This window comes from Sphingobium sp. LF-16 (genome assembly GCF_003711185.1).
Classification (GTDB): domain Bacteria; phylum Pseudomonadota; class Alphaproteobacteria; order Sphingomonadales; family Sphingomonadaceae; genus Sphingobium; species Sphingobium yanoikuyae_A.
The window spans coordinates 3,340,145-3,432,500 of the sequence record NZ_CP029335.1 but is presented as its reverse complement, the minus strand read 5'-3'; the positions used below and the strand labels follow the sequence as shown (position 1 = coordinate 3,432,500).

The following is a 92,356-nucleotide window of genomic DNA, read 5'->3' as shown; positions in this document are numbered from 1 at the left end:
ACATGACCGATAGTGAACCAGTACCGTGAGGGAAAGGTGAAAAGCACCCCGATGAGGGGAGTGAAACAGTACCTGAAACCGGATGCCTACAAGCAGTGGGAGGGTCCTTGAGACCTGACCGCGTACCTCTTGCATAATGGGTCTGTGACTTAGTGTATCAAGCAAGCTTAAGCCGTTAGGTGTAGGCGCAGCGAAAGCGAGTCTGAATAGGGCGCCATAGTTTGATGCATTAGACCCGAAACCCGGCGATCTATGCATGACCAGGTTGAAGGTGCGGTAACACGCACTGGAGGACCGAACCGTTCAATGTTGAAAAATTGTCGGATGAGTTGTGCTTAGGGGTGAAAGGCCAATCAAGCCGGGAAATAGCTGGTTCTCCGCGAAATCTATTGAGGTAGAGCGTCGAATATTTGCCGTTGGGGGTAGAGCACTGGATGGATGCGGGGGTCGCGAGATCTACCAATTCTAACCAAACTCCGAATACCAACGAGTCTAGTTCGGCAGACAGACGGCGGGTGCTAAGGTCCGTCGTCAAAAGGGAAACAGCCCTAACCTACAGCTAAGGTCCCCAAGTCATCACTAAGTGGGAAAGCATGTGGGATTTCCAAAACAACCAGGAGGTTGGCTTAGAAGCAGCCATCCTTTAAAGAAAGCGTAACAGCTCACTGGTCTAAATAAGAGATCCTGCGGCGAAGATGTAACGGGGCTAAAGTGATGCACCGAAGCTTAGGGTTCAGTCTTTGACTGAGCGGTAGCGGAGCGTTCCGTAGGCCGTTGAAGCGGAAGGGTAACCGACCGTGGAGGTATCGGAAGTGCGAATGCAGACATGAGTAGCGATTAAGAGGGTGAGATGCCCTCTCGCCGAAATTCCAAGGGTTCCTGCTTAAAGCTAATCTGAGCAGGGTAAGCCGGCCCCTAAGACGAGCCCGAAGGGGGTAGTCGATGGGAACCACGTTAATATTCGTGGGCCTGGTGGTGTGTGACGGATGCCGTAAATTGTTCGGGCTTATTGGATTGCTCCGGGCAGTGAAGGGGTCCCAGGAAATAGCCCCACCGTATAGACCGTACCCTAAACCGACACAGGTGGAATGGTAGAGTATACCAAGGCGTTTGAGAGAAGTATCCTGAAGGAACTCGGCAAATTGCCTCCGTACCTTCGGAAGAAGGAGGCCCCATCTTAAGGCAACTTTTGATGGGGGGCACAGGCCAGGGGGTAGCGACTGTTTAGCAAAAACACAGGGCTCTGCTAAGTCGGCTTCAAGACGACGTATAGGGCCTGACGCCTGCCCGGTGCCTGAAGGTTAAGAGGAGGAGTGCAAGCTCTGAATTGAAGCCCAGGTAAACGGCGGCCGTAACTATAACGGTCCTAAGGTAGCGAAATTCCTTGTCGGGTAAGTTCCGACCTGCACGAATGGCGTAACGACTTCCCCACTGTCTCCAGGATATGCTCAGCGAAATTGAATTCTCCGTGAAGATGCGGAGTACCCGCGGTTAGACGGAAAGACCCCGTGCACCTTTACTGCAGCTTCAGAGTGGCATTAGGAAAGAACTGTGTAGCATAGGTGGGAGGCTTTGAAGCATTGACGCCAGTTGATGTGGAGCCATAGGTGAAATACCACCCTGTTGTTTTCTGATGTCTAACCTCGCACCGTTATCCGGTGCAGGGACCCTCTGTGGCGGGTAGTTTGACTGGGGCGGTCGCCTCCTAAAGAGTAACGGAGGCGCGCGATGGTGGGCTCAGGACGGTTGGAAACCGTCTGTTAGAGTGCAATGGCATAAGCCCGCCTGACTGCGAGACTGACAAGTCGAGCAGAGACGAAAGTCGGTCATAGTGATCCGGTGGTCCCTCGTGGAAGGGCCATCGCTCAACGGATAAAAGGTACGCCGGGGATAACAGGCTGATGATTCCCAAGAGCTCATATCGACGGAATCGTTTGGCACCTCGATGTCGGCTCATCACATCCTGGGGCTGGAGCAGGTCCCAAGGGTTTGGCTGTTCGCCAATTAAAGTGGTACGTGAGCTGGGTTCAGAACGTCGCGAGACAGTTTGGTCCCTATCTGCCGTGGGCGTCGAAATTTGAGAGGAGTTGACCCTAGTACGAGAGGACCGGGTTGAACATACCTCTGGTGTACCTGTCGTCACGCCAGTGGCGCAGCAGGGTAGCTATGTATGGACGGGATAACCGCTGAAAGCATCTAAGCGGGAAGCCTCCCTCAAGATAAGATTTCATCGAGCCGTCGTAGACCACGACGTTGATAGGCTGGATGTGGAAGTGCGGTAACGCATGGAGCTAACCAGTCCTAATTGCTCTGTTCGCGCTTAAGAGTCCCACCATCAACGACAATGCTGGAAACAGCCAAGGCGCTGATGGCGTGGTTTTAAGCCAGCCCAGATATACGAACATACAAACACACAAGCTCTTGTTGTTCACTTTCCCAAGTGAAAGTGAATAGTGCACGGTATCGATTAAAAACCCGCAGTTATGCGCCTGCTTCATTGCTTGGTGACCATAGCGTCTGTGACCCACCCGATCCCATCCCGAACTCGGCCGTGAAACCAGTCTGCGCCGATGGTACTATTGCTCAAGCACTGGAAGAGTAGGGCGTCGCCAGGCATTGAAGCACGCGCATAGCAACGGATCAAAAACCCATCACAATGTTACAAAACAGGGCGGCCCGCAAAGCCGCCCTTTTTGCGTATCAGGGCCACACAAAAGCCCAGTGTCGCGGGATGGAGCAGCCCGGTAGCTCGTCAGGCTCATAACCTGAAGGTCGTAGGTTCAAATCCTACTCCCGCAACCAAACTCACAACACAACACACACGCACGCCGCCTCGGACCACTCCAAGGCGGCTTTTCTGCGTCCGCGCCCTACCAGACCAGCGACAAAGCCCAATCGCTGCTGGGCGATCGGGGCTATGACACCGACAGTTCCGCAATGCGGTGCAGGAAAAAGGGATTGCCCCCTGTCCGGCTCGGAAATCCCGCAATAAGCCCGTCAAATACGGCACCCGTCGGTATAAGAGGAATCCTAACCGCCTCGAAATCATGTTCGGTTTGACATGCTCCCCTGATTGTCACCAGTCAGAGGTAGAGTCCGGCTCCTTCATGATGGTTGGTTGAGGTGATGGCAACCTGTCCGGGGGCATGCCCCCGGACAGGTTGGCCGGCTTTCTCGGCGGGGGTTCTCCCGCCCAGTTTCGAGTGTGGCCTGACGTAGTTGTAATCGTGCCGCCAGGCATCGAGCACGAAGCGAGCATGCGGCAGCGACGTGAACAGGGTCTCGTTGAGGCATTCGTCGCGCAGACGCCCGTTGAAGCTCTCGACGAAGCCGTTTTGCATCGGCTTGCCGGGTGCGATGTAATGCCACTCGACCCGCCGTTCCTGCGACCAGCGCAGGATGGCCGACGAGGTCAGCTCGGTGCCGTTGTCGCTGACCACCGTATGCGGCTTGCCGCGCATCCCAATCAGCCGCGTCAGCTCCCGCGCGACCCGCACACCCGACAGCGACGTGTCGGCCACCAGCGCCAGGCATTCCCGCGTGTAGTCGTCGACCACGCACAGGATGCGGAACCGCCGGCTGCACGTCAGGGTGTCGGAGACGAAGTCGAGCGACCAACGCTGGTTCGGCCCGTCCGGCAGCACCATCGGCGCCCGCGTGCCCAGGGCGCGCTTGCGGCCACCACGGCGACGGACCCGCAGGTTCTCCTCGCGATAGACCCGCAGCAGCTTCTTGTGGTTGGGCGTCATGCCCTCGCGAGCCAGAAGATACCCGAGACGCCGATAGCCGAAGCGGCGACGCTCGGCCGCCAACTCGCGCAGACGCTGTCGCAGCGGACCATCGTCCGGACGCGACGATCGATACCGGATCACCCGCCGGCTCACGCCGACCAGGTTGCACGCCCGACGCTCGCTCAGCCCGTGATGCTCACGGGCATGGGCGACGGCATCCCGCTTAGCGCCGGGCGTCACCATTTTTTTGATGCCAGATCCTTCAGCACCACGTTGTCGAGCATTGCCTCGGCCAGCAGCTTCTTCAGCCGGCTGTTCTCTTCCTCCAGCGTGCGCAGACGCCGGGCCTCGGACACCTCCAGACCGCCATACTTCGACTTCCATTTGTAGAACGTCGCCGAGCTGATTCCGTGGCGGCGGCAAACATCCGCCGTCGCCATCCCAGCCTCCTGCTCCTTCAAGATCGCGATGATCTGCTCTTCGCTGAACCTGCTGCGCTTCATCTTCGTCCGACTCCTTTACGTCGGACTCTACTCAAAATCGGTCACATTTCAGGGGAACACGTCAGGTTGCCCCAAAGACTGGCGGCGCGTCCCCACCCGCTATGACCGGTGCCCCCACGTCTTCCGATCCATCGTTTGCGCGCACTGCCACAGTCTTGTTCAGGTCATGGGCCTGTCCCTGATGAAATGATATCGGCCTGAACCCACCTCGATCGTCACGCCTTCGGGTGTCGTGGCATGGACGGGGATATCGGGATGCTCCTCGACTGCCCGGCTGCCTTCGCGCCAGACTCTGGCCGGAAGGCTGATCCGCGCCGTGCAATTGGCAGGCACGCTCAGCGTCAGGTGCGACAGGTCGCCGACATCGCCATTCCATCTTTCCCAGACGGTGGTGGCGCCGACACTAGGCATATAGCCCCAGGAGGGATAGCGGGTCTGCAGCAGCAGGCCGATCACCTCGTCCCGTACGCCCGCATCGGCGAGCACGTCGAGCAGATAGGGCGTACCGAGGAAGCCGGTGGACAGCGTCATGCCGCGCGCGCGAATATCCTGGGCCAGAATTTGTGCCGCCTGCACCTGCTGGTCCGCCGGCACCAGCCCCATATGCAGCGCCAGCACCTGGCTGCACTGGCTGCCATTGCCGGCCTTGCCTGCACCGTCCAGCAGCTCGGCCGCAAGGGCCGTGCCGCTCGCCGCGCGCAGCGCTTTATAGTGGGCGGCGTCGGCGGCGCGGCCAGACGCCTGGGCCATCTCGGCCATCCATTGCTCCATCGCGGCCCAATTCTCGTCGATCACGGCGGTACCGCCATAATGGCGCCACAGCCCATGGGGCAGGATGATGCCGGCCTCGCTCCAGCCGGCGGTCACGACATCGGGGAAGGAGAGCGGCTGCGGCACGACGATCGGATAGGCGTCATCGGGGTGCTGCGCAGCGCGTGCCTCCAGCAGGAAGCGGCGGATGAAGGGATCGACCTCCATGTTGAAGGCGGCGGTATCCAGAAAACCTGGATGTCGCTCATCCATCCCATGCGCTCGTCGCGCTGCGGACAGTCGGTCGGCACGGCGAAGAAATTGGAGCGCTGGCTCCGCAGGGCATTGTCCGAGATCTGCTAGAGCGGGGGGAGGCCAGCTGTATCTCGCCGGTTTCACGGCAATTGCTAGGGACGACGACGGCCGCGATATCGTCGAGCGTCGGCCTGCCGGAATAGCCCTCCACCTCGACATAGCGGAAGCCATGATAGGTGAAGCGGGGTTCGAAATGCTCGCCGGCGGGATCGCCGCGCAGGATCACATGGTCGGTGCATGCGGTGCGGCGCAGATTGGACTGGTCGGCGGTGCCATCGGGGTTCAGCAATTCGGCAAAGCGCAGGCTGATCTGCTGGCCCAGGCATTGTCCGGGGCGATGTGGCTCAATGGCCGCGCTCGTCCGGCGCAGTATCAAGGGCGTGGGCGGCCATGTCGAAACAAGCCTGCTGGAGGCGATGGTCGATTTCCAGTTCGAGGTGCTGACTACCCATCTCAACGATGGCGGCCGTCCGCCGCAGCGGGCGCGGGTCCGCAATGCCCATGCCTATCTCGGCGCGCGCCATGGCGTCTATCGCACTGCCGGTGCCTCGGCAGCGCCCCATGTCGACGAACATGGCGCCCGGATACGCGCCGAATTTGGCTAGGCCCTTTCGCCGCGCACCTTGACGGTGCCGAATATCCCCATCTTGCACTTGCCGGTTACGCTGTCGCCATCGAACATCAGGGCATATTTGAGGGTGATCGCCATCGGCTTTGTCACCTTCATCTCCCATGCCACCTGATTGCCGGCGATCGTGCCGGCAAATTCCTGCGATCCCTGATCCGCCTCCAGCCGCCCCGTCACCCGGTCGCCCGTAACCTCGAAATGCGCCACCATCGGCTGCGGCCCCATCGGCGTCGCCAGCACCAGCTTCCATGCGCCGCCGATGCCCACCGGGGCGGCCGGCACGACAGGCGGGGGAGAGGGGGCTGCCGGGGCAGGGACATCGACCTCCGGCGCCAGATGATCGGGATGGAAGCGACTGACCGGACGTTCGGGCCAGGGCTGCCCTTCGATCACGGTCATCAGCTTGTCCGGCGTCAGCGGCAGGTCCACCGGTACCTCGCCAAACGGCGCCAGCGCATCCGCGATCGCATTGACCAGGGTCGGCGGGCCGATGATGCAGCCGCCCTCGCCAACGCCGCGAAAGCCGCCTTCGGCCTGTGACGGCGTATCGGCATGGACATATTCGAAATCGGGCACGTCAAAGATCGTCGGCAGCGCATAATCCTTGAAGGTCGCCGCCGTCGGATTGCCCTGCGCATCGCGGGCGGCCTCCTCCAGCAGCACGCTGCCGATCGCCTGGGCCAGGCCGCCGGCAATCTGCCCCTCTACCACCGCCGGATTGATCATCACCCCGCAATCCTCGCTGCTGACCCAGCGCCGGATGCTGACGAAGCCGGTGTCGGCATCGACCTCGACGATGCAGGCATGGGCCGCGCTGGTGAAGGTCATGGGCGGCGGATCATAGCGATATTGCGCTTCCAGCCCCGTCTCCATGCCCGGCGGCAATCGCCCCGGTTCGCCATAGGCGATCTCGGCAATCTCGCGCAGCGTCCGCCGCATCTCCGGCGCACCGGCGACATGGACCATCCCGTCGGCCAGGCTGATCGCCTCCGGACTGGCGTTGAGCAGATGGGCGGCCACCACCTTCACCTTGTCGGCGAGCAGGCGCCCGGCCCGGATCGCCGCGCCGCCGCCTATCACCCCCTGCCGGCTGCCGCCCGCGCCGGGGCCAAAGCCGCCGCGCGAACTGTCGCCGTCGAAGATGGTGACGTCCTCGATTGGCACGCCCAACTGATCGGCAATGCACTGCGCCATCGTCGTCTGGGTGCCATGGCCCTGCGAATGGACGCTCATCACGGCGACCACCCGTCCGGTCGGTTCGATCCGCAACTGCGCCAGTTCGCCGGTCATCACTGCGATGCTGCCGGCCGCGCCGGTCGGCTCGATATAGGCGGCTAGGCCCAGGCCCAGATAGCGCCCCTGCGCCCGCGCCGCCGCCTGCTCCGCGCGGAAGGCGGGCACGTCCACCACCTCCAGCAGCTTTTCCAGGCATTGCGCCGGCGTGATATCCTCGCGCGGGATGCCGAGCGGCGTGACCGACGGCTGGTCGGCGGCGGTGCAGAGGTTGCGACGGCGTAGCTCCACCGGATCGATGCCGATCTGCCGCGCCGCTCGGTCGAGCAAGGTCTCGCGCGCCAGCGTCTCGATCGCCCAGGGGCCGCGATAGGCGGCCAGCCCCGGCGTGTTGCTGTACCAGCCGCGCGACACGAAGCTGTAGGCGGGGATATTATAGGCCGCCCACAGGAACATATGGACCGCGATATTGGCGTCCGCCCCCATCGGATAGGCGCCGTTGTTGAGCGCATAATCGGCATGGCTGGCGATCAGCCGCCCGTCCGTGTCGAAGGCGGCGCGCAGCGTCATTTCCTGCTCGCGCGCCTGGTTGGCGGCGGTCAGATTCTCGATCCGGTCCTCGATCCACTTGACCGGCCGGCGCAGCAGCATGGCGGCAAGGATGGCGGACACCTCCTCCATCCAGGGATGATTCTTGAGGCCGAAGGAGCCGCCGACATCCTTGGCCACCACCCGCACGCTCAGCCCCGGCCGGTCGAGCGCCAAGGTCAGCCAGCGCGCCACCAGCTGCGGACCGGCGCAGGTGATATGGACCAGCAATTCGCTCTCGCCCTGCAGGCTCGCCACCACGCCGCGCGTTTCCATCGGCGACTGGGCGATGCGCTGATGGCGGATCGACTGGCTGACCAGATGCGGCGCGCCCGCCAGCCGGGCTTCCAGCGTGGCATCGGCTTCCTCCTCGCCCATCAGCGCGGCGACATTGTCGTCGGTGTCGGGATGCACCCTGGGGCCAAGGCGCGCATCGTCCAGCGTGACGACCGCCGCTTCCTCGGCATAATCGACCACCACCAGGCTGGCGGCATCCTCGGCCAGATAGCGGTCGTCGGCGATCACCAGCGCGACCGGATGACCGACATAGGCGACCCGTCCGTCCGCCAGCGGCGTCATCGCCACCTCCACCGGGCCAAGGAAGAAACTCAGCATGGTGACGCCGAACGGCGCCAGATCCGCCTGGGTCAGCACCGCATGGACGCCGGGCTGGGCACGCGCGACGTCGGTATCGATCGACCGGATCGTGCCGCGCGCAATCGGGCTGCGGACGAAGGCGGCGTGCAGCATGCCGGGCAGGATGATATCGTCGACGAAGCTGCCGCGCCCGGTCAGCAGCCGGCCATCCTCCTTGCGCGGCACGCGCTGGCCGATGAAGCGCTGCGCGGAAATCGGCGGCGCGTTCATGGCGCACCATCCTCCGCCGCCAGTTGCCGGATCGCGCGGCGTATCCCCTGATAGCCGGTGCAGCGGCACAGATGGCCGGACATGGCCTCGGTCATCGCCTCTTCGTCGGGGCGAGAGTCATCCGCACGGAGCGCGGCCAGGGTCATGACGATGCCGGGCGTGCAGAAACCGCATTGCAGGCCATGGCAGTCCTTGAGCGCCTGCTGCACCGGATGGAGCGTGCCGTCGGCCGCCGCCAGCCCCTCGACCGTGGTCAGGCTGCATCCATCGGCCTGCACCGCCAGCATCAGGCAGGACCGCACCGCGCGCCCGTCTACGATCACCGTGCAGGCGCCGCACACCCCCTGTTCGCAGCCGACATGCACGCCGGTATAGCCTGCCGCCTCGCGCAGCCAGTCGCTCAGCATCAGCCGCCCGTCCACCAGCCCGCGATGCTGCTGGCCGTTTACCATCATCGAAATGCGATGCTCGCTCATGCCGCGAGCCTCCGGTCGAGCGCCTGCGCCAGACTGCTGGCAAAGATGCGCCGGCCGACGCTGCGTCGATAGGCGGCGCTGGCATGGCCGTCGTCAAACGGCGCGCTGTCGGCGATCGCCAGATCGGCAATGGCCTGCGCATCGATCCGGTCGATCGCCTGGCCGACCAGCGCCTGCTCCGCCTGCCGCGCGCGCATCGGTGTCGGCCCCATGCCGAACCAGGCGATGCCGGCCCGTTCGATCCGGCCTTCCGCGATCGCCAGCGCGCCGACCAGCCCGACCAGCGCGAAATCGCCGGGCCGCCGTGCCACTTCGCGGAACAGCGGCACCGCATCCGCCGGCCAGGCCGGATAATCGATCGCCACCAGCATCTCGTCCGGCGCGATCGCGGTCGCATAGGGACCAAGATAGAGGGCGTCGGCGGCCATGGTCCGCGCGCCGCGCACCGATCGCAGGGTCATGGAGGCCCCCAGCGCCACCGCCGTCGCCGGCATCTCGGCCGCCGGTTCACCCAGCGCGATCGATCCGCCGATCGTCCCGCGATTGCGGGTCTGGTGATGGCCGACATGGGCCAGCGCCGTGACGAAGACCGGCAAGGCCTGCGCCAGCAGGGGATGGACCAGCGCATCGGCCTGCCGGGTCGCCGCGCCGATCCGCAGGCCGCCGGCGTGGGCGGCGATGCCCTGCAATTCGGGCAGATGGCCGATGTCGATCAGGATGAAGGGCTGGCTCATGCGCAGCGCCAGCAACGGCATCAGCGTCTGGCCGCCCGCCAGCAATTGTGCGCCGCCGCCGGCCTCGGCAAGCAGCGCGCAGCCATGGTCGATGCTGGTGGCGCGGACATAGTCGAACGGCGCGGGCTTCATCGCCGCCCCCTGCGCCCGGCCTCGAACCCGGCCAGCGCCGTCACCGCCAGCAACAGGCCGATCGCTACCATGCCGGTGCCCGCCACGCCGCTGCGCTCCAGCAGCACCCCGGTCGCCAGCGCCAGCAAAAGCGCGATGATCCAGCCCCAGGGATGGCCGCCCGCCGATGGAGCGGCCAGCACCGGCGCCGTCACCGCCGCGACCGGACCATCCTCCGCCGGCGCGCCTGCGCCGCTGACCACTGCGTTGAAGTTGCGAAAAAATTGTCCCGCAAGCTGCTTCGCCGTCGCGTCGATGATCGGCCCGCCCAGTTGCGCCAGCCGGCCGCCGACCTCGGCCTCCACCGCATAGGACAGGCGCGTGGCCCGGCCATCGTCGGCCAGCGTCACCTTCGCGCCACCTCTTGCATGCCCCACCGTGCCGCCCTGGCCCTCACCGCTGATGCGATAACCATTGGGGGCGTCGATCTCCGACAGGGTGACGGTGCCGGCAAAGCGCGCGCCGATCGGCCCGATCTTCACCGCGATCTCGGCCCGCAACCGGTCCTCGCCGTCACGCTCCAGCGACTGGCAGCCGGGAATGCACTGGCGCAGCACCGCCGGATCATTGAGCGCCTGCCATACCGCGTCGCGCGGTGCGGCGATCCGCTCCTCGCCGGTCATCCGCATCAGAAGCGCGCCGCCGTCGGCGTATCGGTATCGGGCTTGCGCGTGCCCAGCGCCTCGCGCGCGGTGGCGCGCAGATAGGACCAGATATTGTGGATCTGCGCCTTGCCCAGCGGGAAGCGCGGCATGCCCCGTTCGGCCAGCGCGCCTTCCTGCACCACCTGGTAGAAATTCTCCTCCGACAGCGACAGGGCGGATTCGCGCAGGTCCGGTCCCGGCGCGCCGGCCCCCTTGAACGCCATGCCGTGGCAGGCGCCGCAGATGAAGCCCATTTCCTTGCCCGCGGCCACCGCCTTTTCGTCCAGCACGATGCCGGGATCGTCGAGCGCATGGACCGCCATGTCGCGCGGGGGCGATGGCGCCAGCCGCGCCTTGCCGCCGATCGCGAAGCTCAGCAGCCGGCGGGGCTGGGCGCCATATTTCCAGCCGACATTCAATATCTCGCTGGCCGCCGCCGTGGTGCCCCCCCAGCCGACCAGCAGCGACACATATTGGGTGTCTCCGATGGCATAGCTCATCGGCGCGCCGATAATCCCCAGACCCGCATCGAAGCGCCACATTTCCTTGCCGCTCGCCGCGTCATGCGCGCGGACATAGCCGTCGGCCGTGCCCTGGAACACCAGCCCGCCCGCCGTCGCCAGCGTCCCGCCATTCCACAGATGGGGCCGCGTCATGCGCCAGCGCGCCTTCTGCGCCACCGGATCCCAGGCGAGCAGTGCCCCGGTCAGGTCGTCCTTGTCGCGCTTTTGCGTGATGAAGCTGGCGCTGGCCCCGGTGATGCTGGCCAGGAACCCCTTGTCCGCCTTCGCGTAGCGGGCGCCGGCCTGCATATAGGGGATATAGGCCAGACCCGTCTGCGGGCTGTAGCTCATCGCCTGCCAGTTATGGCTGCCCAATGTACTGGGATAGATGTCGACCGGCCCCTCCTGATAATGGACGTTGGCGGTCTCCACCGGGCGTCCCGTGGTCATGTCGATATGGCTGGCCCAGCTCACCTTGCCGACCTTCTCGGCGGAGATCAGCTTGCCGGTCTCGCGGTCCAGCACATAGAAGAAGCCGTTGGTCGGCTGCTGCATCAGCACTTTGCGCGGCCGGCCGTCGATCGTCACGGTCGCGGCGATCATGTTGGCAGTCGCCTTGTAATCCCAGCTTTCGCGGGGGTTCTGCTGATAATGCCAGAGATATTTACCGCTATCGGCGTCCAGCGCGACGATCGAGGCGACGAACAGATTGTCGCCGCCGCCCGGACTGCGCTTTTCCGGGTCATAAGGGCCGGCATTGCCGACGCCCAGATAGATGCGATTGAGCTCCGGGTCGAAGGTCATGCCGTTCCACACTGTGCCGCCGGTGCCGGTCTTCCAATAGGAACCGTTCCAGCTCCTGGCCGCCATTTCCATCACCGGGTCGCCGGCATTCTGCTCCGGGCTGTCCGGCACCGTCCAGAAGCGCCAGACCTGTGCCCCCGTCTTCTGGTCATAGGCGGTGACGAAGCCGCGCTGGCCGATGTCGGCGCCGCCATTGCCGATGATGACCTTGCCGTTGAAGGTGCGCGGCGCGCCGGTCAGGCTGTGCATGGTGCCGGGTGGCAGGGTGTTGACGCTCCAGGCGACCGCGCCGGTTTTCGCATCCAGCGCGATCAGCCGGCCGTCCAGCACGCCGATGAAGATGCGGCCGTTGTCGTAAGCGACGCCGCGATTGACGCCCATGCCCATCGCCTGCCGGGTCGGACTGACCTTCCAGATTTCCGGATCATATTTCCAGATCAGCCTGCCGCTCGCCCCGTCGACGGCATAGACCGCGCCATAGCTGCCGCTGAAATAGAGGATGCCGTTCACCGCCAGCGGGGTCGCTTCCAGCGATACCTCGCCCTCCAGGTCGAGCGACCAGGCCAGGCCCAGCTTGCGGATATTGGCGGTGTTGATCGCGCTCAGCTGGCTATAGCCGCTCTCGTCGGCGCTGCCGCCGACGCCCGGCCAGTCGGCCCCCGTGCCGGTCTGCACCGCCTGCTGCGCCACCAGTCCCGCGGCCGACGCCGCCAGCGCCAGTCCCGCCACCGTCCGCACCAGAAACAGCCCGCGCGTCCCCAGCATCCGCTCTCTCCCGTCCTGCCCGCTTGCCGCGAAGCCCGTTTGACTGAACAGGTGTTTAGTTTTTGTCGCTCAGCCGGTCAAGCAGGCGCAGGCCATCGCCCGCGGGCATCGCCCCGGTGCTGTCATCATCGCTGTCAATTTTGCCCTGTCGGGATCAGTCCGCGCCGGGGGCGAAGCGGGCGCGGGTCGATTGCGCCGCCTTGCGCGCTTCCTCGACCGCGGCCTCCTCGGTCGCGAACAGCAGATGGTCGATCACCGCCGCCAGATGGCCGCGCATCGCCGCCCGCGCGGCTGCCGGATCGCGCGCCCGGATCGCCTGGGCGATGACGCGATGCTCCTCGACCACCGGCGTCACCTTGGCGGCACGGGCCTTGGCCAGCAGCAGCCGCGATTCCGGTGCGCTCGCCCGCATTTCCCACAGCCGCGCGACACTGTCGACCAGCGCTGCGTTGCGCGTCGCCTGCGCGATCAGCATGTGAAATTGCTGGTCGACGGCATAGGCATCGCCATCGCGCAGATTCTCGCTGGCGATTTGTTCGACCAGCCGGTCCAGTTCGTCCAGCTCGTCCGGTCGGGCATGCAGTGCCGCCAGCGCCGCGGCCTCGCCCTCGATCGCCAGTCGCGCCTCCATCAGTTCGAAGGCGGTGATGCTGAACCGCGGCGCCTCGGCCGCCTGGCGATCGGCGCCGGGTATCCGCACCACATAGGCACCCGATCCGACCCGCACCTCGACCAGTCCCTGCACCTCCAGCGCGATGATCGCCTCGCGCACGGTCGGCCGGCTGACATCATGCTCGATCGCCAGTTCGCGCTCGGGCGGCAGCCGGTCGCCCACGGCATAGCGGCCACCCGCCAGGTCCGCGAGCAACCGCCGGGCCAGTTGCTGATAAAGGCGGCTGCCATCGCCGACGTCCGGCAGGGTCTGGGAAGAACTGGTCATGTCAGCCCCTCTCATGCGCTACTCTGTCCGGCTTTTGAAGCCCCTCAGCCGGGTTCAACTGGGTAAGGCGATCATCGATATCTGCCGGCCATAATCGCTTTCCTGCGCATGGCAGGACCGGCGATAGCTGAAGAAGCGATCGGCCTGGCTATAGGTGTCCTCGTCCAGCAGGCTGATCCGCCCGATCCCCGCCGCCTGCAGCCGCGACGCGACATAGGCGGCGATGTCGAACTGGCAGTGGCCGGCCCGCCCGGCGCTGAAGAATCGCGCATTGTCCGCGTCGTCCCGCTCGAACCGCTCGGCAAAGTCCAAAGTCACCTCGTAGGAAGCGCGCCCGATGCAGGGGCCGATGGCGCAGGCAATGCCCGCGCGCGTCGCGCCCAGCATCTCCATCGCCGCGATCGTCCGGTCGGTGACGCCGCTGATCGCGCCCTTCCAGCCGGCATGGGCCGCGCCGATCACGCCGGCTTCCCTGTCGGCAAACAGCACCGGCACGCAGTCGGCGGTCAATATGCCCAGGATCAGCCCCGGCGTGCGGGTGACCATCGCATCCGCCTCGGGCCGTTCATCCTCGGCGATCGGCGCGGTCACGGTCACGACATCGGGCGAATGGACCTGCCGCACCGTCACCAGCGTGGCGCCGGGCAGCAGCGCGTCACGCGCCAGATCGCGGTTGCGCAGGATCGCCAGCCGGTCATCCTCCGACCCCAGCCCGACATTCAAACCGGCGCACACCCCGGTCGATACGCCCCCCTGTCGTCCGGCAAAGCCATGCGGGACATCGCCCAGCGCGGGCGCCCGCAGCAACTCGATCATAAAATTTCCTTCGCGCGTTCAGTGAAGAAGCATGTCTCAGAAGCGCAACATACTTGCGCATGGCGGATTAGGCGATAGTCTCCCGTCCCACAGAAAAGGGGGGGCGGCTAACGCGTCGCCCGGGCAGAAGACTCCAATAAAGGGTTTCATTGATGATTTTCGGGCGCGTTAAGCCTCTCGACGCCATATTGGCGACGGCAGAGAAAAATCACTGCATCGCTCACTGGGCGCATTCCAACTCACCATGCTGGGCATCGGCGCCGTCATCGGCACCGGCATTTTCGTGCTGACGGCCGAAGCCGCGCAAAAGGCGGGGCCGGGCATGATGCTCTCCTTCGTCATTGCCGGCTTCGTCTGCGCGGTCGCCGCGCTCTGCTACGCCGAAATGGCCGCCATGGTCCCGGTCTCGGGTTCGGCCTATACCTACAGCTATGCGGTGATGGGCGAACTCATCGCCTGGATGGTCGGCTGGGCGCTGATCCTCGAATATGCGGTCGCCGCCGGCGCCGTGTCGGTGGGCTGGTCCGGCTATGTGGTCGGCCTGATCGAACATACCTTCCATCTCGACATACCCGATCTGCTGACGCGCGGGCCGTTCGATGGCGGCATGGTCAACCTGCCGGCGATGCTGATCGCGTCGCTCGTCACCTGGCTGCTGGTCATCGGCACCAAGGAAAGCGCCACCGTCAACGCGGTGCTGGTCGCGATCAAGGTGTCGGCGCTGACCCTGTTCATCGTCCTGTCGGTGCCGGTCATGAACATGAAGGGCTTCACCCCGTTCATGCCGCTCGGCTTCTCGGGCGTGTCGGCCGCCGCCGCCTCGATCTTCTTCGCCTATGTCGGCTTCGACGCGGTTTCGACCGCAGCGGAGGAAACCAAGAATCCGCAGCGCAACATGCCGATCGGCCTCATTGGCTCGCTCGCCATCTGCACCATCTTCTACATGCTGGTGGCCGCCGGCGTGATCGGCACCGTCGGTGCGCAGCCGGTCTATGGCCCGGCCGGCGAAGTGCTGGCTCCCGGCTCGACCGCTTTGTCGCAGCAGTGCGCCGCGCTGGCCGCTGCCGGCACCGAAGCCGTCACCTGCTCGAAGGAAGCGCTGGCCTGGACCCTGCGTGAAATCGGCTGGCCCCAGATCGGCAACCTGCTCGGCCTCGCCGCCGGCCTGGCCCTGCCTTCGGTCATCCTGATGATGATGTTCGGCCAGACCCGCATCTTCTTCGTCATGAGCCGCGACGGCCTGCTGCCGGAACTCTTCTCGAAGGTGCATCCGACCTACAAGACGCCGCACGTCATCACCATCCTGACCGGCATCTTCGTGGCGCTGTTCGCCGCCTTCTTCCCGGTCGGCATTCTGGCGGACATCTCCAACTCGGGCACGCTCTTCGCCTTCGCCGCCGTGTCGATCGCGGTGATGCGCTTGCGCAAGACCGATGCGGACCGCAAGCGTCCGTTCCGCACCCCGGCCATCTACATCACCGCGCCGATCGCCATCGCCGGCTGCGCCTATCTCTTCTGGAGCCTGGGCGTTGAAACCAAGCTGATGTTCGTCGGCTGGGCGACGCTCGGCCTGATCGTCTATTTCGCCTATAGCCGCAGCCGCAGCCATGTCGGCCGGGGCGTGGTCGATGTGGCAGAGGCTGGCGCGGGCATCCCGCCTCAGCCGGTGCCGCCGCTGCCGGGCGCGCACACGCCGGGCGGCCAGGACGCCTGATCGGCCTGACGATCGATGGAAGGAAGGGGCGGGAAACCGCCCCTTTTTTCTTGGGTGCCGCTGCCGGCCCGACCCCTGCGACCTTTTGTCTTGGTGACAGGGGGCAGGGGCCGGGCTAGGCCGTCCTCATGGGGAGCCTGCGCGCCTATCTTCAGCAGCATCGGGGGCAAGCGCTGGCGCTTGTCCTGCTGGCGCTGTGCATGAAGGCCTTGCTGCCCGGCGGCTTCATGCTGGCGCAGCAGCAGCGCACCCTGGTCATCCAGTTCTGCCATGATGCTGCGATCGGCAGTACTGCCTCGCAACTGATCGTCCCGTTGCAGGCCGATCCCGATCATCAGCCGGCCGATGCCGCCAAGCGCACATGTCCCTATGGCGCGCTCTCGATGGTTTCGCTCGGCGGCGCCGATCCGCTGATCCTGGTGCTGGCGCTCGCCTTCGTGCTGCTGCTCGGCTTCGCGCCGGTGCGGCCGCCTGCGCTTGTGCGCATCGGCCATCTGCGTCCCCCTTTGCGCGGACCACCCGCCTGATCCGACCATGGCCGTGCCGCCGCGCGGCCTTTCTTTCAGATCAAGCGCCCCTGCCGGGAAGGCAGGCGCGCGCAAACAGGGTTTCCGATGAAGACATCTCTCGTCGCAATCGCCGCATCGCTGGCATTGCTCCCCACCCATGTCGCCGCGCAGGACAGCCTGCCGGCCGATACCCCCATCGCCGATGACGCGGCCCCGCCGCTCCAGACCCGCTTCGACGCGGCTGCGCTCGATATCGGCAGCGCGCCGCTCAACGGCGCCCGGCTCGGCAGCGGCACATTGCGCCGTCGCGCCCTGTCGAGCAGCGATACCGCAGCCATCCTTGCCAGTCTGCCCGGCGTCGCGGCCAATGGCGGCGGCGGCTTTTCCTCCATGCCGGCGCTGCGCGGCCTGACCGAACAGCGGATTCGCATCACGCTTGACGGCATCCCGGTCGACATTGCCTGTCCCAACGACATGAATACGCCGCTTTCCTATACCGATCCGCAGACGGTCGGCAGCATCGCGGTGGTGCCGGGCGTCTCGCCGGTCAGCATGGGCGGTGACAATATCGCCGGTATCATTGCCGTCGAAAGCGCGATGCCGCGCTTCGCCGTCGATGGCGGCACATTGGTCACGGGCGAGGCCTCCAGCTTCTATCGCAGCAATGGCGACGCCTTTGGCGGCGGCGTCACGCTGACGGTCGCGGGCAAGCGGATCAGCGCCACCTATAGCGGCTCCTACACCCAGTCCGACAATTATGACGGCGGCGGCGACCGGGGCGTGGTGCGTTCGACCGAATATGCCAAAACCGACCATCAACTGGCGCTCGCCGCCCAGACCCGCCTTGGCCTGTTCGAACTGAAGGGCGGCTATCATTTCTCGCCCTATGAGGGCTTCCCGAACCAATATATGGACATGACCTCGAACAAGTCCTGGTTCCTCAACGGCCGCTATCGCGGCACCTTCGCCTGGGGCGATGTCGATGCCAGCGTCGGCTATCGCGACACCGCCCATCGGATGGACTTCCTCGCCGACAAGCAGCCCGGTTCCATGCCGATGAACACGCAAATTCACAGCTTCACCTCGGCGATGAAGCTGAGCCTGCCGGTCGGCCCGCACGACACGCTGCGCGTCGGCGGCGATTATCAGCATCAGGGCATGGACGACTGGTGGCCGCCGGTCGCCGGATCGATGATGATGGGCCCCAATCCCTATATCAACATCAACAATGGCCGGCGCGACCGGCTCGGCCTGTTCGGCGAATGGGAATCGCACTGGACCGATCGGCTCTCCACCTCGATCGGCGCGCGCTTCGATCGAGTGCGGATGAACACCGGCGACGTCCAGCCCTATGGCACCGGCATGATGAACATGGCCGACGCCATGGCGGCCGAAGCCTTCAACGCACGCAGCCATCGCCGCACCGACAACAACTGGAGCGCGACCGCGCTGGCCAGCTGGCAGGCGTCCGACCTGCTCGCCTTTGAAATCGGCTATGCGCACAAGAGCCGCGCGCCCAATCTCTACGAACGCTATGCCTGGGGCCGGGGTGCGATGGCCAGCCAGATGATCGGCTGGTATGGCGACGGCAATGGCTATGTCGGCAATCTCGACCTCAAGTCGGAACAGGCCGACACCGTCAGCGCCGCGCTGCGTCTGACCGCGAAGGGCGGGGCGACGCTGAAGATCTCGCCCTATTATACCCGCGTGAACGACTATATCGACGCGGTCCATCTCCAGGATCTGACCGACATGATGGGCATGCCCAGCGGCTTCGTGCAGCTGCAATTCGCCAATCAGGATGCCCAATTTTACGGCGTCGATGTCAGCGCTAGCGTGCCGCTCCAGCGCAGCGCCCATGTCGAAACCAGCTTCACCGCCAACGCTGCTTACGTCCATGGCCGCAATCTGTCGGATGGCGGCCCGCTCTATCGCCAGATGCCGCTCGATCTGAAGATGGGCCTCGCCCATCGCATCGACGCGCTGGAACTGGGCGCCGATGTCGAATTTGTCGCCGACAAGAATCGCGTCGACGCCACCCGCAACGAACCGCGCACGCGCGGCTATGCGCTGGTCGACTTGCGCGCCGGCTATACGCTGCCGCTCTGGGCCAAGGGAGTGAAGCTGACGGTCGAGGCGAAGAATCTCTTCGACGCCGGCTATGACCTGCCGCTCGGCGGCATGTCGCTGGGCGATTATGGCGCGACCGGCGTGCTGCGCCCGGTGCCGGGCATGGGCCGCTCGATCAATCTGGGCCTCAGCACGCGCTTCTGAGGAACCGGCCGGGCGCATCCCATCGGTGCGCCCGGCCTCCCAATCAGGATACACTCCGTGGGCGGCCGGGTGGGGCTGTGGGCCGGTGCGGACTTTCCAACCAGAAAGTCAGTGCATCGCCTCATAATCCTCGCGCAGCGCGTTGAGGTGCGGCCGGGTGAACAGCTTGCCGCGCTCCGCCCAGAAGACGATCAGCAATGATCCCGATCCGAACACGAGCAGCCCCAGCGTGAAGGGCAGGGTGGTCCCGTCGAAGGCGCGGCCGACCAAGCTGCCCAGCGCGCTAGACACCGCGGTCGTCAGGAACGCCTGGAAGGAGGAGGCGACGCCCGCTCCCTTGGAGAAGGGCTCCATCGAGATCGCGCTGAAATTGGACGCGGTGAACGCCACCGTCATCATCGTCATCGCCTGCAGGACCATGAAGGTGACGATCGTTTCCTGCCCGGCCAGGATCACCGCCAGATGCACCGCCGCGATCAGGATGAAGGCGATCAGCGCGCTCTGGCTCAGCCGCCGCGCACCGAAGCGCGAGACCAGCCGGCTGTTGACCAGGCTGCCGATGCCCATGCTGCCGGCGATCGTCGCAAAGGCGAGCGGGAAGATCTTCTGCGCATGGAACACGTCGAAGAAGATCTGCTGCACCGACAGGATGAAGCCGATGAGGCCGCTCATCACCACGCCGCTCGCCAGCATGTAACCGACCGAGCTGCGCGTGCGGAAGATCGTGCCGACCGTCTGGAGGATGGTGCGCGGGTTGATGCGGATGCGATTGTCGGGATGCAGCGTCTCGGGCAGGCGGATCGCCATCCAGCCTAGGATCGCGGTCGCCAGGATCGCCAGCACCCAGAAGATCCAGCGCCACGGCGCAATCCACAAAATCGCCTGGCCAAAGCTCGGTGCCATCACCGGGATCAGCATGAACACCGCGAAGATCAGCGACATGACCCGCGCCATCGCGTCGCCCTTGAACCGGTCGCGGATGATGCCGACGGTGATGACGCGGCTCGCCCCGGCAAAGAAGCCGGCGCTGGTGCGCGCGATCAGCAACATGGTGAAGCTGTGCGCCCCGGCACAGGCGATCGAGGACAGGATGAACAGGATCATCGCCCCGCCCAGCACCTTCTTGCGCCCGAACTGGTCCGACAGCACGCCGAACAGCAGCGATCCCACGCCCAGCCCCATGAAGTAGAAGCTGATGATCAACTGCCGGTCATTGGGATTGGCGATATGCAGGTCGCGGCCGATATCGGGCAGGGCCGGCAGCATCGGGTCGATCGACAGCGCATTCATCGCCATCAGGCACGCACACAGCAGCACGAACTCGCGGAAATGAATATCCTTTGCGGCAGGCTGCGCGCCCATGGGGGAATTTTCGGCCATCACTGGCCTATGCGGACAATCGCCCGGCGGCGCCAGCCCCAACGCGCTTATTTCCGCCCCTCATCGCCCACCTGTCATCGCCCGCCGGGCATTAACCCTGCTGCATCCAGCAGCTTCGGGCAAACTGCGCAAATATGCCGATTTTGCCGTTAACCATTTTTTACGGCCTGCCGGGCATTCTGCCCCCACTCGCAAACCAAAGGTTGGAACATTGGGTTAGGGATACAGGGGAAGATCATGGCAAATAGTCTCAAAAGTGCGCAGTTCTTGATGGATAGTCGTCTGGCCGGTGCGGCCCACGGCTCGGCAGAGGCCTGTTTCGAACTGGGCGTCGCCTATAGCTGCGGCACCGGGGGCATGCCGATCGACCTGGTCGAGGCCCATAAATGGTTCAACCTTGCGGCCCGTGGCGGCAGCGAAGCCGGCCAGAGCATGCGCGCCGAAATCGCCGAGGAAATGACCGCGCGCGAGATTGCCGAGGCCCAGCGCCAGGCCCGTGCCTGGATCGTCGCGACCGAAGTCCGCGCCGCCTGATCAGCCTTCCTTGCGGAAGGGCGTTCTTTCATTGAGCAACAAACGGTCGCGCTGCACTTCCTCCCGTTCGGCGTCGAGGAAGCCCGCCACCGCCCGGCGAAAGCTCGCATTGGGAATATGATGCGCCGAATAGGTGGGCTGCGGCGCATAGCCGCGCGCCAGCTTGTGGCCGCCTTGCGCGCCCGCCTCGACCCGGTCGAGCCCACGCGCGATCGCCGCATCGATCGCCTGATAATAGCATAGCTCGAAATGCAGGTTGGGCACGTCCTCGCGGCATCCCCAATAGCGGCCATAGAGCGTGTCTTCGCCGATCAGGTTTAGCGCCCCTGCAATGGCCTGGCCCTCGCGCAGCGCCAGCATCAGCAATATCCTGTCCGCCATCGTCTCGCCCAGGATCGAGAAGAAGGACCGGGTCAGATAGGGCCTGCCCCATTTGCGCGCGCCGGTATCCTGATAGAAATCCCAGAATATGTCCCAATGCGCTTCGGTGAGGTCGCGTCCGGTCAGGTGGACGACCTCCAGTCCCTCGACCGCGCGCCGCCTCTCCTTGCGGATATTCTTGCGCTTCTCGCTCGAAAGTTCGGCCAGGAAATCCTCGAACCCGGCATAGCCCTTGTTATGCCAATGGAACTGGCTGTCCTCGCGAATCAGCCAGCCCGCCGCCTCGAACAGCGCGATCTGGTCGGGATCGACGAAGGTCGCATGCGCCGATGACAGGTCGTTGCGCTCGACCAAAGTCTCGATTCCCGCGATCAGCGCCGGCCCCAGCGTCGAATCGCGCAGCAGCAATCGGGGGCCGGGCACGGGGGAGAAGGGCGCGGCGATCTGTATTTTCGGATAATATTGGCCGCCCGCCCGCTCCCAGGCATCGGCCCAGCCATGGTCGAACACATATTCGCCCTGGCTGTGGGTCTTGGCATAGAGCGGCGCGGCCGCCGCGATCGTCCCGTCCGGCCCGTCGATGACGATCGGCAAGGGTTGCCATCCGGTGCCCGGCCCGACGCTTCCAGACCGTTCCAGTGCGGTCAGGAAATCCCAGCTGACGAACGGATTGGCGCTGCCGGCACAGGCATCCCATTGCGCCCTGGGCAGGTCGGCGACGCCACCGGCGATGCGCGCGACAAATTCGCTCATGCCATCTCCTCGAAGATGATCTGGTCGACATGGGCCGCAGCGATCGCCCGCTGCGCCGCGCTGCGCACCGTCCAGCTCAACACCGGCAGCCCCCGGCGACGGGCGGCATCGGCGAAGCGGAAGGGCAAGTCACGGATATCACAGGCCAGAAAATCGGGATTGGCCAGCCAAAGTGCAAGGGTGCGGTCGAAAAGCGCGCGCAGCCGCCCCTTGTTCTGGCTGCTGCTCACCAGTCCGCGCACCATGTCCGGCCGATGTTGCGCAAACCAGCGCATCGCCAGCGGGTTGAACGACATCACCGCCACCGGCTGATCGCGGCCGTCGAGCGTCCTTGCCACCGCGGCGCAGATTGGCGCGACATCGCGCCCCTCGACCTTTATCTCGATCAGCAGCGGCGTCGTGATACAGGCGTCGAGCAGTGCGGCGAGGCGCGGGATTGCGCCGCCATCGGGCAGGCGCAGCGCGTCCAGTTCTGCCGCATCGCGATCCGCCACGGCGCCCGCTTGCCCGGTCATCCGCATCAGGCTGGCGTCATGAAAGACGAAGGGCAGGCCGTCGCGGCTCAGCCGGACATCGCATTCGATGCCCAGCCCCCTGGCGATGGCGGCATCGAACGCCGCCATGCCATTTTCGCTGATGCCCGCCCGATGCAGCCCGCGATGGGCGAAAGGGCGGGCGGTCAGCCAGTCAGGCCGCTTATGCAGCGGGGCGAACCTGCACGATCGCGTCGATCTCGACGGCTGCGCCCAGCGGCAGCACCGGCACGCCGACGGCGCTGCGGGCATGCTTGCCGGCTTCGCCGAACACCGCGACCATCAGTTCCGACGCGCCATTGGCAACCTTGGGCTGGTCGGTGAAGCCGGGCGCGCTGGCGATGAAGGCGCCCAGCTTGACGATCCGCTCGACCCGGTCGAGGTCGCCGCCCAGCGCCGCCTTCATCTGGGCGATGAGGTTCAGGCCACAGGCGCGCGCGGCTTCGACGCCATAATCGAGGTCGCGGTCCTCGCCCAGGCGGCCGGTCATCAGCTGTCCGTCCTTCAGTGCGATCTGGCCGGAAATATGCAGCAGGCCGTTGACTTCGACCGCCGGCACATAGGCGGCGACCGGCGCGGCGGCGGCGGGCAGGGTGATGCCGAGTTCGGCAAGGCGGGCGTCGATGCTCATGCAATGGCTCCATTCAGGGGCGTTGAAATAGCGGGTGCCGGCCCTTCGGCCAGGCGGGCGATGATCCATTTTTCGGCGCTGGCCCAATCGTCGATCCGGGCATGGGCCTTGTCCGCGACCGGGATGTCGCCGGCGATCTCGGGCTCGCCGACCATGTGCAGCCGCCATACACCGGGCGCATGACGCGCGACCGACGCATGATGCTCGCCCAGATCGTCGATGAACAGGGCGCAACTCGGCTGGCGCTCGGCCAGGATATTGGCCAGCTTGCGCCCCTTGCCGCCATGGTTCCAGTGGACCGGCAGGTGCAGGCCATGGCTCGCCAGCTGCTCGATGCGCAGCTGGTGGTGGCGCTCGCCGATATTGGTCAGCACTTCGATATCGGCGATCTGTGCCAGCCGGTGCAGCGCCTCGACCGCGCCGCTGATCGGGGTCTGGCGCGCCATTTCGGTATCGAAAAAGGCGATCAGCAATTCCCACACCAGTTCGCGTTCCAGCGGGATGCCGCTGTCCTTGTGGCGCAGCGCCTCGGCAAAACCCTGTTCGCGCATGTCGAAATGCACATCATGCGTCTCGTCCAGCCAGTGGCGGAACGGCACGACCATGTGCAGCAATACCTCGTCGCAGTCGGTGATGATCAGCGGACGGCTCATCGGCTCAGATTCTCCTTCGCGGCGATCAGGGCCGCCGGGCTGCTGTCGATCGCCTCGGCACAGGCAACCAGATCGGGTTCATGGTCGGCCAGAAAGGCCAGCACCGCGCCCAAAATCGCGCGATTGCCGACCCCGGCGCGCAGTGCATCGGCATCCAGTCCGGTCAGCGCCAGCAGCCGATCGGCCCGGCGACCATCGCTCAGCGTCCATCCCATTGCCATTAATGCCAAAATTTCGGCATCGGCGGCGCTATCCGGCTTGCCATTCTGGGTCTCGGGTCGCATGATTGGCTCTCGCGGAATGGGCGGCTATAGGCGCGCACCAAGGGGCTTCTCTGGAACGCGGGTGACTCGTGGCAAAGCGCGTGCTCGTTGTCGAGGACAACGAACTCAATCTGAAACTTTTTTGCGACCTGCTGCGCGCGCACGGGCATGACGTGCTGCCGCTGCGCGATGGCCGCGACGTGCTGGCGCAGGCGCGTGAATTTGCGCCGGACCTGGTCATCACCGACATCCATCTGCCCCATGTCAGCGGCTATGACCTGATCGTCTCGCTCAAGGGCGATGACAGCCTGTCGGCGGTGCCGATCATGGCGGTCACCGCCTATGCCGGGAAGGGCGACGAGGATCGTATCCGCACGGCCGGCGCCGACGCCTATGTGTCCAAGCCGATCTCGGTGCTGCGATTCGTCGAACAGGTGAACGCACTGCTGTAACCCACCGGCAACAGCGTCACTGATGCGTCATCATTCGGTCGCCGCACTGACATCATAGCGCAGTTTGCGCGTCATCCTCCTCTGTCACGTCATGCGCGCCAAGGGCGCGGCGGTCATGCCGACGCTCGGATGCACAGGGGTATTTTATCATGTCTCATCTGACCGACGAGGCGCGCGCGGCCACGCGTGCGGCCCAGCCGACCATCGATATGGGCGACCAGAGCCTGGAGGCGATCGTCGCCGCCAATCCGGCCCGCCGCACCATCCTCAAGAACGGCCTGCTCGGCCTCTCCATCCTGCCCATGCTCGGCGCGCTGGCCGCATGCGATGACGATGATGAAGAGACCCCGACGCCCACGCCCACGCCGACTCCGACCCCCACGCCGACCCCGACGCCCAGCTATGGCATCAGCTTCACGCCGGTCGCCGCCAGCATGGCCGACACCGTGACCGTGCCGTCGGGCTACACCGTCGACGTCCTGCTCAAGGCGGGCGACTCGGTCGAAACCGGCACCCCCTATTCGGGCAGCTATCCGACCCCGGCCGACGCCGAAAAATGGGCCGGCGGCAATCATGACGGCATGGAATATTTCGAACTGTCGGGGACCGACGCCAATAGCGGCGGCCTGCTGGCGATGAACTTCGAATATCCCGACTTCAACATCCTGATGGCCGGCAGCTATGACGCGGCCACCGCGACGGCCGATCAGAAGGCGCTCGCCCTGTCGGCGGTCGGCATCGGCGTGGTAGAGATCGCCAAGGCGTCGGACGGCAAATGGTCGGTCAAGGCCGGCTCGAAATATAACAAGCGCTACACCGGCAACAGCAGCTACAAGGCCAGCGGCCCCGCGTCGGGCCTGCTGTCGGGCACGATCAAGGGCATGCTCAACAATTGCTCGTCGGGCCGGACCCCCTGGGGCACCTATCTCACCTGCGAGGAATCGACCGACAATTATCTCGATCCGACGCAGCCGGAGGAAAATTACGGCTGGGTGGTCGAAATCGACCCCTATCTGGAACTGGCCGTGCCGACCAAGCGCACCGCGCTGGGCCGTTTCGACCATGAAAATGTCGCCTATATGGCCGACAGCAACAACCGCGTGGCCTTCTATATGGGCCATGACGGCACGCCGGGCTGCATCTACAAGTTCGTCTGCGATCGCGCCTATTCGACCGGCAATCGCGCCGCCAACACCGACATGCTCGACCATGGCACCCTCTATGTCGCCCGCTTCAACGGCGACGGCACGGGCGAATGGCGTGCGCTGGTCCAGGGTGAAAATGGCCTGGTCGTCGGCGCGTCCGATCCGGGCAATGTCAGCCAGTTCACCACGGCGCCTGCCCCGACCACGGTCGATTTCGCCAACCAGGCGCAGGTGCTGGTCAACACCATCTCGGCTGCCCGTGTTGCCGGCGGTACCGTCATGGATCGCCCCGAATGGATCACGGTTGCGCCCGACAACAGCGCGATCTTCGTGACGCTGACCAACAACAGCAGCCGCAAGTCGACCGACGCCGCCAATCCGCGCACGACCAACCGCCACGGCCATATCATCAAGTTCAAGGAGGACGGCAATTCGCCGCTGTCCACCAAGTTCAGCTGGGAAATCTTCCTGCTGGCGGGTGATCCCTCGCTGGCCAGCTTCGGCGCCGCCACTGACGATCTGGAAGGCAATATCAACGGCGACACCTTCTCCAGCCCGGATGGCATCCGCATCGATCCCAAGGGCCGCCTGTGGGTCCAGACCGACCATTCGGTGCCGGGTTCGTCGGGTGATTCCAGCCGCACGATCGAACAGGTCTTCGGCCAGAATGCGATGTTCTACATCGACCAGTCGACCAAGAAGTCGATGCGCTTCCTGGTCGGTCCGGCCGGGTGCGAGATCACCGGTATCGCCTACACGCCGGATCTGGTGAACTTCTTCATCAACATCCAGCATCCGACCGGCAACTGGCCGGTTTCGGGCCAGCAGCCGCGCTCCTCGACCATCGTCGTACGCCGCACCGACGCCAAGCCGGTCGGCAACTGACGATATCGGGCTCCCGATCTTCGGATCGGGGGCCTATCCGGCTCGAATGCCAACAGGAAAAGGCCCGCTCCCAACAGGGACGGGCCTTTTTCGGTGCCGAAAGATCAGGCGCGCGGGCGCGAAGCCCGCTACGGCTTACTTGATCTTGGCTTCCTTGAACTCGACATGCTTGCGCACGACCGGGTCATACTTGCTGAAGCTCAGCTTTTCGGTCGTGGTGCGCGGGTTCTTCTTGGTGACGTAGAAGAAGCCAGTGTCAGCCGTGCTGACGAGGCGGATCTTGACAGTTGCCGGCTTGGCCATGGCTTGGTCCCTGGTCTTGAAATAGCGTAAAAAGAAAAGCGGCCCTGTCGGACCGCCCCGTTTCAGCGGTGCCCCTTGGGGCAGATTCGCCCCGATGTCAAGGCTCGCGTGCCCAATGGAGGCTGCGCAACAGGCTTTACGGCCCTTTAACCCTATGCGCGCATGCTGTCAGGCGGGGCACGGATGAAGGGAGATGGCTCCATGCGACATGATCCGAAACTGGCGATTCTGGCGGACCTGCTGCGGCGGGTCGACGGACTCGCCGCCCAGCGCGGCCATGTGTCGGTGCCGCGCCTGCATGACGAGGTCGACCAGATCCGCCATATCGCGCGCGCCTTCCGCGTCGATAGCGTCGGCGACCTGGCCGCCACGCTCCAGTCGGTCCTCTCGCTAGACGGGCTCGATTCGGTGGTCCTCTCCTATCTCGACCGGATGCGGGACGCGATCGCCGACGAATTGCCGCCGCTCGACAATATTTTGCCGCCGGCCGCCGCGCCCGCTACGGTGCACCGCCTGCACGCCTGACGGGATTTGGAATGGACGCCTTGTTGATCGCCCTGCTGGGCTGCCTGTTCGGGGAAATCGGGGACAAGGGGCAGTTGCTCGTGCTGGCGCTCGCCCATCGCTATCAACGCGACGGGGCGATCATCGCCGGCGTCGCCGTTGCCGCCATCGCCAATGCAGCGCTTTCCGCGGCAGCGGGCGCCTGGATCGGGCCGATGCTGGGCCATGACGCACGGCTGTTGTTCATGGCGCTGTCGCTGCTGTTCCTGGGCGTCGGCCTGCTCTGGCCAGTGAAGATGCCTGACACGCTCGACGACTGGCGCATCGGGCCGTTCCTCACCACTGCGCTCGGCGTCTTCATCCTCGGCTTTGGCGACGGCCCGCAATTCCTGATTCTGGGCATCGCCACCCGCACGGCCGACCCGGCGCTGGCCGCGATCGGCGGCGCGATCGGCGTGATCGCCGCCAGCGTGCCAGTGATCCTGATGCGCGACCGGTTCCTCTCCGTGCTGCCGGTGCGCGCGATTCGGCTGGTCGGCGGCGGCATCGCCATATTGGCGGGTGCGGGCATGGCGATGAGCGCGATCGGCCGGCTCTGATCGATTCCCTTCATCAGCCTGACCGATAAATTGCCCAAAGATTTCCGACTTGCGGGGGCACCTTATTGACGGACAATCATTATATGTCCGAAATCAATTCCGCCCCAACAGGAGGACAATGCATGACCGCCCCCGATCTCAAGACGCCCACCGACCTCAAGAGCAACGCCACCAAGTCGGTCGCAGAGGCCCTGAACGGCGCCCTGGCCGACAGCTTTGCCCTCTATCTCAAGACCAAGAATTTCCACTGGCACGTCTCCGGCCCGCATTTCCGCGACTATCATCTGATGTTCGACGAGCAGGCGACCGAGATTCTGGACGTGACCGATCTGATCGCCGAGCGCGTGCGCAAGACCGGCAACACCACGCTGCGCTCGATCGGCGACGTCGCCCGTCATCAGACCGTCAAGGACAATGACGCCGATTTCGTCAGCCCGGCCGACATGCTCAAGGAACTGCGCGACGACAATCTGGCGCTGGTCGAAACCTTCCGCGCGGTGAAGGCCGCCGCTACCGAGGCAGGCGACAATGCGACCGAAGGCATTGTCGACGACTGGACCGACCAGGCCGAACAGCGCGCCTGGTTCCTGTTCGAGGCCGCCCGAGGCGCCTGAATCTGAAAAGGGCCTCCCGGCAAGTCGCCGGGAGGCCCTTTTCATGATCGCAATCGGTGAGGGGGCTTACGCCTCGTCCACCACCCCGATCGCCACGATCTCGATCGCGCCGTCCTTGCCGGCAAAATCGACCGCCTCGCCGATTTCGGCGTCCATCATCGCGCGAGCCAGCGGTGCGGAAAAGCTGATCCGCCCCTCATGCGGATCGGCCTCGTCATCGCCCACGATCGCCACGGTCTTCTCCTGCCGGTTCAGCCGATAGGTTACCCGCGTCCCGAACGCGACCGTCTCGCCATCAGGGGCCGGGCGCAGTTCCGCCGTCGCCAGCCGCGTGCGCCAATAGCGCAGCACTCGCTTGTGCTTCTTGGCGGCTTCCTCGTCCATCGCAGCGGTGTCGATCGCTTCCAGCGCCGCCACCTGTTCCTGCGTCAGCCGCAATCCGCGCGCCGTGACCCAGTTCGGCCCCAGCGGGATCGGCAGCTCGAACTTGGGCTCCATATGCTCATCGTCGCTCTCGCGACGAAAGGCGACACTCATCTTGCCTCTCCAGAATTCCAATAATGCGGGACGACGGGACCGAACTGGCCGGTCAATCCTCGTCGAACAGCCCTGCAAGCTGTTCAACCATCGTGCCGCCCAATTGTTCGGCGTCCATGATGGTCACGGCGCGGCGATAATAGCGGGTGACATCATGGCCGATGCCGATCGCCACCAGTTGCACCGGCGACCGGTTCTCGATCCAGTCGATCACCTGGCGCAGATGCCGCTCCAGATAGGTGCCGCTATTGACCGACAGGGTGCTGTCGTCGACCGGCGCACCATCGGAAATCACCATCAGGATGCGCCGCTCCTCGGGCCGCGCGATCAGGCGCGCATGCGCCCATAGCAGCGCCTCGCCGTCGATATTTTCCTTCAGCAGCCCTTCGCGCATCATCAGGCCCAGATTCTTGCGCGCCCGGCGCCAGGGTTCGTCGGCCTTCTTGTAGATGATGTGGCGCAGGTCGTTGAGCCGTCCCGGCATCGGCGGACGCCCCGCCGCCAGCCAGTCCTCGCGGCTCTGTCCGCCCTTCCAGGCGCGCGTGGTGAAGCCGAGGATTTCGGTCTTCACGCCGCAGCGTTCCAGGGTGCGGGCCATGATGTCGGCGCTGATCGCGGCGATGCTGATCGGCCGGCCGCGCATCGATCCTGAATTGTCGATCAACAGGGTGACGACGGTGTCGCGGAACTCGGTGTCGCGCTCGATCTTGTAGGTCAGCGACCGGGTCGGATCGATCACGATCCGCGCCAGCCGCGCCGCGTCAAGAATCCCTTCCTCCTGGTCGAAATCCCACGAGCGAAGCTGCTGCGCCATCAACCGGCGTTGCAACCGGTTGGCAAGCTTGGTGACGGCCCCCTGCAACGACACAAGCTGCTGGTCCAGAAAACCGCGCAGACGGTTCAGTTCATCCTCGTCGCACAGGTCGTCGGCGGTGACGACCTCGTCATGCTTCTGGGTGTAGGATTTATAGTCGAAACCGGGGGGCAGGTCGGATGTCGGCCGATTGGGCCGCACCGGCATCATGCCTTCCTCGCCCATATCGTCGGCGCCGTCTTCCGCGTCGGCGTCGAACTCCTCGCTATAGTCGGTGTCGCCCTCTTCGGTCTCGCCGCCCTGATCCTCGGACCGGGCTTCGGCGTTCATGTCGCTGTCGCCCGATTCCTCTTGGCCGGCATCGCCTTCTTCCTGCTCTTCCTCCTTGTCCTCGCCCTCATCCTCGGGTTCGGGGTCGTCGGTTTCGGGCGGCACGTCGGCATCGACCAGTTGCAGATGCTCCAGCATCGCCTGGGTCAGCTTCTGGAAGGCGCGCTGGTCGTCGATCGCCAGGCCCAGCGCGTCGAGATCGGTGCCCGCCTTGTCCTCGATCCACTGGTCGACCAGCTTCATCGCCGGCTGCAATTCCTCGGGCACCGCCTGGCCGGTCAGCCGCTCGCGCACCTTCAGCGCCAGCGCGGTCGACAGCGGCACCTCGTCCGCCGCCCGCGCCCGGCGGATCGGATCGGACTTCAGGCGCATCGCCAGCGCCTCATTGAGGTTCGCGCGCACGCCGTCCAGCGCCCGCGATCCGATCGCCTCGACCCGCGCCTGCTCGACCGCGTCGAACACCGCGCGCGCCACCGCTTCGCCTGGCGCCATCGCATTGTGCAGCCTGGCATTATGGTGGCGCAGCTTCAGCGCATTGGCATCGGCAAAGCCGCGCGCCAGTGCCACCTGATCGGCGGGCAAAGCGCGGCTGGGCGTCGGCACCTTGATCGCCTTGCCCACCATGTGCGGCGTGTCGGCGGTGAAGCTCACCTCCACCTCCATGTCGCGCGTCATCGCCCGCGCGGTGCCGGCCAGCACATCCTTGAAGGCGTCGAGGGGGGAACGTTCGGTCACCGGCCCTCCGGATCGCGCACGCGCGGCACGGCGATGGTCTCGATCTGCGTCTCGACCTCGCTCATCAGCTTGTGGACCGGGCATTTCGCCGCGACCGCGATCAGCTTGTCATGCTGCTCGTCGCTCATCGGGCCGGTCACGGCGATGCGGGTGGTCAGCTTGTAGATGCCGGCCCGCTCCTGGCTCGCATCGCGCACCACGCCGACATGGATATTCTCGACTGGAATGCCGTTGCGCTGGGCATACCAGAGCATGGTCATCGCCTTGCAGGCACCCAGCGCCGAATCATACAGGTCATGCGGGTCCGGCCCGGCGTCATGGCCGTCCGGCGCCGACATGTCGGCGACGATCTCATGGCCCCGGATGCTGATCCGGTGCGCACTGCCGCCATTGGGGTCGATCCGTTCGACGACGATCATGGGTCTGCCCTTTCGTTCAAGGGGCCGTGCGAAGGTTCAGTTCGCCCGGCTCGCCACGCTCTCGGGCAGATCCTTGCCAAAGACGCGCTGATAATATTCCGCCACCAGCGGCCGTTCCGCCTCATCGCACTTGTTGAGGAAGGACAGGCGGAAAGAGAAGCCGACATCCTTGAAGATCAGCGCATTCTGCGCCCAGCTGATCACGGTGCGGGGCGACATCACGGTCGAGATATCGCCGTTGATGAAGCCCTGGCGGGTCAGTTCCGCCACCTTGATCATGCTCTCGACCTCCTTGCGGCCGCCCTCATGATCATATTCGCCCGACTTCGCCAGCACCACCTGCGCCTCGGTCGCGGCGGGCAGGTAATTCAATGCCACCACCAGGTTCCAGCGGTCCATCTGGCCCTGGTTGATCTGCTGCGTGCCATGATAGAGGCCGGTCGTGTCGCCCAGGCCCACCGTGTTGGCGGTTGCGAACAGGCGGAAATGCGGGTTCGGCCGGATCACGCGATTCTGGTCGAGCAGCGTCATCTTGCCGTCGGTTTCCAGCACGCGCTGGATCACGAACATCACGTCCGGGCGACCGGCATCATATTCGTCGAACACCAGAGCGACCGGGCGCTGCAGCGACCAGGGCAGCAGGCCTTCCTTGAATTCGGTGACCTGCTGGCCGTCCTTCAGCACGATCGCGTCGCGCCCGACCAGGTCGATGCGGCTGATATGCGCGTCCAGGTTGATGCGGATGCACGGCCATTTCAGGCGCGCAGCGATCTGCTCGATATGGCTCGACTTGCCGGTGCCATGATAGCCCTGGACCATGACACGGCGGTTGAAGGCGAAACCGGCCAGGATCGCCAACGTGGTGTCCGGGTCGAACACATAGGCGGGGTCGAGGTCGGGCACGCGCTCATCGGCCTGGGAAAAGGCCGGGACCTTCATGTCGATGTCGATGCCGAACATCTCGCGCACATCGACTTCGCGGTCGGGCGCCTCCATCAGCGTCTCGGAACGGGCATCGGGCTGGATGTTGGAAATGTCGGTCATGTCGTCATCATCTTCCTGCGAGTCACTCTCGCCCTAAACGATCGGGCAAGGGTGTGTCGAGACAGTGGGGGCTGGATCGCGCGGGATCAAGCGGCCCATTCGGTCAGATTGGCCTCCTGTCCGACCAGTGCCAGCCCATGGGCGATCGATGTCAACTCGCCGCCGGTGGCAATCCGGTCATGGCCGAAACGGCGGAAGAAAATGTCGCGGATCGCCGGGATTAGCGACGATCCGCCGGTCAGGAACACCCGGTCGATGCTTTCCGGGGCGACATTGGCCTTGGCCAGCGCCTTGTCGACGGTCGCCTCGATCGCGGCGATGTCGGCCGCGATCCAGCGCTCGAAATCGGCGCGCGCGACCTCGGTCTCGATTCTGATCCCGCCGCCCTCGAAGTGGAAGTTGGCGCTGTCCGCGTCCGACAGGGCCCGCTTCAGCGCGCCGACCGCATCATAGAGCGGATAGCCCAGTTCCTTCTCGATCACGGTGATCATCCGGCCGATCGCGGCGGGATCGCGCGCCGCCTTCTGCAATTTGGCCAGCTCGTCCATCGTCCGCCGGTTGCGCATCAGCGCCAGGCGCGACCAGTCGGCGAAATCGGCGAAATAGCTGCGCGGTATCTCCAGTTCCTTGCCGAAGGAGGTGTAGGCGCCGCCCTTGCCCAGCATCGGCAGCACCAGTTGGTCCATGATGCGATAGTCGAACCGGTCACCGGCCAGGCCAATGCCCGCCGATCCCAGCGGCACGCAGCGCCGCGCCGCGCCCGGCGCCTCGACCCGCACCAGCGAAAAGTCGCTGGTGCCGCCGCCGAAATCCGCGACCAGGATGGTCGCCGCGCTGTCGAGCCGGCTGGCATAGCTGAACGCCGCGCCCAGCGGCTCATAGACATAATGGATCTCGCTGCCGAAGCCGGCGAACATCGCGTCATAGCGTTGCCGCGCCAGCGCCTCGTCGGGCCGGGCGCCGGCATATTCGACCGGCCGGCCGACGACGATCCGCTCCGGCCTTTTGTCCAGCGTGCCGCCGGCATGGCCGATCATCTTCCCCAGGAACATCTGCCCCAGTTCCTCGAAGCGATAGCGTTTCTCGAAGATGCTGGCGCTCTCGAAGATCGGGCTGGCCGCCACCGACTTGAAGGATTGCAGGAACCGGCTGTCCTCGGGAAATTCCAGATATTCACTGATCGCCCAGGGGCCGGCCTCATGCGCCATGCCGCCCTTCACATGGCTGTCATGCCAGAAGCACAGGGCAGACCGGAACACCGCGCCGGTCGCCTGCGCGCCGGCAAATTCGACCAGCTCCGATTGGCCGGCATGGGCGATGGCGGCGACGCTGTTGGTCGTGCCGAAATCAAGGCCCAGCGCGCGGGGCTGATCCTGCATGGGGTCTCTCCGGGAAAATCGAGGGCCGGGCGCTATGGCAGCGTCATTCCGGCGCGGCAAGGCCATCCTGTCCTACATCTGGGCGGGATGCCAGACCGGAATGGTGTGCAAATATGCGAAGTCAGGCGAACACCGGCGCCTTGCGCAGATGGCCATAGGCCTCGATCACGTCCTGCAACTGCCCCTCCTTGGTGCGGTCGCCGCCATTATGGTCGGGATGATAGCGGCGCAGCAATTCGGTATAGCGGGTGCGCAGCGCCTTGCGGTCGGCGTCGATCGGCAGGCCCATCACCGACAGCGCCTTGCGGTCCTCGGATGACAGGAACTGGCCGTCCTGCCTTCCCTGCGCATCGGCCCGTGCCTTGGCGACGCGCTCCTTGAACTTGGCGCCGATCGCGTCGAGCGGGTCCTGGAAGTCCGACCATTTGGGCGGCGGGCTGGCGGCATTGCTGGAAAAGGCGCGGGTCTCCCGCTCCCAGCCGGCATAGGGGCGCTGGGCCGCGGCAATCTCCTCCGGGCTCATGCCGGTGAAGAAATTATAACCCTGGTTGAAGGCGCGGACATGGTCCAGGCACAGCCAGCGCCATTGCGGCCCCTCGTGATGCGACCGGTGGCCATCCTGCAATGGCGCGCGAAATTCGCCCGGTTCCGGGCAACCGGGCACGGCGCAGGGGCGGTCGCTTTCCACGCGGCCATGGAAACGGTTGAAACGACGGGTCGAGAAGGGATCGCTGCTCAAGATTGTCCTGATGGAATGGCTGGCAAAGCAGCCTATATAGGGCGCATGACCACCGACCTCAAAGGCCCTGTCGCCACCGAAATCGAGGCGCGGCTGCGCGCCGCCCTGACTCCTGCCCATCTCGCCGTCATCGACGACAGCGAAAAGCATCGCGGCCATGCCGGCCATGACGGGTCGGGCGAAAGCCATTTCACCGTGGAGATCGTCGCCGAACGCTTTGTCGGCCAGAGCCGCGTTGCCCGCCAGCGCCTGGTCAATGCCGCGCTCGCCGACCTGCTGCGCGACAAGGTCCATGCCCTCGCGATCAAGGCCCGCGCGCCCGGAGAAGCCTGACCCCAACGACAGGAGCCGTCCCATGTCGAGCGACAATGTGCTGCTGCAGACGATCACGCCAACGACCCATGATCTGGGCGATTTCAAGGTGCATCGCGCGCTCCCGGCGAAGGAGCGGACCATGGTCGGCCCCTTCATCTTCTTCGACCAGGCGGGGCCGGCGCTATTGCCGACGGGGCAGGGGGTGGACGTCCGCCCCCATCCGCATATCAACCTGGCCACCGTCACCTACATGCTGGAGGGGACGTTCCTCCACCGCGACTCGCTCGGCACGCAGCAACTGATCGGCCCCGGCGCGGTCAATCTGATGACCGCGGGCAAGGGCATCGTCCATTCGGAACGCACCCCGCCCGCCGATCGCGGCCATGACAAGAGATTGCTGGCGATCCAGACCTGGCTCGCTTTGCCGGAGCGCGACGAGGAATGCGACCCGGCCTTCGAGCATGTCGAGGGTGGTGGTCTGCCGGTGCTGGAGGATCATGCCTCCTGGGCGCGGGTCATCATGGGCACGCTCTGGGGCGAGACGGCGCAGGTCTCGACCTATGCCGACACCATCTATGCCGATATCCAGCTGCGTCCCGGCGGCTCGATCCCGGTCGATGCCATTGCCGAGGAGCGGGCGCTCTATCTCTGGCAGGGATCGGCCACGCTCGACGGCGTCGAGCTGCTGCCCCAGACGCTCTATGTACTGCGTCCCGGCGTGCCGGCGACGCTGCACAGCGATCATGGCGCCAATCTCGTCCTGTGCGGTGGCGAGGCATTCGCGACCCCGCGCCATGTCTGGTGGAATTTCGTCTCCTCGACCAAGGACCGGCTGATGCAGGCGCGCGAGGATTGGGAGGCGATGCGCTTCCCGCTCATTCCGGGCGACGATCAGGAATTTATCCCGATCCCGCAGGGCCGGCCCAAGACCGTCAGCTACCCCTGACGGTCAGGCTTATTCGACGAAGGTCAGCGACAGATTCTCGGCATTCTTGGGAATGTCGATCCGGCTTTCGTTGATCGACGCTTCCTCGCCGGGCTTCAGCCGGGCCTTGTCCGCCTTGGTGGTCCAGCTGAACACCAGCCGGTTCTGCCGGTCGCGCAGCTGCACCAGCACCGGCGGCACCGGCAGCGCCTGCTTGCCGCTGTTCACGATCCGCGCGCCAAAGGCGAAATATTCCTCGCCGGTGGGCAGCTTGCGCCGCTCGGCAGGCTTGGAGAGATAGAAGAGCAGGTCCGGATCGCCCTCTTCGGCGACCAGGCCCATATTCACCGCCCAGGCCGGTGGCCCGAAATAATGGAGCGCAGCGCCGGCGGCCGCGACCAGCAGGAAGAAGAGGACGGCGGCCCAGGTCAGCAGCTTGGCGCCATTGCGCCGACGCTTGGCCGGCAGCGACGGCGGCGGTGGCACCTCTTCGGCCGGCTGCGATACGCCGGCATAAATGTCGTCGAACCGGTAATCGGGCGCGATCGCCGGCGTCGGCTCGGCCGCAGGTTCGATCGGCGGCGGTGCAGCGGCCTCCGGCTGCGCGGGTGCGACCGGTTCCGGCTCGGGCGCCGGCGTGAATCGCATCGGCGCTTCGGCGGGCGCGGCTTCCACGGGGGGCGGTGGTGGCGGTGGCGGCGGAGCGGGCGGCGGCGCAACCGGCGCGGGAGCGGCCGGTTCGGGCGCCTCTTCGCGCGGCGCGGGGGCGGGGCCTTCCTGGAACCAGCTATGCTTGCAGGCGGCGCACCGCACCTGGCGTCCGTCCGGGCCGACGGCGGTGTCGGGCACGATGTAGCGCGTCGCGCAATTGGGGCACACCAGGATCATTCTGCTTCATAGGCATGGCAGGGACTCTAGGGCAAGAGTCTGAAACACAGACCCGCTCATGGGCGCGACTCGCGGCATTGCGCGGGATAGTTTGTCGGCCTGCCCTTTACGCGTCCCCGCCGCCTGTGCCATGGCAGGGCTTCGGGGAAGCAGGGAGCGCATCGGCGCCACACGTCACTTATGTCGGCCATCGTCCAGTTCGAAAATGTCGGCCTGCGCTATGGTCTGGACAGCGAGACCCTGTCCGACGTCAGCTTCTCGCTCAACAGCGGCGATTTTTATTTCCTCACCGGCAGCTCGGGCGCGGGCAAGACATCCCTGCTCAAGCTCCTTTATCTCGCCCAGCGGCCCAGTCGCGGCGTGATCCGCCTGTTCGGCGAGGATGTGGTGACGCTCCCCCGCAAGCGCCTGCCCGGCTTTCGTCGCCGCATCGGCGTCGTGTTCCAGGATTTCCGGCTGGTCCCGCATCTGTCCGCCTATGACAATATCGCCCTGCCGCTGCGGGTCGCGGGCATGGAGGAAAGCGAGATCGACGCGCCGGTCAGCGAAATGCTGAACTGGGTCGGGCTGGGCGATCGCGGTCAGGCGCGGCCCGCCACCCTGTCGGGCGGGGAGCAGCAGCGCGTTGCCATCGCCCGCGCGGTGATCGGCCGGCCGGAGATTCTGGTCGCCGACGAACCGACGGGTAACGTCGACGCGGACATGGCCCGCCGCCTGATGACCCTGTTCGAGGCGCTCAACCGCCTCGGCACGACCATCGTCGTCGCCACCCATGACCTGCCGCTGATGGCGCAGGTGGCGAGCGCGCAGATGATGCGGCTGGACAAGGGCCGGCTGGCCGATCCGACCGGCGCGCTGCGCTATCCGCCCCGTCCGCAGGGTGGCGCCTGATGGCCGGGGGCAATCGTCGCAGCGCGGCCGCCGCGCGCCATCGCCTGCTGCCCGCCGGTCGGGTGGCGGGGCCGATGCCCTGGATCATCGCGATCATGATGTTCCTTACCGTGCTGGCCGCCGCGGCGGGCCTGGGCCTTGGCACCGCCGTCCGCGCGATGAGCGCCGATCTTGCCGGCCGCGCCACGGTTCAGGTGGTGGAGGCCGATGCGCAGCAGCGCGATCGTCTCTCCGCCCGCGTGCAACAGGCGCTGCGCGGCAATCGCGATGTGCGCCAGGTCGCACCGGTCCCGGCCGCTACGCTGGCGCAGCAACTGCGTCCCTGGCTCGGCGCCGATGTGACCAGCGGCGACCTGCCGATCCCGGCGCTGATCGACATCAGCCTGACGCCGGGCGATGCGACGGCCAAGGTCGACCGGTTGCGCCGGTCGCTCGCTACCCTGTCGCCCAGCCTGCGGGTCGAACCCCATGCCGCCTTCCTTGCCCCGCTGGCCGGCCTGCTCACCGCGCTGGGCTGGCTGTCGGGCGGGCTGGTGCTGCTGATGGGGCTCGCCACCGGCGCCGTCGTCGTGCTGGCGGCGCGAGGCGCGCATGACAGCCATCGCACCACGATCGAGGTGCTGCACCTGATGGGCGCGACCGATGTACAGATCGCCCGCCTGTTCCAGCGTCGGATCGCGCTCGACGCCACCATGGGCGGCGCATTGGGCTTTTCCTTCGCCGTGCTGGTGATCCTGCTGATCGGCGCACGCCTGTCGGCCACCGGATCGCAGCTGATGGGCGCGGTCGCCTTGCCCTGGACCAGCTGGGCGCTGCTCGCGGCGCTGCCGATTGCCGGCATTCTCCTGTCGACGCTCACCGGCCGCTGGACCGTGCTGCGCGCACTCGGGCGCTCGCTATGATCGTCCGCCTGATCGCCGTTACGCTGCTCGGCTGGATGCTGGGCTTCGCCTGGTTCGCGATGTTCCTGCCCCAGCCGCTCGACGGGCGACAGACCGACGCGATCGTCGTGCTGACCGGCGGCGCCGGTCGGATCGACCGGGGGCTGGCCCTGCTGGAGGAAGGCGCGGCCAAGCGCATGCTGATTTCGGGCGTCGACCGCTCGGTCCGTCCGGTCGAACTGGCGGCCGAATACAAGACGCGGCTGTCGCTCTTCACCTGCTGCATCACCCTGGGGCGCGAGGCGATCGACACCCGCTCCAACGCGATCGAGACGGCCCGCTGGCTGGAACGGCGCGATTATAAGAGCGTCCGCCTCATCACCACCGACTGGCATATGCGGCGTTCCGCGCTCGAACTGCGTCAGGCGCTTCCGGGCCGCATCAACCTTGTCTATGACGCGGTGCCCAGCCGTCCCAGCCTCACCATATTGGTGCGGGAATATAATAAATATCTCGCGCGCCGCGTGGCCGCGCTCTTTGGTATCTGATCCATGACCCTGTTCATTGCCCTTCGCTCGCTCGTCTTCATGCTGGCCTTCTATGTCGGCACGGCCTTCTTCGTGCTGGCGGCCGTCATCGGCGGGATGTTCAAGCCCGCGCATGTCCAGTCGGCGGCGACCGGCTGGAGCCGCTTTCATCGCCTCTGCGTGCGCTGGATATTGGGGCAGCGGATCGTGGTCGATGGCGACCTGCCGATCGGTCCCTATCTCTACATCATCAAGCATGAATCGATGTTCGAGACGATCGACCTGCTCTGCCTGTTCGACCGGCCGGTGATCGGTGCGAAACGGGAACTGCTCGATATTCCCTTCTGGGGCGGCATCGCCCGGCGCTACGGCCTGATCCCGATCGAGCGGACCGCCGGCGCCAGCGCGCTGCGAACCTTGCGTGCCTCCGCCAAGGACGCCGTGGCGCAGGGGCGGGCGGTCTGCCTGTTCCCCGAAGGCACGCGCGTTCCCCATGGCGAAGCGCCGCCGCTCAAGTCGGGCTTTGCCGGCCTCTACAGCCTGCTCGGCCTGCCGGTGGTGCCGATCGCGATCGACAGCGGCGTCGTCTCACCGCGCGGCAAGTTCCTCAAGCGCCCCGGCACGATCACCTACAAGGTGGGTGAGATCGTCCCCACCGGCCTCGACCGCAAGGAGGCCGAGATCCGCGTCCACGCCGCGATCAACGCGCTCAATTGAACAGATTCGCACAGCGCCCTTGGCGCTTTGCCAAGCCCGCGCGGCGCCTGAGCGTTTCAAGCTGCTGATGCTTAAGCATCATGGCAGCTTGCTATCAATGCGACCGGCCGAAGTCGGGCTTGGCGTCGTCCTGGCCCTGTTCGATGATCGACCGGCGGATCGCGCGGGTGCGCGTGAACAGGTTGAACAGCGTGTCGCCGTCATTCCAGCGGATCGCCCGCTGTAGGGTCGACAGATCCTCCGAGAAACGCTGCAGCATTTCCAGCACTGCGTCCTTGTTCGCCAGGAACACGTCGCGCCACATAGTCGGGTCCGATGCGGCGATACGGGTGAAGTCGCGGAAGCCGCCGGCCGAATATTTGATCACCTCGCTCTGGGTGACATTCTCCAGGTCGCTGGCCGTGCCGACGATCGTATAGGCGATCAGGTGCGGCAAATGGCTGGTCACCGCCAGCACCAGGTCATGATGCGCCGGGTCCATCGTCTCGACATCGGCACCGACCCGGCGCCACAGTTCCGACACCCGCTCGACCGCCGCCGGATTGGCATCGGCGGGCGGGGTGACGATCGACCAGCGGCCCTTGAACAGGGTGGCAAAGCCCGCTTCCGGCCCGCTATTTTCGGTGCCGGCCACCGGATGCGCCGGAATGATGATGCGGCCGGGCAAAGCGGCGTTGAGCTGCGCCAGCACGTCCGCCTTGCACGAACCCACGTCGCTGATGATCGCATCGGCCGGCAACTCGTCGGCAATCTCCGCCGCTGCCGCGCCCATGGCGCGCACCGGCACGCACAATATCACCAGTTCGGCGTCGGTCACCGAAGCGCTGGCCGTATCGGTGATGTCGTCGCACAGGTCGATGCGGCGGGCGGTTTCGCGCACCGCCGGATCGGCATCATGGCCGGTGACACGGACGGTCGGCATATATTCGCGGATCGCCCGCGCCAGCGAGGATCCGATCAGGCCAAGGCCGATGATGGTGACACGGGAAAAGGGCAGCATAGCGTCAGGCCGCCTCCGCCATGGCGCGCAGCTTGGCGGCGACGGCGCGGGTCTGTCCCTCGGTGCCGATGGTGATGCGCAGGCCATTGGGCAGGCCCTGGCCGGGCAGCCAGCGGGTGGCATAGCCCTCGTCCCACAGCCCTTTCATCGCCGCCTCGGCGGTCAGCTTGCCGTCGAACAGGATCAGCAGGAAATTGGTGCGGCTCGGCACCGCGCGCAGGCCATGGTTGGAGAGGGACGCGATCTCGCCGGCCAGCCATTCGCGCCATTGCGCATTATGGGCGCGGCTCGCCTCGACCCATTCATTATCCTGGATCGCGGCGACCGCAGCGGCCTGGCCGGCGGTGGTCACGTTGAACGGCGCGCGGATGCGGTGGAGGATGTCGATCACATCCTGGCTGGCATAGCCCCAGCCGATCCGCTCAGCGGCCAGACCATAGATTTTCGAGAAGGTGCGGGTGACGAACACGTTGCTGGCGGTCTTGGCCAGTTCCAGCCCCGCATCATCCTCGTCCGCGTCCAGATATTCGGCATAGGCCTGGTCGAGCACGAACAGGATATCGGGGCGCAGCCCGGCGTGCAGCCGCGCAATCTCCTCCCGGCTGGTCATGGTACCGGTGGGATTGTTGGGGTTGGCAAGGAAGACGACCTTGGTCTTCTCCGTCACGCAGGCCAGCAGCGCATCGACATCGGTCGCATAATCGGCGTCGGGCGCCTCGATCGGCGTCGCGCCGACGCGGCGGGCGGCAATGTCGTAGACCGAAAAGCCGTAGCGCACATAAAGCACCTCGTCGCCCGGCCCGGCATAGGCGCTGGCGGCGATATGCAGCAGTTCGTCCGACCCGGTGCCATAGATGATGCGCGCCGGATCAAGCCCATGGACCGCACCGATCGCCTCGCGCAGCTTGGCCGCGCCCGGATCGGGATAGGTGGCCAGGTCCGCCGTCGCCGCCACCAGCGCCGCGCGGGCAGCCGCGCCGGTGCCGAGCGGGTTCTCGTTGGCGGACAGCTTGATCAGCGGCCGGCCGTCATCGGCGGCGGACTTGCCCGGCACATAGGCATGAATGCCGAGAATCCAGTCCTTGGGGGCGGGTTTTGCTGCAGCGTCGCTCATGGAGCGCGGCTTTAGCGGCTTCCGCGCCAAAGGCAAAGCGGCTGGATCAGCGCGGCGCAGCCAATTCCTGTCGCGCCAGTTCGCGCTGGGCACGGAACACCGGATCGGACTGCAACCGCGCATAGGTGGCCGATGCCACGACCCGGCCGGCCAGCGTGTCGCTCAGCCAATGGGCGCGACAGATGACCCGGCTCTCGCCAAATTCATAACCGCGCTTGAGCAGGGCATCCTGCTTGTCGGGCATGACGTCGGTCAGGACCAGCGCCAGCATCCAGCCGATCGCGGTATGGCCCGACGGATAGGAGCCGTCCTTGCGCAGCATCGGCTCGTCCTGCGGGCGGCAGGTATTGCCGTCATGCTCCACGAACGGGCGCACCCGCTGATAATGGCCCTTGGCGCGCGAGGTGGAGAAGGCGGCGTCGGCCGCCGCGCGGCGCAGCAACATGGTCAGGTGCGGGTGGGTGCCGTCCGACAGCGACAGGCCGGCGATCGGCTCGAACGACTGGACCATGTGCGGCCAGCCCAGGTCCGCGTCCGACGCGGCCAGCGCCTGGCGATCGGCCGGCGCGGCGAGCGCGGCGCGATAGGCTTCCTCGTCGGCCGCCTTGGCGGCGGTGCCGGGGGCGGGCGGGGGCGGCAGCAGGGTCAGGCTGTTGGGCAGCGCGGCGGGGTCGAGATAGCCGCGCGGGAAGGGGATGGCCTTGGTCAGCTGCCCGACCGCCTCGATCGTGGTCGGCGGCACCGGGGCGCTGGCCGACGGCGGCGTGGCGGTGGTCGCACAGCCGCTGACCAGCAGGATCGATGCCAGAAGGAATGTCTGTTTTTGGAGTGTGCGCATCGCCTGTCCGCCTTTTGCTTTGGGGCCTGACGCCCGGCCCTATCAGCAGGGGCAGGGCGCGACCATCGGTGCTTGTCCCGATAGGCGGCCGCGGTGCAACCCTCAAGCGCGCTTGCCGATCCCCTTCTCGATCAACGCGTTGGCGATGTCGGCAATCTCCTGCGCCGGGCGGCTGTCGTCCCACACGCCATAGCGCAGGCCCAGGAACACATTCATCCCCATGATCGCCCAGGCATGGACCTCTTCCACGTCTGTGCGCACGTCGCCCTGCTGCGCGGCCTTCTTCAGGCGCGCGGCCATGCGGGTGGCGGTATTCTCATAATGGGCGCGATAGGCGGCCTGGTCGACGAACTCGGCCTCGTCGATGATGCGGTAGATTTCCTTGTGGGCGCGGGCGAACTCCAGGAAGCTTAAGAGGCCGATCCGCTCCGCCTCGATCCCGTTACTCGCATCGGCGATGCGCGGCGAGACATAGTCGCGCACCTGGCCCGACATGTCGTTGACCAGCGCGCGGAAAATGTCGTCCTTGCTGTCGAAATAGGTGTAGAAACTGCCCAGCGCACAGCCGGCCCGGCGGGTGATGCCGCTCACCGACCCGTCGTGAAAACCCTTCTCGCCAAACTCCTCGGCCGCCGCCGACAGCAGCGCGCGAAGCGTGCGTTCGCCCCGCGCGGTGCGTGGCGCCTTGTCGTCGCGTCTCTCATCCCGTGGGGAAGCCGGATCGGTCATGCTCTCTCCCTCTGCCTGCCAATACGTGCCTTTTCAATCATTTGAGGACGTCTGGTGGCCTTGTTCGCCGTCCCTCATATTTGAAGTTGAAAGATGGTTCAACTTTCATTATTCAAAGGGCAAGCAGATTGGCTACCCGGATGACCGGGGGCCGCTTCAGGAGAGGAAACGCCGATGAAGGCCCATCACAGCATTCGTGCCCTTGCCCTCGCATCCGCCGCCTGGACCGGCGCGATGGCATTCCCCGCCTTCGCGCAGGACGCGTCGGCGCCCGTCGCCGACACCGAAGAGGCCGGCATTATCGTCACCGCCCGCCGGCGTGAGGAAACGCTGGTGTCCGTGCCGATCGCGGTCAGCGCCTTCTCTGGCGCTGATCTGGAACGGGGCGGGGCGATCGACATCAGCGACCTTGCCAATGTGACCCCCAACACCACGCTGGAGGCGTCGCGCGGCACCAATTCGACGCTGACCGCCTTCATCCGCGGCGTGGGCCAGCAGGATCCGGTTTCCGGCTTCGAACAGGGCGTCGGCATCTATCTCGACGATGTCTATCTCAACCGGCCGCAGGGTGCGCTGCTCGACATCTATGACGTCGAACGGATCGAGGTGCTGCGCGGGCCGCAGGGCACGCTCTATGGCCGCAACACGATCGGCGGCGCGGTCAAATATGTGACCAGGATGTTGCCGCAGGACTTCTCGCTCAAGCTCAAGGGCAGCTATGGCAGCTATGATCAGGCCGATGGCATCATCAGCGTGTCGGCGCCGATCGGCGACCTGATGCGCGTCGGTGGCGCCTTCGCCCGCCTGTCGCGCGGCGGCTTCGGCAAGAATCTCACCACCGGGCAGGATAATTATAACAAGGATATCTGGGCCGGCCGCGCCACCTTCGAAATGGGCGGCTATGGCGCCCCGGTGCTGATGCGCATCACCGGCGACTATACCAAGGATAACAGCAACCCGCGTGGCGGCCACCGCCTGATTCCGGGCCAGGCATCGGGCGCGCCGGTGCTGGACGATGTGTTCGACACCCGCGGCGGGCTGGTCGACCCCAAGCAATATGTGAAGTCCTACGGCCTCTCGATGAACCTGACGGCCGAACTCAATGATGCGGTGACGCTGCGCTCGATCAGCGCCTGGCGCAAGGATGACAGCGCCTCGCCGATCGACTTTGACGCGCTGCCCGCCGTCGATGTCGACGTGCCGGCCTATTACAAGAATGAACAGCTCAGCCAGGAATTCCAGCTTCTCTATGACAAGGGCCGGCTGCACGGCATGGTCGGCTTCTATTATCTCGATGCCAGCGCCGACACCCAGTTCGACACCCGCATCTTCACCACCGTGGCCGGGCTGACCGCCTTCACCCAGGCCAATGTCGACACCGAAACCTATGCCGTGTTCGGCGACATGAGCTTCGACCTGACCGATCAGCTCAGCCTGTCGGCCGGTGGTCGCTATACCTGGGACACGCGCCGGGCCAATATCCTGCGGCAAAGCTATCTGGGTGGCGGCTCGCCGGTGTTCGACGGGGCGGGCATTCCCTTCGGTGCGCCCAGCACCAATTTCCGTGGCGAGCGCGAGTTCAAGAAGTTCACGCCGCGCTTCTCGGTCAGCTACAAGCCGACCGCCGATCACAATATCTACGCCAGCTATTCCAAGGGCTTCAAGGGCGGCGGCTTCGACCCGCGCGGGGTCGGCACCAACGCGCCCGACCTCAATGGCGATGGCATCCGTCAGGACAGCGAAATTGCCTCCTTCCTCAGCTTCGCGCCCGAACAGGTCGACAGCTATGAAGTCGGCTACAAGGGCAATCTGATGGATGGCGCCCTCTATGTCGCGGTCGCCGGCTTCTATGCCGATTACAAGGATGTGCAGATTCCCGGTTCGGTCGCCTGCACCGTCAATGTCGGCGGCGTGGCGACGCCCTCCTTCTGCGGTGTCGTGTCCAACGCCGGCAAGGCGCGCTTCAAGGGGCTGGAGTTCGAAAGCAATGCGCGTCTTGGCCGCGACATCTTCAGCGGCGGCGACCGTCTGAACCTGCAGACCGCGATCGGCTTCATCGACGCCGATTATCGCGAATATATCGCCAATATCGCCAGCGTGCCGACCGATGTCGCCGACTATCGCCGGGTCCAGAACACGCCGAAATGGACCGCCAGCGGCACACTCAGCTACAATGTCCCGGTGGGGGATGGCAGCCTCTATTTCGGCAGCACCGTCTCCTGGCGCTCCAAGACCTATCAGTTCGAAATCCCCAACCCCTATATCGATCAGAAGGGCTATGCGCTGTGGGACGCCAGCCTGGTCTATACCGCCCCCAGCGATCGCTGGAGCATCGGCGTCCATGGCAAGAACCTGCTCGACAAGGAATATAAGACCTCGGGCTATACCTTCGTCGCGGCCAATCCGGTGACTGGCGCGATCATCAACAATGCGGCCGGCTATCCCACCCCCTCGCTGGGCAAGGAAGGTACGCTGACCGCCTTCTACGGCAACCCGCGCCAGGTGTTCGTGACCGGGTCGGTCAAGTTCTGATCCTCTCCACCCCATCCGTTCGGTTCGAGCCTGTCGAGAACCATTGCATAACCGGCTTCTCGACTTGGCTCGAAGCGAACGGAAAATTTGGTATCAGACCCGCATGACCGACCGAACCTCTTCCCCCGCCTATCGTGGCGTCGTGCTGGCGATGCTGCTGCTGGTCTATACCTTCAACTTCCTCGACCGACAGATCCTGGGCATCCTCGCCGGGCCGATCAAGGCGGAGCTGGGGCTGACCGATACCCAGCTCGGCGCGCTGGGTGGCATCGCCTTCGCGCTTCTCTATTCGACGCTGGCGATCCCGCTGGCGCTGCTGGCCGACCGGACCAGCCGCACCTGGGTCATCACCGTCAGTCTGGCGGTGTGGAGCGGCTTCACCGCGCTGTGCGGCATGGCCGGCAATTTCATGCAGATGTTCCTGTTCCGCATCGGCGTCGGCGTGGGGGAGGCGGGCGGCGTCGCCCCCTCCTATGCCGTCATTTCCGACTATTTCCCGCAGCATCAGCGTGCCCGCGCCCTCTCCATCTATTCGCTCGGTATTCCGCTGGGGTCGGCCGGCGGCGTGCTGCTGGGCGGCTATATCGCCCAGACCGTCGAATGGCGCACCGCCTTCATCGCGGTCGGCATCATGGGCATCCTCATCGCACCGCTCTTCCGCCTGGTGGTGCGCGAACCGGCCCGGCCGGTGCAGGCGGGCACACCCGTGCCGGTCAGCGCCGTGTTCGGCATTCTCGCGGCCAAGCGCAGCTTCTGGTTCCTGGCATTGGGTGCCGCGTGCAGCTCGATGTGTGGCTATGGCGTCGCCTTCTGGCTGCCCAGCCTGTTGATGCGCAGCTTCGGCCTCGACCTTATGGGCGCGGGTCAGTTCCTGGGCGGACTGCTGCTTTTGGGCGGGGTCGCGGGCGTGCTGCTCGGCGGTTTCCTGGGCGATGCCATGGGCAATAGGGACAAGGCCTGGTTCGCCTGGGTGCCCGCGATCAGCTATGTGATCGGCATGCCTTTATTCGTGGTCGGGGTGCTCTCGTCCAGCGTCGGCTTCGCCTTCGCCCTGTTCCTGATACCGCAGGCTTTGGTCTATGTCTGGCTCGGCCCGGTGCTGACCGCCGTGCAGCATCTGGTGCCGCCGCACATGCGCGCCAGCGCCTCGGCGACCTTCCTGCTCATCAACAACCTGGTGGGCCTTGGCCTTGGCAGCTGGAGCGTCGGCGCCCTGTCCGATGCGTTGACGCCGACTTATGGCAACGAAGCGCTGAGATACGCCATCGTCGCGGCGCTAGGCTTCTACCTGCTCGCCGGCCTGTTCATGGCGCTCGCCGGCAAGGCGCTGCGCAAGGATTGGGTGACGGCCTGACGCGTGAGGTGACAGGGCATGGCCCTGTCACTTTCGCTGTCGGCTTAGCGCTCCTTGGTGGCGCTGAACTTCACCTTGGGATGGCGTTCCTGCTGATAGCCGATGTCCCAGGCACTGCGCGCCATGAACACCAGATTGCCGTCGCGGTCCTTGGCCATGTTGGCGCCATTATAGGCGACCAGATCCTTGATCGCCTGATCGTCGCCGCTGATCCAGCGCGCTGTGTCGAACGGCGACGGCTCCAGCACCGCCGCGACCTTATATTCCGCCTCCAGCCGGCTGATCAGCACTTCCAGCTGCAGCTGGCCGACGACGCCGACAATCCAGTTGCTGCCGATCTCGGGATAGAAGACCTGGATCACGCCCTCTTCGGACAGGTCGTCCAGCGCCTTGCGCAGCTGCTTGGTCTTGGTCGGGTCTTTCAGCTGCACGCGGCGCAGGATTTCCGGCGCGAAATTGGGCAGGCCGGTAAAGCGCAGGCCCGGCTTCTCGCTCAGCGTGTCGCCCACGCGCAGCGCGCCATGATTGGGGATGCCGATGATGTCACCGGGGAAGGCTTCGTCCGCCAGCTCGCGGTCCTGCGCGAAGAACAGGATCGGCGAATGGACGGCCAGTGCCTTGCCGCTGCCGCTCGGCGTCAGCTTCATGCCGCGGCGGAACTTGCCCGACACCAGCCGCATGAAGGCGATGCGGTCGCGGTGCATCGGGTCCATATTGGCCTGCACCTTGAAGATGAAGCCGGTGACTTCGCTGCCCTCGGGCTCGACCGGGGCCGGCTCGGCCGGCTGGGCGCGCGGCGGCGGCGCATGGGCGGACAGCGCGTCGATCAGCTCGGTCACGCCGAACAGCTTCAGCGCCGACCCGAAATAGACCGGGGTCAGGTCGCCATGGCGGTAACGTTCCAGGTCGAACTCGGCATAGCCGCCCTGGGCCAGCTCGGCTTCCTCGCGCAGCTTTTCCAGGCCCCGCTCGGACAGATAATCCGCGAGCTTGGGATCATCCAGACCGCTGAACTGGTGACGGGTGCCGTCAAATTCCTTGGACGGGCCAGTGGGCTGCATCAGCCGGTTGGTGGCGAAGTCGTAAATGCCCTCGAACTCGCCACCCATGCCGACCGGCCAGCTCATCGGGCAGACGTCGAGCTGCAACTGGTCCGCCACCTCGTCGAGCAGGCCGAACAGCTCGCGGCCCTCGCGGTCGACCTTGTTGACGAAGGTGATGATCGGCACGTTGCGCAGGCGGCAGACCTCGAACAGCTTGCGCGTCTGCGGCTCGATGCCCTTGGCCGCGTCGATCACCATTACGGCCGAGTCCACCGCGGTCAGGGTGCGATAGGTATCCTCGCTGAAATCCTCGTGACCCGGCGTGTCGAGCAGGTTGAAGGTGATGGTCTCGCCATCGCGCGTCCGTTCGAACGTCATGACCGAGGATGTGACGGAGATGCCGCGCTGCTGCTCGATCTTCATCCAGTCCGACCGGGCGCGCCGGTTCGCGCCGCGCGCCTTGACTTCGCCGGCCAGATGGATCGCGCCGCCTTCCAGCAGCAGCTTTTCGGTCAGCGTGGTCTTACCGGCGTCCGGGTGGGAAATGATCGCGAAGGTGCGGCGGGATGGGATGCTCATGGGGCGCCCATATAGGGATTTTTGCGCCCAAAGCGAGTCGCGCGTTAGGCCTCGCCCTCAGCCCCGACCAGCGTCACGTCCATGCGGAAGGATCGGCTGTCACCCGGCAGCAGGGTCATGACACCCTGCTTGTCCCAGACATCGCCGGTGAAGCCGACCGGGTCGGCCATGCCGGCCCAGGGTTCGACGCACAGATAATGGGCGCCCGGCTTCTGCCACAGGCCGAGCCAGGGCGTGTCGGGGAAATCGATCTTCAGGTGCGGCTTGCCGGGCACGCCCCAGCTCAGCGATCGACTGTTGAGATCGTCCCAGATGAGGGCATCGCCGGCGAACATGGCATGGGTCGGCGCCAGTTCCTTCCCCTCGACCGGCGAGGGCACGCTCTCCAGCGCGATCAGCCCCGGCTCGCTGCCGACCTTGCGGATCGGCGCGGGTTCGGCCTGCTCGAAGTGGATGCGGTGGTCCTCGACGCTGCCGCCATAGGGCAGCGGCCAGGCGAAGGCGGGGTGATAGCCAAAGCAGAAGGGCATCGCCGTCTCGCCCCGGTTCATGACGGTGGCGGTCATGCGCAGGCTCGGCCCCTCCAGCACGAACCCCATGTCGAGGCGGAAGTCGAACGGATAGACGGCGCGCGTCTCCCGATCCGCTTCCAGCCGGAATAGCACGGCTTCCTCATTGCGATGGACCAGGGTGAAGGGGCTGGTCCGGGCAAAGCCATGCTGGCCGATCGGATAGTCGACATCGTTCAGCCGATAGACGTCGCCGCGCGATCGGCCGACGAACGGGAAGAGCAGGGGGGCATGGCCGGTCCACCATTGCGGGTCGGCATCGGTCATCAGCTCGCGGCCCTGCGCATCGGTCAGCGACCAGAGTTCGGCGCCTAGCGGCGATATGCTGGCGGACAGATTGTCGGAGGCGATGGCGATGCGGTCGTTCATGGCGAAACACTCCTGTTTGCCCAGCGGCATAGAACCGGATCGTCATCTGTGGAAGCACCTTGGGCTTCCGCAGATGACGTGAATCAGGCTCTATTCCAAGGTCCGATGCGGCAAATCCCGACTGTCTCGCCCGCCGCGCAATCGTTACGTTGCGGAACCGACATGGGGGCTGGCGGGTTGAGCCAGCGGGAGGACCAATGATGAAAATTGCCGTATCGACCGCCACCATCCTGTTGCTGCTCGGCACGTCGGCGCTCGCCCAGGTAGAGGGCAAGAAGAGGGACGACACGCTCGACAAGGCGGGCGAAATCGCGTCCCAGCCGGCCCGCGATGTCGGCATTGAAAAGACGCAGGTGCCGCCGATCCTCGTCGCGGCCGAGGAAAATCCCTATGCCGCGCCATCGGGCAAGAGCTGCAAGGCGCTGAATGGCGACATGGCGGCGCTCAACAAGGTGCTTGGTCCCGATTTCACCATCGGCCGCGAAGCCAATGAGGATCGCACCAGCAAGATCGCCGAGGGTGTGGGCAAGTCGCTGGTCAATTCGCTGATCCCGTTCCGCGGCGTGGTGCGGGAAATCAGCGGCGCCGCCCCGGCGGAACGTCGCCTGCGCGCCGCGATTGCCGCCGGTCTCGCCCGGCGTGGCTATCTGCGCGGCATGGCATCGGCCAAGGGCTGCAAGATTACGGGCTGACCTCCGGCGCCGCCGGGCGCGGCGCCCCGAACAGCAGCAGCCAGATGGCGAAGGCGCCTTCGCCCAGAAGTGGCACGAAATCGAGCTGGCCGGGGATCGCCTCACCGATTGCCGGCGACAGCAGCGCCAGGCTGCGCGCGACCAGATGGACCGCGCCGCCCGCCATCAGCAGCGCACCGACCGCCACCGGCAACCGGCGCGATCGGATCGCCAGCCAGCCGGTCAGCAGGCAATAAATGCCGAAGAAGATGAGGCTGATGCCGTAGAGATCATTGTGGAGGCTGAGGCTGATCCGCACAAGCGACTGCACCTCCGCCATCGGGATGCCGGGATGTGGCGCACCATCAATCAGCGCAAGCGGCAGCAGATGGAGCAGACTGTTGCCCGCCAGCACGGCAATGCCGGTCAGGCTGAACAGGGCGGCGGTGCGGGCCAGCACCCGCCCGGTCGGCGCGAACAGGCCATAGAGCAGGGCGGTGACCGCCAGATAGCAGCAGAGCATGGCGACATCGCTCGCCCCGCCGGCCCGGTAGAGCCAGGGATAGTCGGCGATGTTGCGCATCGTCTCGCGCCCGTTGCCCGGCACGATCAGGGCCGCGCGCACCACCGCCTCGGCAAACATGCCGCAGCCAATGGTGCCGATGTAGAAGAGGCCGGCGAGGCGGGCCTGAAGTCGTTCAGCCTTCCCGTCCATCGCCGGCCTTTCTCGCTTTAGCCGCGCAGGCTCGCGCCCAGCTTCTGGGCGGCCTTGACCACGGCGGCGCTGATCGCGTCCAGCTCTTCCTGGGCGAAGCTCTTCTCGCCCGGCTGCAGCGTGATTTCTACCGCCAGCGACTTGTGGCCTTCATCCACGCCGGGGCCGGTGAAGACGTCGAACAGACGGGCGTCGACGATCGCCTTCTTGTCCGCGCCCTTGACCGCGCGCACCAGCGCATCCGCCTCGACCGCTTCCGGCACCAGGAAGGCGAAATCGCGCTTCACCGCCTGCAAGGCCGGCGGCGCATAGGGCGCGCGCATGAAGCCACTCTTGCGCTTGGCCGGGATCGCATCGAGGAAGATCTCGCCTGCGACCACCGTGCCGGACAGGCCGAACTGCTTGGCGAGGCTCGGGTGCAGCACGCCATATTCAGCCAGCACCACCTTGGGGCCGAGGCGCAGCGTGCCCGACTGGCCGGGATGATAGGCTGCCGATGCCTCGCCCATGCTCTGCAGGTTGCCGACCGGCGCACCGGCGGCCGCCAGCAGCGCGATCACTTCACCCTTGGCGTCGAACGCGTCGAAGGGCTGGGCCTTGCCGCCCTGCCAGCTGCGCGCGGTCTTCTCCCCCGCCAGCACGAAGCCGACGGTGGCGCGTTCGCCCTGCTTGAAATAGCGCCGGCCGAGTTCAAACAGTCGGATCGACGTGGCGCTGCGATCGACATTGCGCTTCGTCGCCGACAACAGGCCGGGCAGCAGTGAGGGCCGCATGACCTTCAGCTCTTCCGAAATCGGATTGGCTAGCATCCAGTCGCCACCGCCAACGCTCGCGGCTTCCTTCTCGGAAATGAAAGACCAGTTGATCGCTTCAGCCAGGCCCCGCGCGGCGGCGGTGCGGCGCACGCGGCGCTCGACCAGCTGCTCGGCCGTGGCGGTCGGGCGGGCGACGCCCGGCACACGCGGCAACGGGGTGGACGGCACATGGTCCAGACCGACGATGCGCACCACTTCCTCGACAATGTCGGGCCAGCCATCGACGTCGCGGCGCCAGGTCGGCACGCTGATGGTCCAGTGGCCCGGCACGCTCACCGGCACGCCGTCCTGATATTCGATGCTGCCGGCTTCGCCGCTGACGCCGAAGCCCAGGCTCTCCAGAATGCGCATCTGTACATCATGCGGTACATCGACACCGGCCAGCGCCAGGCACTGGTCGGGCGCATAGGCGACCGTCTTGGGCGTCGCGGGCGGGGTGCCGGCGCGGGTCGCTTCCGATGCAGTGCCGCCGCACAGGGTCATGACCAGGCTGGTGGCGATTGACAGGCCATCGTCCAGGAAGGCGGGGTCGACGCCGCGCTCGAACCGGCCGCGCGCATCTGAGGTCAGTGCCAGCTTCTGGCCGGTCACCGCGATCCGCTCGGGCGTGAAATAGGCGCATTCGATCAGCACGTCCGTGGTGCCGTCCTGCGCGCCGGAATGTTCGCCGCCCATGATGCCGCCAATGTCATGCACGGCCTCGTCGTCGGCGATCACGGTCATCGTCTCGTCAATGGCATAGGTCTTGCCATTGAGTGCCAGCACTTCCTCGCCGGCCTTGCCCTTGCGCGCGACCAGTCCGCCCTTGAGCGTCGCCATGTCATAGACATGCAGCGGCCGGCCAAGGTCGAACATGATATAGTTGGTGATGTCCACCAGCGCGCTGATCGGCTTCTGGCCGATCGCCTTGAGCCGGCGCGCCATCCATTCGGGCGAGGCGCCGTTGGTCACGCCCTTGACCGAACGGGCGAAGAAGGCGGGGCAACCGTCCACATCGTCCGTGCGCACGTCGGGGGCGGGGCCCACGCCGGCAATCTCGGGCACGATGATGGCGTTGAGCGTGCCAAGGCCTGCCGCCGCGAGATCGCGGGCGATGCCGCGCACGCCCATGCAGTCCTGGCGATTGGGCGTGATCGACACGTCGATGACCGGGTCGTTGAGGCCGGCCCAGTTCGCATAGACCTCACCGACCGGCGCGTCGCCGGCCAGTTCGATGATGCCGTCATGATCGTCGCCCAGCTCCAGTTCGCGGGTGGAGCACATCATGCCGTTGGATTCGACGCCGCGAATGGCGGTCTTCTTGAGCACCATGCCGTTGACCGGCACCACCGCGCCCTCGACCCCGAACACGCCGATCAGGCCAGCGCGGGCATTGGGCGCGCCGCACACGACCTGCAACGGATTGCCGTCGCCATGGTCGACGCTCAGCACCTGCAGCTTGTCGGCCTGCGGATGACGCTCGGCGGTCAGGATCTTGGCGATCTTGAACGCGCCCAGCTTCTCGGCCGGGTTCTCCACATCCTCGACCTCCAGCCCGATGGCGTTCAGCGTCTTGAGGATGGTGGCCAGATCGGCATCGGTCTTGAGGTGCGTCTTGAGCCAGCTCAGGGTGAACTTCATGCGCCGACTCCTCCCGACAGCGTGGGCACGTCGAGTGCCGAGAATCCATAATGTTTCAGCCAGCGCAGGTCGCCGTCGAAGAAGGCGCGCAGGTCGTTCATGCCATATTTCAGCATGGCGAGGCGATCGACACCCGTGCCGAAGGCAAAGCCCTGCCATTCGTCGGGATCAAGACCGCAGGCCTCGATCACGCGGCGGTTGACCATGCCGCTGCCCAGCACTTCCAGCCAGCCGCCACCGGGCGCATCGCCGTCGCCGCCGATCACGCGCTGGCCATTGGTCAGCGTGTAGCCGACATCGACTTCCACCGACGGTTCGGTGAAGGGGAAATAGCTCGGGCGCAGGCGCAGGACGATGTCCTCGCGCTCGAAGAAGGCCTTGAGGAAGGTTTCCAGCGTCCACTTCAAATGACCCAGGGTGATACCCTTGTCGATCACCAGACCTTCGATCTGGTGGAACATCGGCGTGTGGGTCGCGTCGGAGTCGCTGCGATAGACGCGGCCGGGCGCGATGATGCGGATCGGCGGTTCCTGCCCAGACGCAACAAAAGACTCCATCGTGCGGATCTGCACCGGCGACGTATGGGTGCGCAGCAGCATCTTCTTCTGCCCTTCCTCGTCCGGGAAGTAGAAGGTGTCGTGCATCGCGCGCGCCGGGTGCGTCTCGGGGATGTTGAGCGCGGTGAAATTATGCCAGTCGTCCTCGATCTCCGGACCGGTCGCGACCGAGAAGCCGAGGTCGGCGAAGATTTCCGCCAGTTCGTCCATCACCTGCGAAACGGCGTGGACGCTGCCCTGCGGGCCCAGATCGGCGGGCAGGGTCATGTCGACCTTTTCCGAGGCGAGGCGGGCGTCGAGCGCGGCCTGCTCCAGCGCGGCCTTGCGGTCGGCGATCGCGGCGGTCACGCTTTCGCGCAGATCCTGGATCGGCGGGCCTTTCTCGAGACGCTCCTCGGGCGACATGCCGCCCAGCGTCTTCAATAGGCCGGTGACGACCCCATTCTTGCCCAGCGCGCCCACGCGCAGCCCTTCCAGCGCGTCCAGCGTGTCGGCAGCCTCGATGTCGGCGATCAGGCCGGCTTTCAGTGCGCTAATTTCGGTCATTCTTCTTCCAGAGCCTGTGGTGGCGGAAACATGCCCGCGGCCTTAGCGGGGCATGTCGATCAAGGAAAGGGTTAGGCGCGCGCGCCCAGCAGCGCGCCGCCAAAGCCGATGAACATCAGGCCGGTGCCGCGGTTGAACAGCTTCTGCCGGTTGGCGGGCGCCAGCCAGCGGGCAAGGCGCAGGCCGCCGAGCGCATAGACCGAATACCAGAAGCTCTCGATCACCACGAAACTGACGATCAGGATCGCGAGCTGAAGCCAGAAGGGGCGGGCCAGGTCGATGAATTGGGGGAAGAGCGCTGCGGCGAAGATGATGAGCTTGGGGTTGGACAGGCCCGTCAGCAGGCCGGTCGCATACAGCGCACGGGCCGAGCGGACCGGGCCGGCATCGCCGCCGTCCGCATTGCCGACCGGCGCGCGCCAGGCCTTGATCCCCAGCCAGATGAGATAGGCGACGCCGGCATAGCGCAATATGTCGAACAGGCGCGGCGAGGCTTTCAGCAGCGCGCCAAGGCCCAGCGCCGACGCGATCAGGCACAGCAGCACGGCGCTCATCAGCCCCGCCATCGTCACCAGCGCCTTGCGCGGACCATGGGCGATGCTCTGTGTCATCACATGCAGCATGTTGGGGCCGGGCGTGGCCGAGATCAGGAAGACCGCCGTGACATATAACCACCAGAGATGCAGCGACATGGGATGGTTCCTCAAATGTCAGGCCGTCCCCAAAAATCCGTTCGGGCTGAGCCTGTCGAAGCCCCCGCCAGAGCGCAGCGAAGGCACTTCGCTGGCGCTCAGTGATGTCCTTCGACTTCGCTCAGGACGAACGGGGTAAAACCGGAAAAACAAAAAGGGCGCCGAAGGCATCTGCCCCGGCGCCCCTTTTGACGATCTTGCGATCGATCAGCTTCAGGCTGCGGGCAGCGCAGCCTTGGCCTGGGCGATGATGGCGCTGAACGCCTCGCCTTCGTGCATCGCGATGTCGGCCAGGACCTTGCGGTCCAGCTCGACGCCGGCCAGCTTCAGGCCGTGCATGAACTGCGAATAGGTCAGGCCTTCAGCGCGGACACCCGCGTTGATGCGCTGGATCCACAGGCCACGGAAGGTGCGCTTCTTGACCTTGCGGTCGCGATAAGCGTACTGGCCGGCCTTTTCGACAGCCTGGCGAGCGACGCGGATCGTGTTCTTGCGACGGCCATAATAGCCCTTCGCCTGAACCAAAATCCTCTTATGCTTCGCCTTGGTGGTTACACCACGTTTTACGCGTGCCATTGTCCTCTACTCCTTACTTCAGGCCGTAGGGTGCCCAGAGGCGGACGTGAGCCACGTCGGCATCGGACAGCACGGAAGTGCCACGGTTCTGGCGAATATACTTGGCGTTGTGCGAGATCAGGCGGTGACGCTTGCCAGCGACGCCGTGCTTGACCTTGCCGGAAGCGGTGAACTTGAAGCGCTTCTTCACACCGCTCTTGGTCTTGAGCTTGGGCATTTTCGTCTCCTTGTTTGGCGCGACGATTACAGACAGCCACGGCAGCCCTAGTTAGCCGGGCGGTCTCACTGAATATCGCGAAGGGCGGCCCATAGTCGGCCGCGCCCGCAAAAGCAAGCGATTCGGACCCAAAGGCGGCATGCCCGCGTTGACCCCGCCATGGCCGAAGTCGAACCTGTGCCGCCCAGCGCGTCCAAGCCCGCCCAGCCCGGCGGCGCGGCTGTGTATCTGCGCCGCGCGCGCGACCGCTGGCGCGCCCTGCCGCTGCCGGCGCGCATCCTGCTATGGATCATTGGCATCCTCTTCGCTGTCTGGCTGATCCTCTTCATCACCAAGGGGCGCTTCCTCAAGGGACCGTTCGAGCGCATCCTGTCCGCCCGGCTGGAGCGGCAGGTGCAGGTCGGCGGCGACTTCCAGCTCTATTTCGCGCCGATCGCGATCAAGTTCCGGGCGGAGGGCATGCGCATCGCCAACCTGCCCTGGGCCAGCCGGCCTGACCTGCTGCGCGCCGACCTGATCGATGCACGGATCGCGCCCTTGAGCCTGATCTTCGGCAGCAGATATCGCATCCCCTGGCTGGAACTGCGGGGCGCCGCCGCCGACCTCGAATGGTCGCGCGACCGGCAGCATAATACATGGACGCTGGGCGACCCCGACCGGAAGGGCGAGCCGATGACCCTGCCGCTCGTCCGCCGCGCGCTGCTCGCTGGCACGACCATGCGCTATCGCGATCCGGTGCTCATGCTCTCGACCGATATCGGCTTCGAGACGGTGAAGGCGCAGGACACTCGCTTTGCCAGCGACGTGCGCCTGTCCGGCACCGGCACGATGCGCGGCAAGCCCTTCACCCTCAAGGGCGGTCTGCTGTCGCCCAACGCCACCGTCACCGGCGGCAAGAACAGCCTGGCGCTGCGGGCACAGGCGGGCGCGACCGTGCTGGAGGTGACCGGCACGCTGCCCGGTGCGACCGAGCTGGAGGGCAGCGACCTGCGCGTCGTGGCGCAAGGCCCCAATCTCAGTCATTTGTTCGATTTCCTGGGCGTCGCCATTCCCGGCACCCGCCAGTATCGTTTCACCGCGGCCTTGACCAAGGCGGGCGAGGAGTGGCGCTTCACGCATTTGCAGGGCCGGTTCGGCGCGTCCGACCTGGCTGGCCGCTTCACCGTGTCGCTGCCCAACAACCGGCTGCAGCTCGACGCCGATCTGGCGACGCAGCGGCTCGACATTATCGATGTCGGCCCCTTCATCGGCTATGATCCGCAGAGGCTGGATGCGCAGGGCGGGGCGGGCGCCATCACGACCGTGCAGGGCACGCCCCGCCTGCTGCCCGACGCACCGCTGCGGATCGAGGCGATCCGCAATTTCGACGCCAATGTCCGCTACAGCGTGAAGACCATCCGCGCGCCCAACGTGCCGATTGCCAACGCCGCTATGACGCTGAAGCTCGACCATAGCCTGCTGACGCTCTCGCCTTTGACCTTCGACATGGCGGGCGGCCATGTCGCGTCGGATATCGCGATCAACGCCCGCAACCAGCCGGTGCGCACCGCCTATGACGTCCGCCTGGCCCCCACGCCGATGGGCACGCTGCTCGCCCGCTGGGGCGTCGAGCAATCGGGCACCACCGGCATGGTCAAGGGGCGGATGCAGATGACGGGTCTGGGCGATACCGTCCATGACTCGCTCGCCACCGCCAATGGCCGCATCGCCGTCATCCTGCCGGCGGGCAGCATGTGGGCGCGCAATGTCCAGCTTTCCGAAATCGATGTCGGCACCTTCATCACCAAGATGTTCGAAAAGAAGCTGAAGGATCCGGTGCAGATCAATTGCGGCCTCATCGCCTTCACCGTGCGCGACGGCGTGGCGGCGGCCGACCCGATCCTCATCGACACGCGCAAGAATGTGATGATCGGCCGGGGCGGCTTCTCGTTCAGGAATGAAAGCCTCGACCTCGCCTTCCGCGCTGACGGCAAGAAGATCAGCCTCTTCTCCGGCCAGTCGCCGGTCGGCGTTGGCGGCTATTTCGCCCGGCCGTCGATCAACGTCATCAGCCCGGATCTGATCGCGCGCGGTGGCGCGGCGGCGGCGCTGGGCATCGTCGCCACGCCGATCGCCGCGACACTGGCCTTTGTCGATGTGGGTGACGCCAAGGCAGCGGCCTGCGGCCCGGTGCTGGCCGGCGCCGATGCCGCTGCCCAGCGCACCCGTGGCGGCAAGCCGCGCGACGATGTCGGCCGCGGCACCACCGCAAAGGATGAAGCGGGCAAGGGCAGCAAGGCCGAGAAGAAGGCGCAGGACAAGAAGTTCCTCGGCATCTTCTGAACGGCGTACGCCGGGCCTATTCTGTGGCCCGGCCGACTCGATCCATGGGTCGGCGCGAAGGAGAGGATCATGAGCGACACGCCGTTCGTCCTGCCGGGGGTCACGCCCCATCTGACCATCGCCGACGGCAAGGCCGCCGACGCCATTGCCTTCTACACCGCTGCCTTCGGCGCGACCGAACAGAGCCGCCATCTGGAAGAGGATGGCACGCGGATCATGCACGCTCATCTGACGATCAATGATGGCGGGCTGATGCTGAACGATCATTTCCCCGAAATGTGCGGCGGCGGCCCGGCGGAAAAGCCGGCGGCGGTGACGCTGCATCTGGAAGTGGACGATGCCGATCGCTGGTGGGATCGCGCGGTGGCCGCCGGCGCGTCGATCCGCTTCCCGATCGACAATCAGTTCTGGGGCGCCCGCTATGGGCAGGTCACCGACCCCTTCGGCCATGTCTGGTCGATCGGCGGGCCGATCAGGGACTGAGGCTATGATGGTCGGGACGACGCGCTGGGACGTGGTGACGGGCGACATCACCCGTTGCGCGGTCGACGCGATCGTCAACGCCGCCAATAACAGCCTGCTCGGCGGTGGCGGCGTGGATGGCGCGATCCACCGCGCCGCCGGGCCGGAGCTGCTGGAGGAATGTAGGGGCATTGGCTGCTGCCCGACCGGGGAGGCGCGGATCACGCGCTGCTACCGGTTGCCGGCCCGCTATATCATCCACACCGTCGGCCCGGTCTGGCAGGGCGGCAATCAGGGCGAGCGCGACCTGCTCGCCAGCTGCTACAGCCACAGCCTGTCGCTCGCCCGCCATCATGGCCTACGCAGGGTCGCCTTCCCGGCGATCTCGACCGGCGTCTATGGCTATCCCAGGGCGCAAGCCGCCAAGGTTGCCGCCCGCGCCGTGGCGGAAGCGCTGCGCCGCGATCCCGATGCCTTCGACCATATCCTCTTCGTCTGCTTCGACGAAGACAATCGCGCTCTCTACGACGCCGCTGTCAGGGATGCTGTGGCGGGGGATTAGGGTGTGAACAAGACATTCCTCCCCGGCACGGGGAGGGGGACCGCTCGCGTAGCGAGTGGTGGAGGGGCACAGGCCGGATAGCGTAGTACCAATAGACACTTGCCCCTCCGTCAGGCGCTCCGCGCCTGTTCAATGGAGACGCGTGTCTCCATTGAACTCCCCGTGCCGGGGAGGAACGACCGCTCTTGGTCGCTTGCAGGCGCCTCAATGATCGTGATGATGCCCATGGTCATGCCCATCACCCGCGCCGTGGATCGCTTCCAGCACATCCTCCAGCCGCGCGGGATCGCCCAGTGCCAGCACATGGCCTTCGCTGTCGGCGGTCAGCGGTTCGCCATTCCAGTCGCACATCAGGCCGCCCGCGCCCTCGACCACCGGCACCAAAGCGGCGAAGTCATAGCTTTGCAGCCCGGATTCGATGACGATGTCGAGGAAGCCCGACGCCAGCAGGCCGTAATTATAGCAGTCGCCGCCATAGACCGGCCCCTGGCGCGGCGCCCCGCCCGATACTGCGCCGACCAGCGCCATATAATGGGGCACGTCGCCCTCGGCGAACAGATGCGGGCTGGTGGTGGCGATGCCGGCGCCCTCCAGCGCCTTGCACGCGCGGGTGCGCACCGGCTTGCCGTTGAAGGTTGTGGGCTGACCACTCATCCCGGCCCAGCGTTCCTGCGCGATCGGCTGGTCGATGATGCCGATCGTCGGCCAACCCGCCTGCGTCAGCGCGATCAGCGTGCCGAAGATCGGCCGCCCGGCGATGAAGCTGCGCGTGCCGTCGATCGGATCGAGAATCCACACCCGCTCGGCATCGGTGCGAACCGAACCATATTCCTCGCCGATGATGCCGTCGTCCGGCCGTTCCTTTTCCAGGATCGCGCGGATCGCGGCTTCGGCGGCGCGGTCGGCCTCCGTCACCGGCGACTTGTCGGCCTTGATCTCCAGATCGTAGCGCGCGCGGAAAAAGGGACGGATGGCGGCGCCGGCGGCGTCGGCAAGGCGGTTGGCAAGGGCCAGGTCATCGCGGGTCGTCATGCCCCTTCGCCTAGCCGGTCGGGGCGCGATAGGCTAGACAGGAGCGACCCGATTCACCGAAGGGGAGAGGAAAGATGCCCGGTTCACCCGTCATCCCGTGCCTGCGCTATGCCGATGCGCCCGCCGCCATCGATTTCCTGTGCGCCGCCTTCGGTTTCGAGCGGCACGCCGTCTATCCCGACGATCTCGACAACGGCATCATCCATCATGCCCAGCTTGTCCTGGGCGAGGGCATGGTGATGCTGGGCAGCGTCAAGGATATGGAGGGCGAGTCGCTCTACACTTGGTCGACGGTGCGCGACCTCGGCGGCATCACCGCCTGCGTCTATATGGTCGTGCCCGATGTCGATGCCCATTGCCTCCATGCCCGCAACGAAGGCGCGGTGGTGGTCGACGAACCGCATGACAATCCGGGCTATCCGGGGCGCGGCTATACCGCGCTCGACCCTGAAGGAAATGTCTGGAGCTTCGGCAGCTATGACCCCTGGAAGCCGATCCCCGAAGAGGGCGATTAAGCTTTTGGAAACCGTGCCGTTCTAGCCTCCCGGAAGAAAGGGGGCCGTCATGGCGCTGGTTGGCTGGATCTTGAGCTTCATCTGCCTGTTCGCGGGCCTCGCGCTGCGGCAGGACATGCCGATCGGCGGATCGGTGACGATCTCCAACATCCTCGTCGTCTTCGCCCTGCTCGCCTGCCCGATGGTATGGCGCGAACTGCCGCTGGGCGTCTCGCGCGGCCAGCGCATCGTCTCCGGCCTGGCGCTGGTCTTCGCCCTGCCGATCATCCTGTTCCCGACGCATTAAAGCGCCGGGCGCGCCAGCATCAGCCAGACGATCGCCAGAATCGCGCCAAAGGCGGGAAAGCCGAAGGCGAACCACCAGCGGAAAAGTCGATGATAGGCGGATGGTAGCGAATCACCGCCGGCGACGGCGGCTGCCGCCAGGTCGCGCATCCGCGCCTGCATCCACAGCACCGGCAGCCAGAAGGCGCCGATCAGCAGATAGAGCGCAACCGACAGCAGCAGCCAGGGCGTGTCGAGCGGCCAGCCGAGCCCGTGGGCCAGCGCCAGCCCGGTAATCGGCTGCACCACCACTGCGCTGGCGGTGAAGAGCATGTCGGCGATCACCACGATCCGTGCGACCGCCGCGATCACCCGCGCGTCGCCGGTGCGGTGTGCCATCAGCATGAAGAAGGCGATGCCCGCCCCGGTGCCGATCAGTACGCAGGCGCCCAGCACATGGGCCCAGCGCAGCGCCAGGATCAGGACATCGCTCATCGTTCCTCCAGCAGTATATGGGTGATCAGCGCGGCGATCATCACCACCAGTGCCTTGGCCAGCGGCGCCAGCGGATCGACCCACATGTCCGGCCGCACCCAGCTGCCCATGACCAGATAGGCGGCAGTCAGTCCAGCCATGCCCAGCACCGCGCGCTGCGCCCAACGCCGCACCAGGATTGCCGCGCCCAGCAGTAGGTCGGCGACGCTGCCGGCGATACTCAGCGCCATGGCGACTCCTGCGACCGGCGTCCCCTGCAATTCGCCGGCCACCGTGTCCAGCCGGGCGAGGCCGACCAGCCCCGACAGCAGGAACAGCAGCGACAGCGCCGCCACTAGGCACGGCATCAGCAGCATCAGCCGCGCCTGCGAGCGATCCTGCAGCCCCGATGGGTGGCGCGCCAATATCTGGTCCAGCGTCAGCAGCGGCCGGCCCAGCAGCGCCTCGCCGCCTTCCGGCGCGCCGGTCACGTCGCGCGCGATCATGGCCATGGCGGTGCTGCGCAGCGGCGATCGCCAGCCCAGATGGCCAAGCAGGTCGGCGACCGCGCTGACCGGCGTGGCGATCCGGCCGGGCAGGGCGATAACCGGAACGGGCGCAATCCCCAGCCAGCGGCGATGGGCGACGATAATGGCGTCCAGCGTCGATGCCTCACGCTCGACCAGGTCGATGTCGATTGCGCGCGGCGCGTCGGGCGCCAGGCAGCAGACCACCGCCTGCGCCACATCGTCCAGCGCGACGCTCTGGATGCGGCTGTCGCCATGGACGCTGAACAGCCGCAGCGGCATCGCCGCCAGCGCCCGGATCAGCAACGTGCCGCCATAGGCATTGCGGCCGATCACCAGACCGGGGCGCAGGATCGCCCAGTGCAGCGCGGACGCGCGCAGATGATCGTCGGCCACCGCCTTGGTCGACAGGAAGGGGCTGGCGTCCTTTGCCGTGGCGCCGGGCGCGGAAATTTGGATGAAGCGGGCAATGCCCTGCGCGGCGCAGGCGTCGATCAGCGCGGCGATGCTGGCGCCCTGGATCGCCTCCAGCCGTTCGCCGCCGCCGCTCTGCAACGCGCCGCTGGCATTGACCACGGCGTCGACGCCGTGCAGCGCCGTGGCCCAGTCGGCCGGCTGGGTCATGTGGTTGAGGTCGGCGAAATGCCAGGACAGGGCGGGGAAGAGGCGGCGGGCGGTCCGTTCGGACCGGCCCAGGCCGATGACCTCATGCCCCGCCGCGATCAGCGCGCGCGCAATCCCGCTGCCGATGAAGCCATAGGCCCCAACCAGCAGGACGCGCATGCGCGTCTTAGTCGAACAGGCTAGAAACGGAGCTTTCGTCCGCGATGCGCTTGATCGCTTCGCCCAGCAGCGGGGCGATCGGCAGGTGGCGGATGCGCTTGGCATCGTTCACCGCGTCGGTGCCCTGGATCGAGTCGGTGATGACCAGTTCCAGCAGTTCCGATGCCTCGACGCGGGCGACTGCGCCGCCCGACAGCACGCCATGGCTGACATAGGCGACGACTTCCTCGGCGCCCTGCGCCTTCAGCGCGGCGGCGGCGTTGCACAGCGTGCCGGCCGAATCGACGATATCGTCGATCAGGATGCAGAAACGGCCCTTCACGTCGCCGATGATGTTCATCACTTCCGACTCGCCGGCGCGTTCACGACGCTTGTCGACGATCGCCAGCGGCGCGTTGTCGAGCCGCTTGGCGAGCGCACGGGCGCGCACCACGCCGCCGACGTCGGGCGACACGACCATGATATTCTTGTCGCCGAAACGCGCCTGGATATCGGCCGACATCACCGGGGCGCCGAACAGATTGTCGGTCGGGATGTCGAAGAAGCCCTGGATCTGGCCGGCATGAAGATCGACCGACAGGACGCGATCGGCGCCGGCGGTGGTGATCAGGTTGGCGACTAGCTTGGCGCTGATCGGCGTGCGCGGGCCGGGCTTACGGTCCTGGCGGGCATAGCCGAAATAGGGAACGACGGCAGTGATTCGCTTGGCCGACGCGCGCTTGAGCGCATCGATCATGATCAGCAATTCCATCAGATTGTCGTTGGTCGGATAGGCCGTCGACTGGATCACGAACACGTCTTCGCCGCGGACATTCTCATGAATTTCCACGAAAACTTCTTCGTCGGCAAAGCGGCGGACGCTGGCCTCGGTCAGGGGGATTTCGATATAGTCGGCGATGGCGGCCGCGAGCGGCTTGTTCGAATTGCCGGTCATGAGTTTCATGGCGAAAATCCCCAGGCTAATTGGCGTGACGAATTGATGACGATGCGCGAAACGCGGCCCCTTTAGCGGCGCATGTCCCATGTGGAAAGGCGCTTTTGCGCCCTGCGACAAAATGGCCCCCGCATTTTCAGAACACGCGCGAAGCGGGTGTTCGGTTCGAAAATGCGGCATCGGAAAACAGAGCATTTTCGCAAATAGGCAAAATGCTCTAGGGCGCGGTGCATGACCGACAAACTCGTGATCGCGCTCGCCCAGATGACCCAGACCATGGGCGACCCGCGGGCCAATGCCGACGCCATGCTGGAATGGCGCGCCCGCGCCAGGGGCGCGGACCTGATCGTCTTTCCCGAACTGCAACTGATCGGCTATCCGCCCGAGGATCTGGTGCTCAAGCCCGCGCTGCTTGACCAGGCCAATTATCATCTCGACCGGCTGGCGCAGGAAAGCGCCGATGGCGGCCCGGCGATGCTGGTCGGCACCGTCGTCGCGTCGCAGGGCGTGCTGTTCAACGTCGTCGCCCTGATCGAAAATGGCGCCGTCACCGCGATCCGCCAGAAGCGCGAACTGCCCAATTACGGCACCTTCGACGAAAAGCGCCTGTTCGCCCCCGGCCCGCTGCCCGCGCCGATCACGTTTCGCGGCGTGAAGATCGGCGTGCCGATCTGCGAGGATATCTGGTTCCCCTTCGTCACTGCCCATTTGCGGGCCGAGGGCGCGGAAATCCTCATCAGCCCCAATGGCAGCCCGTTCGAGGTCGACAAGGATGATCGCCGCCTGAACGTCGTCGCCGGCACCCGCGTGCGCGAAACCGGCCTGCCGCTCGTCTATCTCAACCGTGTCGGCGGCCAGGACGAACTGGTGTTCGACGGCGCCTCCTTCGTCATGAACGGCGACCTCTCCATCGCCCAGCAACTGCCCGACTGGGAAGAAAAGCTGGTGCTGACCCAGTGGGAGAAATGGGACGGCCAGTGGGTCTGCCTGCCCGGCGAGCGTCATGCACTCGATCCGCGCCCGGCCGACATCTATAATGCGATGGTCTTGGGCCTGCGCGACTATGTGAACCGCAACCGCTTCCCCGGCGTCGTGCTGGGCCTGTCGGGCGGCATCGATTCCGCTTTGTCCGCCGCCGTCGCGGTCGATGCGTTGGGCGCCGACCGGGTCTGGTGCGTGATGATGCCCTCGCGCTTCACCAGCCAGGAAAGCCTGGACGATGCGGTCGAATGCGCCCGCCTGCTCGGCGTTCGCTATGACACCATCCCGATCGAGCCGGCGGTTGCCGCCTTCGACACCATGCTGGCCCCGGTGTTCGAGGGCAAGGCGCGCGACCTCACCGAAGAGAATATCCAGTCGCGCATTCGCGGCCTCACGCTGATGGCGCTCTCCAACAAGTTCGGCCATATGCTGCTGACCACCGGCAACAAGAGCGAGATGTCGGTCGGCTATGCCACCATCTATGGCGACATGGCGGGCGGCTATTCGGTGCTGAAGGACGCCTACAAGACGACGGTGTTCGACCTCTGCCGCTGGCGCAACGACAATATGCCCTCGCTCGGCGAAGGCTTTGGCCCGGCCGGCCCGGTGATGCCCGAACGCGTCATCACCAAGCCGCCCAGCGCCGAACTGCGCGACAATCAGAAGGATGAGGACAGCCTGCCGCCCTATGAGGTGCTGGACCCGATCCTCTATGGCCTGGTCGAAGAGGAATTGTCGGTGGCCCAGCTGGTCGAGCGCGGCTTCGACAAGGTGGTCGTCACCCGGATCGAGCATCTGCTCTACATCGCCGAATATAAGCGTCGCCAGTCGCCGCCCGGTGTGAAGCTGGGCATCCGCAATTTCGGCCGCGACCGCCGCTACCCGATCACCAACGCCTTCCGCAGCGTATAAGTAACATCCGTTCGCCCTGAGCGAAGTCGAAGGGCAGGCTGAGCATGGCGAAGCCCCTTCGTTCGGGGCGCACGGGTTTGGAAATAAAGATATGACTGTCATCACCCGCTTCGCACCATCGCCGACCGGCCATCTCCATGTCGGCAATATCCGCGCCGCGCTCCACAATTGGCTGTGGGCGCGCAAGTCCGGTGGCCAATTCCTGCTGCGCCTCGACGACACCGACCTGGAGCGCTCGCGCCCCGAATATGCGGAATCGATCAAGGCTGATCTGCGTTGGCTCGGCCTCGACTGGGACGGCGAGGAAAAACAGTCCGAACGCTTCGCTCTCTATGAAGCGCGGTTCGCGGCGCTCAAGGCCTCGGGCCATGTCTACCCCGCCTATGAAACCCAGCAGGAGCTGGAGCTGCGCCGCAAGGTGCTGCTGGGCCGCGGCCTGCCGCCGGTCTATGATCGCGCCGCCCTGTCGCTGACCCCGGACCAGATCGCTGCCTATGAGGCCGAAGGGCGCACGCCGCACTGGCGCTTCAAGCTCGACCATGACCAGCCGATCGTCTGGACCGACCTGATCCGGGGCGAGCAGCGCTTCGACCCCAAATTGCTGTCCGACCCGGTGATCCGCCGCGCCGACGGCTCATGGCTCTACATGCTCCCCTCGGTCATCGACGATGTCGACATGGGCGTCACCCATGTGCTGCGCGGCGAGGACCATGTCTCCAACACCGCGACCCAGATCCAGATGTTCACCGCGCTCGGCGCACCGCTCCCCGCCTTCGCGCATGAAGCGCTGCTGACCGGCAGCGAGGGCAAGCTGTCCAAGCGCCTCGGCTCGCTCGGCGTCGCCCATTTTCGCGAGATCGGGCTGGAGCCGGCCGCGATCGCCTCACTGCTCGCCCGCCTCGGCAGCTCGCAGCCGATCGAGCCCTTTGCGGATCGTACGCCGCTGATCGAGACGTTCGACTTCGCCCATTTCGGCCGTGCCCCCGCGCGCTTCGATGAAGCCGAACTGGCCAGCCTCAACCAGAAGATCGTCCACGCGCTTCCTTATGAAGCGGTTGCCGACCGCCTGCCCGCGGGCATGGACGCCGCCGCCTGGGCCGCGATCCGCCCCAATCTGGAGACGGTGGCGGGCGCCACCGCTTGGTGGCAGATCGTCACCGGCCCGATCGCGGCACCCGAAGCGGCGGAAGAGGACCACGATTTCCTCGCCGCCGCCCATCGCATCCTGTCCGCCGTCCCCTTCGACGCCGACATCTGGCGCACGCTGACCGGCGCGCTCAAGGAAGAAACCGGCCGCAAGGGCAAGACCCTGTTCCAACCCCTGCGCCGCGCCCTCACGGGCCTGGACCACGGCCCCGACATGGGCCAGCTCCTGCCGCTGATCGGCCGGGAAGAAGCGTTGAAGAGGCTGGCGGTGGCCGATTGATCGGGTTAGGCTGGCCGGACCGGACCATTCTGGAGGCCAGCCTGATGCGTTATGCTCTCATCCTGTCGTCCGGCCTGCTGCTCATGGGAGCCGCAGCGCCGTCTGCTTCCTATAATATCTTTCCCGAACAGGCGGTGATGAATGCCGCGGCTGTCGCCCCCGATGGGGTGAAGGGGGTGTTCGAACTGCCTGTCCGCGCCACTGGGCGCCAGGGCGGCTGGTTCTATCTTAATTCTCAGCAGGATTATCGCGATCCCCGCAACCTGACGATCGCCATTCCCGGTGCCATGGCCGATGCACTGGCACAGCGTTTCGGCGCGGAACTCGATCAATATCTGACGGGCAAGACCATCGCGGTCCGCGGCGAAGCGAAGCGGGTGAAAATTCATTTTCTGGCGGATGGCCGGCCAACCGACAAATATTATTATCAAACCCATGTGCGGCTGACCGATCCCAGCCTGCTGACGGTGGAGGGTGAACCAGTCCGTTACTGACCGCTCAGGCGGCCATCATCTCCAGCGCCTTGCCGACGGCCAAGATCCCCTCCGGCGCGGCGGCGAAGCCCATATGGGTGCAGTCGACCTCGATCGCGCGGTCGCGCTCGCCCGCTCGGCCCCTTGCGCATTCGGGCAGGATCACGCCGTCACGCTGCGACCAGAGCGCGACGGTCGGCACCGGCGGCTTCTCCTCGCGGGTGCAGGGGAAGGGCGGCGTGTCGACCGGGAAGCCCGACACCAGTTGATAGAGGCGCCAGGCATGGTTGGCGCGCGGATCGCCGGAAAAGGGCGTGCCCATCGTCACCACGCCGCCGACCTTGGATCGCGCGAACTTGGCATATTCGCGCGCATAAAGGCCGCCCAGGCTCCAGCCGACCAAAGTCACCGGCTTGCCGCTTGTCCGGCGGATCGCATCGACGCGGGCGTCGATCTTCTCCAGCGTATCGGCGCGCGGCCCGAAATTGCGCCCCATGTCCCAGCCATGCGCCTGATAGCCGGCGGCGTTCAGGATCGCGCGCAGCGGCTCCATCCGATGTTCCGACGCCATCAGGCCGGGCACCAGCAATATATGCCGCCCGTCGCCGCGAATCGCGCGGCTCAGTTGTTCGGCCTGGGCCTTGGTCCGGTTGATGTCGAACGGCACCGAGGCATTGCCCAGCAGATGCGACAGCGACGGACGCGCGGACGCACGCGGACCGCTGGCAAGGCGGCCCTTCCAGAAGCTGGCAATGGCATCGGCATAGGGTGGCACGAGAGATATTGTCCTGAACCGGGCGGGAAAGGTGACATTCTCGTGACAAACGCAGGGTGCGTCCATGGGTTTCATCGCAAGCGATGAACGGTGTGTCTCAGGAAATGAAGCTCAGGGGGCGAGGGGCGATGTCTGGGCGACGCTGGCGCCCTCGGTCGTGCGCAGCTGGCGCGGCTCCAATATCGCCGCCGTCTCAATCAGGTCGAGCGCCCGGCGCGCCTCCAGATAGCGGCGGGCATATTGCATCCAGCGATCGGCCGCAGCGCGATCGGGCATGCGCTCTACCTCGGCCAGCGCCGCGCCGACCCGGCTGGCGTCGATGTAGCGCAGCGCCCGCTGCATCGCCATGTGCGGCCGCGGCGAGGGGGTGGAGGATTTGCGGATGATGATCAGCTCGCGCGCCTCATGCTCGAAACTGTCCCACCAGCTGGCATCGGCCGGCGGCGATGTGACGCGGTCGGCGACATCGACCAGGCCGGCGCGCAGGTCGGCCAGCGTCACCGGCTCGCGCGCGGCGTTGATGATGGTGGCGACGGCGCGGGGCTGGGCCTGGCCGAAACGCAGCCGCAACTGCCCCTCGACATAGCCGAGCGGGGCGCCGGTATCGAGCGCGCGGCGGGCGGCAAAGGCGACCAGCAGCCCTTCGGCGCGCGCGGCATTGCCCGACGCGGCCTGTGCCTCGACGGTGATGCGGTTGAGCCGCTCCTCCAGCTGGATCACGCGGGCGTCGAGCATCTGCGCGGCATCCGCCGTCAGCGGACGGCCCGACGGGATGGCGTTGCTGCCCAGCAGCGGCGCAGGCAGGGCGGGCGTCGCCGCCTCGTCCTTGCCCCAGCGCCGTTCGATCTGCGGCATCGCCCAGATGGTGACGCCGATGCCGATCAGAAACGCGAACAGCAGCAGCACGGGCGTCAGCCAGGATGTGCGTCGGCGCGCGGGCGGCGGCGTTTCCTGCTGAATTTCCACACTCTCCTGCTCGTTCATCAAGTCTCTCTCGTTTGCGACCGCGGTTTCATTCGCACAATCGACGGGCGAGGGCCAGTACCGCCGCATCATTGGGCGCATCGGCGGCCTGCGCGCTGCGCCATCCGCTGCCGCAGGCGGCAAGCGCCGCCGGACTTATCGCCACCACGTCGCTGGTTGCGCGCTGATTTTCGGCTAATATCTCCGCCAGCCGGGCGCCGGCCGCCGCAGAATGGACCAGCAGCACGCCGCCGCTCAGGTCCAGCGGATCGCAGGGCAGGGGCATCATCCGATAGACCGGGATGCGCGTCACCCGCAGCGGCCCCGCGTCCATCGGCGCCACCGCCTCGCCCGACAGATGCAGCAACGCCCGGAGCCCGTCGGCCCCGATCCGCGCGGCGATCGCGCTGGCATCGCCATCCCCCGCGACCGGATCGGCAAATCCCGCCGCCCGCAGCGCCTCGGCGGTCGCCGCGCCCACGGCATAGGTCGGCAAGGCGCGATAGGCCTGCAGCGCGGCCCCGCCGAATCGCACCGTCTGCGCGCTCGTCACCAGCAGCGCATCGAAATCCCCGGCGGGTGGCGGCGTCCAGGTCATCGCCTCGGCCGCGAACAGCGGACACAGCCGCACCGCCAGCCCCATGGCCATCGCCTTGTCCGCCGTCCTGCCGGCGCCGGGCGCGGGCCGCAGGATGATAAGCGGTCTCACCCCTCGAACAGGCTGCGCAGCGCCGGGCTTGCCCGTTCCAGCAGGCTCCGGCCGCTCGCCTCGGCTGCGTCGAAATCGCCGCGCGCCAGCCGTGCCTCGTCCCGCACCGTCTCGTCCCCTTCCGGGCTGATGATCTCGGCGCGCAGATGAATCTGTTCGCCCTCCAGCAGCGCGAGCGCGGCGATCGGCGAATGGCATGTGCCGCCCAGGCCCCGCAGCACCGCGCGTTCAGCCATCACGCAATCGAACGTGTCGCGATGGTTGATCGCCGCCAGCCAGCCCAGCATGTCGTCATTGTCGGCCAGCGTCTCGATGCCGACGGCCCCCTGCGACGGCGCCGGCAACATGGTGTCGATTTCGACCGTGGCGCCAATGTCCGCCTGCCCCAGCCGGTCGAGCCCGGCGGCGGCGAGCAACGTTGCATGGGCTTCGCCGGATTCGAGCTTGGCCAGCCGGGTGGCGACATTGCCGCGGAACAATATGATCTGCGCGTCGGGGCGTAACCGCTTCACCTGCGCGGCACGGCGCGGCGAACTGGTGCCGACGATCGGCTGCGGCGGCAGCGCGGCAAAATTTTCCACGCCGACCAGCCGGTCGCGCACATCGGCGCGCGGCAGCATCGCGGCAATGCGGATCGCATCGGGCCGGATCGTCTCGACATCCTTCATGCTGTGGACGGCGCAATCGATCTCGCCCTCCGCCAGCGCCCGGTCCAGTTCCTTGGTCCACAGCGCTTTTCCGCCGATTTCCGCCAGCGCCCGGTCCTGGATCCGGTCGCCGCTGGTCTGGACGATGACGGTGGTGATGGCGTCCTGATCCCAGCCATGGGCGTCGCGCAGCGCCTGCGCGGTCATATGGGCCTGGGCCAGCGCAAGCGGCGATCCCCTGGTGCCAAGGCGCAACGGTCGTTCGGGTCTTTTCATAAGCGGCTTGCTCTAATGGCCACGGGCACTAGATGGAAGCGGCAATGACCATCATCCTCGGCCTGGAATCAAGCTGCGACGAAACCGCGGCGGCGCTGGTGACGGCCGACGGGCAGATATTGGCCCATCGCCTCGCCACGCAGGAAGACGCGCACCGTCCCTATGGCGGCGTCGTGCCCGAAATTGCGGCCCGCGCCCATGTCGAGGCATTGGCCCCGCTGGTCGAAGCGGCCCTGGCCGACGCAAAGATGACGCTGGCCGATGTCGATGTCATCGCCGCCACCGCCGGCCCCGGCCTGATCGGCGGCGTGATGGTCGGCCTCGTCACCGGCAAGGCGCTCGCCCATGCCAGCGGCAAGCCGCTGGTCGCGGTCAATCATCTGGAGGGGCATGCGCTCTCGCCGCGCCTCGCCGACCAGAATCTGCAATTCCCCTATCTGCTGCTGCTGGTGTCAGGCGGCCATTGTCAGTTGCTCAGGGTGGAGGGCGTCGGCCAGTATCGCCGCCTTGCCACCACGATCGACGACGCTGCTGGCGAAGCCTTCGACAAGACTGCCAAGCTGCTCGGCCTCGGCTTCCCCGGCGGCCCGGCGGTGGAAAAGGCGGCAGCGCAGGGCAATCCGCGCGCCGTGCCGCTGCCGCGCCCGCTGGTCGGCACCGATGAACCCCATTTCTCCTTCGCCGGCCTCAAGAGCGCGGTGATGCGCGCCGCGCAGTCGGGCCAATATGCGGTCGAGGATATCGCCGCGAGCTTCCAGCAGGCGGTGATCGACTGCCTGCTCGACCGCACTCGCCGCGCGCTCGCCGCGAGCGAAGGCGTGACCGCACTGGTCGTGGCTGGCGGCGTCGCCGCCAATCAGTCGGTGCGTGGAGCATTGACCACGCTGGCGCAGGATCATGGCCTGCCCTTCGTCGCGCCGCCCTTGTGGCTCTGCACCGATAATGCGGCGATGATCGCCTGGGCCGGCGCGGAGCGCTATGCTGCGGGCATGACCGACGATCTCACCATCCCCGCCCGGCCGCGCTGGCCGCTCGATCCGACGGCGGAAAAGGCGCGTGGAGCAGGAGTGAAGGCATGAAGGCGGGAGTCATCGGAGCAGGCGCCTGGGGCACCGCGCTGGCGCAATTGCTGGCGGCCGACGGGCAGGATGTGCGCCTCTGGGCGCTGGAAGCCGACGTGGTCGACGCGATCAACGGCGCCCATGAAAATCCGCTCTATCTGCCCGGCCTGCCGCTTTCGCCCTCGATCCGGGCGACCGGCGTCCTGTCGGACCTGGCTGATCGCGACCTGATTCTGGTGGTCAGCCCGGCCCAGCATCTGCGCAGCGTCGTCGCGCAGGCGCCGGCCGGCGTGCCGCTGGTTCTCTGTTCCAAGGGGATAGAGGCGGGCACCGGTCTGTTGATGTCGGAAGTCGCGGCGCAGGCGCAGCCAAGCTCGCCGATCGCCGTCCTCTCCGGCCCCACCTTCGCCCATGAAGTGGCAAAGGGCTTGCCGACCGCCGTCACCTTCGCTTGCGCCGACCAGGCGCTGGCCGAAAAGCTGGCGGCGCGCATCGCCCGCCCAACCTTCCGCCCTTATCTGTCGGACGATGTCGTCGGCGCGGAAATCGGCGGCGCGGTCAAGAATGTGCTCGCCATCGCCTGCGGCGTGTCGGAAGGGGCCGGCCTCGGCCTCAATGCGCGCGCCTCGCTGATCAGCCGGGGTTTTGCCGAAATGACCCGCTTCGGCCTGGCGCGTGGCGCCCGCGCCGAAACGCTGGGCGGCCTGTCGGGCCTGGGCGACCTCGTCCTCACCTGTTCCTCCACCAATTCGCGCAACTTCTCGCTCGGCAAGGGGCTGGGCGAGGGGCAGAGCGCAGCCGAGCTTCTCTCCAACCGTCGCACCGTGGCCGAAGGCGCGCATACCGCGCCGGTGCTGCGCGATGCAGCCCGCGCGGCCGGCGTCGAAATGCCGGTGGTGGAAGCCGTCTGCGCCCTGCTCGGCGACGCCGCACCATTGGCACAGGTCATCGACGCGCTGCTGGCGCGTCCGCTGCGGCCTGAATAAGCATCGCCGCGACACAATAGATCGCCTATAGACATGAGCATGACAATCGAGGGGGACCAGGGTCCTGTGACCGCGCAGGCGACCCCTGCCGAACAGAAGGATGACATCGCCGCCCTGGCCAAGGGCGGACGGACCAACGTCTTCGGCTTCCTGCTGCGCCTGGCTGCGCGCCTGCCTTTCCTGTTCATCGCCGGCCGCTGGTATGGCGCCGATGCGCTGGGGCGCTTCGCCTATGCCGTGCTGGTGGTGGAATTCGTCGCCCAGATCGCGACGCTGGGTCTCAAGCGCGGTCTTGCCGGCGCGCTCGCCCAGACCGAACGGCCGCACAGCCATGTCGTGACCGACGCGATGGTGGTGACGCTGATCGCGTCGCTGCTGGGGGCCGGCCTGTTGATTGCCTTCCCCCAGGCGATGTTCCCCAACAGCGGCATCAACGGGCTGGACCGGTTGCTGGCGCTGATCGTCATCGCCGTGGCCACCTCCGACGTTGCGCTGGCCGCCTGCGCCTATCGCTTCGACATCGGCGCGACGGTCCGCGCGCGCTCGATCATCGAACCCTGGGCGATCAGCATCGGCGCCTTCGGTTTCGCTTATTATTCGCTGCGCGACGGTCTGATCCTCTCCTATGTCGTGTCGATGGTCGCGGCGATGATCGCCTCGATCATCCCGATGTGGCGTCATTATGGCCGGCCGCATGGCTGGCGTCCCGATGCCGGGCGGCTCTGGCGTCTGGCGCGCCGCAACCTGCCGCTCGCCGCTGCGGACGGCGTCGAATGGGGCTCGCGCCGGCTCGACATGGCGATCCTGGGCCTGTTCGTCAGCCCGGCGATCGTCGGCATCTATTATGTCGCGCAGCAGGTCGCCTCGCTGCCGCAGAAATTGAAGACCAGCTTCGACCCCATCCTGGGCCCGGTCATCACCCGCAACCTGGCCGAGGGCAATCTGGCGGCGATCGCGCGCCAGGTCAGCCAGGTCGGCTTCTGGATCATCGCCGCGCAGGCCGGCATCGCGCTGGCGCTCGGCATTCCGGGTGAGGCCGTCATGGGCCTGGTTGGTCCGCATTTCGTCGGCGGCACCGGCGCGCTCGCCTTCCTGCTGCTGGCCGAAGTGGTCGCGGCGACCGCCGTGGTCAGCGAATCCGCGCTGGTCTATATCGCCCGCCACCGCAATCTGATGATCTCGCTCAGCATGATCGCGTTGCAGGCGGCGCTCAGCTTCGGTTTGATCCTACTCGGCAAGCGCTTCGGCCTCACACCGCAGGAACTGGCCGCCGCACCTGCTCTGGGCCTCTGCATCGCGCTCGGCGCTGGCGCTTTCGTCAAGGCGCGGCTGCTCTCCAGCCTGCTCCACGCCCGCGTCAATGCCTGGCGCTGGCCCCTGCTCAGTGCCTCGGGCGTCGCCTGCATCGTTGGTGCGGCCTTCGTCGCCCTGCCTGCGCGCTTCGAATGGGTCGAACTGGCGGTCGGCGTCTGGGCGATCCTGGGCGCCTATGGCTTCGTCATCTGGCGCTGGGGCTTCGGCCCGGACGACCGTGCCCTGTTCCGCAAGCAAAAGAACCCGGCCTGATCCACCCAATAAAAAAGCCCGCCTCTCGACCGGAGAGGCGGGCTTTTTTGTCAGTGTCTGTCGCGATCAGGCGAACAGCTTGGCGCGGATCAGGTTCAGATCTTCCTCGGGACGCGCGCCCCAGTGCGAGATCACTTCGGCGGCGGCCGCCGCGCCCAGCGCCAGGCAATCCTCGACGCTGCGCGCTTCCAGATGTGCGGCCAGATAGCCGGCGGCGAACAGGTCGCCCGCGCCGGTCGTGTCGATGATCTGGCTGACGGGCGCAGCCGGGGCCTCGTGACGCACGCCATCGACGATGGCGACCGCGCCCTTTTCGCTGCGGGTCGACACCAGCACCGGCACCTTGTCGTCGAAGCGGGCCAGCGCTGCATCGAAATCATCGACCTGCGCCAGCGACTGGATCTCGCCCTCGTTCGAGAAGAGGATGTCGATCAGCCCCTGTTCGATCAGGTCGATGAAGTCGGCGCGATGGCGGTCGATCACGAAATTGTCGGACAGGGTGAAGGCGACCTTGCGGCCGGCATTGCGGGCGGCGTCGATCGCGGCGCGCATCGCGGCGCGCGGCTGCTCGGGATCCCACAGATAGCCTTCCAGATACAGGATGCGGGCCGACTGGATCAGTTCCAGGTCCAGCGCCGCTTCGGGCAGGAACTGCGAGGCGCCCAGGAAGGTGTTCATGGTGCGCTGCGCGTCCGGCGTCACCAGGATCAGGCAGCGGGCGGTCGGAATGTCGCCCTGCATCACCGGCGTGTCGAACTTGATGCCCAGCGCGCGCACGTCATGGGCGAACACCGCACCCAGCTGGTCGTCATTGACCTGGCCGATGAAGCCGCACTTGGCGCCCAGCGCGGCGAGGCCGGCCAGCGTGTTGGCGGCCGAACCGCCGCTGATTTCCTTGGCCTGGGGCATGTCGGCATAAAGGGTCTCGGCCATTTCGGCGTCGATCAGCTGCATGCCGCCCTTGGTCAGCGCATGCTGCGCCAGAAATGCGTCGTCGCTGCGGGCCAGAACATCGACAATGGCATTGCCGATCGCGACAACGTCAAGCGTGGGGGAAGAAGTCACGCGGGCTCCTGTGAAAGATGATAGGAAAATAGCGGTAAATTGGGCCGTCTCTACCGGTCCGGGGGCGCTGGCGCAACGCTGCTGATTGACGGAGCCGCCGGCGCGCAGGATATCGGGCCATGATCATCACCGCGGCGCTGCGCGCCTTCCCCCTGATCTTCCACGCCGCCGCCCGCCGGCTGCTGGTCAAGACGCTGGCGCTGACCCTGTTGCTCTTCGCCCTGCTGGGCGTCGGGCTATGGGCGGCCTTTCACGCCACGCGCCTGCATTTCGGCTGGGGCGAGGGCGACGGTTGGGGCGGTATGGCGGAGGCGGCAGCGACCGGCCTTGCCATGATCGCGGCCAGCTGGCTGCTGTTCCGCACCATTGCCATGCTGGTCATGGGCCTGTTCGCCGACGATGTGATCGAGGCGGTGGAGCGCGATACTTATCCACAGGCTGTAGGCCGGCCGGTGGGCTATGCGCGCAGTTTCCATTATGCACTGCGCTCGGTCGGCCGAACGCTCGGCTGGAACCTGCTGGCGCTCCCCGGCTATGTGCTGCTGCTGGTCACAGGGTTCGGCACAATCGGGCTGTTCCTCGCGGTGAACGCCTATCTGCTCGGCCGCGACCTTGCCGACATGGTCGAGCCGCGCCATCCCGGCCTGCCGCCGATTGGCCGTGGCAACCGGTGGCTCATGGGCCTCGTTTCGGCGCTTCTCTTCCTCATTCCCCTGGTCAACCTGCTTGCGCCGATCTGGAGCGCGGCTATGGCGGTCCACATGTTGCTAGGGTCCAAGAGGAAGCCGGTCTGATGTCGCCCCGTTTCGCGCTCGCCGCGCTCCTGTCGCTGCCGCTTGCGGCCTGTGGCGGCGTCGTCCCGCCCGCCACCAGCTACACCCCGCCGCCCGCCGGTCCGCCGGCCAGCGCCTTCACCAAGACCGGACCGCTGATGGGCATGGATGCCAAACGCCTGACCCAGATGTTCGGCACGCCGCGCCTCGACATTCGCGAAACGACCGTGCGCAAGCTGCAATTCGCCAATGGTCGCTGCGTGCTCGACGCCTATCTTTATTCGCCCGGCAAGGGGAAGGAGCCGGTGGTGACCCATGTCGATGCCCGCACGCCCGCCGGCACAGACGTCGACCACGCTTCCTGCGCGGCTACGCTCCAGCAGCGCTGAGCAATTGGCCTAGCGCCCATTCGGCCGCTTCCGCCACGACTGGATCGGGATCGGAGGTCAGCGGCCGCAGCCGGTCGACCAGCCCCAGGTCGCCGCTATTGCCGGCCGCGATCGCCGCATTGCGCACCATCCGGTCGCGCCCGATCCGCTTGATCGGCGACCCGGAGAAAATCTCGCGAAAGCCCGCATCGTCCAGGTCGAGCAGGTCGCCCAGCGCCGGTGCCGCCAGCTCCGCCCGGCCGATGAAGGCGCGGTTGGCCGCTGCCCCCTGCGCAAACTTGTTCCAGGGGCAGGCCGCAAGGCAATCGTCGCAGCCATAGATGCGATTGCCCATCCGTGCCCGGAACTCTTCCGGGATCGGTCCCTTATGCTCGATCGTCAGGTACGAGATGCAGCGCCGCGCATCGACGATATAGGGCGCGGGAAAGGCATCGGTCGGGCAGGATGACAGGCAGGCCGTGCAACTGCCGCAATGGTCCACCTCCGGCGCGTCGGGTTCCAATGCGATCTCGGTATAGATGGCGCCCAGGAACAGCCAGCTGCCATGCTGACGGCTCACCAGATTGCTGTGCTTGCCCTGCCAGCCCAGCCCCGCGCCCTGCGCCAGCGGCTTTTCCATCACGGGTGCGGTATCGACGAACACTTTCAGCGCGGTCGGCTGCTGATCGACCAGCCAGCGGGCCAACGCCTTCAGCGCCTTCTTCACCACATCATGATAGTCGCGACCCTGCGCATAGACGGAAATGCGGCCCCGATCGCCGACCTCGGCCAGCGCCAGCGGATCACGACCAGGGGCATAGCTCATCCCCAGCATGATGACGCTGCGCGCCTCGGGCCACAGGCCCGTGGGCGATCCGCGCTGCTCGGCCCGCTCCTCCATCCACAACATGTCGCCATGATGGCCGGCCTCCAGCCATTGGCGCAGCCGCTCGGCCGTGCGCGGCGCGGCATCGGCGCGCGCGATCGCACAGGCGGCAAAGCCCAACTGCGCGGCCTGCGCTTTCAGGCGCTGCTCCAATGTTTCGTTTTGCACTGGCATGGTCCGGGATTATCAGGGGCGGATGATCGGTGACACTCCGGCTCCTGCCGCCCCCTATGCCGTCGAAGGCCATGCTCTTGTCAAGGCGTTCGGCGATTTTCGCGCGGTGGATGGCGTCGACATCGCCGTGCCCGCCGGCACCATCTATGGCATTTTGGGGCCGAACGGCGCGGGCAAGACGACCTTGCTGCGCACCCTGCTCGGCATCATCGACCCTGACGAGGGCCACCGCACCCTGCTGGGCGATCCGGCGCCGCTGCGCATGGCCAAGCAGGTCGGCTATCTGCCCGAGGAGCGCGGCCTTTACCCGTCGATGAAGGCCTATGAGGCGATCGCCTTCATGGGGGCGCTACGCGGCCTGCCGCTCCATGTCGGGCGCGAACGGGCGCGCGCCATGCTCCAGGACTATGGCATGGGTGCCTCGGTCGAAAAGCCGATCCGCCAGCTCTCCAAGGGCATGGCCCAGACGGTGCAATTGTTCGGCACCATCGTCCATGAACCGCGCCTCATCGTCCTCGACGAGCCCTTCTCCGGCCTCGACGCGATGAATCAGGAAAAGCTGGAGGCGCTGATCCGTGATCAGGCGCGCAAGGGCGTCACCATCCTCTTTTCCACCCATGTCATCGCCCATGCCGAACGATTGTGCGAACGCATCGCCATTGTCGCGGGCGGCCGCATCCGGTTCGAAGGATCGGTCGGCGATGCGCGCGACCGGCTGCCGCCCCAGGTGACATTGCGCACACGGCTGAGCGACGGTGCCTGGCGCCGCGCCTTGCCGACCGACACACTGGCGCAGGATGGCGCCTGGCATTTCGCGCTGCCCGATGACGGCATAGAACCGCTGCTGCGGGCCCTGCTCGACGGTCAGGCCGGGATCGAAAGCCTGTCGATCGAACGGCCGGGCCTGCATGACGCCTTCGTCGCGATCGCGGGGGAGGCTACCGCCCGCCAGATGCGCGATGACGCCACGCAGGAGGCCGGGGCATGAAGGAATTGCTGCGCGCCGCCAGCGTGATCGCCCGGCGGGATTTCACTGCCGTCGTCCTGTCCCGCACCTTCATCCTGTTCCTGATCGGGCCGTTGGTGCCGATCGTCATCGGCATGGTCTTTGCCGGTTTCACCCAGAAGATTTCCAGCACCGACCTGCGCCCGGTTGTCGGCATCGCCATGGCGCCCGCCGATGTCGGCGCGCTCGAACGGGCGCACAAGCGCCTGACCGAACGCATGGGGCCACAGGCGCTGCCGCGGCTTCACGCCGTTTCTCCTGATACCCCGCCGCGCATCTTGCTGGCCCGACCGGAATCGGACGTCGTCGCCATTCTCTCGGGCACGGTCTCCCGCCCGGTCCTGACCGGCAAGCCCGAGGACCTGGACCGGCTGCAGGGCGATCTCAGCCTGATCGCCAGCGCGGCGCAGGCCGAAAAGGTGCTGCACATGGTCAAGGTCGAGCGACAGGAAGTGGCGACCAGTCTCGGCGCCCAGTCTCAGGCCCGTCTGCTGATCGGTCGCACCGGCCAGATCGTCATCTTCTTCCTTACCATCTTGCTGGCGGGCATGATCCTGTCCAATCTGGTCGAGGAAAAGACGAACAAGATTATCGAGATATTGGCCGCTGCCGTGCCGGTCGACGCGATCTTCCTCGGCAAGCTGATCGCCATGCTGGGGATGAGCTTCGTCGGCATCGCCTTCTGGGGCGCCACCGCCTTCACCATCTTCATGGCGTTGAAGGCGCCCGGCACGGCCCTGCCCGATCCGGCGGTGGGCTGGCCTGCCTTCATCGCGCTCGGCATCATCTATTTCGCCATGGCTTATACGCTGCTCGGCTCGCTGTTCCTGGGCATCGGCGCACAGGCGGCGACCGTGCGCGAGGTGCAGACGCTCAACATGCCGATCACCATGGGGCAGATGATGATCTTCTTCTTCGTCTCCTACACGGTCGACCATATGGGATCGCCGCTGGAAGTGGCGTCGGTGGTCTTTCCCTTCTCGTCGCCCTTCGCGATGATCGCGCGGGCGGCGCAGGATGCGGCGCTCTGGCCGCATCTGGTGGCGATCCTGTGGCAGGGCGCGTGGGTCGCCCTCATCATCCGCATCGGCGTGCTGCTGTTCCGTCGCCATGTGCTCAAATCGGGCGGTCGCTGGTGGAAGCAGTTGTTCAGGAGCTCGACAGGCTGAGCAGGCTAGGGAGATGGAATGAACCGGCGGCATTTTCTCTATGGCGTCGCGACCGGCGCCTCTGCACTGGCCTTGTGGCAATTCCGCCCCGACGCGGCGGAAGCCGCCTATCCCTATCGCCTGACCGACGCGCAATGGCGCAGCAAGCTCAGCCCCTGGGCCTATAAGGTGCTGCGTCAGGGCGCGACCGAGTTTCCCGACAGCAGCCCGCTCAACCGCGAACATCGCGCCGGCATTTTCACCTGCGCGGGCTGTGCACAGAATCTGTTCAGTTCGAAGACGAAGTTCGACAGCGGCACCGGCTGGCCCAGCTTCTATGCGCCCTTGCCCGGCGCCGTCGGCACGTCGCGCGACTTCAGCCTGGGCGTGCCCCGGACCGAAGTCCATTGCGCCCGCTGCGGCGGGCATCTCGGCCATATGTTCGACGACGGGCCAAAGCCCACGGGCCTGCGTTACTGCATGAACGGCGTGGCCCTGGCCTTCAGTCCCGCCTGACCTTGTAGATGCGCAGCGGTCCCTTGGTGGGCAGCGGTTGCAGCCAGTCGGGCACATTGCTCCGCATCAGGTGCGCCGACAGGCTCTGGGGATGATCCTTGGCATAGAGCGCATATTCGGTCAGGCCCGCGCAGGTCACGACATAGTCGGCGCCACGCCCGCCATTGACCGACTGGATCACCGCGCGCGCCTTTTCCGGCGTCGCCATGAATCCTTCGATCACGGCGGTAATGCCGGCGGCGTTGCGGTGATGGGCAGTGCCGATCACGCGGTGCGGCGTCTGCACCAATATGTCGGGGCCAAGGTCCAGCGGCGCGAACAGGGTGGACGGGGGCAGGGTGTGCAGCGGCGCCAGCGTGGCGGCGGCCCGGCAATTGACGGCGCTGGTCTTGGCCGACGGGGCGTTGGGGATCAGGGCAATCCACAATGCGCTGATCCCGGCGGGGGTCAGCAGGATCAGCGCCACCGATCCCAGGACGCGCACCAGCGCCTGCGATGATGCCTGTACCTTGCGGAACAGGGCGATCAGCAACCAGGCGACACCGGGCAGAGCATAGACATGGGCGACCGACACGGCGCGCATAACCAGCAGCGATACCGCCATCGCCCCCAGCAGCAACAGGCCCAGCGCCAACCAGCGCATGCGCGCATCGCGGTTTACGGTTTGCCGCGCGGCGACCATTGCGCCGGCCAGCCCAACCAGTGCGGGCAACAGGATCACGCCGCGCAGCGACAGGCTCTGCACCCAGATCGGCCGGCCCTCCATCACCTGCAAATACCAATATTTATAGGCCAGCGGCCCGAGCGCCTGGAACGGATCGCCTGACAGGCAGGGACCACCGATCGCCAGCAGGATCGCAATGGCGGCCCCGCCGCCGATCGCGGCGATCAGGAAGCGCCGGGACATGCTGGCCGTGCCGATCAGCTTGCCGGCCAGCGGCACCAGCACCGCCATTGCCACCAGCGGCCAGACATAGGCGGCCGACAGCGCGTCGCATTGGTCATGCAGCAAGGCCGCCTTTCCGCGCAGCAAGGCCAGCAGCGCAAGCGCCGCCCCGCCCAGCGTCGCCGCAAAGGCCATGAAGCGCGGCGCTTCCCGGCCATCAAGCCATTGGCGCAGCGCAAACAGTCCGGCGAACAGCGCGACATAGGGCAGGGCTTCACTCGAAATCTGCAACCAGACTGCCAGCGCCAGCGCGCTCGTCACGCCGCCACGCACCCGGCTGCTATCCAGTGCGCCGGCCAGCGCGATCGTCGCCATCCAGATCTGCCAGCCATGATGGTCGATCCGCAGCGGCGTGAATTGCACCAGGATCGACGGTGCCGTCAGCAGCAAGGCCACGGTCATCAGGGCCAGAACAGGATCGCCAAGCCGCCGGGCCGCCAGATGCACGGTGCCGGCCAACCCGCCCAGCAACAGCAGCGGCACGGTGATGCAGGCGACCAGTTCTGCGGTCGCAGGCCCCAGCAGTAGCCGTGCCAGCAGGATCAGCCCTGCCACCGGCATGTCGACGATGCGCGACCAGTGCATCGGTCCGCCCAGTGGCGGGTTCACCCGATGCTGGCTGACATCCCAGAAGTTCTGTCCGCCGATCCAGTCACGCACCTGCACCAGCCGCATCGCATCGTCGGGGTCGCGAAAGCCCAGCGCGGCGAAATCGCCATGGAACAGCCACAGCATGACCGCGCTGCACGCCAGCCAGGCGAGCAGGATCAGCCAGCGGCCATGACGCTCAACTGCGCGCGAAAATGCCATATTTGCGGATCGCATAGACGCTCAGGAAACTGGCGGGGACCGATATCAGCTTGGCGATCGCCGGGGCAATGCCGACGGCGCTCAGCCCGCCAACCATGGCCATGGTGATCTCCATGCCAACCAGCGCACTGGCCACGAAGCCGAACCGCTGGGCGTGACTGGGGCCGGCGCCCGTGTCGAACACGAAGCGGATGCTGATCACCCAATGCACGACCAGGCCGATCGCATAGCCGCCAAAGGCTGCCAGCATCGGCGTTGTACCGGCTCGGCTCAGCATCAGGAAGGCCGCCATGTCGCTCGACAGCGCGCAGATGCTGGCCAGCAGGTAGCGGGCGAACATGAAGCGCGTGGCGATGGCGCCCAGCCGGGCGGTCAGGGCGCGCAACGGTTCGCCCATCGGCTCATGCGGCCTTCAGGCGGGAAGGCAACAGTCGTTCGCTGGCAAGGGCGGCGCGCTGTCCTTCGACATCCTGTCCCTCCTCGCCCGATTCATGATATTCGGCATCCTCGTTGACGCCCCAGACGTCATAGACGCGGGTGCCGGCCTCGATGTTGCGCACTGTCAACATCGCCGTCATCATCGCATGATCCTGGTTGTTATAGCGGTGCATGCCGTTGCGGCCGACCAGATGGAGCGTCGGGGCGACGGCTTCCAGCTCGGTGCGCATCGCCAGCACATGGTCGGCATAGGCATCGTCATAGACCGGATAGGCCTTTTCCTGCCGCACCACCGCGCCGCCGACGACATCGTCGGGATTGCACAGGCCCAATATGGCCATTTCCTTCTTGGCCAGGTCGATCAGGTCGGCGTCGGCCGACGCCCACAGCCCGTCGCCCTCGAAGCAGAAATATTCCAGGCCCACACAGGCGACCGATTCATCGGGCACCATTTCGGGCGACCAGCTGCGGAAATTCTGGATGCGGCCGACCTGTACCTTGCTGTCGTGGATATAGATCCAGTTGTCGGGGAACAGATCCTCCGACTTGATCATCAGCGTCACGGTCAGGAAATCGCGATATTTGAGCTCCATCGCCTCGGGCAGGGTTTCGGGCAGCGGATGGATGCGCGCGGCCAGCTCACGCATCGGCGCGGACGAAATCACATGGGCGGCGTTGATGATGACATCGCCGTCCGGGCCGTCCGCCACCACGCGCCAGCGCTCCGTGCCCTGATCCTGCGCCAGCTGCTTCAGGCTGTGCGCCATCAATATCTGGTTGCCGCCCTCGATCACCCGGTCGCGCGCGGCTTCCCACATCATGCCGGGGCCAAGGCGCGGATAGCGGAAGGTTTCGAGCAACGTCTTGGTCGCCATGCCGTCATTGGGCTTCTTGTTGAGGCCCAGCGAGCGCTTCAGCCCATCGACCACCGCCCCCCAGAGCGACAGGCCCTTGATCCGCTGCGCCGCCCAGTCGGCCGACATCTCGTCGCACGGCATGCCCCAGACCTTTTCCGTATAGGTCTTGAAGAAGATCGAGAACAGCTTGTGGCCGAACGCGTTGACGGTCCAGTCCTGGAAGGAACGGACATTGCGGTTGGGGAACAGCTTGGCCTTGGCGAAGCTCGCCATGCACAGGGTCGAGCGCCACACACCCAGATTCCACAGCGCCTCGAACGCGCGCAGGGGATAGGAGTAGAATTTCCCCTCATAATAGATGCGGCTCATGCGCGGGCGCTGGATGAAATCGTCCGGCAGGATTTCGTTCCACAGGTCGACCACTTCCTTCGACTTGGAAAAGAAGCGGTGGCCGCCAATATCGAATCGATAGCCATCCAGTTCGACCGTGCGGCTGATGCCGCCGACATAGACCGGGTCTTTCTCGATGACGGTGACGGAAAAGCCTTTCTTCGTCAGCAGATAGGCGGCGGTCAGGCCGGCCGGGCCTGCCCCGATGATGGCGACGTCCACACTCTGGTCGACACGCGACATGCTCTATATCCCCTGGATGGTCCTTCGTGTCACGCTGAGTGAAGGAAATCCTCTAAGGAGTGGTTAATCGCCGGTAAGCATGAATGAGCCGCCGACAGGAAAGGGCCGCCCCGCATGTGCGGAACGGCCCCCTGCAGTCCCCGTGACGGGGAAGGCTTCCCTTGCGGGATGGGTGAAGATCAGCCCTGGCGCTGGGCCAGCGCGTTGAGGTCGCTGCGTGCGCCGTCCAGAGCGCTGCCGACACAGTCGCGATAGTCGGGCGTCGCCGGCAGGATCGATCCGTTGACCCAGCCGCACACCTGCTTGGCGGCGCGGCTGATGCGATAATCGGCGCGGCGCAGGCCATTGTTGCTGGCCAGGTTCAGGTCGGCCACCGATACGGCGATGGTGCGGGTGGTGAGGCCGGTGGTGCCGTCAACGACGACTTCGTTGCTGCTGTTGCCGGCGATAGCCATGCCAGGCAGCGCAAGGGCCAGGGTGGCGGCCATCGCCACCAGCGTCTTCTTGGTCATCCTATTCTCCTGTCGAACATGCTTTTTCTTATGTCGTGCCCAACGCCTGACGTGGGTGCGGGGTCGTCATCCTAAATAGGATTGCCCGGTGACATTGAAAAGAGGCCAATTGCCAAAAAATGGCAGTTTTCTGCGATTTTGCGGGTGCGAACAGGATCGTTTCGCACCCGCATAAACCTGATCGCGATATCGTCCCAACGCGCCATCTAGCGCGTTGGGAAACAAGCCTTAATGGCGGAAGTGACGCATGCCGGTGAAGACCATCGCCAGGCCCGCTTCATCTGCTGCAGCAATGACTTCCTCGTCACGGATCGAGCCGCCCGGCTGGATCACCGCCGTCGCGCCGGCTTCCACTGCCGCCAGCAGGCCGTCAGCGAAGGGGAAGAAGGCGTCGGAGGCGACCGCCGAACCGATGGTACGCGGTTCGCTCCAGCCGGCCTTCTCGGCCGCGTCCTTCGCCTTCCAGGCGGCGATGCGCGCCGATTCCAGACGGTTCATCTGGCCCGCGCCGACGCCGGCGGTGCTGCCGCCCTTGGCATAGACGATCGCGTTCGACTTCACATGCTTGGCCACGGTCCAGGCGAACAGGCAATCCTTCAACTCCTGCTCGGTAGGCGCGCGCTTGGTCACGACCTTGAGCGCATCCAGATCGACCTTGCCATTGTCGCGGCTCTGGACCAGCAGGCCGCCGGCAATGCTCTTGACCATCAGGCCGGGGCGGGCCGGATCGGGCAGTTCGCCGGTCAGCAGCAGGCGCAGATTCTTCTTCTTGGCAAAGATCGCCTTGGCTTCGTCATCGGCGTCGGGCGCGGCGACGACTTCGGTGAAGATGCCGCTGATCGCTTCGGCGGTCGGGCCGTCGAGCGGACGGTTGACGGCGATGATGCCGCCGAATGCCGACACGCTGTCGCAGGCCAGCGCCGCTTCATAGGCTTCGATCAGCGTATCGCCGGTGGCGACGCCGCACGGATTGGCGTGCTTCACGATCACCACGGTCGGCGGGCCGTCGCGGAATTCGCTGACCAGCTCCAGCGCCGCATCGGCGTCGTTATAATTATTGTAGCTCAGTTCCTTGCCCTGGATCTGCTTGGCCTGGGCGATGCCATTCGCGGTCGGGCCGTTGGGCAGGTAGAGCGCCGCCGACTGGTGCGGGTTCTCGCCATAGCGCAGCGTGGTGCTGAGCTTGCTCGACAGTGACAGGCTTTCGGGGAAGGCGACGCCCTGGTCGGCAAAGGCGAACCAGCTGGCGATCATCGAATCATAGGCGGCGGTGGCGGCATAGGCCTTGGCCGCCAGCATCCGGCGGAAATCATAGCTGGTGGCGCCGCCCTTCTCGGCCATTTCGGCGATCAGGCGGGCATAGTCGGCCGGATCGGTGACGATCGCGACGCTCTCATGATTCTTCGCGGCCGAACGGACCATCGACGGGCCGCCAATGTCGATATTCTCGATGATCTCGTCGCGGTCGGCGCCCTTGGCCACGGTCGCGGCGAAGGGATAGAGGTTGACGATCACCAGGTCGATCGCGCCGATTGCATGCTCGTCCATCGACGCGACATGCTCGGGATTGCCCCGCACCGCCAGCAGGCCGCCATGGACCTTGGGGTGCAGCGTCTTGACGCGGCCGTCCATCATTTCGGGAAAGCCGGTCAGCTCGGAAATATCCTTCACGGCCAGGCCCGCCTCGCGCAGCGCCTTGGCGGTGCCGCCGGTGGACACCAGTTCGACGCCATGCTGGCCCAGTGCCTGGCCCAGTTCGATGAGGCCGGTCTTGTCCGATACGGAAAGGAGGGCGCGCTTGATGGTGACGTCGGTGGTCATGGGGATGCTTCCTGCTGTTCGGGATGCCGCTTCAGGCTTGCCGCAGCCCTCTAGTCGCGCGCGGCGCAAAAATACAGTCCTCAAGCGCAGGGAATTTCCCGATCTTGCGGGCCTTTGCCGCTACTGTATTGTGATTGCATAACAGTTGGGGGATCTGACATGCGCTATCTGCTCGCCGCCACCGCCTTGCCCTTGTTCGCCGCCTTTCCGGTGCTGGCGCAAATTCCGGCGCCGGAACGGGCAGTTACCGATCCCAAAAGCCTGACCTCGCCGGTCAATCCCGACGCCCGCGCCGTGCCGCTCGCCGATATCGGGGCCTCGCGCAGCCTGTCGAGCGCGGCGTGGAGTGCCGACGGCAAACAGATCTTCGTCGCCACCAACCTCACCGGCCGCACCAATATCTGGCGCACCGACACCGCCGGCAGCTGGCCGGTGCAACTGACCCAGTCGGATGATGCCCAGACCGGCCTCGCCGCCTCGGCTGACGGACGCTACCTGCTGTTCCAGCAGGATGTCGGCGGCAATGAATATAGCGACATCTACCGCGTGCCGGTGAACGGCAGCGCGGTCGAAAATCTCACCAACACCCCCGACCGGCGCGAAAGCGACTTGCTGGTCGGCCCCAGCGGCGGGCTGGTCGCGCTCGTCACCAAGCACAAGACCCAGGGCCAGTCCAATGTCGCGGTGATGGACGGCGCGGGCAGGGTGCGCGACCTCACGCAGGAGGCCGACCCGCAGTTCGGCTGGTCACCGGTCGCCTGGATCGCGGATGGCAAGGCACTGATCGCCAACCGCATGCGGATCGATTCCAAGGTCAGCGAAATCTGGCGCATCGACGTCGCCAGCGGCAAGGCGGCGAAATTGCTCGGCAAGGCCGACACCGTCTATGCCGCGACCGATGCGACCGCCGACGGCAAATGGATCGCCGTCTCCACGGATGAAGGCAGCGGCCAGATTCATGGCGGCCTGCTCGAAGCCGCCACCGGCAAATGGCGCTGGCTCAAATCCACGCCCTGGGAACAGGTGCCGGCCAGCTTCACCCGCGACGGCAGGGCGCTCATCTTCCGTATCAACGCCGACGCGCGCAGTAGCCTCTATCGCTTCGACCTGGCGAGCGGCGCGGAAACACCGCTCGCCATCCCGCCGGGTGTCAATTATCTGGTCGGCAGCGAGCCGCGCTCGCCCGACGGCGCCATGCTGATGCTCAACCATTCGGGCGCCGACTCGCCGGCCAACCTCTATCTCTATGACCTCGCGGCCGGCACCGCGCGTCCCGCGACACTGCTCGCCATCGCCAGCCTCCAGCCCGCCGCGCTGCCCAAGTCCGATGTCGTCACCTACAAGAGCTTCGACGGTACGCTGATCAGCGCGATCGTGACCATGCCCGCTAATCTGAAGCGCGACGGCAGCAACCCCGCCATCGTCCTGCCCCATGGCGGTCCCACCGGTCAGGCGCAGGATGGTTACAGCCGCTACGCCACCGCCTTTGCCAGCCGCGGCTATGTCGTGATCCAGCCCAATTTCCGCGGCTCGACCGGCTATGGCAAGGCATTCCAGGACGGCAACGTCAAGGATCTGGGCGGCGCCGACCTCAAGGACACGGTCGCGGCCAAGCATTTCCTGGTCGATAGCGGCTATGTCGATGCCAAGCGGGTCGGCATCTTCGGCGGCAGTTATGGCGGCTTCATGACCCTGATGGCGATCGGCCGGGCGCCCGACGAGTTCGCCGCCGCCGTCCAGTGGTTCGGCATCATCAACTGGCGCACCATGTATCGCGATCAGGATGAGGAACTAAAGGCCTATCAGCGCAGCCTGCTGGGCACGCCCGACAGCGATCCCCAGGTCTATGACGCCGCCTCGCCGCTCACCTATATCCGCGCCGCCAGGGCGCCCCTGCTTACCATCCAGGGCGAAAACGACATTCGCGTGCCGCGCGGCCAGGCGCAGGAGGTGCATGATATCCTCAAGGCCAAGGGCAATGTGGTGGAAACGATCTTCTATCCGGCCGAGGGCCATGGCTTCCAGAAGAAGGAGAATCAGCTCGACTCGCTGACCCGCACCGTCGCCTGGTTCGATACCTATCTCAGGCCGTCGCCTGCCAGATAGGGCGCGCGCTGCAGGCTGGCGCCTAGCAGCGCCGGCCACAAGGCCAAAGCGCCCAGCGCGACCCCGCTCATCAGTGCCAGCGGCGCGGCGAACAAGGGCATCGCCAGCAGCAACACCATCCGCCCACGCAGCCCTGCCGTTGCCTGTGGCCCCAGCCATAGCGCAGCGAGCAGCGCCATCACGCAATCATAGTCGCTGACATAGAGCGACCCTGCCAGCACACCCAGTACCAGCAGCGCCTTGGCTCGCGCCGTCGGTCCCTCCCGGTGCCAGACCCGCAGCACCAGCAGGGCGACGGTCAGGCTGGCGATCGCCTGCGCGGCATAGGCCAGCGGGATCGGTGCGCCGACATGCCGGACCAGCACGAAGATGGACAGCATCCGGTGCCATGTGCCGTCGCCATATTCCAGGATCACGCTCTTGAGCAGACTGCCTTGTTGCACATAGGCGATCCAGGCATCGATCCCGAACAGCGGCAGGGTGATGAGGATCAGCGCCAGCGCCGTCCCGATGAACGCGGCCAGCGCCCAATATTGCCGCCCGGCGAGCAAGGCGAGCGGGGTCAGCCAGCCCAGTTGCGGCTTCACCACGAACAGGGCCAGGATCATGCCCGCCATCGCTGGCCGCTCGCGCAACAGGATCAGGCCCCAGCCGATTATGGCCGCCGTCCAGCAGCCATTCTGACCGCCCATCGCATTGATGAACACCGCCGGCACCGCCAGCGCGACCAGCAGCCACTGCGCCGGCGCCAGTTGCCAAACCGCCAGTCGCCGCACCGCCAGCGCGAAGGCGCCCCATCCCAGCAATTGCCAGGCGGCCCAGGCCAGCGGATAGGGCAGTAGGCCGAACGGGGCGGAGATCAGCCACATCACCGGCGGATAGCTGTAATGATAGAGGTCGATGGGCGCGCCGGCGATTCCGATCTCGAACGCATGGAAAGCGGCCAGATCATAGATGATGCCGGCCTGTCCCGTCACCGCCAGATGCGCGCCGGACCAGAAATTCAGGAAATCCTCGCCAAAGGGATGGCCGGCGCCATCGGTCATGCCCTGGCGTAGCTGCCGCGCCAGATAGGCCAGGAACAGTGTGCCCGCGACCACGCACCATATATGCGCAATCCGTCGCAACTGCGCGGTCGGGATCGATCCCATCCGGTCGTAAAGCCCCGCCATCATGCGGACTGCCTAGGATGAAAGAATGAAGATCGGATTAGGCTTAAGGGAGGGAGGCGCTAGCGGCCCGGCCGCTGAAAGTGGCCGGGCCTGAGAGCGAGGTCGTTGATTGGTAGCAAACGGGCCTCGGGTCGCCCCTCTTGCATGCGCCCTTGTCCGGGCCGTTCATAGGAAAAAACGGACATCGATAGCCGGCTGAACAATAGCGCCCGCGTGATGGCCAATGCGATGCGGGTCAGCCGACCCGCTTGAACAGCCAGCCGATACTGGAGCCGCCCGGCAGTGCTTCGCTCGTGACCACCAACTGCCTTGTGGGGTGGGGGCGGCCGTCGCCATCGACCCACAGGCTATCCTCGACGCTCAGCACGCCGGCGCCGGTCCGGAACTGCCACAGCGCGCCCAGCTCGATCCGCAGCAACGCGCCCTGGCTGTCGGCGGTCAGGGTCGGTTCCACGCCCGGCGCCAGATGGAAGCGCAGCTGCACCGGCCGCTTGACCGGCTTCTTGCCGCGCGTCGCCGGGGTCAGCATATCCTCGCCGCGCACTTCCTTGCCATCGCCGCTCATCATCAGCAGCCGGCGGTGGACATAGCCCATGCGGCGGACATAGCCGTCATGGCTCAGTTCCACGCGGCTGCCATTGTCCAGCTCCTGCCGGTTCAGCTCGACCTCGGTCACGCCCTTGCCCAGCGTGCCGTCGGGCATCAGCGCGGTCGAATTGCTGTCGTCCAGCACCAGCGTGCTGTGCGCCGCGGTGGAGCGCAGCGCCTGGGCCAGATCGCGCGGGATATAGGCGCCTTCCAGCGCTGCGCCGCCGCAATTGATCACCAGCCGCAGCCGCCCGTCGCTGATCTCGATCGCGCCGGTGGAGGCGCAGCCGGCTGCGGCCAGGCGTGCGACCGGCGGCGGCGCCGCATCGATCTGCACCACCGTATTGCCCGCGCTGATCCGCTGATAGCCCCAGTCGCGCGCCTGGCGCAGCGGCCGGGTCCGCACCCGGCTGGCCTGCACCAGCGCCTCGACCATGTCGGGGTCGACCGCGCCCGCGCCCTGCCAGTTGCCCAGCCCCCCATCGCCATGGGTCAGGCCCAGCAAGGCCGGCACCGCGCGGCTCAGCCCGTCGATCAGGAAGCCGGGCACCTGCTCGCGCCGCACCTCATAGACCGCGACCACCATCGCCAGCAGCATCACGCCTTCCAGCTGCGCCAGCGGCGACCGGGAAATGATGCCGCCATCGCCATGGAAGGCGCTGTCGATCGCGCGCTTCAGGCCCGCTTCGCCGAACAGCTTGCGCGGATTGCCGCCGGGCATCAGCATCGACGCCGCGACGATCCCGCCCCAGGCGACCAGGCGCGGCAGGCCCGGCGCGGCTTTGTCCGCGCTCTGGTCCAGATGGCGCGCGGTGCGGGCGATGCAGTTGAGCACCAGCGACCGATAGACCAGGTCGCTCGACGACAGGATCAGCGGCGCATGGGCGGTCCAGAACAGCAGCCGCCAGGCCGCATTGTCGGCGCGCCAGGCCGGGTCGCTCGGCGTTTCGGCATGGGCGGCCAGCCATTTGCGCATCAGCGCCTCGGCCACCGGCGCGCCCTGCTCGCGCGTCGCGGCGGTCGACAGGTCGCGCAGCCAGCGGAAGCTGTGCAGATAGTCGGTGAAGGCCGGGCCGACCGCCAATTTGCCGAAATCGATCGTGTCGATCGCCAGCTTCTGGCCCCGGAACAGGAAATAGCCGGCACGAATCGCCTGGCCGGCGCGCGGGTCGCCGGGCACGACATCGTCCGGCACCGCCAACAACTTGAGCGGATATTTGCCCTTCAGCCGCCGGCTGTGCAGCGGCGTCTTCCAGCTCAGCCGATAGAAATGATTGGCGATCCGCTCGGCCAGCGACAGACCCTTGTCATCCGCGACGCGGATGAGCCGCTTGCCCTGTTCGATGCCGTCGTCGGCCGGGTCATGACCGGCCTCGACCGCGACAGGGGAGGACTGGCGCCGCTGGTTCGTCACCCGCCCCGCAGCGTCCTGATATTGTCGGCATAGGCGGCCGGGCCGCCGCGGAAGGTCGCGGTGCCGGCGACCAGCACGTCGGCGCCCGCCGCGATCGCCTTGGGCGCGGTGTTGATGTCGATGCCGCCATCCACCTGCAGGCGGATGTCACGGCCGCTCTTCTCGATCATCTTGCGGCACGCCTCGATCTTGCGCAGCTGA

Annotated in this window: 89 protein-coding genes, 1 tRNA gene, 2 rRNA genes and 2 pseudogenes (2 of these 94 cut by a window edge); 40 read left to right on the top strand and 54 right to left on the bottom strand. The window is 66.1% G+C overall.

Features of this window, described 5'->3' with window-relative positions; translation table 11 throughout:
• The 4 genes and pseudogenes from DIZ22_RS16100 to DIZ22_RS16085 all read left to right on the top strand — a co-directional run.
• Positions 1-2,324 (top strand): 23S ribosomal RNA (locus DIZ22_RS16100); it begins 468 nt to the left of the window's first position.
• 176 nt (positions 2,325-2,500) lie between these two features.
• A 5S ribosomal RNA gene (rrf, locus tag DIZ22_RS16095) occupies positions 2,501-2,615 on the top strand.
• A 110-nt stretch (positions 2,616-2,725) separates the two neighbouring features.
• Positions 2,726-2,802 (top strand) — tRNA-Met (locus DIZ22_RS16090).
• An 84-nt stretch (positions 2,803-2,886) separates the two neighbouring features.
• Positions 2,887-3,056: pseudogene (locus tag DIZ22_RS16085) on the top strand (IS5/IS1182 family transposase); the annotation flags it as partial.
• A 27-nt stretch (positions 3,057-3,083) separates the two neighbouring features.
• Here the strand turns inward: DIZ22_RS16085 and DIZ22_RS16080 are convergent.
• From DIZ22_RS16080 to DIZ22_RS16065, 3 genes are all read right to left on the bottom strand, one after another.
• A protein-coding gene (locus tag DIZ22_RS16080; RefSeq protein ID WP_107917615.1) for an IS3 family transposase occupies positions 3,084-4,234 on the bottom strand; the annotation gives its coding sequence in 2 pieces (ribosomal slippage) (positions 3,084-3,982 and positions 3,982-4,234; 1,152 coding nt in all).
• A gap of 159 nt (positions 4,235-4,393) precedes the next feature.
• Entirely contained in the window at positions 4,394-5,257 is an 864-nt protein-coding gene (locus DIZ22_RS16075) for a hypothetical protein (protein ID WP_164488902.1), read from the bottom strand.
• On the bottom strand, positions 5,250-5,675 hold the full coding sequence (locus tag DIZ22_RS16065; RefSeq protein ID WP_164488901.1) for a family 78 glycoside hydrolase catalytic domain: 426 nt from the start codon (positions 5,673-5,675) through the stop codon (positions 5,250-5,252). Before DIZ22_RS16065 ends, DIZ22_RS16075 begins: the two co-directional genes overlap by 8 nt.
• Here DIZ22_RS16065 and DIZ22_RS16060 point away from each other — a divergent pair.
• On the top strand, positions 5,647-5,904 hold the full coding sequence (locus tag DIZ22_RS16060; protein WP_122928403.1) for a CoA transferase: 258 nt from the start codon (positions 5,647-5,649) through the stop codon (positions 5,902-5,904). The genes DIZ22_RS16065 and DIZ22_RS16060 overlap by 29 nt on opposite strands.
• Here DIZ22_RS16060 and DIZ22_RS16055 read toward each other — a convergent pair.
• The 7 genes from DIZ22_RS16055 to pgeF form a co-directional block, all read right to left on the bottom strand.
• Entirely contained in the window at positions 5,901-8,615 is a 2,715-nt protein-coding gene (locus tag DIZ22_RS16055; RefSeq protein ID WP_122928402.1) for a xanthine dehydrogenase family protein molybdopterin-binding subunit, read from the bottom strand. The two genes, DIZ22_RS16060 and DIZ22_RS16055, sit on opposite strands and share 4 nt — an antisense overlap.
• On the bottom strand, positions 8,612-9,091 hold the full coding sequence (locus DIZ22_RS16050; RefSeq protein ID WP_017501957.1) for a (2Fe-2S)-binding protein: 480 nt from the start codon (positions 9,089-9,091) through the stop codon (positions 8,612-8,614). The genes DIZ22_RS16055 and DIZ22_RS16050 overlap by 4 nt, the downstream gene beginning before the upstream one ends.
• Positions 9,088-9,957, bottom strand: coding sequence for an FAD binding domain-containing protein (locus tag DIZ22_RS16045; RefSeq protein WP_122928401.1), 870 nt, complete (start codon positions 9,955-9,957; stop codon positions 9,088-9,090). Before DIZ22_RS16045 ends, DIZ22_RS16050 begins: the two co-directional genes overlap by 4 nt.
• Entirely contained in the window at positions 9,954-10,625 is a 672-nt protein-coding gene (locus DIZ22_RS16040) for a carbon monoxide dehydrogenase subunit G (RefSeq protein WP_122928400.1), read from the bottom strand. The genes DIZ22_RS16045 and DIZ22_RS16040 overlap by 4 nt, the downstream gene beginning before the upstream one ends.
• Positions 10,625-12,712, bottom strand: coding sequence for a PQQ-dependent dehydrogenase, methanol/ethanol family (locus DIZ22_RS16035; protein ID WP_122928399.1), 2,088 nt, complete (start codon positions 12,710-12,712; stop codon positions 10,625-10,627). Before DIZ22_RS16035 ends, DIZ22_RS16040 begins: the two co-directional genes overlap by 1 nt.
• A gap of 154 nt (positions 12,713-12,866) precedes the next feature.
• Positions 12,867-13,652, bottom strand: a complete 786-nt coding sequence (locus DIZ22_RS16030; protein WP_048938538.1) for an FCD domain-containing protein — start codon at positions 13,650-13,652, stop codon at positions 12,867-12,869.
• A 54-nt stretch (positions 13,653-13,706) separates the two neighbouring features.
• A complete protein-coding gene (gene pgeF, locus DIZ22_RS16025) occupies positions 13,707-14,468 on the bottom strand; it encodes a peptidoglycan editing factor PgeF (protein WP_122928398.1) in 762 nt (253 codons plus the stop codon).
• 152 nt (positions 14,469-14,620) lie between these two features.
• Between pgeF and DIZ22_RS16020 the strand changes: the two are divergent.
• The 3 genes and pseudogenes from DIZ22_RS16020 to DIZ22_RS16010 all read left to right on the top strand — a co-directional run bounded on the left by DIZ22_RS16020 (position 14,621) and on the right by DIZ22_RS16010 (position 18,965).
• Positions 14,621-16,182, top strand: a pseudogene (locus tag DIZ22_RS16020) (amino acid permease).
• A 128-nt stretch (positions 16,183-16,310) separates the two neighbouring features.
• Positions 16,311-16,709 carry a DUF2946 family protein gene (locus DIZ22_RS16015; protein WP_048938540.1) on the top strand — a complete coding sequence of 133 codons (399 nt, stop codon included), beginning with the start codon at positions 16,311-16,313 and terminating at the stop codon, positions 16,707-16,709.
• An 87-nt stretch (positions 16,710-16,796) separates the two neighbouring features.
• Positions 16,797-18,965 (top strand): TonB-dependent receptor, encoded by a 2,169-nt coding sequence (locus DIZ22_RS16010; RefSeq protein ID WP_048938541.1) that lies wholly within the window; start codon positions 16,797-16,799, stop codon positions 18,963-18,965.
• Positions 18,966-19,073: 108 nt separating this feature from the next.
• Here the strand turns inward: DIZ22_RS16010 and DIZ22_RS16005 are convergent, their stop codons facing one another.
• Positions 19,074-20,345: a multidrug effflux MFS transporter gene (locus tag DIZ22_RS16005; protein ID WP_048938542.1), complete on the bottom strand. Its 1,272-nt coding sequence runs from the start codon at positions 20,343-20,345 to the stop codon at positions 19,074-19,076.
• A gap of 237 nt (positions 20,346-20,582) precedes the next feature.
• Between DIZ22_RS16005 and DIZ22_RS16000 the strand changes: the two genes are divergently transcribed.
• On the top strand, positions 20,583-20,879 hold the full coding sequence (locus DIZ22_RS16000) for an SEL1-like repeat protein (RefSeq protein WP_004208961.1): 297 nt from the start codon (positions 20,583-20,585) through the stop codon (positions 20,877-20,879).
• Here the strand turns inward: DIZ22_RS16000 and DIZ22_RS15995 are convergent, their stop codons facing one another.
• Genes DIZ22_RS15995 through DIZ22_RS15975 form a run of 5 tightly spaced genes read right to left on the bottom strand, consistent with a single transcriptional unit; the run spans position 20,880 to position 24,114 of the window.
• Positions 20,880-22,013, bottom strand: a complete 1,134-nt coding sequence (locus tag DIZ22_RS15995; protein ID WP_048938543.1) for a GNAT family N-acetyltransferase — start codon at positions 22,011-22,013, stop codon at positions 20,880-20,882.
• A complete protein-coding gene (locus DIZ22_RS15990) occupies positions 22,010-22,666 on the bottom strand; it encodes a glycerophosphodiester phosphodiesterase family protein (protein ID WP_276309034.1) in 657 nt (218 codons plus the stop codon). Before DIZ22_RS15990 ends, DIZ22_RS15995 begins: the two co-directional genes overlap by 4 nt.
• 43 nt (positions 22,667-22,709) lie before the next feature.
• Positions 22,710-23,177 (bottom strand): RidA family protein, encoded by a 468-nt coding sequence (locus DIZ22_RS15985; RefSeq protein ID WP_007715324.1) that lies wholly within the window; start codon positions 23,175-23,177, stop codon positions 22,710-22,712.
• A complete protein-coding gene (locus DIZ22_RS15980) occupies positions 23,174-23,830 on the bottom strand; it encodes a hypothetical protein (protein ID WP_048938545.1) in 657 nt (218 codons plus the stop codon). Before DIZ22_RS15980 ends, DIZ22_RS15985 begins: the two co-directional genes overlap by 4 nt.
• Entirely contained in the window at positions 23,827-24,114 is a 288-nt protein-coding gene (locus DIZ22_RS15975; RefSeq protein WP_037509952.1) for a DUF3572 domain-containing protein, read from the bottom strand. The genes DIZ22_RS15980 and DIZ22_RS15975 overlap by 4 nt, the downstream gene beginning before the upstream one ends.
• Before the next feature lie 68 nt (positions 24,115-24,182).
• Between DIZ22_RS15975 and DIZ22_RS15970 the strand changes: the two genes are divergently transcribed.
• On the top strand, positions 24,183-24,545 hold the full coding sequence (locus tag DIZ22_RS15970) for a response regulator (protein WP_170978437.1): 363 nt from the start codon (positions 24,183-24,185) through the stop codon (positions 24,543-24,545).
• A 149-nt stretch (positions 24,546-24,694) separates the two neighbouring features.
• Complete coding sequence (locus DIZ22_RS15965; protein WP_048938546.1) at positions 24,695-26,575, top strand: PhoX family phosphatase; 1,881 nt, start codon at positions 24,695-24,697, stop codon at positions 26,573-26,575.
• 135 nt (positions 26,576-26,710) lie between these two features.
• On the opposite strand, the gene rpmG is transcribed toward DIZ22_RS15965, so the two are convergent.
• The gene (gene rpmG / locus DIZ22_RS15960; protein WP_004208953.1) at positions 26,711-26,878 is read right to left on the bottom strand and encodes a 50S ribosomal protein L33; all 168 of its coding nucleotides are present in this window, start codon (positions 26,876-26,878) and stop codon (positions 26,711-26,713) included.
• Positions 26,879-27,079: 201 nt separating this feature from the next.
• On the opposite strand from rpmG, the gene DIZ22_RS15955 reads away from it, so the two are divergent.
• The 3 genes from DIZ22_RS15955 (at position 27,080) to DIZ22_RS15945 (ending at position 28,595) form a co-directional block, all read left to right on the top strand.
• On the top strand, positions 27,080-27,403 hold the full coding sequence (locus DIZ22_RS15955) for a hypothetical protein (protein ID WP_004208952.1): 324 nt from the start codon (positions 27,080-27,082) through the stop codon (positions 27,401-27,403).
• Positions 27,404-27,414: 11 nt separating this feature from the next.
• The gene (locus tag DIZ22_RS15950; protein ID WP_004208951.1) at positions 27,415-27,981 is read left to right on the top strand and encodes a TMEM165/GDT1 family protein; all 567 of its coding nucleotides are present in this window, start codon (positions 27,415-27,417) and stop codon (positions 27,979-27,981) included.
• A gap of 122 nt (positions 27,982-28,103) precedes the next feature.
• Positions 28,104-28,595 (top strand): DNA starvation/stationary phase protection protein, encoded by a 492-nt coding sequence (locus tag DIZ22_RS15945; RefSeq protein ID WP_048938547.1) that lies wholly within the window; start codon positions 28,104-28,106, stop codon positions 28,593-28,595.
• A gap of 66 nt (positions 28,596-28,661) precedes the next feature.
• Here DIZ22_RS15945 and DIZ22_RS15940 read toward each other — a convergent pair whose 3' ends face one another.
• The 6 genes from DIZ22_RS15940 to DIZ22_RS15915 form a co-directional block, all read right to left on the bottom strand.
• Entirely contained in the window at positions 28,662-29,132 is a 471-nt protein-coding gene (locus tag DIZ22_RS15940; protein ID WP_048938548.1) for a GreA/GreB family elongation factor, read from the bottom strand.
• A gap of 52 nt (positions 29,133-29,184) precedes the next feature.
• Positions 29,185-31,011, bottom strand: coding sequence for a cobaltochelatase subunit CobT (gene cobT, locus DIZ22_RS15935; protein ID WP_048938549.1), 1,827 nt, complete (start codon positions 31,009-31,011; stop codon positions 29,185-29,187).
• Positions 31,008-31,430: an OsmC family protein gene (locus DIZ22_RS15930; RefSeq protein WP_048938550.1), complete on the bottom strand. Its 423-nt coding sequence runs from the start codon at positions 31,428-31,430 to the stop codon at positions 31,008-31,010. Before DIZ22_RS15930 ends, cobT begins: the two co-directional genes overlap by 4 nt.
• Positions 31,431-31,466: 36 nt before the next feature.
• Entirely contained in the window at positions 31,467-32,474 is a 1,008-nt protein-coding gene (gene cobS, locus DIZ22_RS15925) for a cobaltochelatase subunit CobS (protein WP_048938551.1), read from the bottom strand.
• Between the two features lie 86 nt (positions 32,475-32,560).
• A complete protein-coding gene (locus tag DIZ22_RS15920; protein WP_048938552.1) occupies positions 32,561-33,853 on the bottom strand; it encodes an Hsp70 family protein in 1,293 nt (430 codons plus the stop codon).
• Between the two features lie 121 nt (positions 33,854-33,974).
• Positions 33,975-34,592, bottom strand: a complete 618-nt coding sequence (locus DIZ22_RS15915) for a J domain-containing protein (protein ID WP_048938553.1) — start codon at positions 34,590-34,592, stop codon at positions 33,975-33,977.
• A 45-nt stretch (positions 34,593-34,637) separates the two neighbouring features.
• Here DIZ22_RS15915 and DIZ22_RS15910 point away from each other — a divergent pair, with 45 nt between their 5' ends.
• The gene (locus DIZ22_RS15910) at positions 34,638-34,925 is read left to right on the top strand and encodes a BolA family protein (protein ID WP_004208941.1); all 288 of its coding nucleotides are present in this window, start codon (positions 34,638-34,640) and stop codon (positions 34,923-34,925) included.
• A gap of 22 nt (positions 34,926-34,947) precedes the next feature.
• Positions 34,948-35,853, top strand: coding sequence for a pirin family protein (locus tag DIZ22_RS15905; RefSeq protein ID WP_048938554.1), 906 nt, complete (start codon positions 34,948-34,950; stop codon positions 35,851-35,853).
• A gap of 9 nt (positions 35,854-35,862) precedes the next feature.
• Here the strand turns inward: DIZ22_RS15905 and DIZ22_RS15900 are convergent, their stop codons facing one another.
• Positions 35,863-36,720: an MJ0042-type zinc finger domain-containing protein gene (locus DIZ22_RS15900; protein WP_048938555.1), complete on the bottom strand. Its 858-nt coding sequence runs from the start codon at positions 36,718-36,720 to the stop codon at positions 35,863-35,865.
• A gap of 180 nt (positions 36,721-36,900) precedes the next feature.
• On the opposite strand from DIZ22_RS15900, the gene ftsE reads away from it, so the two are divergent.
• From ftsE to DIZ22_RS15880, 4 genes are read left to right on the top strand one after another with little or no spacing between them, the layout of a single operon-like run.
• A complete protein-coding gene (gene ftsE, locus DIZ22_RS15895; RefSeq protein WP_004208937.1) occupies positions 36,901-37,611 on the top strand; it encodes a cell division ATP-binding protein FtsE in 711 nt (236 codons plus the stop codon).
• A complete protein-coding gene (locus DIZ22_RS15890) occupies positions 37,611-38,513 on the top strand; it encodes an FtsX-like permease family protein (RefSeq protein WP_122928397.1) in 903 nt (300 codons plus the stop codon). The genes ftsE and DIZ22_RS15890 overlap by 1 nt, the downstream gene beginning before the upstream one ends.
• Positions 38,510-39,040, top strand: coding sequence for a YdcF family protein (locus DIZ22_RS15885; RefSeq protein ID WP_010338644.1), 531 nt, complete (start codon positions 38,510-38,512; stop codon positions 39,038-39,040). Before DIZ22_RS15890 ends, DIZ22_RS15885 begins: the two co-directional genes overlap by 4 nt.
• Before the next feature lie 3 nt (positions 39,041-39,043).
• On the top strand, positions 39,044-39,736 hold the full coding sequence (locus tag DIZ22_RS15880; RefSeq protein WP_037509970.1) for a lysophospholipid acyltransferase family protein: 693 nt from the start codon (positions 39,044-39,046) through the stop codon (positions 39,734-39,736).
• A 94-nt stretch (positions 39,737-39,830) separates the two neighbouring features.
• On the opposite strand, the gene DIZ22_RS15875 is transcribed toward DIZ22_RS15880, so the two are convergent.
• The 4 genes from DIZ22_RS15875 to DIZ22_RS15860 all read right to left on the bottom strand — a co-directional run bounded on the left by DIZ22_RS15875 (position 39,831) and on the right by DIZ22_RS15860 (position 43,417).
• The gene (locus tag DIZ22_RS15875; RefSeq protein WP_048938557.1) at positions 39,831-40,736 is read right to left on the bottom strand and encodes a prephenate/arogenate dehydrogenase family protein; all 906 of its coding nucleotides are present in this window, start codon (positions 40,734-40,736) and stop codon (positions 39,831-39,833) included.
• A 4-nt stretch (positions 40,737-40,740) separates the two neighbouring features.
• Positions 40,741-41,850 (bottom strand): histidinol-phosphate transaminase, encoded by a 1,110-nt coding sequence (gene hisC / locus DIZ22_RS15870; protein WP_048938558.1) that lies wholly within the window; start codon positions 41,848-41,850, stop codon positions 40,741-40,743.
• A 46-nt stretch (positions 41,851-41,896) separates the two neighbouring features.
• Positions 41,897-42,688 carry a phosphatase PAP2 family protein gene (locus DIZ22_RS15865; protein WP_048938559.1) on the bottom strand — a complete coding sequence of 264 codons (792 nt, stop codon included), beginning with the start codon at positions 42,686-42,688 and terminating at the stop codon, positions 41,897-41,899.
• A gap of 102 nt (positions 42,689-42,790) precedes the next feature.
• Entirely contained in the window at positions 42,791-43,417 is a 627-nt protein-coding gene (locus tag DIZ22_RS15860) for a TetR/AcrR family transcriptional regulator (RefSeq protein WP_122928396.1), read from the bottom strand.
• Between the two features lie 174 nt (positions 43,418-43,591).
• On the opposite strand from DIZ22_RS15860, the gene DIZ22_RS15855 reads away from it, so the two are divergent.
• Both DIZ22_RS15855 and DIZ22_RS15850 read left to right on the top strand, forming a co-directional pair.
• Positions 43,592-45,949 carry a TonB-dependent receptor gene (locus DIZ22_RS15855; protein ID WP_048938161.1) on the top strand — a complete coding sequence of 786 codons (2,358 nt, stop codon included), beginning with the start codon at positions 43,592-43,594 and terminating at the stop codon, positions 45,947-45,949.
• Between the two features lie 103 nt (positions 45,950-46,052).
• Entirely contained in the window at positions 46,053-47,303 is a 1,251-nt protein-coding gene (locus DIZ22_RS15850) for an MFS transporter (RefSeq protein ID WP_048938160.1), read from the top strand.
• 44 nt (positions 47,304-47,347) lie between these two features.
• On the opposite strand, the gene DIZ22_RS15845 is transcribed toward DIZ22_RS15850, so the two are convergent.
• Together DIZ22_RS15845 and DIZ22_RS15840 are read right to left on the bottom strand one after the other, a co-directional pair.
• Positions 47,348-48,925 (bottom strand): peptide chain release factor 3, encoded by a 1,578-nt coding sequence (locus tag DIZ22_RS15845; protein ID WP_017502740.1) that lies wholly within the window; start codon positions 48,923-48,925, stop codon positions 47,348-47,350.
• 44 nt (positions 48,926-48,969) lie between these two features.
• Positions 48,970-49,863 (bottom strand): aldose 1-epimerase family protein, encoded by an 894-nt coding sequence (locus tag DIZ22_RS15840; RefSeq protein ID WP_048938169.1) that lies wholly within the window; start codon positions 49,861-49,863, stop codon positions 48,970-48,972.
• A gap of 197 nt (positions 49,864-50,060) precedes the next feature.
• On the opposite strand from DIZ22_RS15840, the gene DIZ22_RS15835 reads away from it, so the two are divergent.
• The gene (locus DIZ22_RS15835; protein WP_048938159.1) at positions 50,061-50,555 is read left to right on the top strand and encodes a hypothetical protein; all 495 of its coding nucleotides are present in this window, start codon (positions 50,061-50,063) and stop codon (positions 50,553-50,555) included.
• Here DIZ22_RS15835 and DIZ22_RS15830 read toward each other — a convergent pair.
• The 6 genes from DIZ22_RS15830 to rpmI all read right to left on the bottom strand — a co-directional run bounded on the left by DIZ22_RS15830 (position 50,545) and on the right by rpmI (position 56,272).
• Positions 50,545-51,249: a DUF4386 domain-containing protein gene (locus DIZ22_RS15830; protein WP_048938158.1), complete on the bottom strand. Its 705-nt coding sequence runs from the start codon at positions 51,247-51,249 to the stop codon at positions 50,545-50,547. The genes DIZ22_RS15835 and DIZ22_RS15830 overlap by 11 nt on opposite strands.
• Positions 51,250-51,266: 17 nt before the next feature.
• A complete protein-coding gene (gene pheT / locus DIZ22_RS15825) occupies positions 51,267-53,684 on the bottom strand; it encodes a phenylalanine--tRNA ligase subunit beta (protein ID WP_048938157.1) in 2,418 nt (805 codons plus the stop codon).
• Entirely contained in the window at positions 53,681-54,787 is a 1,107-nt protein-coding gene (gene pheS / locus DIZ22_RS15820) for a phenylalanine--tRNA ligase subunit alpha (protein WP_048938156.1), read from the bottom strand. Before pheS ends, pheT begins: the two co-directional genes overlap by 4 nt.
• 71 nt (positions 54,788-54,858) lie before the next feature.
• Complete coding sequence (locus tag DIZ22_RS15815) at positions 54,859-55,479, bottom strand: LysE family translocator (RefSeq protein ID WP_048938155.1); 621 nt, start codon at positions 55,477-55,479, stop codon at positions 54,859-54,861.
• Between the two features lie 213 nt (positions 55,480-55,692).
• Positions 55,693-56,055, bottom strand: coding sequence for a 50S ribosomal protein L20 (rplT, locus tag DIZ22_RS15810; protein ID WP_004208917.1), 363 nt, complete (start codon positions 56,053-56,055; stop codon positions 55,693-55,695).
• Positions 56,056-56,068: 13 nt separating this feature from the next.
• Positions 56,069-56,272, bottom strand: a complete 204-nt coding sequence (rpmI, locus tag DIZ22_RS15805) for a 50S ribosomal protein L35 (RefSeq protein ID WP_004208916.1) — start codon at positions 56,270-56,272, stop codon at positions 56,069-56,071.
• A gap of 159 nt (positions 56,273-56,431) precedes the next feature.
• On the opposite strand from rpmI, the gene DIZ22_RS15800 reads away from it, so the two are divergent.
• From DIZ22_RS15800 to DIZ22_RS15790, 3 genes are all read left to right on the top strand, one after another.
• Positions 56,432-58,594, top strand: coding sequence for an AsmA family protein (locus tag DIZ22_RS15800; RefSeq protein WP_048938154.1), 2,163 nt, complete (start codon positions 56,432-56,434; stop codon positions 58,592-58,594).
• 69 nt (positions 58,595-58,663) lie between these two features.
• Positions 58,664-59,077: a VOC family protein gene (locus DIZ22_RS15795; protein WP_048938153.1), complete on the top strand. Its 414-nt coding sequence runs from the start codon at positions 58,664-58,666 to the stop codon at positions 59,075-59,077.
• Positions 59,078-59,081: 4 nt separating this feature from the next.
• The gene (locus tag DIZ22_RS15790; protein ID WP_048938152.1) at positions 59,082-59,618 is read left to right on the top strand and encodes an O-acetyl-ADP-ribose deacetylase; all 537 of its coding nucleotides are present in this window, start codon (positions 59,082-59,084) and stop codon (positions 59,616-59,618) included.
• A gap of 204 nt (positions 59,619-59,822) precedes the next feature.
• On the opposite strand, the gene hisN is transcribed toward DIZ22_RS15790, so the two are convergent.
• Positions 59,823-60,650: a histidinol-phosphatase gene (gene hisN / locus DIZ22_RS15785; protein WP_048938151.1), complete on the bottom strand. Its 828-nt coding sequence runs from the start codon at positions 60,648-60,650 to the stop codon at positions 59,823-59,825.
• Between the two features lie 74 nt (positions 60,651-60,724).
• Here hisN and DIZ22_RS15780 point away from each other — a divergent pair, with 74 nt between their 5' ends.
• The gene (locus DIZ22_RS15780) at positions 60,725-61,165 is read left to right on the top strand and encodes a VOC family protein (protein WP_048938150.1); all 441 of its coding nucleotides are present in this window, start codon (positions 60,725-60,727) and stop codon (positions 61,163-61,165) included.
• A 49-nt stretch (positions 61,166-61,214) separates the two neighbouring features.
• Complete coding sequence (locus DIZ22_RS15775; protein WP_048938149.1) at positions 61,215-61,451, top strand: hypothetical protein; 237 nt, start codon at positions 61,215-61,217, stop codon at positions 61,449-61,451.
• Here DIZ22_RS15775 and DIZ22_RS15770 read toward each other — a convergent pair.
• The 3 genes from DIZ22_RS15770 to DIZ22_RS15760 are packed head-to-tail and all read right to left on the bottom strand — an operon-like array spanning position 61,448 to position 64,156.
• The gene (locus DIZ22_RS15770; RefSeq protein WP_048938148.1) at positions 61,448-61,924 is read right to left on the bottom strand and encodes a DUF2269 domain-containing protein; all 477 of its coding nucleotides are present in this window, start codon (positions 61,922-61,924) and stop codon (positions 61,448-61,450) included. The two genes, DIZ22_RS15775 and DIZ22_RS15770, sit on opposite strands and share 4 nt — an antisense overlap.
• Complete coding sequence (locus DIZ22_RS15765) at positions 61,921-63,213, bottom strand: SDR family oxidoreductase (protein WP_048938147.1); 1,293 nt, start codon at positions 63,211-63,213, stop codon at positions 61,921-61,923. The genes DIZ22_RS15770 and DIZ22_RS15765 overlap by 4 nt, the downstream gene beginning before the upstream one ends.
• A gap of 7 nt (positions 63,214-63,220) precedes the next feature.
• Complete coding sequence (locus DIZ22_RS15760) at positions 63,221-64,156, bottom strand: ribose-phosphate pyrophosphokinase (RefSeq protein WP_010338670.1); 936 nt, start codon at positions 64,154-64,156, stop codon at positions 63,221-63,223.
• 222 nt (positions 64,157-64,378) lie between these two features.
• On the opposite strand from DIZ22_RS15760, the gene DIZ22_RS15755 reads away from it, so the two are divergent.
• The 3 genes from DIZ22_RS15755 (at position 64,379) to DIZ22_RS15745 (ending at position 67,960) form a co-directional block, all read left to right on the top strand.
• Complete coding sequence (locus DIZ22_RS15755; protein WP_048938146.1) at positions 64,379-66,040, top strand: NAD+ synthase; 1,662 nt, start codon at positions 64,379-64,381, stop codon at positions 66,038-66,040.
• Positions 66,041-66,131: 91 nt separating this feature from the next.
• A complete protein-coding gene (gene gltX, locus DIZ22_RS15750; protein ID WP_048938145.1) occupies positions 66,132-67,466 on the top strand; it encodes a glutamate--tRNA ligase in 1,335 nt (444 codons plus the stop codon).
• A gap of 44 nt (positions 67,467-67,510) precedes the next feature.
• Positions 67,511-67,960, top strand: a complete 450-nt coding sequence (locus tag DIZ22_RS15745) for a hypothetical protein (protein ID WP_037510002.1) — start codon at positions 67,511-67,513, stop codon at positions 67,958-67,960.
• 4 nt (positions 67,961-67,964) lie between these two features.
• Here DIZ22_RS15745 and DIZ22_RS15740 read toward each other — a convergent pair whose 3' ends face one another.
• The 4 genes from DIZ22_RS15740 to hemC all read right to left on the bottom strand — a co-directional run bounded on the left by DIZ22_RS15740 (position 67,965) and on the right by hemC (position 71,309).
• A complete protein-coding gene (locus tag DIZ22_RS15740) occupies positions 67,965-68,714 on the bottom strand; it encodes an alpha/beta fold hydrolase (RefSeq protein WP_048938144.1) in 750 nt (249 codons plus the stop codon).
• Positions 68,715-68,825: 111 nt separating this feature from the next.
• Positions 68,826-69,698 (bottom strand): hypothetical protein, encoded by an 873-nt coding sequence (locus DIZ22_RS15735; RefSeq protein ID WP_122928395.1) that lies wholly within the window; start codon positions 69,696-69,698, stop codon positions 68,826-68,828.
• Positions 69,699-69,726: 28 nt separating this feature from the next.
• The gene (locus DIZ22_RS15730) at positions 69,727-70,386 is read right to left on the bottom strand and encodes a uroporphyrinogen-III synthase (protein ID WP_048938143.1); all 660 of its coding nucleotides are present in this window, start codon (positions 70,384-70,386) and stop codon (positions 69,727-69,729) included.
• The gene (hemC, locus tag DIZ22_RS15725) at positions 70,383-71,309 is read right to left on the bottom strand and encodes a hydroxymethylbilane synthase (protein ID WP_048938142.1); all 927 of its coding nucleotides are present in this window, start codon (positions 71,307-71,309) and stop codon (positions 70,383-70,385) included. Before hemC ends, DIZ22_RS15730 begins: the two co-directional genes overlap by 4 nt.
• 44 nt (positions 71,310-71,353) lie before the next feature.
• On the opposite strand from hemC, the gene tsaD reads away from it, so the two are divergent.
• From tsaD to DIZ22_RS15710, 3 genes are read left to right on the top strand one after another with little or no spacing between them, the layout of a single operon-like run.
• The gene (tsaD, locus tag DIZ22_RS15720; RefSeq protein WP_048938168.1) at positions 71,354-72,388 is read left to right on the top strand and encodes a tRNA (adenosine(37)-N6)-threonylcarbamoyltransferase complex transferase subunit TsaD; all 1,035 of its coding nucleotides are present in this window, start codon (positions 71,354-71,356) and stop codon (positions 72,386-72,388) included.
• On the top strand, positions 72,385-73,356 hold the full coding sequence (locus DIZ22_RS15715; protein ID WP_048938141.1) for an NAD(P)H-dependent glycerol-3-phosphate dehydrogenase: 972 nt from the start codon (positions 72,385-72,387) through the stop codon (positions 73,354-73,356). The genes tsaD and DIZ22_RS15715 overlap by 4 nt, the downstream gene beginning before the upstream one ends.
• Before the next feature lie 33 nt (positions 73,357-73,389).
• The gene (locus DIZ22_RS15710) at positions 73,390-74,922 is read left to right on the top strand and encodes a lipopolysaccharide biosynthesis protein (protein ID WP_010338681.1); all 1,533 of its coding nucleotides are present in this window, start codon (positions 73,390-73,392) and stop codon (positions 74,920-74,922) included.
• A 66-nt stretch (positions 74,923-74,988) separates the two neighbouring features.
• Here DIZ22_RS15710 and DIZ22_RS15705 read toward each other — a convergent pair whose 3' ends face one another.
• Positions 74,989-75,987 (bottom strand): adenosine kinase, encoded by a 999-nt coding sequence (locus tag DIZ22_RS15705; RefSeq protein ID WP_122928394.1) that lies wholly within the window; start codon positions 75,985-75,987, stop codon positions 74,989-74,991.
• Positions 75,988-76,106: 119 nt separating this feature from the next.
• Here DIZ22_RS15705 and DIZ22_RS15700 point away from each other — a divergent pair, with 119 nt between their 5' ends.
• Both DIZ22_RS15700 and DIZ22_RS15695 read left to right on the top strand, forming a co-directional pair.
• Positions 76,107-76,781, top strand: coding sequence for an EI24 domain-containing protein (locus DIZ22_RS15700; RefSeq protein ID WP_048938139.1), 675 nt, complete (start codon positions 76,107-76,109; stop codon positions 76,779-76,781).
• On the top strand, positions 76,781-77,149 hold the full coding sequence (locus DIZ22_RS15695) for a hypothetical protein (protein WP_004208885.1): 369 nt from the start codon (positions 76,781-76,783) through the stop codon (positions 77,147-77,149). Before DIZ22_RS15700 ends, DIZ22_RS15695 begins: the two co-directional genes overlap by 1 nt.
• Here the strand turns inward: DIZ22_RS15695 and queG are convergent.
• Positions 77,130-78,188: a tRNA epoxyqueuosine(34) reductase QueG gene (gene queG / locus DIZ22_RS15690; protein ID WP_048938138.1), complete on the bottom strand. Its 1,059-nt coding sequence runs from the start codon at positions 78,186-78,188 to the stop codon at positions 77,130-77,132. The two genes, DIZ22_RS15695 and queG, sit on opposite strands and share 20 nt — an antisense overlap.
• Positions 78,189-78,210: 22 nt before the next feature.
• Between queG and DIZ22_RS15685 the strand changes: the two genes are divergently transcribed.
• The 3 genes from DIZ22_RS15685 to msrB are packed head-to-tail and all read left to right on the top strand — an operon-like array spanning position 78,211 to position 80,858.
• Positions 78,211-79,176 carry an ATP-binding cassette domain-containing protein gene (locus DIZ22_RS15685; RefSeq protein ID WP_048938167.1) on the top strand — a complete coding sequence of 322 codons (966 nt, stop codon included), beginning with the start codon at positions 78,211-78,213 and terminating at the stop codon, positions 79,174-79,176.
• Positions 79,173-80,363: an ABC transporter permease gene (locus DIZ22_RS15680; RefSeq protein WP_048938137.1), complete on the top strand. Its 1,191-nt coding sequence runs from the start codon at positions 79,173-79,175 to the stop codon at positions 80,361-80,363. The genes DIZ22_RS15685 and DIZ22_RS15680 overlap by 4 nt, the downstream gene beginning before the upstream one ends.
• 18 nt (positions 80,364-80,381) lie before the next feature.
• Positions 80,382-80,858, top strand: coding sequence for a peptide-methionine (R)-S-oxide reductase MsrB (gene msrB / locus DIZ22_RS15675; RefSeq protein WP_122928393.1), 477 nt, complete (start codon positions 80,382-80,384; stop codon positions 80,856-80,858).
• Here the strand turns inward: msrB and DIZ22_RS15670 are convergent.
• The 5 genes from DIZ22_RS15670 to purH form a co-directional block, all read right to left on the bottom strand.
• Positions 80,845-82,614: a hypothetical protein gene (locus DIZ22_RS15670; RefSeq protein WP_048938135.1), complete on the bottom strand. Its 1,770-nt coding sequence runs from the start codon at positions 82,612-82,614 to the stop codon at positions 80,845-80,847. The two genes, msrB and DIZ22_RS15670, sit on opposite strands and share 14 nt — an antisense overlap.
• The gene (locus DIZ22_RS15665; protein ID WP_048938134.1) at positions 82,592-83,011 is read right to left on the bottom strand and encodes a GtrA family protein; all 420 of its coding nucleotides are present in this window, start codon (positions 83,009-83,011) and stop codon (positions 82,592-82,594) included. Before DIZ22_RS15665 ends, DIZ22_RS15670 begins: the two co-directional genes overlap by 23 nt.
• Positions 83,012-83,015: 4 nt before the next feature.
• The gene (locus tag DIZ22_RS15660) at positions 83,016-84,542 is read right to left on the bottom strand and encodes an NAD(P)/FAD-dependent oxidoreductase (RefSeq protein WP_048938133.1); all 1,527 of its coding nucleotides are present in this window, start codon (positions 84,540-84,542) and stop codon (positions 83,016-83,018) included.
• Positions 84,543-84,721: 179 nt separating this feature from the next.
• Positions 84,722-85,054 carry a UrcA family protein gene (locus DIZ22_RS15655; protein ID WP_004208877.1) on the bottom strand — a complete coding sequence of 111 codons (333 nt, stop codon included), beginning with the start codon at positions 85,052-85,054 and terminating at the stop codon, positions 84,722-84,724.
• Between the two features lie 228 nt (positions 85,055-85,282).
• Positions 85,283-86,875: a bifunctional phosphoribosylaminoimidazolecarboxamide formyltransferase/IMP cyclohydrolase gene (gene purH / locus DIZ22_RS15650; protein ID WP_048938132.1), complete on the bottom strand. Its 1,593-nt coding sequence runs from the start codon at positions 86,873-86,875 to the stop codon at positions 85,283-85,285.
• Positions 86,876-87,034: 159 nt separating this feature from the next.
• Here purH and DIZ22_RS15645 point away from each other — a divergent pair, with 159 nt between their 5' ends.
• Positions 87,035-88,981 carry a S9 family peptidase gene (locus tag DIZ22_RS15645; protein ID WP_122928392.1) on the top strand — a complete coding sequence of 649 codons (1,947 nt, stop codon included), beginning with the start codon at positions 87,035-87,037 and terminating at the stop codon, positions 88,979-88,981.
• Here the strand turns inward: DIZ22_RS15645 and DIZ22_RS15640 are convergent.
• From DIZ22_RS15640 to rpe, 3 genes are all read right to left on the bottom strand, one after another.
• Positions 88,954-90,156, bottom strand: a complete 1,203-nt coding sequence (locus DIZ22_RS15640; protein ID WP_048938130.1) for a glycosyltransferase family 87 protein — start codon at positions 90,154-90,156, stop codon at positions 88,954-88,956. The two genes, DIZ22_RS15645 and DIZ22_RS15640, sit on opposite strands and share 28 nt — an antisense overlap.
• A 232-nt stretch (positions 90,157-90,388) precedes the next feature.
• Complete coding sequence (locus DIZ22_RS15635; protein ID WP_122928391.1) at positions 90,389-92,155, bottom strand: heparinase II/III family protein; 1,767 nt, start codon at positions 92,153-92,155, stop codon at positions 90,389-90,391.
• Positions 92,152-92,356: the end of a ribulose-phosphate 3-epimerase gene (rpe, locus tag DIZ22_RS15630; RefSeq protein ID WP_122928390.1), read on the bottom strand. 458 nt of this gene lie beyond the right edge of the window; the window shows 205 of its 663 coding nt (coding positions 459-663); its start codon lies beyond the right edge, outside the window; the stop codon is at positions 92,152-92,154. Before rpe ends, DIZ22_RS15635 begins: the two co-directional genes overlap by 4 nt.

Bases quoted from the DNA above. Each gene is read 5' to 3' on its own strand.
- DIZ22_RS16075 (WP_164488902.1), bottom strand. From the start codon at position 5,257: ATGGATGAGCGACATCCAGGTTTTCTGGATACCGCCGCCTTCAACATG.
- DIZ22_RS16060 (WP_122928403.1), top strand. From the start codon at position 5,647: ATGGCCGCGCTCGTCCGGCGCAGTATCAAGGGCGTGGGCGGCCATGTC.
- DIZ22_RS16055 (WP_122928402.1), bottom strand. From the start codon at position 8,615: ATGAACGCGCCGCCGATTTCCGCGCAGCGCTTCATCGGCCAGCGCGTG.
- DIZ22_RS16050 (WP_017501957.1), bottom strand. From the start codon at position 9,091: ATGAGCGAGCATCGCATTTCGATGATGGTAAACGGCCAGCAGCATCGC.
- DIZ22_RS16045 (WP_122928401.1), bottom strand. From the start codon at position 9,957: ATGAAGCCCGCGCCGTTCGACTATGTCCGCGCCACCAGCATCGACCAT.
- DIZ22_RS16040 (WP_122928400.1), bottom strand. From the start codon at position 10,625: ATGCGGATGACCGGCGAGGAGCGGATCGCCGCACCGCGCGACGCGGTA.
- DIZ22_RS16035 (WP_122928399.1), bottom strand. From the start codon at position 12,712: ATGCTGGGGACGCGCGGGCTGTTTCTGGTGCGGACGGTGGCGGGACTG.
- DIZ22_RS16030 (WP_048938538.1), bottom strand. From the start codon at position 13,652: ATGACCAGTTCTTCCCAGACCCTGCCGGACGTCGGCGATGGCAGCCGC.
- pgeF (WP_122928398.1), bottom strand. From the start codon at position 14,468: ATGATCGAGTTGCTGCGGGCGCCCGCGCTGGGCGATGTCCCGCATGGC.
- DIZ22_RS16015 (WP_048938540.1), top strand. From the start codon at position 16,311: ATGGGGAGCCTGCGCGCCTATCTTCAGCAGCATCGGGGGCAAGCGCTG.
- DIZ22_RS16010 (WP_048938541.1), top strand. From the start codon at position 16,797: ATGAAGACATCTCTCGTCGCAATCGCCGCATCGCTGGCATTGCTCCCC.
- DIZ22_RS16005 (WP_048938542.1), bottom strand. From the start codon at position 20,345: ATGGCCGAAAATTCCCCCATGGGCGCGCAGCCTGCCGCAAAGGATATT.
- DIZ22_RS16000 (WP_004208961.1), top strand. From the start codon at position 20,583: ATGGCAAATAGTCTCAAAAGTGCGCAGTTCTTGATGGATAGTCGTCTG.
- DIZ22_RS15995 (WP_048938543.1), bottom strand. From the start codon at position 22,013: ATGAGCGAATTTGTCGCGCGCATCGCCGGTGGCGTCGCCGACCTGCCC.
- DIZ22_RS15985 (WP_007715324.1), bottom strand. From the start codon at position 23,177: ATGAGCATCGACGCCCGCCTTGCCGAACTCGGCATCACCCTGCCCGCC.
- DIZ22_RS15980 (WP_048938545.1), bottom strand. From the start codon at position 23,830: ATGAGCCGTCCGCTGATCATCACCGACTGCGACGAGGTATTGCTGCAC.
- DIZ22_RS15975 (WP_037509952.1), bottom strand. From the start codon at position 24,114: ATGCGACCCGAGACCCAGAATGGCAAGCCGGATAGCGCCGCCGATGCC.
- DIZ22_RS15965 (WP_048938546.1), top strand. From the start codon at position 24,695: ATGTCTCATCTGACCGACGAGGCGCGCGCGGCCACGCGTGCGGCCCAG.
- rpmG (WP_004208953.1), bottom strand. From the start codon at position 26,878: ATGGCCAAGCCGGCAACTGTCAAGATCCGCCTCGTCAGCACGGCTGAC.
- DIZ22_RS15955 (WP_004208952.1), top strand. From the start codon at position 27,080: ATGCGACATGATCCGAAACTGGCGATTCTGGCGGACCTGCTGCGGCGG.
- DIZ22_RS15950 (WP_004208951.1), top strand. From the start codon at position 27,415: ATGGACGCCTTGTTGATCGCCCTGCTGGGCTGCCTGTTCGGGGAAATC.
- DIZ22_RS15945 (WP_048938547.1), top strand. From the start codon at position 28,104: ATGACCGCCCCCGATCTCAAGACGCCCACCGACCTCAAGAGCAACGCC.
- DIZ22_RS15940 (WP_048938548.1), bottom strand. From the start codon at position 29,132: ATGAGTGTCGCCTTTCGTCGCGAGAGCGACGATGAGCATATGGAGCCC.
- DIZ22_RS15930 (WP_048938550.1), bottom strand. From the start codon at position 31,430: ATGATCGTCGTCGAACGGATCGACCCCAATGGCGGCAGTGCGCACCGG.
- cobS (WP_048938551.1), bottom strand. From the start codon at position 32,474: ATGACCGACATTTCCAACATCCAGCCCGATGCCCGTTCCGAGACGCTG.
- DIZ22_RS15920 (WP_048938552.1), bottom strand. From the start codon at position 33,853: ATGCAGGATCAGCCCCGCGCGCTGGGCCTTGATTTCGGCACGACCAAC.
- DIZ22_RS15910 (WP_004208941.1), top strand. From the start codon at position 34,638: ATGACCACCGACCTCAAAGGCCCTGTCGCCACCGAAATCGAGGCGCGG.
- DIZ22_RS15905 (WP_048938554.1), top strand. From the start codon at position 34,948: ATGTCGAGCGACAATGTGCTGCTGCAGACGATCACGCCAACGACCCAT.
- DIZ22_RS15900 (WP_048938555.1), bottom strand. From the start codon at position 36,720: ATGATCCTGGTGTGCCCCAATTGCGCGACGCGCTACATCGTGCCCGAC.
- ftsE (WP_004208937.1), top strand. From the start codon at position 36,901: ATGTCGGCCATCGTCCAGTTCGAAAATGTCGGCCTGCGCTATGGTCTG.
- DIZ22_RS15890 (WP_122928397.1), top strand. From the start codon at position 37,611: ATGGCCGGGGGCAATCGTCGCAGCGCGGCCGCCGCGCGCCATCGCCTG.
- DIZ22_RS15885 (WP_010338644.1), top strand. From the start codon at position 38,510: ATGATCGTCCGCCTGATCGCCGTTACGCTGCTCGGCTGGATGCTGGGC.
- DIZ22_RS15880 (WP_037509970.1), top strand. From the start codon at position 39,044: ATGACCCTGTTCATTGCCCTTCGCTCGCTCGTCTTCATGCTGGCCTTC.
- DIZ22_RS15875 (WP_048938557.1), bottom strand. From the start codon at position 40,736: ATGCTGCCCTTTTCCCGTGTCACCATCATCGGCCTTGGCCTGATCGGA.
- hisC (WP_048938558.1), bottom strand. From the start codon at position 41,850: ATGAGCGACGCTGCAGCAAAACCCGCCCCCAAGGACTGGATTCTCGGC.
- DIZ22_RS15865 (WP_048938559.1), bottom strand. From the start codon at position 42,688: ATGCGCACACTCCAAAAACAGACATTCCTTCTGGCATCGATCCTGCTG.
- DIZ22_RS15860 (WP_122928396.1), bottom strand. From the start codon at position 43,417: ATGACCGATCCGGCTTCCCCACGGGATGAGAGACGCGACGACAAGGCG.
- DIZ22_RS15855 (WP_048938161.1), top strand. From the start codon at position 43,592: ATGAAGGCCCATCACAGCATTCGTGCCCTTGCCCTCGCATCCGCCGCC.
- DIZ22_RS15850 (WP_048938160.1), top strand. From the start codon at position 46,053: ATGACCGACCGAACCTCTTCCCCCGCCTATCGTGGCGTCGTGCTGGCG.
- DIZ22_RS15845 (WP_017502740.1), bottom strand. From the start codon at position 48,925: ATGAGCATCCCATCCCGCCGCACCTTCGCGATCATTTCCCACCCGGAC.
- DIZ22_RS15840 (WP_048938169.1), bottom strand. From the start codon at position 49,863: ATGAACGACCGCATCGCCATCGCCTCCGACAATCTGTCCGCCAGCATA.
- DIZ22_RS15835 (WP_048938159.1), top strand. From the start codon at position 50,061: ATGATGAAAATTGCCGTATCGACCGCCACCATCCTGTTGCTGCTCGGC.
- DIZ22_RS15830 (WP_048938158.1), bottom strand. From the start codon at position 51,249: ATGGACGGGAAGGCTGAACGACTTCAGGCCCGCCTCGCCGGCCTCTTC.
- pheT (WP_048938157.1), bottom strand. From the start codon at position 53,684: ATGAAGTTCACCCTGAGCTGGCTCAAGACGCACCTCAAGACCGATGCC.
- pheS (WP_048938156.1), bottom strand. From the start codon at position 54,787: ATGACCGAAATTAGCGCACTGAAAGCCGGCCTGATCGCCGACATCGAG.
- DIZ22_RS15815 (WP_048938155.1), bottom strand. From the start codon at position 55,479: ATGTCGCTGCATCTCTGGTGGTTATATGTCACGGCGGTCTTCCTGATC.
- rplT (WP_004208917.1), bottom strand. From the start codon at position 56,055: ATGGCACGCGTAAAACGTGGTGTAACCACCAAGGCGAAGCATAAGAGG.
- rpmI (WP_004208916.1), bottom strand. From the start codon at position 56,272: ATGCCCAAGCTCAAGACCAAGAGCGGTGTGAAGAAGCGCTTCAAGTTC.
- DIZ22_RS15800 (WP_048938154.1), top strand. From the start codon at position 56,432: ATGGCCGAAGTCGAACCTGTGCCGCCCAGCGCGTCCAAGCCCGCCCAG.
- DIZ22_RS15795 (WP_048938153.1), top strand. From the start codon at position 58,664: ATGAGCGACACGCCGTTCGTCCTGCCGGGGGTCACGCCCCATCTGACC.
- DIZ22_RS15790 (WP_048938152.1), top strand. From the start codon at position 59,082: ATGATGGTCGGGACGACGCGCTGGGACGTGGTGACGGGCGACATCACC.
- hisN (WP_048938151.1), bottom strand. From the start codon at position 60,650: ATGACGACCCGCGATGACCTGGCCCTTGCCAACCGCCTTGCCGACGCC.
- DIZ22_RS15780 (WP_048938150.1), top strand. From the start codon at position 60,725: ATGCCCGGTTCACCCGTCATCCCGTGCCTGCGCTATGCCGATGCGCCC.
- DIZ22_RS15775 (WP_048938149.1), top strand. From the start codon at position 61,215: ATGGCGCTGGTTGGCTGGATCTTGAGCTTCATCTGCCTGTTCGCGGGC.
- DIZ22_RS15770 (WP_048938148.1), bottom strand. From the start codon at position 61,924: ATGAGCGATGTCCTGATCCTGGCGCTGCGCTGGGCCCATGTGCTGGGC.
- DIZ22_RS15765 (WP_048938147.1), bottom strand. From the start codon at position 63,213: ATGCGCGTCCTGCTGGTTGGGGCCTATGGCTTCATCGGCAGCGGGATT.
- DIZ22_RS15760 (WP_010338670.1), bottom strand. From the start codon at position 64,156: ATGAAACTCATGACCGGCAATTCGAACAAGCCGCTCGCGGCCGCCATC.
- DIZ22_RS15755 (WP_048938146.1), top strand. From the start codon at position 64,379: ATGACCGACAAACTCGTGATCGCGCTCGCCCAGATGACCCAGACCATG.
- gltX (WP_048938145.1), top strand. From the start codon at position 66,132: ATGACTGTCATCACCCGCTTCGCACCATCGCCGACCGGCCATCTCCAT.
- DIZ22_RS15745 (WP_037510002.1), top strand. From the start codon at position 67,511: ATGCGTTATGCTCTCATCCTGTCGTCCGGCCTGCTGCTCATGGGAGCC.
- DIZ22_RS15735 (WP_122928395.1), bottom strand. From the start codon at position 69,698: ATGAACGAGCAGGAGAGTGTGGAAATTCAGCAGGAAACGCCGCCGCCC.
- hemC (WP_048938142.1), bottom strand. From the start codon at position 71,309: ATGAAAAGACCCGAACGACCGTTGCGCCTTGGCACCAGGGGATCGCCG.
- tsaD (WP_048938168.1), top strand. From the start codon at position 71,354: ATGACCATCATCCTCGGCCTGGAATCAAGCTGCGACGAAACCGCGGCG.
- DIZ22_RS15715 (WP_048938141.1), top strand. From the start codon at position 72,385: ATGAAGGCGGGAGTCATCGGAGCAGGCGCCTGGGGCACCGCGCTGGCG.
- DIZ22_RS15710 (WP_010338681.1), top strand. From the start codon at position 73,390: ATGAGCATGACAATCGAGGGGGACCAGGGTCCTGTGACCGCGCAGGCG.
- DIZ22_RS15700 (WP_048938139.1), top strand. From the start codon at position 76,107: ATGATCATCACCGCGGCGCTGCGCGCCTTCCCCCTGATCTTCCACGCC.
- DIZ22_RS15695 (WP_004208885.1), top strand. From the start codon at position 76,781: ATGTCGCCCCGTTTCGCGCTCGCCGCGCTCCTGTCGCTGCCGCTTGCG.
- queG (WP_048938138.1), bottom strand. From the start codon at position 78,188: ATGCCAGTGCAAAACGAAACATTGGAGCAGCGCCTGAAAGCGCAGGCC.
- DIZ22_RS15685 (WP_048938167.1), top strand. From the start codon at position 78,211: ATGATCGGTGACACTCCGGCTCCTGCCGCCCCCTATGCCGTCGAAGGC.
- DIZ22_RS15680 (WP_048938137.1), top strand. From the start codon at position 79,173: ATGAAGGAATTGCTGCGCGCCGCCAGCGTGATCGCCCGGCGGGATTTC.
- msrB (WP_122928393.1), top strand. From the start codon at position 80,382: ATGAACCGGCGGCATTTTCTCTATGGCGTCGCGACCGGCGCCTCTGCA.
- DIZ22_RS15670 (WP_048938135.1), bottom strand. From the start codon at position 82,614: ATGGCATTTTCGCGCGCAGTTGAGCGTCATGGCCGCTGGCTGATCCTG.
- DIZ22_RS15665 (WP_048938134.1), bottom strand. From the start codon at position 83,011: ATGGGCGAACCGTTGCGCGCCCTGACCGCCCGGCTGGGCGCCATCGCC.
- DIZ22_RS15660 (WP_048938133.1), bottom strand. From the start codon at position 84,542: ATGTCGCGTGTCGACCAGAGTGTGGACGTCGCCATCATCGGGGCAGGC.
- DIZ22_RS15655 (WP_004208877.1), bottom strand. From the start codon at position 85,054: ATGACCAAGAAGACGCTGGTGGCGATGGCCGCCACCCTGGCCCTTGCG.
- purH (WP_048938132.1), bottom strand. From the start codon at position 86,875: ATGACCACCGACGTCACCATCAAGCGCGCCCTCCTTTCCGTATCGGAC.
- DIZ22_RS15645 (WP_122928392.1), top strand. From the start codon at position 87,035: ATGCGCTATCTGCTCGCCGCCACCGCCTTGCCCTTGTTCGCCGCCTTT.
- DIZ22_RS15640 (WP_048938130.1), bottom strand. From the start codon at position 90,156: ATGATGGCGGGGCTTTACGACCGGATGGGATCGATCCCGACCGCGCAG.